This is a genomic window from Streptomyces zhihengii (genome assembly GCF_016919245.1).
GTDB lineage: Bacteria > Actinomycetota > Actinomycetes > Streptomycetales > Streptomycetaceae > Streptomyces > Streptomyces zhihengii.
In genome coordinates, this window is record NZ_JAFEJA010000001.1 from 5,620,436 (window position 1) to 5,735,778 (window position 115,343).

Sequence of the window (115,343 nt, forward strand, 5' to 3'; positions counted from 1 at the left end):
GCCTTCTTCGCGGCCGGGATCAGCAGCGACGTGCTGCGCCCCGTGATCATGGTGGTGCTGCTGGCCGTCGCCGCCTTCGTGATGCTGCGGCCGTCGTTCGGCACCGCAGGCCCCGCCGACCGGCGGAAGGTCACCCGCTCCCGCACGATCGCCGCCATCGTCCTCGTCGGCGGCGGGATCGGCTTCTACGACGGCCTCTTCGGGCCCGGCACCGGCACCTTCCTGGTGCTGGCGCTCACCGCCGTGCTCCACCTCGACCTGGTGACGGCCTCCGCCACCGCGAAGATCGTCAACGTCTGCACCAACGCCGGGGCGCTCGCGATGTTCGCCTACCAGGGGACGGTGCTGTGGCAGCTCGCCGCCGTGATGGCCGTCTTCAACCTGGCCGGCGGCATGATCGGAGCCCGGATGGCGCTGAGCAGGGGCAGCGGGTTCGTGCGCGGGGTGCTGCTCGTGGTGGTCTTCTCGCTGGTCGCGAAGCTCGGCTTCGACCAGTGGAACGCCTAGCTAGGGCCCGTCCGCCTCGCCGGACCTGTGGCCACCCCGGCCCCGGCGCATCCGACCGCTGCCCCGGTCCCGGCGCATCCGACCGCCGCCCCGGTTCAGGAGCGGTCCGCCGTGCGCGCGTAGAGCGCCTCCGCCCGCTCCATGACCTGGAGCAGCACCCGTCCGGCGACGGCAAGGTCCTCGGCGGGGATGTCCCCGTAGACCTGCGGCGCCGTCCGGGCGGAGAACTCGCCGAGGCGTGCGCGCAGGGCCGCGCCCTCCCCGGTGAGGCGCACGCTGCCGGCCTCCTCGCCGGTCGCCTCGGCGTATCCGCCGTCCATCAGCTCCGCCAGCGCGCGCCGGGCGTCGGCCGGGGGCACCTTCACCGTCCGCACGGTGTACGCGGTGACGGCCTCGCGGCCGGCCTCGCCGTCTTCGGCGGCGATCGCCCCGAGCACGATCGAGTGCAGGAAGGTGTGCCCGGAGCGGGCCAGTTCGCGGTCGAGCAGGGCGCGGGCCGCGTAGTGGGCGCGCCCGAGGAGGGGGCTGTTCAGCAGGGGTGTGGTCGCGGGGGCCGTGGACATGGTGTCTCCTCTGCGTCCGTGGACGGGCGGCCCGGAGCGGGTCGCCGACGCAGATAAGGTACATGGCTACTATCTCCATGGCGAGCTTTTTTGTGGGAGGCCGGCGTCGGCGGGAGGCCGGCGGGGAGCCGGAGAGGGCTAGACCGGCCGTCCGGCGTCCTCGCGCACCCCACCGCCGCCCTCGCCCCCATCACCGCCCTCGCGCGGCCCGCCGCCGCCCTGGCGCACCCCGATGAGGTGCCCGTACGCCACGACGTTGCCCTGGTAGCCGGTCTTCTCGGAGAAGCCGCCGCCGCAGGTGATCACCCGCAGTTCGGCCCGCCGGCTCGGCCCGTACACCTTCGTGTCGGGGAAGGCGTCGGCCTCGTAGACCTCGACGGCGTCGATGGTGAAGACGGCGGTCCGGCCGTCCTCGCGCGCGATCTCGACCCGGTTGCCCTTCTTCAGCGCGCCCAGGCTGTAGAAGACCGCGGGCCCCTTCGCGTTGTCGACATGACCGGCGACGATCGCCGTCCCCCTGGCGCCCGGAGCCGTGCCGTCCCGGAACCAGCCCGCCAGATTGCGGTCGCCGTCCGGGGGGACCTCCAGGCTGCCGTCACGCTCCAGGCCGAGACCGGTCACCGGGGTGTCCACGTCGATCTCGGGGATGCGCAGCCGCAGCGGCTTCGACGCGGGCAGCGGGTCCGCGGCGGCGTCGGTGTGCGTGTTCGGACCGGCCGCGAACGCCTCGGCGGCCGACGGCATGGGCGGGGTGACGTCCCGCGAGCCGTTCTGCACCAGCCACAGGCCCGCGCACACGGCGAGGACCAGGCCCCAGCCCTTGACCTTGGCGGTCATCTGCGTCTCCGGTTCTCCACCCGGAAGCCCGGGATGCGTCAGGGGTGAACGGACTGCACCCCGCCCCCGCCGGCTCGGGACCTGGCGGGAGCGGGGGCTCAGGCGGTACGGGAGCGGCCTCGGCCGCCCCCGTCAACTGCCCTGCGCGCCGCTCGCCCGGCGACGCAGGAGCAGGGTCCCGCCGACGGCGGCAGCGGCCAGTACGGCCACGCCCGCCGCGATCTGGGTGGAGTCCGGGCCGACGCTGCCGCCGACTCCGGTCTTCACATGGCCGCTCGGACGGTGGTGACGGATCGTCACGTCGCCCGTGGCCTCCTTGCCGTTCTTGCACAGCACACCGATCCCGTACGTCCCGGAGCGGGCGTCGTCGGGCACGGTGAACTCGCCGACCACGACCTCCTTGTGGGTGCCGGGCCACAGCTTGAACTCGCCCGCGCCGAGCGAGCTGGCGTCGCCGACGCCGTGCCCGCGCTTGCCGCACGCCTCCGTGCTGACGGCGACCGTGTCGCCGGGGGCGGCGGTCTGCGGGTAGATCTCGAGCGTGCCGAAGTCGCCGGCGTGGGTCGCCGGGGCGCCCAGCCCTATCGTGGCCATGGCCAGCGCGGCGCCGGTCAGCAGGCGGACGGTGGTGCGCATGTGGTCCTCCGGGAGCGCGTGGTGCGAGGGGTGCGTGGTGCGGGGGAGTGCGTGGTGCGGGGGAGTGCGTGATGCGGGGGGTGCGTCTGCTTCGAGATAAGAGGCGAACCGCGCCCGGTGCCTGCTGATGAATCATCAGATTCGGCTCCCGCTTTCCTGCGTGTCACGCTGGACAGGTGGTGTTCTCGCAGGTCAGCCGCGCTTGATGAGCGGCTCGCGGCACGGCGGACACCCCGTGGCGAACGGGTGACACGCGGTGACGGGGTGTGCGGGGAGTGGATCGCCGCAGGCCGGTGCTTGACCTCAAGCGGACTTGAGGTCGGACGCTTCTCGGCATGAACACCACCACGCCTGCACAGGCGCCGCTGAAGCTCGCCGTCGTCCTCGCCAGCAACCGGGAGGGACGCTTCGGCCCGGTCGTCGCCGACTGGTTCCTCTCCCGGGCGGCGCTGCGCGACGACTTCGCGGTCGACTTCATCGACCTCGGCGAGACCGAGCTGCCGAGCGCCCTCTCCTACCGGCCCGGGCCCGAGGTCAGGGCCGTCCTCGACAAGGTCACCCCGGTGCTCGACGGGGCCGACGCGTACGTCGTCCTCACACCCGAGTACAACCACTCCTTCCCCGCCGTCCTCAAGTCCCTGATCGACTGGCACTACGGCGAGTGGCAGGCCAAGCCCGTCGGCTTCGTCTCCTACGGGGGGATGTCCGGCGGCCTGCGCGCCGTCGAGCAACTGCGGCAGGTCTTCGCCGAGATGCACGCGGTCACCGTCCGCGACACCGTCTCCTTCCACAACGCGGGCGCCCACTTCGACGACGAGGGCAACCACCGCGACCCGGCGGGCCCGGACGCCGCCGCCAAGACGATGCTCGACCAGCTCGCGTGGTGGGCGTCCGCGCTGCGCGGTGCCAAGGCGGTGCACCCGTACGGCGCCTGAGGCCGACCGCGCGCCGGGGGCGGGGCGGGGGTGCGGTAATGCGCCGGGACGGGCGCGGCGGCGGCGCGTACGGTTGCGCCGGGGGCCGCCCGGCCGCCCGCCCGACAGCCGCCTGCCCGGCCGCCCGCCCGAGAGGCGGCGACAGCCGACGAAGGAGCCCGTGCCGTGGAGCAAGGACCCGCCGCGCCGCCACTGCTGGCCGTGACGACCACCACCGACAGCGCCGAGAAGGCACGCCGCCTGGCCCAGGGGGCCGTCGAGGCCCGGCTCGCCGCCTGCGCGCAGATCTCCGCCCCGGTGACCTCCGTCTACCACTGGCAGCGGGCCATCGAGACCGCCGAGGAGTGGCAGGTCGTCTTCAAGACCACCCCGGCCTGCTACGACGCCCTCGAAGCGCACCTGACGGCCGCGCACGACTACGACACCCCGGAGATCGTCGCCGTGCCGGTGGTCCGCGCGGCCGCCGGCTACACGGCCTGGGTCCGTGCGGAGACCACGGCCCCGTGACCGTCGAGCTCCCCTTCTTCGTCTACGGCACACTCCGCCCGGGCGAACGCAACCACGACCTGTTCCTGGCCGGCCGCACCACCCGCGAACGCCCGGCGACCCTCCACGGAGCACTGCTCTACGAGGGCCCCGGCTACCCCTACGCCGTGGACGACCCGGCCGGCTCCGGCCGCGTCGCGGGCACCGTCGTCACGGCGGCACCCGGGGAGTACGCGGCGCTGCTGCGCACCCTCGACGGGCTGGAGGAGTACATCGCACCCGGCCACCCGCGCAACCTCTACGAACGCGTCGCCCGCGAGGTCGTCCCCGCGGACGGGCCCGCGGCCCGTGCCTGGGTGTACGTCGCCGCCCCCGGGATCGCCCGCGCGCTGGCCGGGTCCGGGGTACCGGTCCCGTCCGGCGACTGGTCCGCTCACACCCGCGGCCCGGCCTGAGCACGGGCAGCGCCCTCCCGGCCCCGCCGTGCGCCCCACTCCGGCCCCGCCGGCACCTTCCCAGCCCCGCCGGCGTTCGGGGCCCGTGGCCCTGGGGCGGGAGCCCCGAGAACCGGGGTCCGGGGCGGAGCCCCGGTTACGGGAAGGGGCGGGGTGGGGAAAGGGCCCGCCGCAGGCGTGCCCCCACCCGAACCCCCGCCCCCGCCCGCTCCCCTCGCGTCACCCCGTACCGGCCCCCGGCCCCCGCCCCGCCACCTCCACCCGCACCGCGCACACCTTGAACTCCGGCATCCGCGACGTCGGATCCAGCGCCGGATTGGTCACCGTGTTGACCCGCCCCGCCCCCGGCCAGTGGAACGGCATGAACACCGTGTCCGGCCGGATCCCGTTGGTCACCCGGGCCGGGCCCTCCGCCCGCCCGCGGCGCGAGACGACGGCCACCGGATCGCCCTCCGCCACCCCCAGGCGCTCCGCCATCTGCGGATGCAGCTCGACGAACGGCCCCGGCGCGGCCGCGGTCAGCTCGTCCACCCTGCGGGTCTGCGCCCCCGACTGGTACTGGGCCACCACCCGGCCGGTGGTCAGCAGCACCGGGTACTCGGCGTCCGGCTCCTCCGCGGCGGGCCGGTGGGTGACCGGCACGAAGCGGGCCAGGCCGTCCGGCGTCGCGAACCGGTCCAGGAAGAGGCGGGGCGTCCCGGGGTGGGGCGCGTCTCCCGCCCCGTCCGGACAGGGCCAGAAGACCCCGTCCTCCTCCGCGATCCTGCGGTAGGTGATGCCCGAGTAGTCGGCCGGGCCGCCCGCGGACGCCCTGCGCAGTTCGTCGAAGACCTCCTCCGCGTCGGTGGGGAAGCCCTTCTCGTGGCCCAGCAGAGCGGCCAGCGCGTGGAGCACCTCCAGATCGCTGCGCACCCCCGCCGGCGGGGTCAGCGCCCTGCGCCGCAGCAGCACCCGGCCCTCCAGATTGGTCATGGTGCCGGTCTCCTCGGCCCACTGGGTGACCGGCAGCACCACGTCCGCGAGTGCGGCCGTCTCCGACAGGACGACGTCCGCGACGGCCAGGAAGTCCAGCGACCGCAGGCGTTCCTCGACATGGGCCGCGCGCGGCGCGGAGACCACCGGGTTGGAGCCCATCAGCAGCAGCGACTTCACGTCCCGGCCGAGCGCGTCCAGGAGTTCGTAGGCACTGCGCCCGGGGCCGGGCAGCGACTCGGGCGGCACGCCCCAGACCTCGGCGACATGGGCGCGGGCGGCCGGGTCGTCCAGCTTGCGGTAGCCCGGCAACTGGTCGGCCTTCTGGCCGTGTTCACGGCCGCCCTGCCCGTTGCCCTGCCCGGTGAGGCAGCCGTAGCCGGACAGCGGCCGGCCGGCGCGGCCCGTCGCCAGGCAGAGGTTGATCCAGGCGCCGACGGTGTCGGTGCCCTTGGACTGCTGCTCGGGGCCGCGCGCGGTCAGCACCATCCCGGTCGGCGCGTCGCAGAACATCCGCGCCGCCTCCCGGAGCTGGGGCACCCCGACACCGGTGATCCGCTCCACCAGCTCCGGCCAGTGCGCCATCGCCGCGGCGCGCGCCTCGGGCCAGCCGGCGGTCCGCTCCCCGATGAAGGCGTCGTCGGTGCGCCCCTCGGCGACCACGATGTGCAGCAGCCCCAGGGCGAGCGCCAGATCGGTGCCGGGCCGCGGTGCCAGATGCAGATCGGCCTGCTCGGCCGTCCTGGTGCGCCGGGGGTCGACGACGATCAGCCGGCCCCCGTTCTCCTTCAGCTCGGTGAGGTAGCGCAGCGCGGGCGGCATGGTCTCGGCGAGGTTGGAGCCGACGAGGATCACACAGCCGGTCCGCGGGATGTCCTCCAGCGGGAACGGCAGCCCGCGGTCGAGGCCGAACGCCCTGGTGTGCGCGGCCGCCGCCGAGGACATGCAGAAGCGGCCGTTGTAGTCGATCTGGGAGGTGCCGAGGGCGACCCGCGCGAACTTGCCGAGCGTGTACGCCTTCTCGTTGGTCAGCCCGCCGCCGCCGAAGACGCCCACCGCGTCGGGGCCGTGCTCGGCCCGGCTGCGGCCCAGCTTGTCGGCGATCGTACGCAGTGCCTCCTCCCAGGTGGCCTCCTCGAGCCGGCCGGTGGCGTGGGATCGGACGAGCGGCCCGGTCAGGCGCACCCGGGAGGAGAGAACAGCGGGCGCGGTACGGCCCTTGCCGCACAGCGCCCCCCGGTTCACGGGGAATTCGGTGCGCTCCACCACCTCGACGGTCCGTTCGGCGCCGTCCGCCGAGTCCGGCGCGGCGCGCAGCTTCATGCCGCACTGCAGCGCGCAGTAGGGGCAGTGGGTGTCGGTGGTCTCGTCGCGCATGCCGCCAGCGTGCGACATCCGTGTTACGCGGGCGGACGCCGCGCATTACGGGCGCGGTACGCGGCCCTCCGGGCGCGCCGCGCCGCCCGGTGAGGGGGCGCGGCGCCGTGACCGCCCCGTCGCGGCGCGCTCACGGCCCCGGCGCGGCCCGCTCAGGGCCCCGGACCGGCAGCGAAACGGCCCCGCCTCCGGCGCCGTGACGGTCCCGGGGGCGCCGTGACCGTCCCCGGCGCCGTGACCGCCTCCGGCGCCGTGACCGCCCGGCCGCGGCGCGGCGTGCGGCTCAGCCCCGCCGGCCGAGCATCGCCAGCAGACGGGACTGCGGGGTGTCCGCGGGCGGCGGTTCGACGGGCGGGGCGAAGAGACCCGAGTCGGCGAGGCCGTCGGCGTACGGGGTGACCTCGTCCAGGGCGAAGGCGACCAGGTCGTGGGGGAGGTGCTCCGGCGCGCCGATCGCCCGGGACAGGTCCCAGGCGTGCACCACCGCGTCCGCCGTCATCTGGGCGCAGTAGGCGACCGCCGGGGTCGGTCCGTACGACAGCTCGACCGTGCGCTCCAGCGCGCCCTCCGCGGCGAAGGCGTTCCGCGCGGCGCGGGCGGCGGCGTCCCAGGTGACCCGGGGCCGCTCGCCGAGCACATCGCCGTCGAAGGAGTCGCCGACGTCGTCCGGGCCGGAGCCGTCGGTCACCAGGGCGGGCACCCAGAGCTGTTCGGCGGTGAGGTGGTTGACGAGATCGCGTACGGACCACTCGGTGCACGGCGTCGGTTCGTCCCACTGGTCCGGCCGGACGGCGTGCACCCGCTCGGTGAACAGGGCGAGAGCCTCGGCGTGCCGGGCGAGCAGCACTGTCACGTCATTGTTCATGCGGCTCACTGTCGCCTGCCCGGGGCCCGGAAGCGAGCGTGCCGTGCCGTCACCCGCGCGTCGGACCCTTCCCCCGTGCCGTCACCCGCGCGTCGGACCCCTCCCCGTGCCGTCACCCGCGCTACGGCGCGCGCCCGCCGGCGGGTCACCCGCGCGTCGGACCCCTCCCCGCCGCATGCCCCACCGCCCCGGGCCCCGCGTCAGGGCTCCCCGGGCCCCCGCGTCAGTGCCCCGCCGCCGCCAGGGCGTCGTGGACGCCGCGCTCCTCGTCGCCGAGGAAGTGCGGGTCGGGCCGGAACGCCGCGTCGAGCGACGCCTTGCCCGCCGCGAACAGCTCCCGCACACCGCCGTAGTACCAGGTCGCGTCGTGCGGTTCGGCCACCGCGACGCCGTACGCGTCGATCCCGGCGGACCGGCACAGGGTGACGGCCCGCCGGATGTGGAAGCCCTGCGTCACCAGCACCGCCCGCTCCACGCCGAAGATCCTGCGCGCCCGCGCGCAGGAGTCCCAGGTGTCGAACCCGGCGTAGTCGCTGACGATCCGGTCGTCCGGCACCCCGAGCCCGGTGAGGTAGCCCCGCATCGCGTCCGGCTCGTCGTACTCGGCGCGGCTGTTGTCGCCGGTGACCAGGACGACCTTGACCTTGCCCGTCCGGTACAGCTCGGCGGCCGTGTCGAGGCGGTGCGCGAGATACGGCGTCGGCCGCCCGTCCCACAGCCCCGCGCCGAAGACGACGGCCACCTCGCGCGCGGGCACGTCGCCGGCCGGGCGCACCCTGCCGTCGGCGGCGGCGTGCATCCAGGTCGACGGCAGCAGCGCGAGCACGCACCCCGCCATGACGGCCTGGATCGCACGTCGTCTGCGGCGCGGCCCGCCTGCCGCCCACCACCTGCGGATTCGCTGCATGCTCCCTCCCTGAGGACAGACGTCCGGCGGGGGAAAAAGGTTCGCCGCCCCGGTGCGCGGCTTGGCAGGATCCCGCCCATGACGAGGGACGACAGGGTGGAGCTCGCCGCCCGCAACAACGCACGGTGGTGCCACACGATGTGCCGGGCCCACGGGCTGACCGGCAGTTTCGCACCGGACGCCTGGACCAGCGCCCGGCGTACGCCGCCGCTCTACCCGGACGCCGTCACGCTGACCCCGGACGCCTGTGCCGCGGATGTGCTGGCCCGTGCCGACACGGCCGCGCCCGGCGCCTCGGTCAAGGACTCCTACGCCGTGCTCGATCTGGCGCCCGCCGGGTTCGCGGTGCTGTTCGAGGCGCAGTGGCTGCACCGCCCGGCGCACGGTGCCGCCGTCCCCGCCCCGGCCGGGCCGCGATGGGAGCGGGTGACCACGGCGGCCGAACTCGCCGGCTGGGCGGACGCCTGGGACGGCGGCCAGGGCCTCGCGGACCTCTTCCGCCCGGAGCTGCTGCGGGACGCGGACACCGCCGTCCTCGCCGCGCGCGGCCCGTCCGGCGCCCCGGTCGCGGGCGCCGTGGTCACGGCGGACGGCACCGCCGCCGGTGTCTCCAACCTCTTCACCACGGACGGGGACCCGGACACGGCCTGGGCCGGCTGCCTCGCGGCGGTGGACCGGCTGTGGCCGGGCGCCCCGGTGGTCGGCTACGAACACGGCGACGACCTCGCCGCCGCCGTTCGCCAGGGTCTGGCCCCGGCGGGGCCGCTGCGGGTGTGGCTGTCCGCGGCCTGAGCCGCGGCCGTCCGCCGCATCCGGCGGACACCGGGATCGGGAAGACCGGGATGTGAGCCCGGCGAAAACCGCCGTCACCCTCGCGCAACAAGGAGGCAACCTGCGCCCGCCACCATCGGGTCATGACGGAGCCGGAACACCTTCGTGAGTCCCTGCCCCCTCCCGCACCGATGCCCCACGAGAGCACCGCGCAGTTCGACACCACCGCGCAACTGCTCACGCGCATCACCGCTCAGCTCGGCACCCAGCTGAGTCACGTCCGACTGAACGGAACCCGCCACGCATGCCCCCGACCTCCCAGCGGCCCGCCCTCGTCGCCGTCGCCCACGGCAGCCGTGACCCGCGCGCCGTGCGCACCGTCACCGCGCTCCTCGACCGGGTCCGTGAGCTCCGCCCCGGCCTCGATGTCCGTCTCGGCCACATCGAGCTGAACGAGCCCCTGCTCGACGCCACCCTCGACGGCCTCGCGGGCGCGCCCGCCGTTCTCGTCCCCCTGCTGCTCAGCCGCGGGTACCACGTCAAGCACGACCTGCCGCGGGCGGCCGAGCGGGTGCCCGGCGCCGACATCCGCGTCGCCGCGCCCCTCGGCCCGCATCCGCTGCTCGCCGAGGTGCTGGCCGCCCGGCTGGCGGAGGCCGGCTGGCGCGAGGAGGACAACGGCAGCCGCCGGGCCGCGGTGGTGCTCGCCTCCGCCGGTTCGCGCGACCCGGAGTCGGCCGAGGACACCCGCCACGCCGCCGCCCTGCTCGCCGAGCGGCTCCGGGTGCCCGTCGTCCCCGCGTACGCCTCCGCCCTCGCGCCGACCGTCCCCGCCGCCGTGCGCGCGCTGACGGCCCGCGGACGCCACCGCGTCGCCGTGGCCTCCTACTTCGCCGCGCCTGGCCTCTTCGCGACCCGCAGCGCCGAGGCGGCGCCCTGGATCGCCGCGCAGCCGCTCGGCGTCCACCCGGCCCTCGCCCGCCTGCTCCTCCACCGCTACGACCGGTCCCTGACCGCCGCCCACCGCCCGCGCACCCTCACCGCGGCCTGAATCCTCCGGCCCGTCGGGGGACACCGGGCGCAGCGTGCGGCGCCGCGGCCACCGGATCGGGCCGGGTGCGGCCCGCCGCGCACCGCGCGGCGGCCCAGGCCGCTCGCCGAGGCCCGCGCCCCGGGGTGCGGGCCGGACCGTTTCCCGCGGGCCGGTTCTCGTGGCACGGCCCTCGGCCGTGTCCTCAATCGCCGGACGGGCTGAAGGGCGACCGCCCCTGACGGCACAGGCCCCCGCCTCGCACCCCGCCTCGCGTCCCGCGTCGGTGGCGCCGGTTACCTTCGGTGCATGGATGGCACTGGCACCACCGGCACCGACGGCAGCACCTGGCCCCACGACCCCGAGGCCCCCGCGTCCCCCACGACCCCGGCCGCCCGCACCGCCCCCCGCACCACCCCGGTGGCGCCGGACGCCGCCTGGCCGCACGATCCCGAGGCGCCCGCCCCGCTCGGCGACGGCGAGCGGGGCTACGACGCCGCCGCGGTCGAACGCTTCGCGCCCGAGCCCGACAAGCGCCCCGGCCGTACGGCCTTCCAGCGCGACCGGGCCCGGATCCTGCACTCCTCGGCGCTGCGCCGTCTCGCGGGCAAGACCCAGGTCGTCACGCCCGGCACCCGCAGCCACACCTGGGACGCCAGCCCCCGCACCCGGCTCACCCACTCCCTGGAGTGCGCCCAGATCGGGCGGGAGCTCGGCGCCGCGCTCGGCTGCGACCCCGACCTGGTGGAGGCGGCCTGCCTCTCCCACGACATGGGCCATCCGCCCTTCGGCCACAACGGCGAGCAGGCGCTCAACGAGTTCGCCGCCGACTGCGGCGGGTTCGAGGGCAACGCCCAGTCCCTGCGGCTGCTCACCCGTATCGAGCCCAAGCGGTTCGCGCCGGACGCCCGGACCGGCGAGCCGGTCAGCGTGGGCCTCAACCTGACCCGCGCCGCGCTGGACGCCGCGACGAAGTACCCGTGGACACGCGGCGGCAGCCCCGCCGATCCTTCGTCGGCCAAGTTCGGGGTGTACGAGGACGACCTGCCGGTCTTCGAGTGGGTGCGCCGCGGCGTCCCCGCCGGCCGGGTCTGCTTCGAGGCGCAGGTCATGGACTGGTCGGACGACGTCGCCTACTCGGTCCACGACTTCGAGGACGGCCTGCACGCCGGCCACATCGACACCGGCCGCCTGCTCTCCGCGGCCGAACGGGAATCCGTCTGGTCCGTCGCCATCGGCCGGTACGTCTCCGCGGACACCTCGCCCGACGAGCTGTCCGAGGCGCTCGACCGGCTGGTCGACGCGCCGTGGTGGCCCCACCACTACGACGGATCGGCCGTCGCCCAGGCCCGGCTGAAGGACGCGACGAGCCAGCTCATCGGCCGGTTCGCGCTCGCCGCCGAGCGCGCCACCCGCCGGGCGTACGGCGACGGGCCGCTGACCCGGTACGGCGCCGAACTCGTCGTCCCGCGGGCCACCCGCCACGAGTGCGCGGTGCTCAAGGCCGTCGCCGACCGCTATGTGATGCGCCGCGCCGAACAGGAGGAACTCCGCGCCGACCAGCGCGTGGTGCTCGCCGAACTGGCCGAGGCGCTCACCGCCCGCGCGCCCGAGGGGCTGGAGCCGCAGTTCCGGGCGCTGTTCGAGGCGGCGCCGGACGACCGGGCCCGCAAGCGGGTCGTCGTCGACCAGATCGCCTCGCTCACCGACGCCTCGGCCCGGACCCTGCACGCCCGGCTGCCGAGGCGCTGACCGCTGCCCGGCGCCGGGCCGGGTACGGTGATCGTTTGTCGTTTCGTCCGGTTCCGTACGTCCGGGGGCCTCGGGCGGGCACTCCCCCTTTCGCCGGCACGCCGGGTGCGGGACGCTCGCAAGGCCGAACAGGACCTGAAGAGGAGGCAACACGTGGTCGACGCACATCGGACCTTCGTCATCGTCGGCGGTGGCCTGGCGGGCGCCAAGGCGGCCGAGACGCTGCGCGCCGAGGGGTTCACCGGGCGGGTGATCCTCATCGGCGACGAGCGGGACCGCCCCTACGAGCGTCCGCCCCTGTCCAAGGGGTTCCTGAACGGCAAGGAGGAGCGCGACAGCGTCTTCGTCCACGAGCCCGGCTGGTACGCCCGCTCCGAGATCGAGCTGCACCTCGGCCAGACCGCGGTGTCCATCGACCGCGCGGCCAAGGCCGTCCGCCTCGGGGACGGCACCGTGCTCCACTACGACAAGCTGCTCCTCGCCACCGGCGCCGAGCCCCGCCGCCTGGACATCCCCGGCACCGGCCTGGCCGGGGTCCACCACCTGCGGCGCCTCGCCCACGCGGACCGGCTGCGCCGGGTCCTCGCCACCCTCGGCCGCGACAACGGGCACCTGCTCGTCGCCGGCGCCGGCTGGATCGGCCTGGAGGTCGCCGCCGCCGCCCGCGGCTACGGCGCCGAGGTCACCGTCGTGGAACCGGAGCCGACCCCGCTGTACGGCGTCCTCGGTCCCGAACTCGGCCAGGTCTTCGCCGACCTCCACCGCGAACGCGGTGTGCGGTTCCACTTCGGCGCCCGGCTGACCGAGATCACCGGCCAGGACGGCATGGTCCTCGCCGCCCGCACCGACGACGGCGAGGAGCACCCCGCGCACGAGGTGCTCGCTGCGATCGGCGCCGCCCCCCGCACCGCCCTCGCGGAGAGCGCCGGGCTGGAGCTCGCGGACCGCGCCCACGGCGGCGGCATCGCCGTCGACGCCCGGCTGCGCACCTCCGACCCCGACATCTACGCCGCCGGCGACGTCGCCGCCCACCAGCACCCGCTGATCGGCACCCGGCTGCGCGTCGAGCACTGGGCGAACGCCCTGAACGGCGGTCCGGCCGCGGCCCGCGCCATGCTCGGGCAGGAGACCGTGTACGACCGGGTGCCCTACTTCTTCTCCGACCAGTACGACCTCGGCATGGAGTACTCGGGCTGGGCCCCGCCCGGCTCCTACGACCAGGTCGTGCTCCGCGGCGACGCCGGCAAGCGCGAGTTCATCGCCTTCTGGCTGAGCGGGGGCCGGGTGCTGGCGGGGATGAACGTGAATGTGTGGGACGTCACCGAGGACATCCAGCGCCTCATCCGCTCCGGGACCGCCGTGGATCCCCAGGCCCTGGGCGATCCCGCCGTGCCCCTGGCCTCGCTCGCCGGCTGACGGGAGTGTCGTGGGGTCGCCGTAGACTTCCCCCGTGGCAGGCAGGATCAACGACGACGACGTGAAGGCGGTACGGGACGCGGTCCCGATCGACGCCGTCGTGTCCGAATACCTCCAGCTCCGCAACGCGGGCGGCGGCAACCTCAAGGGACTCTGCCCCTTCCACGACGAGAAGTCCCCCTCCTTCCAGGTCAGCCCGAGCAAGGGCCTGTTCCACTGCTTCGGCTGCCAGGAGGGCGGCGACACCATCGCCTTCGTGATGAAGATCGACCACCTCTCCTTCTCGGAGACGGTCGAGCGCCTCGCCGCGCAGGCGGGCATCACCCTGCGGTACGAGGAGGGCGGCTACAACCCGACCCACCAGCGCGGCGAGCGCATCCGCCTGGTCGAGGCCCACAAGATCGCCGCCCAGTTCTACGTGGAGCAGCTCGACGGCGCCGAGGCCGAGACCGGCCGGACGTTCCTCGCCGAGCGCGGCTTCGACCAGGCCGCCGCCCAGCACTTCGGCGTCGGCTACAGCCCGGCCGGCTGGGACCACCTCACCCGGTACCTGCGCGGCAAGGGCTTCAGCGACAAGGAGCTGCTGCTCTCCGGTCTCTCCCAGGAGGGCCGCCGCGGCCCCATCGACCGCTTCCGCGGGCGGCTGATGTGGCCGATCCGGGACATCACCGGGGAGGTCGTCGGCTTCGGCGCGCGCAAGCTCCGCGAGGACGACAACGGCCCGAAGTACCTGAACACCCCCGAGACCGCGATCTACAAGAAGTCGCAGGTCCTGTACGGCATCGATCTCGCCAAGAAGGAGATCGCCCGCACCAGCCGCGCCGTCGTCGTCGAGGGCTACACCGATGTGATGGCCTGCCACCTCGCGGGTGTCACCACCGCCATCGCGACCTGCGGCACCGCCTTCGGCGGCGACCACATCAAGATCCTCCGCAGGCTCCTCATGGACAACGCCACCGCCGAGGTGATCTTCACCTTCGACGGCGACGCGGCCGGGCAGAAGGCCGCCCTGCGCGCCTTCGAGGACGACCAGAAGTTCGCCGCCGAGACCTCGATCGCCATCACCCCCGGCGGCATGGACCCGTGCGACCTGCGGCTCGCCCAGGGCGACGACTCGGTGCTCAAGCTGGTCGAGTCCCGCACCCCGCTCTTCGAGTTCGCCATCCGGCAGATGGTCACCCGCCACAATCTGGAGACCCCGGCCGGCCGGGCCGCCGCCCTCGACGAGGCCGCGCCCGTCGTCGCCGCCATCAAGAACATCGCCATCCAGCACGAGTCGGCCGTCCAGCTCGCCGGGATCCTCGGCATCCTGGACACCCAGTTCGTCGTCAAGCGCGTCGCCCAGCTCGCCCGCTGGGCCCGTGAGCGCGGCGGCGCCGGCGGTCGCGGGCCCGGCGGCCCCGGCCAGGACCGCAGGCCCCGGACGTACGAGGCCCCGGCCGCGCCCCAGGCCCCGTCCGGCCCCGCGCTCAATCTCCGCAGCCCCGCCCACCGCACCGAGCGCGAGCTGCTGAAGCTGGCGCTCCAGCACCCGGGCCTGGTCTCCCCGGCCTTCGACGCCTACGGCATCGACGAGTTCACGGCCCCGCCCTACGCCGCCGTCCGCCGGACGATCATGGAGGCCGGCGGCGCCGAGGCGGGCGCCGAGGACACCTCCGGCTACCTCGCCCGGGTCCGCGACACCGCGCCCGACGACTCGGTGCGCGCCCTCGTCACCGAGCTCGCCGTCGAGGCGGTGCACGCCCGCACCGTCGACGAGGTGTACGCGGGCGAACAGCTCGTCCAGGTCCGGCTGCGCGCCGTGGACCGCCGCGTCGCCGACGTCCAGGGCACCCTCGCCCGCCTCGGCACCGGCGCCGACCCCGAGCGCTACACCGCCGTCGCCAACGAGCTCTGGGTCCTCCAGCAGTACGGCCGCGCCCTGCGCAACCAGGGCGCCGCGGCACTCTGACCACCCGCCCGCGCCCCAAGGCCGCCACCCCCGCCGGACCGGTTCCGCGCCGGGGATCCGCCGCCCCGCCCGTGCCGGACCGGTCCCGGTCCGCTCACCCGCCCCGTGCCGGACCGGTTCCGCGCCGGGGATCCGCCGCCCCGCCCGTGCCGGACCGGTCCCGGTCCGCTCACCCGCCCCGTGCCGGACCGGTCCCGGTCCGCTCACCCGCCCCGTGCCGGAGCGTGCCCGACCGGGCTCGTGCTCCGGGCGGCCGGGCCGGTCAGCGCGCCGGCGCGAAGGCCGGCCGCACGGCCGTCAGCAGCCGCCGGGCGTACGCCTCCCCGGCGTCGGCCGGCACCGGCGCATCGGCCGCGAAGTGGTGCCACTCCACCTGCCGGACCGCCTCCTCGACGTCCTCCAGGCGCACCACGCCGGGCACCCCCGTCGGCCACTCGCCGGAGAGCCGCAGCACCTCGGTGAGCAGCGGCAGCGGCAGCGGGTGCCGCTCGGCCAGCAGCACCGCGTCGTAGAGGTCCTTGCCCTGCGGGTACATGTCGGTCAGCAGCCACTGCATCTTCCAGACCAGCGCCAGGACAGGGTCGGCGCAGCGCAGGCGCGCACCGCGGACGTCGGCCGTCACGGGCGCGAGGGGCAGCTTCTCGTTGAAGACGAAGTCCAGCTGCACCTGGCCGCCGCCCGCCCCCGCGGCGCGCCACGGCAGCACCATGCGGTATCCGGGCACCCGCTCGTACGTCCAGATGTACTCCCGGACCGCCCCGGCCGCGTCGATCGCCGGCCCCGGGAAGCGCTGCGCGGCGACCCGCTCCGCCAGCGCGGCGATGCCGTCGAGCATGCCGCCGGTGCTCGGGTCGTCGATGGCCCGGTCCTCGGGCGTGACGACGAAGTCGATGTCCTTCGGCTCCCGCGCCCCGTCGAACCAGGCGGACATCGTCATGCTGCCGCGCAGCACCAGACTGTCCGCCCAGGGCGAGTCCGCCACCGCCGCGAGGACGGCGTCCAGCGCGGCGCGCCGGGCGGCACGCCACTCCTCGGAAGGGGCGGCGTCGAGCGGCCGGTAGGCCTCCGCGAAGTGCTTCAGCGCCGGATCGAACACCCGGCCCCTCCGGTCCGCGGAGTCGATGCCGGCCCACAGGGTGCGGGGCGGCCCGTCGTTCCGGCGGTGGCGTTCGGAGGCCGGTTCCGCGGGGTCGTCCGGCCCGCCCGGGATGGAGGGCTGCCATGCGTCGGTCATCGTCCCGGTACCTCCTCGATCCAGCCGTCGTCGACGGACAGGTCGCTGTCGTGGAGCACGAACTCCCTCTCCTGGGACACGATCCGGTGCCCCGCCGCCGTGAGCTCGGCGGCCAGCTCGTCGCAGCGGAGCCCGGCGGTCCGCGCGGACACGCCCCGGCAGCGCTGGGTCACGAACCTCTCGTGCCGGCCCGCTCCCGTCACCCGGCGGGCGTTCCAGGAGAGATGGGCGCCGTGCCGGACGGCGATCGCGGTCAGCGCCGCCCGGTCGAAGTCCTCGTCCAGAAGCAGCTTCAGATGGTGTTCGAAGTAGCCGTCGGGAGCCGTGGCGACCTCCGCCGCCCAGGGCGTCGTCTCGGTCTTCACCCGCACCGGCGCGAAGCCCGCCTCCCGCAGCCTGGTCACCAGCCCGTGGGCGGCCGCCTGTTGCGCGGCGAGGCCGTCGCCGCCCCGCAGCGTCAGCATCGGCTGGGAGACCATCCGCCCCCGCGCCAGCACGATGTGCGTCACCTTCAGTCCCGCCGTCCGCGCCCACGCGTCCAGCCGTCCGCGGCCGTGCTCCCCGTCGCACCGGACGGTCACATGGGTCTCGTACGTCTCGTCGCCGCCCCTTCGCATCGGCCGATCCTGCCAGACCCCCACACATGGGGGCATCCGAGTAACCGTCCGGTCACACCGGGTCCCAGAAAGTCGCCGCACGCCCCTCGTGGCGGGGTTGTGTCGTACGCCACACTGGATGCGGTGCCTGAGCCCTCGGAAGCTGCCGGACGCCCCCCGAACGGCAGCGATCACCCTGGAGGTCGCGTGCAGACCCGGATCCTGACCGAGCCCGAGACCGAACCGGCCATGGCAGCCGCCGTCGCCCCCCTCGGGCAGGTGCCCGCGCAGGGCCGGCCCGCCGGCCACCCGGAGGCGCTTCCCGACGAGCCCGTCGTGGACCTCGAACCGCCCGAGCCGCCGCCGCGGCCCACCGCCCGGGCCGCCGACGGCTCGGGCCCCTCCTCGGACCTGTTCCGCCAGTACCTGCGCGAGATCGGGCGCATCCCGCTGCTCACCGCGGCCGAGGAGGTGGAGCTGGCGCGCCGGGTCGAGGCCGGGCTGTTCGCCGAGGAACGGCTCGCCCGGACGCCCGACCCCGATTCGCGGCTCGCCTTCGACCTGGACCGGCTGGTCGTGATGGGCCGGGTCGCCAAACGCCGTCTGATCGAGGCGAACCTCCGGCTGGTGGTCTCGGTCGCCAAGCGCTACGTCGGGCGCGGCCTCACCATGCTGGACCTCGTCCAGGAGGGCAACCTGGGCCTGATCAGGGCGGTCGAGAAGTTCGACTACGCCCGGGGCTACAAGTTCTCGACGTACGCGACCTGGTGGATCCGCCAGGCCATGTCCCGGGCGCTCGCCGACCAGGCCCGCACCATCCGGGTGCCCGTCCATGTCGTCGAACTGATCAACCGGGTGATCCGCGTCCAGCGCCGCATGCTCCAGGAGCGCGGCTACGAGCCCACCGCCGAGGAGGTCGCCGCCCAGCTCGACCTCGCGCCCGAGCGGGTCGGCGAGGTGCTGCGGCTGGCCCAGGAACCGGTGTCGCTGCACGCGCCCGTCGGCGAGGAGGACGATGTCGCGCTCGGCGATCTGATCGAGGACGGCGACGCCGCGTCCCCGGTCGAGTCGGCGGCCTTCCTGCTGCTGCGCGAGCACCTGGAGGCGGTGCTCTCCACGCTCGGCGAACGCGAACGCAAGGTGGTCCAGCTGCGGTACGGCCTCGACGACGGCCGGCCGCGCACCCTGGAGGAGATAGGGCGGCTGTTCGGGGTGACCCGCGAACGCATCCGCCAGATCGAGTCGAAGACGCTCAACAAGCTCCGCGACCACGCCTTCGCCGATCAGCTCCGCGGCTATCTGGACTGACCCCGGGGACGGCCGTGCCGCCGCGCCGGGAGCGGCACGGCGGCACGGGGCACCGGGTGGGGGAGCGGCGCCTACTCCACCTCCACCACGGCCTGGGCGAACTGCGCGGCGTGGAGCCGGGCGTAGGCCCCGTCCCGCGCCAGCAGCTCCTCGTGGGTGCCCTGCTCGACGATCGTCCCGTCCTCCATGACCAGGATCACGTCCGCGTCCCGGATCGTGGAGAGCCGGTGGGCGATCACGAAGCTGGTGCGCCCGTGGGACAGGCGCGCCATCGCCTTCTGGATCAGCACCTCGGTCCGGGTGTCGACCGAGCTGGTGGCCTCGTCGAGGACGAGGATGACCGGGTCGGACAGGAAGGCCCGCGCGATGGTGATGAGCTGCTTCTCGCCCGCGCTCACCCCCGCGCCCTCGTCGTCGATGACGGTGTCGTAGCCGTCGGGCAGCGTCCGTACGAACCGGTCGGCGTGCGCGGCCCGCGCCGCCTCCTCGATCTCCTCGCGGGTGACCTCCCGGGAGGCGCCGTAGGCGATGTTCTCGGCGATCGTGCCGCCGAACAGCCAGGTGTCCTGGAGGACCATCCCGATGCCGGAGCGCAGCTCCTCGCGGGACATCGCGGCGATGTCGGCGCCGTCGACGGTGATCCGCCCGCCGGTCACCTCGTAGAAGCGCATCAGCAGATTGACGAGCGTGGTCTTGCCCGCGCCCGTCGGGCCGACGATGGCCACCGTGTGGCCGGGCTCGACGGTGAGCGACAGGTCCTCGATCAGCGGCTTCTCCGGGTCGTAGCGGAACGCCACCTTCTCCAGCGCCACCCGCCCCTCGGGCCGCGCCGGACGCAGCGGACGCTCCTCGGCGGGCGCGTCCGGCTCCTGCTCGTCCGCGTCCAGCAGCTCGAAGACCCGCTCCGCGGACGCGACGCCCGACTGCACCAGGTTCGCCATCGACGCGACCTGCGTCAGCGGCATCGAGAACTGCCGCGAGTACTGGATGAACGCCTGCACGTCACCGATCGACAGCGAGCCCGAAGCGACCCGGAGCCCGCCGACCACCGCGACCAGCACGTAGTTGATGTTGGACACGAAGAACATGACCGGCTGCATCATGCCGCTGTTGAACTGCGCCCGGAACCCGGCCTCGTAGAGGGCGTCGTTCTGCTCGGCGAAGTCCCGCGCGGACTCGTCCTGCCGGCCGAAGACCTTGACCAGCGTGTGCCCGGTGTACATCTCCTCGATGTGCGCGTTCAGGGTGCCCGTGGACTTCCACTGCTGCACGAAGTGCGGCTGCGACCGCTTGCCGATCCGCGCCGCGACGAAGACCGACAGCGGCACGGTCACCAGCGCGACCAGCGCCAGCAGCGGGGAGATCCAGAACATCATCGCCAGCACGCCGACGATGGTGAGCAGCGAGTTGATGAGCTGCCCCATCGACTGCTGGAGCGTCTGCGAGATGTTGTCGATGTCGTTGGTGGCGCGGCTGAGCACCTCGCCGCGCTGCGCCTTGTCGAAGTACGACAGCGGCAGCCGCGCCAGCTTCGTCTGCACGTCCTCGCGCATCCGGAACACGGTCCGGTTGATCACCTTGATCGACAGCCGCGTCGACACCAGCATCAGCAGCCCCGCCGCGAGGTACACGGCGAGCGCCAGCAGCAGCACCTGGCCGACGGCGGTGAAGTCGATGCCCTGGCCCGGGGTGAAGTCCACGCCGCCGAGCATGTCCGCGAGCGAGCCGTCCCCGCCCGCCCGGACGCTCTCGACCGCCTGCTCCTTGGTGGCGCCCTCGGGCATCTGCCGGCCGACGACGCCGGCGAAGACCAGGTCGGTCGCGGCGCCCAGGATCTTGGGGCCGACCACCGACAGGGCGACGGAGAGCACCCCGGCGCACAGCATCAGCCACAGCACGGCCCGTTCGGGGGCGAGCTGCCGCAGCAGCCGCCGGCCGGAGCCCTTGAAGTCCATCGAACGGTCGGCGGGCGACCCGCCGGCCATCATCCGTGCAGCACCCGGCCCGCTCATGCGGCCTCAGCCTCCGTCAGCTGCGAGAGAACGATCTCCCGGTACGTCTCATTGCCCTCCATCAGCTCGTGATGGCTGCCCGTCCCCACGACCAGGCCCTCGTCGAGGACGACGATCCGGTCCGCGTCGCGGATCGTCGACACCCGCTGGGCGACGATCACCACCGTCGCGTCGGCCGTCCGCGCCGCGAGCGCGGCACGCAGCGCCGCGTCCGTCGCGTAGTCGAGCGCGGAGAAGGAGTCGTCGAACAGATAGATCTCCGGCCGCTGCACCAGGGTCCGCGCGATGGCGAGCCGCTGGCGCTGCCCGCCGGAGACGTTGGTGCCGCCCTGCGCGACGGGGGAGTCCAGCCCGGCGTCGAGCGCCCGGACGAAGTCGGCCGCCTGCGCGACCTCCAGCGCCTCCCACAGCTCCTCGTCGCTCGCGTCCGGGTTGCCGTAGCGCAGGTTGGTGGCGACGGTGCCGGTGAAGAGGTACGGCTTCTGCGGGACCAGCCCGACCGTGCGCGCCATCAGCGCGGGGTCGAGGGCGCGCACGTCCACGCCGTCCACCAGCACCTCGCCGCCCGTGACGTCGAACAGCCGGGGCACCAGCCCCAGCAGGGTCGACTTGCCGCTGCCCGTCGAGCCGATGATCGCCGTGGTCTCGCCGGGGCGAGCCACCAGGGACACCGCCCGCAGCACCGGCTCCTCCGCGCCCGGATAGCGGAAGTCGACGTCCCGCACCTCCAGATGACCGTGCGCCCGAAGCTCGCGCACCGGCGCCTTCGGCGGGACGACGCTGGACTCGGTGTCCAGCACCTCCTGGATGCGCTCGGCGCACACCTCGGCGCGCGGCACCATCATGAACATGAAGGTGGCCATCATCACGGCCATCACGATCTGCATCAGATAGGCGAGGAACGCGGTGAGCGCGCCGATCTCCATCCCGCCGCTGTCGATCCGGTGCGCGCCGAACCAGACGACGGCGATCGACGACACGTTGACGACCGTCATGACGATCGGGAACATCAGCGCCATCAGCCGGCCCGTCGACAGCGACACGTCCGTGAGCTGCGTGTTGGCCCCCCGGAAGCGCTCCGTCTCGTAGCCGTCGCGGACGAAGGCCCGGATGACCCGGTTGCCGGTGATCTGCTCGCGCAGCACCCGGTTCACCGTGTCCAGCCGCTCCTGCATGGTGCGGAACAGCGGCCGCATCCGCTTCACGATCAGCGACACGGAGATGCCGAGCACCGGCACCACGGCCAGCAGCACCGCCGACAGCCGCACGTCCTGCCCGAGCGCCAGCACGATGCCGCCGACGCACATGATCGGCGCCGAGACCATCAGCGTGAACGCCATCAGCACCAGCATCTGGACCTGCTGGACGTCGTTGGTGGTCCGGGTGATCAGCGACGGCGCCCCGAAGCGGCCGACCTCACGGGCGGAGAAGCTCTGCACCCGGGCGAACACGTCGGCGCGCACGTCCCGCCCGAGCGCGGACGCCGTGCGGGCGCCGTAGAAGACGGCCCCGATGTTGCACAGCACCTGGACGACGCTGATGACGATCATCAGCGCGCCGAGGGACAGGATGTATCCCGTGTCCCCCTTCACGACCCCGTCGTCGATGATGTCCGCGTTGAGGGTCGGCAGATAGAGGGTGGCGCTGGTCTGCAGCAGCTGCAGCACCACCAGCAGGACGATGGGTCTCTTGTACGGACCCAGATAGGTCCGCAGAAGTCGTATCAGCACACGCGTCTCTCGGGCTCGGCACGATCGGGGGTTGGATGCACCCCATCTTCCGGCACCGAGTCGGCGAACCTCCCGGGATTTTCCCCAAACCCGGGTCAAGAACGGACCATGCCGGGCGGACGGCCCCGCCCGGCGCCGGTCACATCCCCTGGGAGAACGCGCCCGGGTGGATCTGTTCCCGGGTCGCCCGGTACTGCTGGCGCACGGCCATGCCGACGTCCGCGTCCTCGCCCGCCTCGAAGACCTGCGCGGCGGCACCCTGCCAGGCCGGCGGAGCGGCGGGGGAGAGCGTCCCCTGCGCGACGCCCAGCGCCCACGCCGCCTGACGGGCCGCGCCGAGAGCGGCGTAGTCCGCGGGCTGCGGCACCACGACCTGGGCGGCGAGCACGGCGGGCGCGACGGCCTGCACGGCGGGCAGCTCGGCGGCGGCGCCCAGCAGGAACACCCGCCGCACCTCCACCCCGCGCCCGCGCAGCACGTCCAGGGCGTCGGCCAGCGAGCACAGCATGCCCTCGAAGGCGGCCCGCGCCAGGTGCTCCGGCTTCATCGACTCGCGCCGCAGCCCGCTCAACGTGCCCGCGGTGTGCGGGAGCTGGGGGGTGCGCTCGCCCTCCAGATACGGGAGCAGCACCAGCCCGGACGCGCCGGGCGTGGACTTCAGGGCGAGCGCGGAGAGTTCGTCGAGCCCTTCGAGGCCGAGCATCTCGGCCGTCCCGCGCAGGGCCCGGACCGCGTTCAGGGTGTGCACCACGGGCAGGTGCATCCCGGTCGCGTCGGCGAACGAGGTGATCATCCCGCTGGGGTCGGCGAGCGCCTCGTGGTGGATGGCCATCACCGAGCCGGACGCCCCCAGCGACACCACGGCGTCGCCGGTGCCGACGCCGAGACCGAACGCGGCGGCCATCGTCTCGCCGGTACCGGCCGAGATCAGCAGTCCTTCGGGGGTGGTGCCCGCGGCGTCGGCGGGCCCGAGCACCTCGGGCAGCGCGCACTGGTGGCCGAGGGCGGTCTCCACCAGATCGGGGCGCCAGGCGCCGGTGCCGGCCGACCAGTAGCCGGTGCACGAGGCGCCGCCGCGGTCGGTGGTCCGGCGGGCGGGCCTGCCGAGGAGCTGCCACACCAGCCAGTCGTGCGGCTGCATCACGGCCGCGACCCGCTGGGCCGCCTCCGGCTCGCTGCGGGCCAGCCAGCGGAGCTTGGCGACGGGCAGGGCCGCCTGCGGCACCGACCCGACCGCCTCGGCCCAGGCCTGCTTCCCGCCGAGCGCGTCCACCAGATCGGCGGCGGCGACCTGGGCGCGCCGGTCGTTGCCGAGCAGCGCGGGGCGCACGGGGCCGCCCTGCGCGTCGAGGGTGATCAGGCCGTGCTGCTGGGCGGAGACGCCGATGGCCTGCACGCCCTCCAGCAGCCCGCCGCCCGCGGCCTCGCCGAGCGAGAGCAGCCAGGCCTGCGGATCGGCCTCGGTGGACTTCGGCTCCAGTGGATGCGGCGCGTACCCCTGGCGCAGCACGGCGCCCGTGTCCGCGTCGCAGACGACGATGCGTGTGTACTCGGACGAGCTGTCGAGTCCGGCGACTATCCCCATGTCCGGAATTCTGCCGTACGCGCGGGGGCGGGCGGGTCAGGTGTTGGTCGTTCCCCAGTCGTCCTCGGTACCGGAGCCGCGTTCGCGCAGCGAGCGCACCCGGCCGGCCACCGACTCCGGGACGCGGTCGCCGACCTTGTCGCTCACCGCGTGGAACGCCTTGCCGGCGGCCTCGCGGCCGTTGTGGGCGGCGGATTCGGCGGCGTTGCGCACCGCGGGGTTCTGGGAGATCTGTCGCGCGGACTTCTTGAGCTGCTCGTACCGCTCGCGCCCGGCCCGTGTGCCGAGCACGAAGCCGAGGGCCAGTCCGGCGACGAACGTGAGCTTGTACCGCATGGGTGTCACCTTCCGTTGCGTCGGTGCTGCCCGCCTACCCTGCGGGGCGCCTGATCACCCTGCGCGGAACCGATTGGCGGAGCACCCCCCTGCTTGCGCTAATGTATGTGTCGCAGCGAGCGCACGCCCTCCGGGACGCATCCGGTAGGTACGTTCGGTGCACACGCAGCAATCCCCTGTAGCTCAATTGGCAGAGCAGCCGGCTGTTAACCGGCAGGTTACTGGTTCGAGTCCAGTCGGGGGAGCGCGATCCCCTGTAGCTCAATTGGCAGAGCATTCGGCTGTTAACCGGAGGGTTGCTGGTTCGAGTCCAGCCGGGGGAGCACAGACGAAGAGGGCCCCGCGAGGGCCCTCTTCTCGTTCTCCGGGACGTTCCCCGGGCGAGGCGGGGGACTGTCGGGGACATGCCCGGGATGTGTTCCGTACGACATTTCCCGTCTTCCGTACGGGACCGGGAACCGGGCGGCGACCAGCGGAGTCCTCATGGTCAGGCGTTGTCGACCATGCGAGGCAGGAGATCGTATGACCGGCTATGCTGCGGCAGACGGCGCGCACACATGTGCGCGACGCGCCGTTAGGGGCGGTAGCTCAGCCGGTTAGAGCAGCGGACTCATAATCCGTCGGCCGTGGGTTCGAGTCCCACCCGCCCCACCGCACGCCAGGCGTGCAGAATCGTTCACGACCGCCGCAGGGCCACGCACGAGCATGCCCCCCGGGCGCCGCACCGAAGGTGCGACGCGCCGGGGGTTTCTCCGTTCACCGCCCGGACGGCGGCGCGCTCACTCCTCCAGCAGGGCCTTCATCCGGGTGATCTCGGCGTTCTGCGCGGTGATGATCTCCTCGGCCATCGTCCTGGCCGGCGCGTGGGCTCCCTCGGTCCTCTGGGTCCTCGCCATCTCCACGGCGCCCTCGTGGTGCTCGACCATCAGGGACAGGAACGCGGTGTCGAACGCGGCACCCGACGAGGTCCGCAGCCGCTCCATGTCGTCGGCCGACATCATTCCGGACATCTCCCGGCCCGACCCGTGGCCGGCGTGGGGGTCGGCGCCCGTGGCGGGCACCTTCTCGCCCCAGGACGCCAGCCAGCCGGACAGGGTCCGGATCTCCGGGTCCTGGGCCGCGCGGATCTCCTCGGCGAGCGTCTTCACCTCGGCCGACGAGGCGCGTGCGGCGGCCAGTTCGGACATCTCCAGCGCCTGGCGGTGATGGGGGATCATGCCCTCGGCGAAGGTGACGTCGGCGGCGTTGTGGCCCCCGGCGGACTTCGCCGGGGCGGACGGGGAGCTGTGGGCGTCGTGCCCCGACGGGCCGTCGGCGCCGGATCCGCAGGCGGCCAGGGCGAGCGCGGCGGCCGCGGTGGCGGCGAGGACGGCGGCCCGGCGGGCGCGGGAAAGCTGTGCGGTCATGGTGATGCGACTCCTGTGCTGCGAAGGGCGCGAAGCGCTCCCGGCGGGGAGAGGCGCGGGTAGCGGTGCTCCGGGCGGGGCGGGCCCGTCGGGGAGGCGCGGCGCGGCGGTCTCCGGGCGCGGGGGCTTCGCGGGAAGGGGGCGTGCGGGCGCGGACGGCCGCCGGGAGGCGGCGCCGCGGGGGCTGCCTATATGCGCAGGACCTGGAGCTCGCTGAGCGCGGGCGGGCCGCGGCCGTCCGGTCCCGACGGGCCGTCGGGTGCCGTCGCGGGCGTCAGCGGGGCCGGCGCGCGGGGAGCCGGGGCGAGTGCCGGGAGGGCGGGGGTGCCGCCGAGACCGCTCGCGGCGCAGGTGCCGTCGGCGTGTTCGGCGTGCCCGCCGTCGTGGCCCCCGTGCGCGGCATGCACGCCGTCGTGGCCGCCGTGCCCTGCGTGGCCGCCGTCGTGGACCCCGGCCGCGGTGCGGGAGGCGTCCTCGTGACCGTGGCCGGGGTGCGCTGCGGGGGAGTGGGCGGCCGGGCGGGCCGTGGCGGCCGGCGCGGACACCAGGCCGTGCATCCCGAGCACACCGGCGAGGACCGCGAGGATCAGCAGCAGACGGGCCCGGCTTCCGCGGGCCCGGGGCATGTGCCGCTCCTGCCGCCGGATCATGCCGGCCATCGTAGGGGGGGCGGGCCGCCCGCGGCCGAAACCCCCCGGGAACAGGGGTGACGGCCGGGCAGGCTGGGGTCAGCTCTGGGTACCGGTGATGTTGACCAGCCAGGAGACGCCGTACGAGTCCGTGCACATGCCGAACACGTCGCCCCACATCTGCTTCTCCAGCGGAACGGCCACGGTCCCGCCGGCGGAGAGCTTCTCCCAGTAGCCGCGCAGTTCGTCCGCGTCGTCGCCGCTGAGGCTCACCGAGAAGTTGGTGCCCGGGCGGTGCTCCATGCCGGGCGGGTTGTCGGCGCCCATGAGGGTGTAGCCGCTGTCCGTCTCCAGCTGGCTGTGCATGATCTTGTCGGTGAACTCCTCGGAGGGCGCGCCGCCGAATTCGCCGAAGGTGTGGGAGGTGAGGGTGCCCCCGAAGACGCTCTTGTAGAACTCCATCGCCTGCTTCGCGTCACCGGCGAAGCTGAGGTACGGATTGAGGCGAGAAGCCACCTTGGTCCCCTTTCGTGACGTGATGTCGGAAGCGCAGCGTATCCGCGCCGCGCCGCCGGAGCGGGCGGGTCGTCGAACGTGTCTTTTCCGGGGCCGGGTGTGCGGAAGTGAAGGGGTTTCGTGCGGTAACCCGGACGAGTTCGGACCGCTTTCGGGCAAACGTCGAGGAACGGCACTCCAATGGGGTGGCATTGTTCCGCTGACCCGCGTTCACAGAAAGCGGTTCCCGGCCACGTAAGTTGTCCGGTCCTGTGCGGTGGGGAATGGCAGGAGTTACGGAACTCTTGTTCCTGACAGGGCAGTTGTGTCAGGGTGAGCCTTCGCATCCGAACAAACACCATTCTGATCAACCGTTCGAATTTCCTGTGGGTGGGCCTCTTCAAAAGAGAGGGCATCGCCACCAGAAGGTGCGTACCAACAGGTGCGCGTCTTTCGACCGGCCGCCGGCATCCGCCGGCCGGAGCCGATGGCCGAAACCGCAACCCCCCACCGCATTGCCATGGATGGAAAGACGTCTATGCAGCACCCCAGCACGCCCGGGAGCGTGCCCTCCCCGCCGGCCGGACCGGTGCCGGGGATCTCCGACGAGGAGCTCGCCGCGGCACTCGGGACCGACCACGCGACCCGGCCGGCGCACCCCGTCGCCGGGCTGCTCGCGCGCCACTGGCAGCCACTCTTCGACTACGCGGCCGCCTGCGCGCCCTCCGCGCGGACGGCCTCGATGCTCGCGACGGCCGCGTTCTCCCAGGTGCTCGACACCCTGGCGCGCAACGGGGTGACGGGCGCCGTGCGCCCCCACCTGCTGGTCACCGCCCGCCACATCGCCAAGGGCTGGGCCCAAGACCCGCGCGTCACCACGATGCTGCCGGGTCTGACGATTCCCGAACCGCCCGCCGAGAACCGCCAATTGGTGGCCCGCGCATTCCACGCAATGCCCATGGTCCCCCAGGTGCTGCTCTGGCACGCCGAGGCGGAGGCCGAAGGGATATCCGTCCCGGCCGGTCTCCTCGGAATCGACCCGCGCCTCGCCTCCGATCAACTCGGCCAGGCCCGCGAACAGTTCCGGCAGGTCTGCGTCCGCACCCACCGCGAACACGCGCCCACCGGGGAATGCCGCCACTACAACCGGCTGCTCGACATATCCCTGCGGCGCGGCGGGGAGCTGATCCCCGACATCCAGGTGCACCTTTCCGAGTGCCGCTACTGCCGGGACGCCGCCGAACAGCTCCACCAGTCCGACGGGCGCCTCGGGGTCCTGCTCGCCGAGGCGCTGCTCGGCGGTGCCGCCGGGGCCTATCTGGCCTCCCGGCCCGGACGCCGCCGCCAGGCCAGGCTCCGGGCGGGCGGACCCGACCGGCCCGAAGGACCGGGGCCCGCGGGACGCGGCCGCCACTCCCGCTCCGGCCGGGCGCGCGCCGCCCTGCCCGACCTGATCCTGCGCGGCCGGCGGGCCGCCGCCGAGCGGACGACGCCCACGGCACTCGGCATCGGCGCGGCGGTCGCCGTCACCGGGCTGCTCGTCGCCGGTCTGGCGTCCGCCCTGCTGCCGGACGACGAGCCCGACCACGCCGGACCGTCCGCACCCGGCGGGACGGTCACCGGCAGCGCCAGCCCCGCGCCCGGCGCGGGCGGCCCGTCCGGGGCGACCCCGTCGGCGCCGCTCCCCTCCACCACCTCGGCCGGCCACCCGGCCGCGCCGGTCACCCTCTCCCTGCGCAACGTCGAGGCCGACCTGTGCGTCGATTTCGCCGGCGGTGACGCGCGGGCCGACGCGGACATCCTGATGGCCGCCTGCTCGGCCTCGCCCAGCCAGCGCTGGGTGTACGAGACCGACGGACGCCTGCGCAGCGCGCTCGCGCCCGGGCTGTGCCTGGACTCCCGCGGGCTCGATGGCATCGTTGTCGCCGGCACGTGCACGGGCCGTGCGGCCCCCGACGGCACGGACGTCCGCTACGACCTGACGATCCAGGGGCAGATCGTGCCCCGCTGGAACGAGGGGCTCGCGGTGGTGCCCGTGTCGCCGGACGCCGGATCGCCCGTCGCCGTGAAGGTGCGGGACGACTCGCCGGAGCAGATCTGGGCGACGACGACCACGGCCCGGCCGGACTCCGCCCCCGCGCGCCGGTCCGCGGGCGACGGCTCCACCCCGAACACCACCGAGGTCGGCGCCCCGCCCGGCATCTTCAGCCCCTCCGGGGTCTGAGACGTCGGCGCGGGGGCGTCGTGTGCACGGGCTTTCCTCGGCCTGTGCGGGCCGGCGTTTTCAGCCCGTCCGGCGATTGAGGACACCGCGCGGAGCGTGGTGCTGCGGGCACGGCCTGCGGGGGTGATGGGGCGCGGGGGTCCGCTGCCTGTGCGGGCCGGCATTTTCAGCCCGTCCGGCGATTGAGGACACCGCGCGGAGCGTGGTGCTGCGGGCACGGCCTGCGGAGGCGATGGGGCGCCGGGGCCCGCTGCCTCTGCGAGCCGGTGGCTCCGGCACGGCCTGCGGCCGTGTCCTCAATCGCCGGACGGGCTGGGATCTCGTGGGCGACGCCCCGGCCTCCCGGCATCCCGCGCCCCCGGATGGGCTGGGATCTCGTGGGCGACGCCCTGGCACCCCGGTACTCCGCGCCCCCGGACGGGCTGGGATCTCGTGGGCGACGCCCTGGCACCCCGGTACTCCGCGCCCCCGGACGGGCTGGGATCTCGTGGGCGACGCCCCGGCCCCCGGTACTCCGCGCCCCCAACGGGCTGGGATCTCGCGGGTGACGCCCCGGCCCCCGGTACTCCGCGCCCCCCAACGCCCCTGCCCGCACCCCCTGGCGGGCTGCCGCCATGGCAGCTAACCGCCAGGGCGCGCGGCCCGCAAGCGCCTTCTCAGCCTCCAGACTGCTGCGCAACGCCCCGGCATCACCCCCGTCGACCGGGCGTGAACGAGGAGAGGCATCCCCATGACAAGAGCGCCAGCGAGGCGCCGGGCCCGGCTGATGGCCGCCGGGCTCTCGCTCGTAATGCTCCCCGCAGGACAGGCCCTGGCGGCGGGTGCGGACCGTGACCCGGCCGCCGGCGCGGCCGACCGTCCCGCCACCGCCGCCGCCCACGCGGCGCACACCGTCACGCTGATCACCGGCGACAAGGTGACCGTCACCGACCTCGGCGGCGACCGCAGCACGGTGACGGTGGAACGCGCCGAGGGCGCCACCGGTGCCGTGCGCAGCGAGGTCTTGGACGGCCGGGTCACCGTCGTGCCCGACGAGGCACGGCCCTACCTCAGCGCCGGTGTCCTCGACGAGCGGCTGTTCGACGTGACCGGCCTGATCGAGCAGGGGCTGCACGGCGAGTCCGGCCTGCCGCTGATCGTCTCCTACGGCAAGGGCGTCCGAGCCGCCGCGCCGCGCGGCGCCGAGACGGTGCGCGGTCTGCCGAGCATCGGCGGCGCGGCCGTCGAGGCCGCCGCCTCCGGGGAGTTCTGGCACTCCGTCACCTCCGGACGCTCCCGGGCCGCCTTCGGCGCCGGTGTCTCCAAGGTGTGGCTCGACGGGCGGGTGGAGGCCGACATGGCCGAGTCCAACGCCCAGATAGGCACGCCGAAGGCGTGGGAGGCCGGGCTGACCGGCAAGGGCGTGAAGGTCGCCGTCCTGGACACCGGCGTCGACGCCGGCCACCCCGACCTCAAGGACCGCCTCGCGGAGACGAAGAGCTTCATCGAGGGCCAGGAGGTCGCCGACCGCGACGGCCACGGCACCCATGTCGCCTCGACCGTCGGCGGCAGCGGCGCGGCCTCCGACGGCCGGGAGAAGGGGGTCGCCCCGGGCGCCGAACTCGCCGTCGGCAAGGTGCTCAGCGACGAGGGCTCCGGCAGCGAGTCGCAGATCATCGCCGGCATGGAGTGGGCCGCCAAGGACATCGACGCCAAGATCGTGTCCATGAGCCTCGGCTCCCGCGAGGCGTCGGACGGCACCGACCCGATGGCCCAGGCCGTCAACACCCTCTCCGCCGAGACCGGCGCCCTGTTCGTCATCGCGGCGGGCAACTCCGGCGCCCCCGGCAGCATCGGCTCCCCGGGCGCCGCCGACTCGGCGCTCACCATCGGAGCCGTCGACTCCGCCGACGAGGCCGCCTCCTTCACCAGCCAGGGCCCCCGCTTCGGCGACAACGCGCTGAAGCCCGACCTGTCGGCGCCCGGCGTGGACATTCTGGCCGCACGCTCCGGGCTCGCCCCGGGCGAGGGCCTCTACCAGGCGATGAGCGGCACCTCGATGGCCACCCCGCATGTCGCGGGCGTCGCCGCGCTCCTCGCCGAGAAGCACCCCGACTGGACGGGGCAGCAGCTCAAGAACGCCCTGATGTCGACGTCGAAGCGGCTCGACGCCTCGGCGTACGCGCTCGGCGCCGGCCGGCTCGACGTCCCCGCGGCCGTCGACGCGACGGTCACCGCCACCGGCTCGGCGGACCTCGGCTTCTACGCGTGGCCCTACGAGGGGAACGAGCCCGTCACGAAGACCGTGACGTACACCAACCACACCGACGCCCCCGTCACCCTGGACCTGGCGGTCGAGGGCATGCCCGCGGGCGTGGCCGCCGTCGCCGACTCCCGCCTCACCGTGCCCGCCCGTTCGACGGCGTCCACCACCGTCACCGGCGACGGCACCGGCGCGCCCGTCGGCAACTCCTCGGGCAGCCTCACCGCGTCGGTCGGCGGCGAGACGGTCGCCCGTACCGCCCTCGGTCTGGTGAAGGAGGAGGAGCGCTACACCCTCACCGTCCACGTCAAGGACCGTGACGGCGCCCCCGCCGCCGCCGGCCTGGGCGTGCAGCGGCTCGCCGCCGGCGCCGAGCCCTTCCCGGCCGCCGTCGGCGAGTCCGGCACGCTGGAGCTGCGCCTGAAGCCGGGCACGTACACCGTGAGCACCTTCCTCGACGTGCGCGGCAGCCACGGCGCGGACTCCCTCGGCCTCGGCTTCCTGACCGACCCCGAGATCACCCTCGACCGCGACCGGGAGATCACCCTCGACGGGCGCGAACTGCGCGAACTCACGGCGGACGTCGACCGCCGGACCGAGACCCGCCAGGTGCTGATGGAGTTCGACCGGGACGCGAACGGCGTCTCCTACGGCGGTGCGGTGCAGGTCCCGCCGATGTACGACAGCATTTTCGCGGCCCCGACCGACAAGCCCGCCACCGGCACCTTCGAGTACCGGACCGTCTGGCGGCTGGGCAAGCCGGTGCTGAGCGTCGAGGCGGGCGGCAAGCAGCTCTCCGACGCCACGCCGCAGGCGGGCGCGACCGTCCTGGACGGCCGCCGCAAGCTCGCGGTGGTGGACGCCGGCGACGGCTCGGCCGCCGGCTACCAGGGCAGGAACGTGCGCGGCAAGGCGGTCGTCGTCCGTCTCGGGGACGGCGTCCCCGCGCAGATCGCCCAGCGCGCCCAGGACGCCGGAGCGGTCGCCCTGTTCGTCACCGACGACACCCCCGGCCGGCTGATGCAGTGGTTCGGCACCGAGGCGTACGAGGACCGGCCGCTGCACGTGGCGACCGTGAACGCCGCCGACGGCGCACGCCTGGCCGATGCCGCCCGCCGCGGCCGCACGGTCGAGCTCGACGGCACGCAGTACACCCCGTACGTGTACGACCTCTCGCAGGGCCACCCGGGCCGGGTGCCCGACCGTGACCTCGCCTACCGTCCGTCCAAGCGTGAACTGGCCGTCCTGGACGCCAAGTTCCACGCGGCGAAGCCCGCCGACGGCGGCGAGTTCCGCTACTCGATCACCGACACCTTCCCGATCGGCTTCGGTTTCCAGGAGCGGGTCGCCTTCCCCGCCGAGCGCACCGACTACGTCTCCACCGGCCCCGGCCAGCTCTGGCACGAGTCGATGAGCAACGGCCCCGGCGCCATCGAGCAGCGCAGCGGCACCCCCTCCTACAAGGGCGGCACCCGCTCCGAGCTGAACTGGTTCAAGCCCGTGCTGCACCCGTGGCTGGGCACCGGCCTCGGCTGGGGCCAGACCCGCACCGGGAACGACCTCGCGTTCAACACCCCCGGCTGGGGCGACTCCGGGCCCGACCACACCGGCTTCGGCGACGTGTGGACGGACACCTCGATGACGCAGTTCACCGAGCTCTGGGTGGACGGCGAACGCGTCGACCGCAAGATGAGCTCCGGCCTGAACCACTGGGACGCCGATCCGGCCGAGCGGACGTACCGGGTGGTCACCGACACCACGCTCGACCCGGAGCGCTGGCGGCTCGCCGTGAAGGGCCACTCCGAGTGGACCTTCCGCTCCGGCGAGACCCCCTCGGACCGCCGGACCCATCTGCCGCTCCTCAACCTCGGGTTCGACATCGACACCGATCTGCGCGGTGACGTGCGCGGCGGCAAGCGGCTCGACCTCGGCATCTTCGCCGAGTACATCGAGGGCGCCGAGAAGACCGGCCGGATCACCGGCGGCACGCTGGAGGTCTCCTTCGACGACGGGAAGACCTGGACGACGGTCCGTCTCGACGGCGTCCGCGGCAAGGCGGCCGCCTGGGAGGGCTCGGTCCGCGTCCCGTCCGGCGCCGGGCACATCTCGGTGCGCGCCTCGGCGTCCGACGACCGCGGCGGTTCGGTGAAGCAGGAGATCATCCGGGCGGTGGGCGTGCGGTAACCGCCGCATCCCGCACCCCGAAGGGCCCGGCGCCTCCGCGCCGGGCCCTTCGTGTGCGCTTGTGGTGCCGCTCAGTGCGGCGCCGGGCCCACGATGCCCCGCACCACGCCCAGTTCGGCCAGATCCTGCGGGCGCAGCCGCAACTGGTCGGCCGTGTGCGCGACCCGTGACGGGTCGCGCTTGAGGATCGCGGCCGCCCATTCCGGGGCGATCACCGAGAAGTAGCTGTCCGGCGTGGCCCAGGTGCGGCCCGGCGCGGCCAGGGCCAGCGCCCCGCCCGAGCCGCCCTCGCCGATCAGCAGACTGGTGACGGGGGTGCGCGCGGCGGCGATCGCGCCGAACAGCCCGGCGATGGCCGCCCCGGCGCCCGCCCGTTCCGCCTCCGCGTCGTTGGCCGCGCCCGGGGTGTCGACCAGGGTCAGCACCGGCAGCCCGATCCGTCCGGCGAGTTCCACCACCCGGGCCGCCGTCCGGTAGCCGGCGGGCCGGGTCGCGGTGCCGGCCTGGGCCGCGTAGGCCACCGGCCGTCCCCGGTGCAGTCCCACCCCGCAGAGCATCCCGGGGTCGTCGCCGCCGCAGCGGTCGCCGCGCAGCGGCTCGCGCCGGGTGAAGTAGTCGTCCAGGTACGCCGCCGCCCGCGGGCGGCGCGGGTCCCGGGCCGCCTCGACGGCGTCCATGCCCGAGCGCGGCAGCCGCACCTCCGCTCCGAGTGCCCGCGGCACCGGCGCCGCCGCCGGCGCGGTGTCCCCGCCGCCGAGGGCCCCGGCCCAGAACGCGACCGTGTCCCGGAGCGCGTGCTCCGGCACCACGTCGTCGACCTGCCCGGCCGCGAGCTGGCCCTCGGCCGTGTAGGCGGCCGGGTCCGCGCCGGGCGGGCGGACCCGCGAGCCGGCGAAGCCGACCTGCGCCCCGGGCAGCGCGAGGACCACGTCGGCGCCGGCGCCGAGGGTGGCCCAGCCGCCGCCGGTCGTCGGGTCGCGCAGCACCGCGAGATGCCCGACGCCCGCCTCCCGCAGCAGCACGGACGCCCGCGCCACCCGCTGGAGCTGGCCGAGCGCGACCATGCCCTCCTGCATCCGGCTGCCACCGGTCGCGATCAGCGACACCAGCGGCCGGCGGAGTTCGCGCGCGAGCGCGTACGCGGCCTCCAGCCGGTCCCCGGTGCGTTCGCCGAGCGAGCCCCCGAGGAAGCCGAACTCGAAGGAGAGCACCACGCACGGCACACCGCCGCAGCTCGCCTCGCCGTAGACGACGGACTCCGCCGACCCCGTGCGGCGGGCCGCCCGGTCGCGGGCCGCGCCGTAGCCCTCCCAGCCCAGCGGGCCGTCCCCGGCCGGCGGCACCTCGCCGAGCTCGTGCTCGGTGAAGGCGTCGCAGACCAGGGCGATCGCCTCGCGGGCGGAGATCCGGACGCCGGGGTCAGCCATCGCCCAGCGCCCGCTTCATGATCTTCCCCATGTCGTTGCGCGGCAGGACGTCCAGGAACCGGACCTCCCGCGGCCGCTTGTGCGGGGAGAGCTGGGCGGCGACGTGCCCGGTCAGCTCGTCCGCGCTCGGCGGCGCGGCGGGGTCGGCGGCCACCACCCAGGCGACGATCCGCTCGCCGAGGTCCGCGTCCGGCTCCCCGGTCACGGCGGCCTCGCGCACGGCCGGGTGGTCGAGCAGCACGTTCTCGATCTCACCCGCCCCGATCTTGTAGCCGCCGCTCTTGATCAGGTCGGTGGCCTTGCGGCCGACGATCCGCACGGAACCGTCCGCCGAGCGCACCGCCATGTCACCGGTGCGGAACCAGTCGCCGTCGAAGGCGGCGGCCGTCGCGTCCGGCCGGCCCAGGTACTCCGTGAACAGGTTGGCGCCGCGCACCTGGATCTCGCCGATCGTCTCGTCGTCCAGGGCGGTGATCTCGGTGCCGTCCTCCTCGACGAGCCGCAGCTCCACCCCGCGCAGCGGCACCCCGACCGAACCGGGCCGGGGCTCGGCGTCGGCGCGCACGCTGGTGTTCATGAGGGTCTCGGTCATCCCGTACCGCTCGATCACCCGCCGCCCGGTCGCCGCCGCGATCCGCTCGTGGTCCGGCAGCGGCAGCGCCGCCGAGCCCGACACCAGCAGCCGCGCCCCCGCCAGGGCCTTCACCAGCTCCGGGTCGCCGGCCAGGGCTTCGGCGATGCGGTGGTACATCGTCGGCACGCCGAACAGCATCGTGCCCCCGGCGCCCAGCTCCCGCGCCACGCCCTCGGGGCTGAAACGGCCCAGGTGCCGCACCTCGCCGCCGCGGCGCAGCGGCCCGAGGACGCCCAGGATCAGCCCGTGCACATGGAACAGCGGCAGCGCGTGCACCAGGACGTCGGCCGCGTCCCACCGCCAGGCGTCCTCCAGCGCGTCCAGCGTGGTGGCGACCGCGCGCCGGGACAGCACGGCGCCCTTGGGCGGCCCGGTGGTGCCCGAGGTGTAGACGACCAGGCCCGCCGCGTCCGGCTCCGGCTCGGTGTCCGGGATCCGGCCCTCGCCGGTGACGTCCACGTCCACCCGCTCCAGCGCGTCCAGCGCCGCCGGGAGCCGTTCGCCGGGGGCGGCCAGCACGAGCGAGGGGGCGCTGTCGCCGAGGATGTGGGCCAGTTCCCGCTCACCGGTCCTCGGGTTCAGCGGGACGACGGGGGTGCCGGCCAGCAGCGCGGCCACCGCGCCGACCGCGGTCTCCAGGGCCGGGGTCGCCCACAGCGCGACCCGTCCCGTTCCGGCGTCCGCGCGCAGCCGGGCGGCCAGCGCCCCGGCCGCCCCGGCCAGTCGTCCGTACGTCAGGGACCGCTCACCGAAGCGCAGGGCCACCGGGTCCGGGCCACCGGGCGTGCCCGTCAGCGCCGGGAAGAGGGAACTCAACTGTCGACCTCCGGATCTCGTGCCGCGCACGCCGGGCGCGGCTCTCCGGTGCATCATCGTCCCCCGGGCGGCCCCGCGCACGGGGCCCCCTGCGGAGGCGGCCCCTCCGGTCTCAGGCGTTCGGCCGCAGGGTGCGCATCCGCCCGTACGCGTACACACAGCCCGCCAGGGCCAGGTCCGACAGCAGCATGAAGCCGATCGAGTACGAGTCCTTGGCGCTGTAGATCGCGCCCATCACCAGCGGCGGCACGAAGCCGCCGAGACCGCCCATGGCGCCGACGATGCCGGTCACGCTGCCGACCTGCGGCTGCGGGGTGACCTGTGAGACGAGGGCGAAGACACTGCCGCTCGCGGTGCCCAGCCCGGCCGCCATGCACAGCAGGGCGATGGTGCCGACCGGGTCCAGATCCGGGTCGAAGGCCTGCACGATCGCCAGCAGCGCCACGAACCCGAGCGCCCCCGCCGTGACCACGGCCGGATGGACCCGGTCCGAGAGCCAGCCGCCGAACGGCCGGAACACGACGGTCACCAGCGCGAATCCGGCCGCCTTGGTGCCCGCGTCGGTGGGGCTCAGCTCGTACCACGTCTTCAGATACGTCGGCAGGTACACCCCGAACGCCACGATGCCGCCGAAGCCGATCGCGTACAGCGCCGACAGCTCCCAGGTCACCCGCAGCCGCCCCGCCTGCCCCAGCCGGTGGCCGAGCGAGGTGGTGGGGACCTTGCGGTCCGGGTGGTCGGTGATCAGCACGGCGGCGAGGGCCGCGTACACGGCCAGCGCGACGGCCACCACCAGGAACGGCAGGTTGTCGCCGTGGTCGGCGATCCGCGGGGTGAAGTAGCCGGACAGCGCCACGCCGCCCATGCCCATGCCGAAGATGCCGAGCGCGAGGCCGCGCTCGGACGGCGGGAACCAGGAGTTGACCAGCGGGATGCCGATCGCGAACGTCGTGCCGCCCAGGCCCAGCAGGAACCCGACCGCGAGCATCGCCCCGTAGGAGTCCTTCGCCGGGATCAGCAGCAGCACCGGCACGATGGTGAGCGCCGACACCAGCGGGAACATCCGCTTCGCGCCGTACTTGTCGGTCAGCGCGCCCGCCGGGATCCGCCCCAGCGACCCGACCAGCACCGGCACCGCGACGAGCAGCGACTGCTGGAACGAGCTCAGGTCCAGCCGGTCCTTGAAGGCGCCGCCGAGCGGGGAGATCAGGTTCCAGGCCCAGAAGGTGAGGGTGAACCCGATCGTGGCCATGATCAGGTTGCGGTACGCGGCGGCGGAGGGCTTCACGTCCTCCGCGGGCGAGGGCTTCGCGACGGTGTCCACCCGCCCAGTCAAGGCGTCCGGCCAGGCCCGGGGCTCGCTGGACTGCTCCGTACGGGGGAGCCCCGTACGGCCCGGGAACGCCGGTGCCCTACGGCGTGTCCGGCGCTTCCGGTCCGGCCCCGGCCCGGCGGTCCGCCTCCCAGGCGAACACGGTGCCCGGGCCGCCGTCCTCGCGTGCCCCGTCGTCCCGCACCAGCAGCCGCACCCCGTCGCCGCCGTCCGGCAGGGTCGCCGTCACGTCCACGGTCACCTCGATCCGCGACACCCCGGCCCGCCGGTGCGCCGCGGCCAGCGCCCCGCGCAGCTCGGCCAGCAGCCGCCCCTCCAGCGGCTCGCGCACCAGGGCGTCGACCGGCCCCGTGAAGCGCACCGACGGCGAGAACCCCAGCAGCACGGCGGCGCCCCGGGTCTCGCGCAGCACCCGGCCGCGGAACGTCGTCGGCGCGTCGGCCGGCGGCTGCTGGAGCGCGAAGATCGCCGTCCGCACCTCCTGGATGGTGGAGTCCAGTTCGTCCACCGCCCGCCCGATCAGCGCCTGGGTCCCCTCCTCGCCGGCCGCCCTGCGGCGGGTGGACTCCAGCATCATCTCCGTCGCGAACAGCCGCTGGACGACCAGGTCGTGGAGGTCGCGGGCGATCCGGTCGCGGTCCTCGTAGACGGCGAGCCGCTCCCGGTCGTGCTGCGCGTCGGCGAGCAGCAGCGCCAGCGCGGCGTGCGCGGCGAACCGCGAGGCCAGCGACTGCTCGACGGCCGTGTACGCGGCGTCTCCCCGGCGGCGCGGCAGCGCGAGCGTGCCGATCAGCCGGCCGCCGCTCTGGAGCGGCAGCATCATCGACGGGCCGAAGCGGCTGCGCACCTGCGTCGTCATCCTCGGGTCGGTGGCCGAGTCCTCGATGAACACCGGCTCACCGCCCAGCAGTTGGACGAGCACGGGGGAGCCGGGCAGGATCGTCGTCCCCACCAGGCCCTCCGGGTCGTCGCGGGTGGAGGCGGCGACGATCTCCATCCCGCCCTCCTCGGTCGGCTGGAGCACCACCCCCGCCGCCGCCCCGGCGAGGATCCTCGCCTGCTCCGCCACCGTCGTCAGCGCGTCGTCCGCGCTGCGGCCGGAGAGCAGGGCCGTGGTGACGGCCGCCGCGCCCTCGATCCAGCGTTCCCGCCGGCGGGCCGTCTCGTACAGCCGGGCGTTGCCCACCGCGATCCCGGCCTGCGAGGCCAGCACCGTGACCAGCGCCAGGTCCTCGTCGTCGAACGGGCCGCCCCGGCGCTCCGTCAGGTACAGATGGCCGAACACCTCCCCGCCGACCCGCACCGGGACGCCGAGGAAGGTGTGCGTCCGGGGAGGCCCGCCGGGGACCCCCGGGGAGCGGGGGTCCCCGGTCGGGTCCTCCGGGGCGAGCGGCCGCGGATCGCGGAGCAGCTCCCCGATCAGCCCCGCCGGGCCGCCGGGCGGCTCCCCGGTCCGGTCGCGTTCCGGCCCGGTCGGGCCATGGGTGAACAGCTCGGTGATCCGGCGGTGTTCGGGGTCCAGCACACCGAGCGCCGCGTAGCGGGCGCCGGTCAGCGAGGCGGCGGTGTCGACGATGCGCTGGAGGGCGGGGCGGAGTTCGAGTTCGCCGCCGACGCCGATGACGGCCGCCAGGACACCGGAGAGGTCCGGCGCTCCCGGGGTCACCGGCTCCCCGCCCGTCACCGTCGGACGCCTCAGAAGGGGTCGCCGTCGTCGGCGGCTCCGTCGCCGCCGCGCAGGGAGCCCGCGCCGGCGCCCGCCGCGACACCCTCGCGGTCGCCGTCGCCGAGCTTCAGGAACTCCGTGCGCACGCCCGGCTGCGCCTCGGGGATCGCGTCCGCCAGCGGGTCCAGCACCATCGGCTTGATCCGGCCCTCCAGCATCGCGCCCAGACCGAGGACGGCGCAGGTGTCGGGGCGTTCGGCGATCTGCACCGGCATGCCGGTGGCGTCCCGCAGCATCTGGTCCAGGCCCGGCAGCAGGGCGCTGCCGCCGACCATCATGATGCCGCGGTCCACCAGGTCGGCCACCAGATCCGGCGGGCACACCCGCAGCACCTTGCCGATGCCGTCGAGCACGGAGGTCAGCGGCGTGTGGATGGCGTCCCGCACGGCGGCCGTGTCGACGCGCACCGAACGGGCCAGGCCGGTGGCGACGTCCCGCCCGTGGATCTCGGTGACCGCCGGGCCCTGGGCCGTCAGGCCGTTGCCGCGCAGGGCGAGCTGGAGCGGGCGCACGGACTGGCTGGGCAGCAGCAGCTCGTGCTGGTGGCGCAGGTGCTGGATGACGGCGTAGTCGATGGCGTTGCCGCCGACGGGAATGCGCTCGGCGGTCACGATCGAGCCGAGGGACAGCACCGCGATCTGGGTGGTCGCCGCGCCGCACACCATGATCATGGTGGCGGTGGGCTGCTCGACGGGGAGCCCGCAGCCGACCGCCGCGGCGATCAGTGTGTCCACGAGCTCCACCCGCCGGGCGCCGAGCCCCACCAGGGTCTCCACCGTCGCGCGCTGGGCGAGCGGGTCGCTGTCGTGCGGGGTGCTCGCGGCGGCCCGCAGCCGGGGCTTGCGGCGGAGCTGGCGCCGGAGCTTCTCGCCGAGCAGGTGACGCAGCATCCGCTGGGCCATCTCGATGTCGACGACGGTGCCGCCGGAGACGGGGCGGACGACGCGGATGTAGTCCGGGGTGCGGCCCGTCATCTTCTCGGCGAGCGCGCCGACGGCGATGAGGGCGCCGGTGCGGGTGTTCACCGCGGCGACGCTCGGCTCGTCGACGACGAGTCCGGCGCCCTTCACGAAGACACGGGTCCGAGCGGCTCCCAGGTCGACGGCGACATGGCACCGGCGGAGCTGCTCAAGGCTGACGGTCATGACAAGTCCTCCCGAGTGCGGTACTTGTTCGCATCGTCGGATCGGGAGGGCGGGGGCGCGCGCTGGGCTGGGCCGGACGGACCTGCGCGGGGGCGTGTCGAGGGCTTGTCGTGCCGGAGCCGCGGCGGTGCGGCCGGCCGGTGGCCGTCGCACCGCGCTCCGCACGGTGTCCTCGCCGGACGGGCCGGGTCGCCCCTCAGCCCACCGTCTGGAGCAGTCCCCAGGTGAAGTCGGCGGTGCGCAGGACGGCGGGGTCGGCGGGATCGGGGAAGGCGAGGCGGAAGCGGGTGGGGGCGGTGCCCTCCAGGGGGCGGGCGGCGGGGAAGGCGCGGGCGACCTCGTCGACCGTGCACGACCACGGCACCAGGTCCGCCGTCGTGCGCAGCACGGGCCCCGGGGCGCCCGGCGCCCGCACCAGCCACTCGTTCCAGACCGCCCCGCTCCCCGCGACCGCCAGCACCTCGAAGCGCAGGTCCGGCCAGAGCGGCACCGGCCAGCGGTACGCGTCGCACACCAGGTCGCCGATGCGGCGGACGGCGGCCGGCTCGGGGGTGCCGAGGACGGAGCGGTAGCGGGAGAGCGCGCCGCGGGACCGGGGGGAGCGGCACATCGCCTGCCAGCGGCGGTTCGCCTCGCGCATCCCGGCGAGCGTGGCCCCGAGCGTCCGGCGGGCGTCGTCGACGAGTTCGGGCCGCTGGTCGGCCATCCGGCGGAGCAGCACGAGCTGGAAGTCGTCGGGGCCGAAGGGGGCGTCGGGGCTCATGCCCGACATCCTGCCCCGGCCCGCAGGCGGGCACCGCGAGCGGGCACGCCGCGGAGGATGCGATTCCACACAGGATCCTCACAGGGCGCCCCGTCACTCGTACGCCTCGCCCGCATAGCCTCCCAAGGCCATGGATTACTGCCACCCGTGCGGACGGCACCTCAACGGCGCTCTGGCCTGTGCCGGGTGCGGTACCCCTGTCGAGGAGCTCCGCCGTCTCAGCTTCGCCCCTGCGGCGGCGAACACGCCTGTCTACGAGCTGGAGCGCGATCCGGAGCCGGAGCCCGCGCCGCCGGGGCCGCGCAGTGCGCGCCGGCAGGCGGCGTCGCGCCGCAAGCCCGCCCCGTCGGGGCGCAGGGCGCGCAAGAAGCGCGGGCGCAAGCTGGCGGTCGGGACCGTCGGCCTGGCGCTGGCCGCGGGCGCGCTGGGTTTCGCGCAGTTCGCGGAGGGCCCGGGCGACGACGGGGCGGCGACCGCGGTGAAGGAACGTGCCGTCGTCGAGACGGAGTCGGCCGAGCCCACGCCGTCCGACCAGGCGCCCGAGGGCCCGGCGGAGGTGACCGGGAAGCCGGTGGCCTCGTCGGGCGCCCCGCGCCCCGGGCGGACGGCGGTGCCGGTGCGCGCGCCCGGCAAGGGTGGTTCCGGTACGGCGGAGGCCGCTCCGGACACCGCGAGCCCCTCGCCCTCGGCGACCCGGGAGCCGGAGGAGGCCGCGCCTTCGGCTTCCGCCTCGGCGTCGCCGTCGGGCGGTGCGCCCTCGGGCGGCCCGGGCACCCAGGCGCCGTCGCCGGGGCCCCCGCCGCCGGCCGAGCCGTCGCCCACGCCGACGTGCGAGCGCTTCCTGTGGTGGTGTCTGTGACGCGGGTGGTGTCGGCCACACGCGTGGTGCCGGTGTCGGTGACACGGGCGGTGTCGGCGACGCGCGGCCGGCCGGCCGGGCGCTGATCCGCCCCGGGCGCCTTACGCCTCCGGGCCCCCGAGCATCCGTCTGAGCAGGTCGCGCAGGAGCGCGCGCTCGGCGGCGGTGAGCTCGGCGAGCGGCTCGCGGGCGAAGTCCAGCGAGGTGCGCAGCCGGCGCGCCAGGTCGCGGCCCTCGTCGGTGGCCGCGGCCAGCTTGACCCTGCGGTCGCCCGGATCCGGGCGGCGTTCGACCAGGCCGCGGACCTCCAGGCGGTCCACGATGCCGGTGATGTTCGACGGCTCGCACTTCATCGTCCGGGCGATCCGGCGCATGGGCAGCGCCTCCATGGACAGCAGTCCCAGGACCCGCGCCTGTGCGCCGGTGAGGGAGTGCTCGGCGGCCGCCCGCTCGTACTCGTCGTGGTAGCGGGCCACGACGGAGCCGATGAGCTCGACGACCTCGACGGTCAGGGGGTCTGTTCCTTGGGCGGCCATGGGCACCACGATACCCATATGCTTGACAATCTGAAATATTCACCTGCATGGTTGTTTCAGGTTCTGAAGTATTTTGAAGCTCTTCTGGAGGCTCGCAGCATGTCCGCACTTCCCGCGTCCGGCCGTGAATGGCACCTCGTCGCCCGTCCGCACGGCTGGCCCAAGGCGGAGGACTTCGCGCTCCGCGAGGCCGAGGTCACCGCGCCCGCCGAGGGCCGGGTCCTCGTGCGCAACCTGCACTTCTCGGTCGACCCCTACATGCGCGGCCGGATGAACGACGTGAAGTCCTACACCCCGCCGTTCAAGCTCGACCACCCCATGGACGGCGGCGCCGTCGGCGAGGTCGTCGCCTCCGCGGCCGAGGGCTTCGAGGTCGGCGACCACGTGCTGCACGGCCTCGGCTGGCGCGAGTACGCGAGCGTCCCCGCCCAGCACGCGGTGAAGGTCGACGCCTCCCTCGCGCCGCTCTCCGCCTACCTCGGGGTGCTCGGCATGACCGGCCTCACCGCCTACGCGGGCCTGTTCGAGGTGGCCTCCTTCAAGGAGGGCGACGCCGTGTTCGTCTCCGGCGCGGCCGGCGCGGTCGGCAGCCAGGTCGGCCAGATGGCGCGGATCAAGGGCGCCTCGCGGGTCATCGGCTCGGCCGGCTCCGACGAGAAGGTCAAGCTCCTCGTCGAGAAGTACGGCTTCGACGCCGCGTTCAACTACAAGAACGGCCCCGTCGGGCAGCAGCTCAAGGACGCCGCCCCCGACGGCATCGACGTCTACTTCGACAACGTCGGCGGCGACCACCTGGAGGCCGCGATCTCCTCGTTCAACGTCGGCGGCCGCGCCACCATCTGCGGCATGATCGCCCAGTACAACAACACCGAGGCCACGCCCGGCCCGCGCAACCTCGCCCTGGTCATCGGCAAGCGGCTGCGGCTGACGGGCATGCTGGTCAACGACCACAAGCACCTCCAGCAGCAGTTCACCGAGGACGTCTCCGGCTGGATCGCCTCCGGCGAGCTGAAGTACGACGAGACGGTCGTCGAGGGCATCGAGCACGGCTACGACGCCTTCGCCGGCATGCTCCGCGGCGAGAACACCGGAAAGATGATCGTCTCGCTGGGCTGAGACGTTCACCCGTTAGGCTCTTGCCCAGCCGTCGCGATCGTGGGCGCGAGTCGCGGCGAACCAGCAGGAGGAACGACTTCATGTCCATCCAGCAGTCCGACGTGCTCTACACCGCCGTGGCCACCGCCGAGAACGGCCGCGACGGGCGCGTCGCCACCGACGACGGCGTGCTCGACGTCGTCGTCAACCCGCCGAAGGCCATGGGCGGCAGCGGCGCCGGCACCAACCCGGAGCAGCTCTTCGCCGCCGGCTACAGCGCCTGCTTCCAGGGCGCCCTCGGCGTGGTCGCCCGCCAGGAGAAGGCGGACATCAGCGGCTCGACCGTCACCGCCGAGGTCGGCATCGGCAAGAACGACGACGGCTTCGGGATCATCGTGAAGATCTCCGCGACGATCCCGAACGTCGACGCCGACACCGCCAGGGACCTTCTGGAGAAGGCCCACCAGGTCTGCCCGTACTCCAAGGCGACCCGCGGCAACATCACGGTCGACCTGGCCGTGTGACGGCGGCCGCGCACCGGCCGCTGTGACCGCACGACCGAGGGCCCCTCACCCCAGCCGGGGTGAGGGGCCCTCGGGCATGTGCCGTCAGTGCGCCAGCAGCGCCCGCCCGATCTGGGCGAACACCCCCTTCGGGTGCGCCCGGAACAGCGGCTCCGTGCCGAACAGCACCACGGGGGCGCCGGAGGGCGCCGCACCCGAGACGACCGAGGGCCGCCCGGCCGCGTCCGACGGGCCGCCGGCGCCGTCCTCCGCCGCCCGCCAGTGCCCGGAGACCAGCGGGTTCCCGCTGGCGTACGACTGCTCCACCCGCACCCCGGCGCCGAGCGCGGTGAACCAGCCCGGCGCGTAGACGAAGGTGTGCGCCGGGGCGCCGCCGGTGATCGCGCCGCCCGCGTTGGCCACCCGCACCACACCGTTGGCGTCGCCGTTGCCCGTCACCGCCGTCACCTCCAGCAGCCGCGCCGACGCGTTGAACGCCGCGCCCCGCTCGCCGAGCCCGACCACCGGCACCCGGCTCGCCTCGAACGCCGCCCGCGCGGCGGGGGTGAGCGCCGCGTGGTCCAGCCCGGTCGACACGAACAGCGCGTCCGCCCGCGACCAGTCGAAGCCCGCGTTGAGCACCGCCGTCGACACCGGCTCCACCGCGAAGCCCATCTCGCGCAGCGCGGACAGCTCCCCGGACGTCACCGCCGCCGCGACCCGGGTGCGGTGCATGTCCGCCACACCCCGCCGGGCCGCCGCCTCGAAGCGGACCCCGAGCCGCTCCGCGAGGACGCGGGCGGCATCCCGGGCCGAACCGGGCACGACGGCCGAGCCGTCGGCCGCCCGGCGCACCCGGACCCCCTGCGCCAGCAGGGAGTTGACCGCCGCCAGTTCCTTCGGGTCGTCCAGGCGCAGCGCCAGGTCACCGCGCGGGGCGACGAACCCCGTGGCGGAGGCGGCGTGCACGGCGCGCACCGGCACCCCGGGCGCCCGCCGCTCGGCCCGCTCCACGGTCGCACCCCACAGCAGGCCGAGGCTCCAGCCGGAGATGTCGTACATCGTGGAGACGTCCGCGCTGATGTCCCGGCCGTCGGCCAGGATCACATTGGCCATGCCCCGCTTGGGCTGGTGCATGTCGACGACGTACGAACCGGCCGGATAGGCGCGGCCCTCCAGCGTGAAGGCGCGGCGCGCCTGCCCGACCCGCACGTCGTTGGCGACCAGGTGGTCCACCAGCCGGGCCGCCGCGGGCGCCGAACGCTGCCTGCCGCCCGCCGGGATGACGTACGCGCGCGGGAACCGGGTCGTGTACACGTCCTCCGGGCCGATGCCGGGCACCCCGGGCACGGTCTCCTCGGACACCGGGCGCTGCGCCTCACCGGCCGCACCGCGGCGGAAGGTCTCGATCTGGTCGGCGATCACCGAGGCGCGGTGGGTGTCCGTGTACTCCAGGGTCGCGCGCATCGCCGCACCGGCGATGTCGGTGTTGATCGCGGCCCGGCGGCGCAGCTCCTCCACCGGCAGGGTGGTGTAGGCGCTGTTGTTGACGGTCATCGGGAACTCGATGGTGTGCGAGGCGACCGCGCCCTGGAAGGGCATGTACTGCGGGGTGAAGATGGGCGGCCAGTCGTCCCAGCCCTCCTTCTCGTCCCGGAACGGGATGACGGCGGGCCGCACCCCGTCCTTCCCGGCGGTGTAGCCGAGGCCGTTGACCGCGGCCTCCATGCCGAGCGCGTTGGCGTACGCGTTCTTCAGGAACAGGTCGTACTCGTAGTTCTCGCCGTGCGGCGGGGTGGTCGGCTCGATCAGGGTTCCGTTGACGTAGCCGTGCAGGTCCAGCATCACGGCGGGCTGCCGGTCGACGGCGATCCGCCGGATCGCCCGGGTCTCGGGCTGGGTCGCGGTGACGAAGTCCCGGTTGAGGTCGAAGCCGGCCGCGTTGGCGCGGGTGCCCGCGATCCGGCCGTCCGGGTTGGCGGTGATGTTCAGCATGATCCGGTTGCGGGCCAGCAGGGACGCGGTGCGGGCGTCCTTCGCCCTCGCCAGCTCCTCGACCAGCTTCAGGGCCGCGTCCGTGCCCTCCCACTCGTTGCCGTGGATGTTGTTGTTGATGAAGACCGGCGTCTTGTAGGTGTCCTTGATCCGGCGGTCCTTCGCCGCCCGCGCGGGATCGTTCCCGATCAGCTCCCGCATCCGGTCCTGCTCGCGGGAGCGGGCCGCGCTCTCCGGCGCGGTCACGGTGACGAGGTACAGCTCGTGCCCGCCCGCCGACCGGCCGGCGACCTCCACGCTCACCCGGTCGCCCAGCCGCTGGAGGGCGTTCAGCCGGGGAGCCAGCGCGTGGTAGGGCGCCAGACCGAGCTTGAGGGACTTGTCGGCGGGGTTCTCCGGCGGGACGTCGAGCACCGTCTCGCGCGGGTAGCCGCCCGTCCGGGCGGGCGCGGGGGAGCGGACCGCGAGCGCGGCCCCGGTGGCGGACGCGGGGGCACGGGCGGCGCCGGTGTCCCGGCCGCCGCCCTCCCGCACGGGGTGGGGCCGGGGCTCGTCACGGCCGGGCGCCGCGGTGGCGGCGGGCGGGACGAGCAGGGTGCCCGCGAGGGCGGCCGCAAGCGTGGTGAGCGCGGCACGGAACACGACGGGTCGGGATGTTCCCATGCGGTACGGACCTTTCGGATGCCGGAAGGATGCGGTACACGATCAGTACGCAGGGTCTACCGGTTCGCCCGCCGATCAACAAGAGCCACCCCGTTAAGCTGTGGTTATGCGCGATTTCGGGGTGGGCTTCGGCTACTTGATGAAGGGCCAGCGGTGGGTGGCCGGGCACGGCCGGTGGTTCGGCTTCGGGCTGCTGCCCGGGCTGGTGACCCTGGTGCTGTACGCGGCCGCGCTGTTCGGCCTGGTGACTTTCGCCGACGACCTGATCGCCTGGGCGACCCCGTTCGCCGACGACTGGTCCTCGCCGTGGCTGGAGACCTTCCGCGGCGCCCTGACCGCGCTGCTGTTCGCCCTCGGGCTCTTCCTGTCGGTGATCACCTTCACCGCCGTGACCCTGCTGGTCGGGCAGCCCTTCTACGAGTCCCTCTCCGAGCAGGTCGACCGCACCGAGGGCGGCGACGTCCCCTCCTCGGGGCTGTCGCTCTGGCGCGAACTGTGGATCTCGGCCCGCGACTCGCTGCGGATCCTGCTCCGCGTCGTCCTCTGGGGCGTGCTGCTCTTCGCCTGCGGCTTCATCCCCGTGGTCGGGCAGACCGCCGTGCCGCTGATCGGCTTCTGCGTCTCCGGGTTCTTCCTCACGGAGGAGCTGACCGCGGTGGCCATGCAGCGCCGCGGCATCGACCTGAAGAGGCGGCTGCGGCTGCTGCGGGCGCGCCGCACGGCCGTCCTCGGCTTCGGCGTACCGCTGGTGCTGGCCTTCCTCGTGCCCTTCGTCGCCGTCTTCCTGATGCCGGGGGCGGTCGCGGGCGCGACCCTGATGGCCCGTGAGCTGGCGCCCGCGCCGGACACCGGTAGCGGTGACGTCCCGGGGGACGCCGCTCCCGGCGAGGACGGCTCCGTCGCGGCGGGCGCCGCGCCGCCGCCGGTGGCGTGGCCGGAACCGGGGCAGGGGCCGCGGCGCTGAGACGCTGACGCGCGGGGCCGGGGTGGCAGCGGCGGTCAGCCGCGTTCGATGCCGCTCGTGTCCCGCAGCAGACCGCGCCGGCGGTGGTCCAGCACCACGACGAGGGCTTCCCCGCGTTCCCCGACCGCGAGATTCCAGACACCGGGGACCAGCTCGCCGATCCTGTGGTGCGGGTCGGCCTCCGCGACGATCTGCCGGACGACGGGGACGGCGAACCAGAACGGCGCGAACGGCGGGGTCTCCGGATCCGGCACGGGAGACGCCAGCCCGCCGTCGTGCGGCGGGACGGCCTGAGCGGCTCCCTCGGCCATCGTCCCGGGCTCCGGTGCGGTGGCCGGACCGGACTTGCCGGCCGTGTACCACGCGGGCGGTCGGAACCGAAGGTCCTCGTCGGACTCCATGGCCCGGCCCGCGCCGTTGGCCGCGTCCGTCAGGACCCGGACGTCGCGCCGCGAGTGGGCGCGTCGGTCCGCCGTCCCCTCCTGACCGGGTGGGATGCGCAGGGCGTCGCGCAGCTCGTGCAGCTCGGAGACACCACGGTGCTTCGCCGCGGCCTTCAGGACGAGGTCGGCGGCGTCGTGCCGGCCCTCGCGGCGGAGCTGTTCCGTCAGCCGTGCCACGTCGGGCGTGGGGAGTCGGCGCCCTGCCTCACGCAGCAGGGCCTCCGCTTCCGCCTGGTGACGTCCGGCGACGCTCAGGACGCCGGCCGCCGCCGCGAGCTGGGGCGGGGTGAGGTTCTGCGCGGCCTTGACCAGGACGCGCAGGCGGGTTGCCGTCCCCGCGTCGTCGGCGTGCAGGGAGTCGACGAGGGCGACCAGTTCGCGGACGGGGGCCGACATCGCCGTGGTGGTCTCGGCGGGCGGAAGGGATCCCGTCGTCCAGCCGGGAGGCAGGGCGATGGGCGGTGTGAACGGGGCGGGCTGTGCCACGGGAGCGTCCGACGAAGGCAGCGGCTCGGGGTACCGCGTGACGGGAGGCGTCGCGGCTTGTCCGGGGAGGTGGTCTCCGGAGCGCTCGGCGGGTTCGACCCGGACCGGGGGCGACGGGTGGCCGCGGTCGGGCGATGTGACAGGAGTGCCGGTGTGACGGTGCCGGACGGCAACTTCCCTCATCAAGCCCTCCCTGGGGCTGAGGGGTGGCTCGGCGGGAGTCGGGCCCGGAGGTGTCGCGGCCGGTTCGGATGTGGCCTGCGCGGGCGGCCCGGAGGGCGTGCCCGAGGCGTCCGGTGCGGGTGCTTCCGGCGCCGGTGGCCCGCCGGAGGCCTTCGCCGGGGCGACCGGGGCGGCCGGGGTGACCCGGGACGGCCGGGGCTCGGGGGGAGGAGCCGTCGCGGCGGCGAGGGCCGTGGACACCTCCTCCGCGGTCAGGCGGGACGCGGGGTCCTTCACCAGGAGGCCGCGGATGACGTCCGTCAGGGCGCCGGCGTGTGTCGGCTCCGGCGGGGCCTCGTCGCAGATCGCGCGGACGGTGGCCGCCTGGGTCGTGCGGCTGAAGGGCTGGCGGCCCTCGACGGTCTCCCACAGGACCGCCCCGAGCGACCACAGGTCCGACGCGGCGCTGCCGCGGTCGTCCTCCAACTGCTCGGGGGCCATGTAGAGCGAGGTCCCCGGGGTCCCCCCGAGGGCGGTCAGCTGCGACATGTCGTCGAGGAGGGCGACGCCGAAGTCGGTGACGACGACCCGGGGGCCGGCGACCAGGATGTTGGCCGGCTTCAGGTCCCGGTGGACGATGTCCTTGCCGTGGGCCTCCCGCAGGGCGCCGAGGACGGCGAGGCCGAGGCGCGCGGCCTCCGGTACCGGGAGCTTTCCGGAGGTGCGGAGCACGTCCTTGAGCGAGGGGCCGTCCACGTACTCCATCACGATGGCCGGCGGGTCGAGGTGGGAGAGCAGGTCGTGGACCGCGACGACGGCGTCGTGGCGCATCCGGGCGAGTGCCCTCGCCTCGCGGTCGAAGCGGCGCCGCTCCTCGTCGCCGGTGCCGTGGAGGAAGAGCAGTTCCTTCAGCGCGACCTGGCGGCCGAGCCGCTCGTCCTCGGCGAGCCACACACGGCCCATCCCGCCCCGGCCGACGATCCGCTCCAGACGGAACCGCCCGTCGACCAGTTCCCCCCGCTCCCGCATGGGCCGAGTCTACGACCGGCGGTGACGGGCCGTCACACCGTCGGAAGATCCCGCACGACGAGCCCCGGGGTGCGTCCGGCGGAGGCGAGCAGGGTGCCGTCCGGCCCCCAGACGCCGCTGTCGCCGGAGCATTCGCCGGCGTCGCCGCCGCCGATCTGGTTGGCGAGGAGGACGTGCAGCCCGTTGTCGCGGGCGCGGACGGGGAGGACCTTCTCGAAGGAGTCGTTCTCCGTGTCCAGGACGGAACTCGCCACGTACACCGCGCAGTCGTCCGCCTTCGCCCGCTCCGCCACCTCGGGGAAGCGGTTGTCGTAGCAGACGGCGACGGCGAAGCGGACGCCGTCGAGGGTGAAGCGGCCGTCGGTGGTGCCGGGTTCGAAGATCTCCAGCTCCCGGCCGTACAGGTGCGTCTTGTCGTAGCGGGCGAGCAGGCCGCCGTCCGGACCGATGACGAGGGCGGTGATCGCCGGGCGGCCGGCGGACGTGGCGGCGGCGCAGCCGATCAGCGCGGCCGTGGACGTCTGGCGGCAGGCGTCCCGCAGGGGTGCCAGCCGCGGGTCGTCCTCGGTCAGCCAGGCGTCCGGGCCCGCGGCGACGGGGTCGAGGAGGTAGCCGTTCACGGACAGCTCGCAGAAGGCGACGAAGCGGACATCCTGCTCGCCCGCCCGCTCGACCAGTGCGGTCATGCTGCGCACGTTCGCCTCGATGTCGCCGGGCACGGACACGAACTGACCTGCTGCGATCCTCATGCGCCCATGATGCGGCAGACCCCGCCCGGTACGCCGGGCGGGGTCCCCGCGCGGTCAGCCCGCCGCCGCGGCGACCTCGACGATCGCCCGCACCTGGGCGATGATGTCCAGCCGGTTGCGCACGAACTCCGGGTCCGTCACCTCGGTGGTGTTCCCCGCCCCGAACTGGAGCACCGGGGTGTGCACGTGCCCGCCCGGGACGGTGAGACCGAGCCGGTCGCGCAGCAGGGTCGCCCGGTAGGCGATCTCGTTGGAGAGGTAGTCGCCGCCGCCGCCGGCCCGCGCCGCCGACCCCGGGGTCGGGCCTTCGGGGCGCACGACCGGGGCGGTGCCCCCGGCCGGGACCTCGGTCACGGAGGTGTTGTCGTACACCGGGAAGCGCCCGGTCGGGGCCGCCGTGATCGCCGCGTACGGCAGCGTGGTGGCCGTCCACTGCGGCTGGGTCGCCGGATCGGTCACCGGCACGAGGCCGGTGCGCGAGAGGTTGTCGTTGTCGGCGAAGCCGCCGCGCCACGCGCCGTTGAACCGTTCGACGTCGATCCGGCCGACGCGCCCCTGGCTGACCGTCGTGAAGAGGTCGGCCCGCGGCAGCACCGGCCGCAGCGTCCGCTCCACCGTGCCGGCGGCGAAGTCGTCCCAGCGGACGGGGAAGACGGCCGTCTCGACGCGGGCGGGCCCGTCGGGGGTGCGGATCCAGGTGCCGTCCAGGGCGAGCGCGGTGGCGCCCGAGGGGTTGCTGATCCGGATGTCCCGGTCCAGCGTGAACGGGTCGAAGCCGGTCAGCACGATGTGCCGCACGCCCTTGCCGCCGGGGAAGTCCATCGAGTCCTGCCCGCGCGACGCCTGTTCGAGGCGGTCCAGCAGGCGGGCGCGTCGCGCGTCGTCGAGACCGAAGGCGGGCTGCCACACCCGGAGCTGGGAGGTCATCCCGAGCCGGGCCCAGTACAGCGGACGGTCGTCGTCCCGGCTCAGGTCCCCGCGCGCCGGGCCCCGCCCCTGCGCCCGGTCCACGGCGCGCTCCCACAGGGCGCGGCCCTGGCGGACGACGGCCCGCTCGGCCTCGCGGTAGCCGCCGGCCGCGGCCAGCGAGCGGGCGAAGGCCGGTGCCACGGTGTCGAATCCGCTGCGCCGCAGGATCTCCTGCGGCACCGCGCGCGTCAGCCGCTGCTCCTCGGCCGTGGGCGCGGGGGCCCGGTCCGTGCTTCTCGCCGCCGCGGGCGGGGCGACGGCGGCCCCCAGGGCGAGGCTGGCGGCCAGGGCGAGCACGGTGACGCGGGGGCGTATCCGGAACACGGCAGTCCTTCCGTCGGGTGGGCGGAAGTATCGCCGCCGCCGGGACTCCTGGCTACGGGGCCTTGATCCGCCGGTGCGGCCGAGGGGACCGGGAGGCGGCGGGGCGGCTGCGGGACCGTGGGGCGGCGGGGCGGTGATGTGGTGGTGCGGCCGGGGCGCGGCGGTGCGGCGGTGCGGCTACGGGGCCGTGATGTGGCGGTAGGCGATGTCGGCCAGCCGGCGCTGACCGTCCTTGCTGGGGTGGAACCAGTCCCAGCGGCTGAGCTGGGTCTCGGTGAAGCGGAAGCCGAAGACGTCGCCGTCGTCCCAGCGGCAGCGGTCGTCCTCGGCGCAGACGTCCTCCAGCACCTCGTTGTAGGCGATCACCCGCTGGTGGACGGTGTCCCGGCGCCGTTCGGCCGCGGGGCCGTCGTCGTGGGCGTCGCCGAGCATGGTGGCGCAGATGCCGAGCTGCCAGATCCGGCTGCCCAGCGCGTCGTCCCGGCCGGTGGCCCACAGACGCTTGAGGTCGGGCACGCTCGACACGTAGACCTGGGTCTTCGGCGCCTCCTCGCGCAGGACCTCCATGGCCGTCTCGACGGACTCCCGGAAGGAGTCCACCGGGGTCATCCGGTCCAGGGAGTCCGCGCAGGCGTCGTTGGCGCCGACCATCACCGTGACCAGTCCGGGCCGGTGCGCCGCCGCCTTCGCCATCTGGCCGGGCAGGTCGGAGGCGTCGGCGCCGGAGACGGCGTGGTTCCAGCTGTGCGTGGCGACGCGGGCGGGGCCGAGCAGCCGCAGCGCGACGGAGTCGACCGAGGCGTCGGAACCGGTGGCCCAGGAGACCTCGGGGCAGTCCGCGAGGACCATGCAGGCGTCGAAGCCGCGGGTGATGGAGTCGCCGACGGCGGCGACGGAGGCCGGAGTGCCGTCCCACACGGGGGTGGGGGTCGGGGCGGGCCGCGAGGTGGCCGGGCCCGGTCGCGTCTCGTGCGGTGACGGCGCGTCACAAGCCGTCAGGGAGGCCGCCGTCAGCAGCGCGGCCAGAGCGGCGGAGACGGCTGCCACCGCACGCTTGCGGCGTGTTGCCGGACGCTGACGCATCCTGTGATCCCCTCCCGAGACCGGCGTCCGACTCCTGCCGGGTGAAAGCTTGGTGCGTACGGGCCCAGGACCGAGCGTACGTCACCCCTCGGGGGCGCCCGCACGATAGCTTTTCCCCGTCGACCCTGAGGCATCCCCGCCCATCGGCGCCAGTAAATTACATCACGTCACATGATGTCCCTTTTGTGGAGTTTCGCGCCGGATGCTGTTTACTGAGGCCGCTGGGAAGGTGACCCTCGTCCCACACTGGAGGTCCCGGTGACGACACGTGGCGTTCTGTACGTTCACTCCGCACCGCGCGCGCTGTGCCCGCACGTCGAGTGGGCGATCGCGGGAGTGCTCGGCACACGGGTCCAGCTCGACTGGATCCGCCAGCCGGCATCGCCCGGCACCTGGAGAGCGGAGTTCTCCTGGCGCGGTGAGGCCGGTACGGCCTCCAAACTCGCCTCCGCGCTGCGCGGATGGCATCTGCTGCGCTTCGAGGTCACGGCCGAGCCGTGCGCGACGGCCGAGGGGGAGCGCTACAGCGCCACCCCCGAGCTCGGCATCTTCCACGCCGTGACGGGAATCCACGGCGACATCCTGGTCCCCGAGGACCGCCTGCGGGCCGCCATGGCGCGGGCCGCCCAGGGGGAGACCGAGCTGGAGGCGGAGATCGCCAAGCTGCTCGGGAAGCCGTGGGACGACGAGCTGGAGCCGTTCCGCTACGCGGGCGAGGGCGCACCGGTCCGCTGGCTCCACCAGGTGGTCTGACGCGACACGCGCGCGCCCCGTCGTACGTCCCGCCCGCGCCGCACCCGTGGACCGCGCGCCGCACCCGTGCGCCGTGCACCGCACGCACCCGCACGCCGCCCCGCACGCCGCCCCGCGTGCCGTCCCGTGATCCGTCGTGCCGCACGCCCCGGCGCGGGCGCCCGATGCGGCCGGATTGTGGCAGAACCATGACCGCAGAGTGAGCCGGATGTGATGAAACGGTGATTGCGGCCGATGGTTCGATGTCGGACTTGTGATCTTGTGAAGTCCCCGGGGGCGTGGAATAGTCCCGTTCCGCTTCGAGGGATCCGGGGGGATCCGTACACCGCCGAAGCACATCGATCGGATCGCCGCCCGGCCCGCTGATGACGGGACGGAGGGGCGATGCGGGGTGGGGGGGGCACATGCCGCGCGCATCGGCACGTACAGGGCGAGGGGTGAGGACGTCGGCTCCCCGTGGGCGACCACGGGTGGAGACCGCCCTCCGGGACGGCCCGGACACACCCCTGGGGACGCCGGCGGAGCCGGCCCCGGGAACCTCCTGAACCGACGGACCCCGGCGTCCGCCCGCCGTCCGTGACACGACGTCACCCCGCGGCCACCGTCCACCGTCTTCGCTTCCCGCGGCCGCCGTGCGCGCCGCGTACCCGTCATGAACATTCCCGACACCGGCGACGTCGCCCACCGCGCGACACCGAACGTGCCGGGAACGGACCGCATCGCGGACCGTTCCCGCGCAGGCACGACGTGACGGTGCAAGGACCTCCGAGGACCAGGCACCCGAGCGCATCCACCTTCCCCATCGACGTGCGGAGACACGTGATGCCATTTCGCGGCCGGTTGCTGAACCGGCGAATACCAGGGCGGCTGCTCGCGGCCACCGCTCTGGGGGTGACGATCGCTCTGACCGGTTCCTCGGTGCAGGCGATGCCGCTGACCCTGGAGGAGCAGGTCCGGGGTCGTCCCGGTGTGCAGGACTTCGGTGATCCGGTCGAGGGCCGGGACGCGAAGGCGGCGCCGCGGCGTGCCGATGCGGCGCGGAAGGCGGCCGTCACGGCGCTGGACAAGGCGGTCTGGCCGGGCGACGGCAGCGCGGAGCTGGCCGTTGCGGCTTCGGGCAAGGAGAAGGTGGTCGGCGGTCTGCCGGTCACCGTCACATCCGTGCCGGTGAGGGCGGCGAAGTCGGCCCGTGCTGCTGCGGCTGCGTCGCCCGCCGAGGTGCGGGTGGATGTGCTGCCGGGGAAGCGGGCCGGTGAGCTGGGCGCGGGTGCGGTGCTGCGGGTGGAGCGTTCGGACGCGGGGGCGAAGGCTGCTCCGGTCCGGCTGACCGTGGACTACTCGTCGTTCGCGGAGGGGTACGGCGGCTCGTATGCGTCGCGGCTGCGGTTGGTGCAGTTGCCGGCGTGTGCGGCGGTCGCGGTGCCGGGCAGCGCCGGGTGTCCGGAGCTGCCGAAGCCTCTGGCGACGGTGAACGATCCCGAGGCGCGCACGGTGTCGGCGTCGGTGACGGCGGCTCCTGCGCAGGCGGCGGGCGCGTCGACGATGGCGGCCGAGGCCGCGCCGCTGGTGGCGCTGGCGGCGGGTCCGTCGTCGGGCCAGGGTTCCTACAAGGCGACGTCCCTGGCTCCTGCGTCGAGCTGGAGCGTCGCCAATTCCAGTGGCGGGTTCAGCTGGAACTATCCGATGCGGACGGTTCCGACGCCGGGTGGTCTGTCGCCGACGGTGGGTCTGGGGTATTCGTCGCAGTCGGCGGACGGCCGGACGGCGGTGACGAACAACCAGGGTTCCTGGGTCGGTGAGGGTTTCTCGTACGACGCGGGGTTCATCGAGCGCCGTTACAAGCCCTGTTCCGATGACGGGCACGAGTCGTCGGGTGAGCAGTGCTGGGCGTTCGACAATGCCTCGATCATGCTCAACGGGACGTCGAGTGAGCTGATCAAGGACGACGATTCCGGGGCGTGGAAGTTCGCTTCGGACGACGGTACGAAGGTCGAGAAGCTCACGGGTGCGTCGAACGGTGACGACAACGGTGAGCACTGGAAGGTCACGACGGCCGACGGTACGCAGTACTGGTTCGGGCTGAACCGGCTGCCGGGGTACACGGACGGCAAGGAGACGACCGGTTCGACGTGGACCGTGCCGGTGTTCGGTGACGACTCCGGGGAGCCGTGCTACAACGCGACGTTCACCAGTGCGCACTGCAAGCAGGCGTGGCGGTGGAGTCTTGACTATGTCAAGGACACGCACGGCAATGTGATGTCGTACTTCTACGCGCCGGAGACGAACTACTACGCGCTGAACGGGAAGACGGACGTCAACGGTACGGCGTATCACCGTGGCGGCTGGCTGAAGCGGATCGACTACGGTCAGCGTGACGGTCAGGTGTATGCGGCGAAGGCGCCGGCGCGGGTGGTGTTCGAGACCGCGGAGCGTTGTCTTCCGACGTCGGATTTCGATTGTGCGGAGTCGAAGCGGACGAAGGCGAACGCGGCGCGGTGGCCGGACACTCCGGTGGATCAGGAGTGCAAGGCCGATACGAAGTGCACGGTCGGGCAGACGTTCTGGACGACGAAGCGGCTGACGGGCATCACGACCCAGATGCGCAAGAGTGCGACCGAGTACCAGGATGTGGATGCGTGGTCGTTCACGCATCTGTTCACGGACAACGGTGACGACTCGAAGACGCTGTGGCTGTCGAAGCTGGAGCACGAGGGCCGGGTGGGGACGGCGGCGAAGCTGCCGGCGCTGGAGCTGTTCGGTGAGCAGCTGGTCAACCGGGTGGATGCGATCGGTGACAACATCGCGCCGTTCCACCGCTACCGCCTCGCCGCTGTGGTGAGTGAGACGGGCGCGCAGCTCGATGTGAACTACGCGCCGACCGAGTGCTCGAAGGCGTCGCTGCCGAAGCCGGGTGAGTCGGTGAAGCGGTGTTATCCGGTGAAGTGGGCGCCGCCGGGGACGATCGAGCCGATCACGGACTGGTTCCACAAGTACGTGGTCGCGGAGATCGTGGAGACGGACCGTACCGGTGGTGGCGATTCGCTGGTGACGCGGTACGACTACAAGGGTGACGCGGCCTGGCGGAAGGCGAAGCCGGACGGGATCACCGAGGACAAGTACCTCACCTGGGGTGGCTGGCAGGGCTACGGCAAGGTCACCGTCACGTCGGGGAGTGCGGACAAGCAGTCCACGCGGATCGACTACACGTACATGCAGGGCATGGACGGGGACAAGGACCCGGACGGCGGCAACCGCTCGGTCAAGGTCAAGGACTCGACCGGCGCGGAGTTCACGGACGCGGAGGAGTTCACCGGGCACCAGCTGGAGGCCCAGACCTGGGACGGCGACAAGGTCGTCTCCAAGGTCGTCACCACTCCGTGGAAGGCCGTGACGGGCACCCAGACCCACAGTTGGGGCACCAGGAACGCCGTCATCGTGCGGTCGGACGTGGAGCGGGGCTTCAGCCTCCTGGCGAACGACACCTGGCGCGAGTCGAAGAGCACCACGAAGTACTCCACCGTGTACGGCACCGGCCGGGTGACCGAGGTCGACGACCAGGGTGACGTCTCCACGACGGCGGACGACGCCTGCATCCGTATCTGGTACGCCGACAACACCACGGCCAACCTGCTGTCCCTGCCCTCGCGCAGCGAAGCCGTGGGCGTGCGGTGCTCCGCGACGCCGGACCGCAAGACGCAGGTCCACGCCGACGAGCGGACCTCGTACGACAACAAGGCGTTCGGCGAGGCCCCGACCCGGGGTCTGGCGACCACGACGGAGCGGCTGACCGCGCACAACGGCACCACCGGCACCTACCAGGTCACCGGCACCACGACGTACGACGGTTTCGGGCGGCCGCTGTCGCAGAAGGACGCGTCGGGGGCCGAGACCAAGACGTCGTACACGGACGTCAACGGTCTGATCTCGCAGACGAAGAACACCAACGCGCTGAACCACGTCACCACCACGGACTACGTCCCGGCGTGGGGCATGTCGGCCGGTCAGACCGACGCCAACGGCAAGCGCACCGACCTCGCCTACGACGGACTGGGCCGCCTGACCTCGGTCTGGCTCCCGGACCGGGCGAAGACGCAGACGCCGTCCATCAAGTACTCCTACAACGTCCGCCGTGACAAGGTCACCGCGATCCGGACGGAGAAGATCGAGAACGACGGCTCCTACGGCTCCGAGTACGAGCTGTTCGACAGCCTGCTGCGCCCGCGTCAGCTCCAGACCGAGGGCCCGAAGGGCACCCGGATGGTGGCCGACTCGTTCTACGACGGCACCGGGAAGATCAAGCAGACCAACGCCACCTACAACGCGGCGGGAGCGGCGTCGGACGAGCTGCTGATCGTCCGCAACGGCGAGGTCGGCCAGCAGTCGCTGCTGCGGTACGACGGCCTCGGCCGTCCGACCGCGCAGATCATGGCCGTCTCCGGTGTGGAGCAGTGGCGCACCACGACGACCTACGACGGCGAGCGCACCACGGTCGACCCGCCGCAGGGCGGTGTCCCGACGACGTCGATCAGCGACGCCCGGGGCAACACCGAGGAGATCTGGCACTACAAGGGCGACTCCCCGAACCCGCTCGCGGGCTACGACGCCACCAAGTACACCTTCACGCAGAAGAACCAGCTGGAGACCGTCACCGACGCCAAGGGCAACCAGTGGCGGTACGGGTACGACCTGCTGGGCCGCACCACACAGCTCGACGACCCGGACACGGGCACGTCGACCACGCAGTACGACGCGCTCGACCGCCCCGTCTCGACCACCGACGGGCGCGGCAAGAAGATCTCCACGGTCTACGACAAGCTGGGCCGGCCCCTGTCGAGCTGGCAGGGCGAGGCGAACACGGGGACCCGGCTCACGGAGACCCGGTACGACAAGGCCGGCATGCTGGGCCGGGCCTACGCGGACCTGAGCTATGTCTCGCCGACGGAGTACTTCGCCACCGTCATCCAGACGTGGGACGACTTCTACCGTCCGCTGCGGAGCGACTACCTCGTCCCCGCCTCGCAGGGCTCGCTGGCCGGGACGTACTCCTTCACCTCGGCCTACAACCGTGACGGCAGCGTGCAGTCCAGCGGGGTGCCCGCCGCGGGCGGTCTGCCGGCCGAGGTGCTCGTCAACGGCTACGACGAGCTCCAGCGCCCGACGACCCTGACGGGTGCGACGCCGTACGTCACGAACACGGTCTACTCGAACCAGGGCCACATGCTCCAGTTCGAGCTGAACACCGGTGGCAAGAAGGTCTGGCAGACCTTCGACTACGAGACGGGCACCGACCGCCTCAAGCGCATCGTGGTGGACGTCTACGGTGCTCCGGCGCCGGTGAAGGAGGCGAACTACTCCTACGACCAGGCCGGCAACGTCCTGTCGATCGCGGACACCTCGAACACGGCCTCGCCGGACGTGCAGTGCTTCGGCTACGACGCCCGCAAGCGTCTCGCCGAGGCGTGGACACCTGCGGCCACCGTCGCCGAGGCGACCGGCAGCGGGTCCGTGGGCTCCATCGCCCCGCTCGACGGTTCCGGCCCGGCCGCCTGCCAGGCGGCTCCCGGCGCGAAGGCGCTCGGCGGCCCCGCGCCGTACTGGAAGTCGTACGTCACCGACGCCATCGGCAACCGGACCTCGGAGACGGTGCACGACACCGGGCTGAACCCGGCGAAGAACATCACCCGCACCTTCACCTACGGCGGCGCGGGCGCCCTCGGCGACGGACCCCACCAGGTCACCAAGGTCGTCGAGAACACCCCCACCGGCGACCGGCAGTCCAGCTACGAGTACGACGACTCCGGCAACACCACCAAGCGCACCATCGGCGGCAACGCCCAGACGCTGGAGTGGACCGCCGACGGGAAGCTCGGCAAGGCGAAGGAGGCCGACGGGTCCGAGACGACCTACCTCTACGACAGCGTCGGCAACCGGGTCCAGCGCAAGGACACCACCGGCACCACGGTCTATCTGCCGGGCATGGAGCTGAAGCTCTCCGCCGACGGCGCCAAGAAGTCGGCCACCCGCTACTACGCGCACGCGGGTGAGACGGTGGCCGTGCGCACGGACGACGGCACCGTGTCGTTCATCGCCGCCGACCACCACGGCACCGGCGAGGTCGCGGTCCACGCCGTCACCGGTTCGGTGACCCAGCGCCGCTTCGATCCCTACGGTGTCGAACGGGGCACGGCGACCGGCAGCTGGCCGGGCGAGAAGGGCTATGTCGGCGGCACCATCGACAAGTCGACCGGCCTGACCCATCTCGGCGCACGCGAGTACGACGCGGTGATCGGCAAGTTCATCTCCGTCGACCCGCTGATCGACTACACCCAGCCGCAGCAGATCAACGGCTACAGCTACGCCAACAACACCCCGGTCACCCACGCCGACCCGAGCGGCATGGCGATCCCGGAGTGCATGCAGGGCCTGATCGAGTGCCGGGGCGGTCTCCCCGTCTCCGGCGGCAAGAAGGACCCGGTCAAGGAGGCGTCCAACAACGTCGACGGGGCCTCCAACATCCTGGGCGGCGCCCAGGAGCAGCAGACACAGGCCAAGCAGCGGATCAAGTCCGCGGGCAAGGCCCTCGTCAAGATCGTCCGCGACATCCTGGGCGTGGACGCCGCTCTCGACTGCGTCTCCAGCGGTGACATGGGCGCGTGCGGCGAGACACTGCTGAACATCGCGGGCAGCTTCGCCGGCGGTCTCGCCGGCAAGATCCTCGCCAAGTACGGCGCACCCTGGAACTGGGCCAAGGGCGCCAAACTCGCCAAGCGGGTCGTCAATCTCGTCGGCGACCTGGTCGGCGGGGTGAAGGACCTCTTCAAGGCCAACAAGGCCGTCGACAAGGCCAAGGACGGGCTGTCCAAGGCCAAGGACGCACTGGCGGCGGCCAAGAAGAAGGCGGCCGCGGCGGTCAAGAAGGGCAAGGGCGACGGGGATCCGCCGGGAGGCTCGTGCCCGACCTCACCCGTCAAGCACAGCTTCCTGCCCGGCACGAAGGTCCTCCTGGCCGACGGCACCACCAAGCCGATCGAGGACGTGGTCCTCGGCGACGAGGTCACCGTCACCGACCCGGAGACCGGTGAGACGACCGTCCGCGAAGTCGTGGGCACCATCGTCACCGAGGACGACAAGCACTTCGTCGACCTCACCGTCACCGGCCGTTCCGGCGAGGCCGAGAGCCTGGTCTCCACCACGACCCACCCGTTCTGGTCCGTCTCCGAGGGCCGTTGGGTCGAGGCGGGCGACCTGACGCCCGGCATGACCCTGTACACGGCGTCGGGCGACACGGCCGAGGTCACGGACACGCGCTACTTCGAGCAGCGCCAGCGCACCCACGACCTCACGGTCGCGGACGTCCACACCTACTACGTGCTCGCCGAGGACAGCCCGCTGCTGGTGCACAACTGCGGCACCCGGGCCAGCCAGGACCCGGGCGAGGTCCCGGACCTCTACGACCCCGACAGTGGCGACTTCAACGAGTACCGGGGTAAGAAGGAGAAGCTCGAAGAGGCCGGCAAGACGCGCCGGGCGACCGAGGAGATGGTGTCCGAGTCCGAGACACGGTCGTCGACCATCTCCCGGAGTCCGGGCGCCGCGCAGAAGATGATCGACGGCGCGCAACAGGCCGGATCCCACGGTCCGGCGGAGGTGCTGGTCGTGAGCGCCCTCGTCGCCGCGAAGGCGGCGCAGAAACTCAGGAAATGGTGGAATGGGCGTCGCAGGTGAGGAGGCGGCGGCTGTCGTCGCGCAGTTCGCGCGGGACGGCTTCGTCGCCGAGGAGAGCAGGGAACGGGCCGAGTTCGGCGTCTGGGACCGGGTCACCCCGGGCCGGGTGGTCCTCGTGGCGTTGCAGACCGTCCTGCGGCTGCGGCATGAGGACGGCCGGGACGACGCCGCCGCGCCGCCCGCGGGCGGCGCTGCGGGACTCGGCGGCGAGGACCACCGGGTGCTCGTCCCGGCGCTGCTGGGTGACGCGCCCGCGGCCCGGGAGGCGGAGCGGCGGGGCCTGATCACCCTGGACCACGTGCTGGCGCTGCTCGCGTCCGTCGTGGCCGAGGAGTCGATGTCCGAGGCGGAGACGGGCGAACTGCTCGCCGCCGCCGAGGAGAGCTGCGCCGAGGCCCCGGGCGGGGCCGCCACGGGCCGGGGGATCGACGCCGGCCCGTGGGACGAGGACGACGCCGGACGCCCGGAGGGCGGCCGGGTGATCGACCTCGGGGCGCTGCTGGTGCCGAGGGTGCCGGGGGTCGAGGTCCACCCCATGCGGTCCGACGACGGTGCCGTGGTCGCCGTCACGGTCGTCAACGGCCGGACGGCGGTCCAGTTGCAGGCGTACCGCTCGTCCCCCGACACCTCGTGGGAGACGATCCGGGGGCAGCTCTCCCGGTCCATCGGCAGGAACGGCGGCTCCGTCGAGGAGCGCGCCGGGCGTGCGGGCGTCGAGCTGCAGACGGTCGTGCCCGTCCGGGGCAAGTCCGCCGGGCAGATCTCCCGGGTCCTCGGCTGCGACGGTCCCGGCTGGGTCCTGCGCGGGTTCGTGACCGGGGCCGGTGCGAAGCCCGGCAGCACGGACGCGTGGGCGTACGCGACCTTCGAGGGGACGGTCGTCCGCGCGTCGTACGCGCCGCCCTCCCGGGGCGCGGCGATCGCGCTGCGCTGGCCGCCCGCGGAGGCGTAAGGGCTCCGACGCGCGAGGCCCCGCACCCCTCGGGGGTGCGGGGCCTCGTCGCCGTTGCGGCGCCGGACGGGCCGGGACCGTCCGGCCACGGGCCGGACACCGGCCGCCGGGTCCGGCGGGGTGCCGTGCCGTCCGGTGCCGGTCGACACCGCGAGCCCGGCCCGGCGGGGCACCGTGACGTCCCGTCGCGGGCGGCCGGGGCCGGGGGAGTGCCGTGCCCTCCGGGCGGGACGGGCCCGTCCCGCCCGGAGCGACACGACGGCGCCGGCACCCCCGGGAGGGTGCCGGCGCCGTCGTGTGCGGCGGAGCCGCGTCAGACCGTGCGGAAGGCGAGGACCACGTTGTGGCCGCCGAAGCCGAACGAGTTGTTGATCGCCGCGATCGTGCCCTCGGGCAGCGCGCGCGGGGTGTCGCGGACCACGTCCGCCTCGACGGCCTCGTCGAGTTCGCCGATGTTGATCGTGGGCGGGGCGGTGCGGGTGTGGAGCGCGAGGACGGTGGCGACCGTCTCGATGCCGCCGGCGCCGCCGAGCAGGTGGCCCGTCATCGACTTGGTGGCGGAGACCGCGACATGGTCGAGGTCGTCGCCGAGGACGGCGCGCAGGGCCTTGATCTCGGCGACGTCGCCCTGCGGCGTCGACGTGGCGTGCGCGTTGAGGTGGACGACCTCGGACGGCTTGAGGTCCGTGGTCTCCAGCAGGTTGCGCAGGGCCGCCGCGATGCCGCGGCCGGTCGGCTCGGGCTGCGCGATGTGGTGGCTGTCGGCGGACAGGCCCTGGCCGAGGACCTCGCAGTAGACCTTGGCGCCGCGCGCGGCGGCGTGCTCGGCCGACTCCAGGATCACGACGCCCGCGCCCTCGCCGAGGACGAAGCCGTCGCGGCCGGTGTCGTAGGGCCGGGAGGCCTTCAGCGGCTCGTCGTTGTTCTTGGACATCGCCATCATGTTGGCGAACGCCGCGATGGGCAGCGGGTGGATCGCCGCCTCGGTGCCGCCGGCGACGACCACGTCGGCACGGCCGGTGCGGATCATCTCGACGGCGTAGCCGATCGCCTCGGCGCCGGACGCGCACGCGGACACCGGGGTGTGGACGCCCGCCTGGGCGTTCACCTCCAGGCCGACGTTGGCGGAGGGGCCGTTGGGCATCAGCATGGGGACGGTGTGCGGGGAGACCCGGCGCACGCCCTTGTCCTTGAGGACGTCGTACTGGTCGAGCAGAGTCGTTACGCCACCGATGCCGGAGGCGATGACGGTGCCGAGACGGGCCGGCGCGACGGACTCGTCCTCGCCCGCGGGGGCGGTGAATCCGGCGTCGGACCACGCCTCGCGGGCCGCGATGACCGCGAACTGCGCGGAGCGGTCCAGCTTGCGGGCGAGCGGGCGCGGCAGGACCTCGCCCGGGTCGACCGCGGCGGTCGCCGCGATGCGGACCGGGAGTTCGGCGTAGCGCTCGCCCTCCAGGGCCTTCACGCCGGAACGACCGGCGAGCAGGCCTTCCCACGTCGATGCGCTGTCGCCACCCAGCGGTGTGGTTGCGCCGATACCGGTGACGACCACGGTGCGATTGGTCGAGTTCACAGGAATTCTTTCTCCACTGTCAGAGGGTGCGGAATTGATCCGGCGCCACCGAGGGTGGCGACCAGCGCGTCAGACGACCCAGGCGCTTACTTGGCGACCTGGTGGTTGAGGATGTAGTCCGCGGCGTCGCCGACGGTCTTCAGGTTCTTGACGTCCTCGTCCGGGATCTTGACGTCGAAGCGCTCTTCGGCGGCGACGACGACCTCGACCATGGACAGCGAGTCGACGTCCAGGTCGTCGGTGAAGGACTTGTCCAGCTGGACGTCCTCGACCGGGATGCCGGCGATCTCGTTGACGATCTCGGCGAGACCTTCGACGATCTCTTCCTGAGTGGCGGCCATGTTGGCGCTCCTTCGGTGTGTATCAGAGGGTGTGGCAGGGCCGTGCGGAGGTCCGACGGCGCCTAGGGGAGGGTAACGACCGTCGCGGCGTAGACGAGACCCGCCCCGAAGCCGATGACGAGCGCGGTGTCGCCGCTCTTCGCCTGTCCGGTCGCCAGGAGCCGCTCCATGGCGAGCGGGATCGAGGCGGCGGAGGTGTTGCCGGTTGTCTCGACGTCACGGGCGACCGTGACGTGCTCCGGCAGCTTCAGTGTCTTCACCATCGAGTCGATGATCCGCATGTTGGCCTGGTGCGGGATGAAGACGTCCAGGTCGGCCGGCGCGATGCCGGCCGCGTCGAGCGCCTGCTGGGCGACCTTCGCCATCTCGAAGACGGCCCAGCGGAAGACCGCCTGGCCCTCCTGCGTGATGGCGGGGAACTTGACCTCGCCCGCCTCGTTCAGCGGCAGCTTGGAGACGTCGCCCACGTGGAAGTCGTTCCACGGGACGGTCTGCTTGATGGTCTCGGACTTGTCGCCCTCCGAACCCCACACCGTGGGGCCGATGTGCGGCTCGTCCGAGGGGCCGACCACGACCGCGCCCGCGCCGTCGCCGAACAGGAAGGCCGTGGCACGGTCCTCCAGGTCGGTCAGGTCGCTGAGCCGCTCGACGCCGATGACGAGGACGTACTCGGCGGAGCCCTCGACGATCATGCCCTTGGCGAGGGTCAGGCCGTAGCCGAAGCCCGCGCAGCCGGCCGAGATGTCGAAGGCGGCGGGCTTGCCCGCGCCCACCTTGTCGGCGATCTCGGTGGCGACGGCGGGGGTCTGCTTGAAGTGGGACACCGTCGAGACGATCACGGCGCCGATCTGCTCGGCGGCGATGCCCGCGTCGGCGAGCGCCTTGCCCGACGCCTCGACCGACATCGCGGTCACGGTCTCCTCGGGGGAGGCCCAGTGACGGGTGGCGATGCCGGAGCGCGAGCGGATCCACTCGTCGGAGGAGTCGATCTTCTCGAGGATCACCTCGTTGGGCACCACACGGACGGGGCGGTAGCCGCCGACACCCATGATGCGCGCGTACGGGGCGCCCTTGCTGGGCTTGATCTTCGACATGCTGTACGGCTCCCTTGTCAGACTGTGCCCGCGGGACCGGCGGCGTCGGCGGCACCGGTGGAGGCGAGCAGCGTGCGGGCCGCTTCGAGGTCGTCCGGAGTCTTGAGTGCGACCGTCCGGACGCCCGGCAGGGCACGCTTGGCGAGACCCGTGAGCGTACCGCCGGGGCAGACTTCGAGGAGCGCCGTGGCGCCGAGTTCCGTGAACGTCTCCATGCACAGGTCCCAGCGGACGGGGTTGGCGACCTGGCCGACGAGGCGGGCGATGACGTCCGCGCCGGAGGCGACGGTCCTCCCGTCCTTGTTGGAGACGTACGGCACGGCGGGGTCGGCCGGCGCGATGTCCCCGGCGGCCTTCTCCAGCGTGGTGACGGCGGACGCCATGTGGTGGGTGTGGAACGCGCCGGCCACCTTGAGCGGGACGACCCTGCGGACGCCCTCGGGCTTGTCCTCGGCGAGGGCGGCGAGCTGCTCCAGGGTGCCGGCGGCGACGATCTGGCCGGCGCCGTTGACGTTGGCCGGGGTCAGACCGAGCTTCTCCAGGTGGGCGATGCTCACGTCCGGGTCGCCCCCGAGCAGCGCCGACATGCCCGTCTCGGTGACCGCGGCGGCCTCGGCCATGGCCAGGCCCCGGGTGCGGACCAGGCGCAGGGCGGTCGTCTCGTCGATGACGCCGGCGAACGCGGCCGCGGTGATCTCGCCGACGCTGTGGCCGGCGACGGCGCCGGGCGCGATGTCGCCGAGGGCGGCGGCGGACAGCAGTCCGGCGGCGACCAGCAGGGGCTGGGCGACCGCGGTGTCACGGATCTCGTCCGCGTCGGCCTTCGTGCCGTAGTGGGCGAGGTCGAGCTGGATGGCGTCGGACCAGGCGGCCACGCGGTCGGCGGCGCCGGGGAGTTCGAGCCAGGGGGTCAGGAAGCCGGGCGTCTGGGCGCCTTGGCCGGGAGCGACGAGTACGAGCACCCTCACACTCTCTCTTGCGGACGGCTCGGGACACCCGTGGGGACAGGGACCAAGAACCGTCGGGGGAATTGTCGGTGTCCCACAAAAGTCTAGGACTGGGGGTCCCCGTCGGCCAGACGCCCCAGGATGAGGGCGATTCGCAGCGTGAACGCCGAGCGGACGTCCGAGGGGGACCATCCGGTGACGTCTGTCACACGTCGCAGCCGGTAGCGCACGGTGTTGGGGTGAACGAACAGCATCCGGGCCGCGCCCTCCAGGCTGCTCGCCTGCTCCAGATAGACACTGAGAGTTTCCAGCAGCGCGGAACCGGCCTCTTCCAGTGGTCTGTAGATCTCCTCCACCAACTGTTCGCGCGCCGCAGGGTCGGAGGCGATGGCGCGTTCCGGCAGGAGATCGTCCGCGAGCACGGGACGGGGGGCGTCCTGCCAGGCGGCGCACGCCTTGAGGCCCGCCGCGGCGGCCTGTGCGGAGCGGGTCGCGGCCAGCAGGTCCGGCACGACCGGGCCCGCGACCACGGGACCGGCGGCGTAGGGGCCGATCAGCGCCTTGGCGACGTGCAGGGGGTTGTCGTTGCCGCCGGCGATGACGACCAGCCGGTTGCCGAGGACCCCGGTGAGGACCTGGAGCTTGGCGTGCCGGGCGGCCCGGCGGATCGCCTCCACGGTCAGCTCGCTGTCGCCGTCGGGCGCGGTGCCGAGGATCACGCACACATGGTCGGGGGAGTTCCAGCCGAGGGCGGCGGCACGGGACACGGCGCCCTCGTCGGCCTCGCCCGACAGCACCGCGTTCACCACCAGCGACTCCAGGCGGGCGTCCCACGCGCCCCGGGCCTCCGCCGCCTGCGCGTACACCTGCGCCGTGGCGAAGGCGATCTCCCGCGCGTAGACCAGCAGCGCCTCGCGCAGCACGGACTCGTCGCCGGGCGCGGCGACCTCCTCGATCGCCGCCTCCATGACCTCGATGGTGGTGCGCACCATCTCCACGGTCTGGCGCAGGGTGATCGCCCGGGTCAGCTCGCGCGGGGCGGTGCCGAAGACGTCGGTGGAGATCGCCTGCGGAGTCTCCGGGTGCCGGAACCACTCCGTGAAGGCGGCGATGCCGGCCTGGGCCACCAGCCCGATCCACGACCGGTTCTCCGGGGGCATGGCGCGGTACCACGGCAGCGACTCGTCCATGCGGGCGATCGCGTTGGCCGCGAGCCGGCCGGACGACTGCTCCAGGCGGCGGAGGGTCGCGGAGTGCGGATGGGAGGCGTTCGCAGGAGGTTCGGACACGGGGACAAGAGTGCCTTATCAGGACGCGGGGTCCGAGTGCCGGGGTTCGGCGCGATCGTCCGCGCCGTGGCGCGCCCCGGCTACCGTGGACCCGTGACCGCACCCGTGACCTCCGTGCACCGCTCCGGCGACCGCTACCCCGGAGGCGACCCGGCGGCCGGGATCGAGTCGCTGCACGCGTTCTCGTTCGGCAGCCACTACGACCCGGACAATCTCCGCTTCGGCGCGATGCTCGCCTGCAACGAGGAGCGCCTCGCGCCCGGCGCGGGCTTCGACGAGCACCCCCACAGCCACACCGAGATCGTCACCTGGGTCGTCGAGGGCGAGCTGACCCACCGGGACTCGGCCGGCCACTCCACCGTGGTGCGCCCCGGTGACGTCCAGCGGCTCAGCGCGGCCGGCGGCGTCCGCCATGTCGAGCGCAACGACGGCGACGGTCCGCTGGTGTTCGTGCAGATGTGGCTCGCCCCCAGGGACCCGGGCGGCGCGCCCGCGTACGAGGTCGTCCGGGGCATCGCGGACTCCACGCCGTACGCGCTTCCCGAGGCCGGGGCCCTGCTGCACGTCCGCCGCCTCGCCGCGGGGGAGCGGACGGCGGTGCCCGACGCCCCGCACGTCCACATCCATGTGGTGCGCGGCCGGGCCCTGCTGGACGGCGAGGAGCTGGCCGCCGGTGACGCGGCGCGGATCACCGGCGCGCGGGGGCAGGAGCTCGCCGCCGACGGCGGGCCGGCCGAGGTGCTGATGTGGGAGATGAACGGCTGAGGAGCCGGCCGGGCGAGGATCCTCAGTCCTGCCAGTAGAAGAGGAGATCGCCCGCACCGAGCGGTTTCCGGCTCCCGAAGAAGTAGACGCACAGGCCGGTGACGGTGACGTCGTCGACGGCGGGGTCGAACCAGCGGAACCCGGCGGCTTCGAGGGTCCGGCGGACGGCCGGGTCGGGGTCGTGGCAGGTGACGAAGCGCCCCAGGGTGCTGACCGACACCGGGAACTCGCCGCGCGGAAGCACCCAGTAGCTGCCCTCGCCCTGGTGGTTGTGCTCGCCGACGGACACCGGCGCCCCGTGCTCGAACCCCGCGCCGGTCAGGGCGGCCGCCGCGCGCCGGAGCTGATCGCGCACGTCGACGGGCGCGGGCGGCGCGGTGACGAGGGCCTCGATCCGCCAGCGCGGATCGCTCAGCCGCCGGCAGTCGGGCGCGTACGCGTGGACGATCGCGGCGCGCGTCTCCTCGTCCAGCCCGTCGACCTCGACGCGCGGGCGCCCGAGCCGTGTCCAGACCTCCCGGGCGGCGGAGGCGTCCTCGGTGAGGCGGTGGAGGGCGTACGCGGCCCACAGCGCCGCCTCGACGGGGGAGTCGGGGTCGGCGGCGCACGAGCGCAGCCGGTCCGCGTCGTCGGCGAGGGACGCGGCGAGGTGGGCGACCGCCCGGTCCGGATCGGCGAGGGCGCCGGTGACGTCCTCGCCCGCGCGGGCCCGCGTCCGCACCCGGACCATCCGGTCCTGCGGGCGCTTCTCGTCCAGCAGTGCCAGCACGGCGGCGGGGCCGTGGCGGGCGGCGAGGGCGTCGAGCCCGGCTTCGCCCGCCTCCCGGTTGCGGGCCCAGGGGTCGGCGGCCATCGCGGCCAGCCCGGGGACCGCGGAGAGGTCACCGAGCCGTCCGCGCGTCCGGAGCAGGGCGGCGGGCATGCCGGACGCCTTCTCGTCCCGCCGGTCCTCGTGGCGGACCCACGGCAGCAACTCCGGCCGGTCGCCCAGGACATCGAGCAGCGCGATCCGCACCTCGCCCGTGTCCCCGGTGTCCTTCACCCGCGCGATCAGCTCCGGGACGCACGCCTGAGGGACGCGGCCTTCGAGGGCGTGCACGCAGTGGCGCCGCCGCCACCAGGGGTTGCCCCGGTCGGCCACGTACCGCGCGAGCAGCTCCGGGTCGAGGGCGCGCAGCGCGGGGAGGTCCTTGCCGGGGCCGAGCGGGAGCAGCTCGTCGATCGACGGCATACGCCTAGCGGAGCCCGTCCACGAACGCCCGCCAGGCACCGGCGCCGACGGTGACCACCGGGCCGTCCGGGCGCTTGCTGTCCCGCACGGGGACGGCGCCGGCGGGGCAGCCGTCGGCGACCTCGACGCAGTCGCCGCCGGTGGGGCCGCTATAGGTGGAGGTGCGCCAGGCGGCGCCGCCGGTGACGGTGCACTCGACGCACTCCCCGCCACTGGGTCCGCTGTACGTGGACTTACGCCACTGCGTCCTGTTCTCCATAGTGCTCCTCCAATACGCGGGCGATCAGCGCCGCCGAATCCCTGACGGACAGGGCTGACGCCTGCAAGTGAGCGTAATGGAGGCTGGCTTCCTTGAAGGTCTCCGGGTTGGCCGTCATATGACCGGCGATCATGTCCTCGGTGTAGAAGATGTCCGCATGGTCGTCGAACCGCAACAGGGTGAACGCCCCTGCCAACGCTGGATGTTCACCTGCCGTGTAGGGCAGCACCTGGATGCGCATCCAGCGGTGAGCGCTGAACTCCAGCAGCCGGGCGAGCTGTTCGCGCATCACTCCACGCCCGCCGATCGGCCGGTGGAGCACCGCCTCGTCCAGGACCACGCACGCCAGCGGCGGCTGCTCCCGTTCCAGGATGCGCTGGCGCTCCATCCGGGCCGCGAGCAGACCCTCCAGGTCGTCCGGCATGCCCGTCGCCAGCACGGCCCGCGCGTACGCCTCCGTCTGGAGCAGCCCGTACACCAACTGCGCCTGGTAGGTGGAGATGTACGCCGCCGTCGCCTCCATCTCCGCGTACGGCTGGAACCAGTGCGGGAGCTGGCTGCGCAGCACCAGCCCGACGAGACGGGAGAACATCCCGTCGGTGCCGAGCGCGGCGTCCACGCGTTCGGAGAAGTCGCGGGTGGGGACGCGTTTCGTCGTCTCGATCTGGCCGACGAGCGACCCGGTGCAGAAGATGATGTCGCCGAGCTGGCTCTGCTTGAGGCCGTGGGCCTCCCGCTGGCGGCGCAGCTCGTAGCCGTAGTAGTCGAGCGGGGACGCGCTCGGGTCGAGTGACAGGGCGTGGGCCATGTGGCACCTCCGGCCGCCAACGCCTCGCGGCGTTCGGTACGTTGCGCACCCAGCGTAGTCGTCCGGTCGCGCTCGGATGACGGATTCGCGCTTCCGGGAGGTGCTGGGCAACCAACAGAGCGGCTGCCCGGTCCTCTCTGCGGACGCGCCCGGTGCGGGCGCGCCTCACAAGGAGAAGGGCGGACACGATGGCGGTGTCACGGAGACTGTTCCTGGGAGGCTTCACGGCCGGGGCGGTGAGCGTCACGGCGGGTGCCGCGACTCCCGCCGCGGCGGCGGGAGGGCCGACGACCACGTTCGACGGGCCGGTGGTGGCGGAGTCGTACCGCGCCGACTCCACGGTCAACGCGGGCTTCTTCAAGACGACGTCGACGACCGCGCACGCGCTCACGGTCTACCAGGCGGGCACGTCCGGCGGCGGGGTCGCGCTGAACATCGTCTCGGACAACCCCGCCACCTCGGCGGTGTATCTGAAGGGCCGCGAGAAGGAGCACGGCACCCTGAAGATCACGCACATCGGCCACGGCGACGGGTCGGACCACAAGGCGTCCGGCCTCTCGATCGACCTGCGCACGCCCGGCACCGCCGCGCAGGGCATCTACGTGACCAACGGGGACGGGGTCCCGACCGCCGGCAACCTGATCTGCCTGCGCAACAACGGGCGGGACGACTTCGTCGTCAAGGGCAGCGGGCGGGTCGGCATCGGCATGGGCATCGGCGCCAACCCCTGGTCCCAGCTGCACGTCGTGCAGCAGGCGGGCACCGACTCCGCGCTGATGGCCGAGGGCGTGGTGCGGGTCGTCGACACGGCGGCCGTGCCCATGACCGTCGACTCGCGCGGGGGCGGCGCGCTCTACGCGGAGGGCGGCGCACTCAAGTGGCGCGGCTCCGACGGCACCGTCACCGAGATCGCCCCGGCCTGAACCGGCCGCCGCACCAACGGAAAGGAGAGGAACCGGAGATGGAACTGACGCCGGACGAACTCGTGTCGGAGTTCCGCGACGCGGTCACGGAGCTGTACTTCGCGCGCAAGCGCATCGCGCTCCTGGAGTCGGAGAACGCGGCACTGCGGGCCCGCCTCGCGGAGGCGGCCACGGGGGAGCGGGCGGACACGACCGCCTGAACGGGGCCGGGTGCGGCGGGCGCGGGGCCGCCGCACCCGGGCTCCCGGCGGACCGCCGTACCGCGGGGCCGGCGGCGCCCCTCCCTTACTCTGATCACCCGTTCGACGGTCGTGAGGCCGGAGCGCGGCGCGGGACGCCAGGAGGCGTCGGCCGCACAGGGGCGGGACACGGACGGCCGGGGGGCTGTGTGATGGCGGGGAGAAGCACGCTCGCGAAGGGGCTGACGGCGCTCGCCGTCGTGCTGGCGGTGATCGGGTCGGTGACGGCCTGGATCCTGTCGTACCAGGGTTATCTGCCGGGCGACGCCGTGGTGCGGTCGTGGGCGGCGCCGAAGGACCGGGCCGGCGACGGGCGGCCCAACGGCACCTGGATCGCGGGCGACGTCGCCGTCCGCAGCCGGTACGACGCGGTCACCGGATTCGGCATCGGCGAGGGGCAGGACGGCAGGAAGCTCTGGGAGTTCGTGCCCCCGGGGCGCACCCGGATCTGCGGCAGCGCCCGGCACGCGGACGCGTCCGTGCTGCTCGTCGCCTACGGGCAGGAGGGCGGTGCGACGCGCGGGAAGGGCTGCGCGGCGGTCCTGGCGCTCGACACGAAGGACGGGCGCGAGCTGTGGACCGCGCCCCGGACGGTCGCCGACGGCGGGCCGGAGCAGGAGGAACCGTTCCTGGACGCGGGCAGCGGGCTCGCCGTGATCGGGCACCACTCCCGGTCCGGGGGCGACCGCACCTCGCTGCGCGCCCTCGACCTGCGCACCGGGAAGCCGCGCTGGACGGCGGCGATCCCGGACGGGTGCGGTCCGCGCACGTTCTCCGTCGGCGGGGAGCAGGTCGTCGCCGTCCTGGGGTGCGGCGCCGGGAAGCCCGGTGACGACGGCTTCGGCGAGACCGGCGAGCTGACGGCGGCCGCCTTCGACCTCGGCAGCGGCGCGCTGAAGTGGAACGTCCCCCTCGACGCCCGGCGCCCCGTGGGCCTGTCGGCCGCCGCGGACATCGTGTCGGCGGACCCGCCGGTGCTCTCCGTCGGGCGCAGCGGGGTGTCCGACGAGGGCGTCGCCTTCTTCTCCTTCGGCGGGGACGGGAAGCCGCGTCCCGTCATCGAGTCCGAGGGCGTCGGCACGAGCGTGCCCGCCCGGGCCGCGGTCGCCGGGGACCGGCTCTACGCCCTGGAGGGGTTCTGGCAGAAGGGGCAGCGGCACCGGCTCGCCGCCTTCGACCTGACGACCGGGGAGAAGGTGTGGCGGACGACCCTCGACGACCCGGCCGCCGCGCTCTCCCTGCGCGGCGACCGGATCACCGTACTGGGCGAATGGACCACCCAGAGCACCGACATCACCGACCTGCTGGCGTTCGACACCGCCGACGGCGAGGAGGTCGACTTCCGCAGCTTCCGCGACGAGGTGCCCCACGACATCGGCGCCGTGTACCAGCACCACGGGCGGATCATCGTCGCCGGATCGGGCGGCGGCAGCACCTTCACCGCCTACGAGCGCTGGTGAAGCGGGGCGGGAGCCGCCCCCCGTGGACGGCTCCCGCCCTCGCCCCGCCGCCGGCGCTCAGGCCAGGGCACTCATGTCCTGCCACTTCTCCCAGGAGACGTTCCACTCGCCGAAGCCGTTGCCCGGGTCGGGGACGCCCTTGGTGTCCTTGCCCTTGATCTCGAACGGGTCGCCCGGGCGGACCTGGGCGTAGAACCAGGCGGCGTTCTCGTCGCTCATGCCGATGCAGCCCGAGCTCATGTTGGCGTTGCCCATGTACCTGTTGTTCCAGGGCGCCGCGTGGGCGTACATCCCGGACCAGGTCAGCCGCATCGAGTAGTCGACCATCTTGTCGTAGGCGTCGGCGAGGCCCACCGTCTCGGAGTTCATGTTGATGGTGCCCTCCTTCGCCATCAGGACCGAGGTGCCGCCCCAGGAGCGCTTGATGCCGCCGGGGGTGCCGCCCGAGACGGGGATGGTCCGCACCGTGCGGCCGTCGCGCTCCAGGGTGAGCTTGTGGGTGTCCAGGTCGACCCGGACGATCTGGCGGGAGCCGACGGTGAACTTCGTCGTGTAGTCGCGGACGAAGAAGCCGCCGCCCTTGCCGGAGTCGGTGCCGTCGAGCTGCGCCCGGAGGGTGACCTCGGTGCCCGGCTCCCAGTACGTCTTCGGGCGCCAGTCGATCCGGTCGCGGCCCGACCAGTCCTTCATCCAGCCCCAGGACCCCTCGGTGTCGTTGGAGGTGGTGAGCTTCAACTGCTTCTCCACACCCGCCTTGTCGGTGACCGGGTTGTCGAAGACCAGGGACACGGGCTGCGCGACGCCGACGGTGACGGCCTCGCCGGGACGCCAGTCGACCTTGTTGACCTTCTCGGCCGGGGCGGTGGTGAACGACGTGGACGTGGTCTTCTCGGTGCCGCCCTCGGTGCGGGTGGTGGTCCTCACGGTGTACGTGGTGCCGGGGACGGCCTTGCGCTCGGACTGCCAGCCGTCCTTGCCCACGGCGCCCTTGAGCGTCCCGCCCTTCGCGTCGGTGACGGTGACCGAGGCGATCGTGCCGCCGGAGGCCGTCACCTTCACCGGCTGACCGGCGCGCACCGAGCGGCCGTTCGGGGTGACGGTCACAGTCGCCGGGCGGCCGTCGCCGGCCCGCTCGCCCGCCTTGCCGTCGTCGGCGCCCGCCCCTCCCGAGCCCGTGGAGCAGGCGGCGAGCGGGGCCAGCAGCACGGCGGCAGCGGCGGCTCGGACACGTATGCGGCCGGCCTGTGCGCGTCTCACGGTCATGGGATGGGTCCTCCGTTGTCGTCCGGCAGCGGGCCGGGATCCGATACGGCGAGCGTAGGGCGGAGAAACCGCAGGTGAGAGGGGATGGGGCGATGTGACGGCCGTTGCGTCACAACGGTCATCGTCCGGTCATATTCGCCGCTCGGACCGGTCACGCGGGGCTGTGAGAGTCCACGTCATTCCGCGTGATTCCGCGTGAACAGACGCGTGAACAGAGAGGTCCCACACCGTGTCCGCACTGCTCGTGCCGGCCGACCGAGGCCAGCAGACGCCGCTCGGTCCCATCACCCGGGAGGCGTACCGCGCCTTCCTCGCGTCCCGCACCGGGAACGCCCTCGGCCCCGGCTTCCTCCAGTGCCCCTCCTGGGCCGACGTCAAGGAGGGCTGGCGCTCGCTGCTGCTCGGCTGGGGCCCCCGGCCCGAGGAGGGCGACCTCACCGGCGTCGCCATGGTGCTGCTCCGCCAACTCCCGGGCACGCGGAAGTACTTCGCCTACCTGCCGGAGGGGCCCGTCGCCGACTGGGCCGACCCCCACATGGACGGCTGGCTCGACCCGCTGCTGAAGACCCTGCGCACGGCCGGGGTGTTCGCCGTGCGCATCGGCCCGTCACCGGCGCACCGGAGCTGGGACGCGGCCCGCCTCAAGGCGGCCGCCGCCCCCGGGCGCCGGCTCGCCGACGTCCTGGCCCGGGAGGTCGACCCGCTGGGCACCGCCGTCTCCGAGCGGCTGCGGGCCCGGGGCTGGCACCGCTGCGGCGGGGAGGAGGACGGGGACGCCCAGCCGCGCTACGTCTTCCGGGTCCCGCTGACGGGCCGCTCCGTGGACGACCTGTGGGCCGGGCTCAACCAGGAGTGGCGGCGCAATGTGCGCAAGGCGCGCAAGGAGGGCGTGGAGACCGTCGTCGGCAGCGCGGCCGACCTGCCCGAGTTCTTCCGGCTGCTGCGGATAACCGAGGAGCGCGACGGCTTCCGGCTCGGCCGCTCGCTGGCGTACTACGAGCGGCAGTACGCGGCCCTCAACGCGGAGGAGCCCGGCCGGATGACGCTCTACCTGGCCCGGCACCAGGGCGAGATCCTGGCCGCGCACACCATGATCCGCGTCGGCGGCCGGGTCTGGTACCAGACCGGGGCGTCGGCCGACCACCGCCGTGAGGTGCGTCCCTCCAACCTCCTCCAGTGGCGGATGCTCCAGGACGCCCACGCGCTCGGCGCCGACGTGTACGACATGCGCGGGGTACCCTCCACCCTCGACCCCGCTGAGAGGGGACACGGACTGCTGCGCTGGAAGCTCGGCACCGGGGGAGAGGTCGTCGAGACCTTGGGGGAATGGGAGAAGCCGTTGGACGGCACCGCCAACCACGCGCTGTACCGGGCGTTCCAGGCGTACCTGGCCCGCCGGTGAGCGGCGACCGCGCCGTGGCGGACGCGGCGGCCGTGCCCCCGGGGGCCGTGCCCGCACCGGGCGGCGCCCCCGCCGGGGCCCCGCACGAAGCCGTTGCGGGGGGCGCCCACGTGCCGGGACCGGCGACCCCGCACGGACCCGGGACGCCGGAGGCGCCGGCGGACGGCTCCGCGAAGGCCGCGCGCGGCCGGGCACCCTCGGTGCTCCGCAGCGGGCTGGTGATGGCCGCCGGGTCGGTCGTGTCCCGGGCCACCGGCTTCGCCCGCTCCGCCGTCGTCGCCTCCGCGCTCGGCGTCGGCCTGGTCGCCGACGGGTACGCCGTCGGCAACGCGCTGCCGACCATCGTCTACATGCTGCTGATCGGCGGCGCGCTCAACGCCGTCTTCGTGCCCGAGCTCGTCCGGGCCGGCAAGGAGCACGCGGACGGCGGCGCCGCCTACACCGACCGGCTGCTCACCGTGTGCGTCCTCGCCCTCCTCGCGCTGACCGGCGCCGCGGTGTGGGCCGCGCCCGCGATCATCGGCGTCTACACCGCCTACGACGGCGGCCAGGCCGAGATGACGATCGCCTTCGCCCGCTACTGCCTGCCGCAGATCTTCTTCCTCGGCGTCTTCACCCTGCTCGGACAGGTGCTCAACGCACGCGGCCGCTTCGGCGCCATGATGTGGACGCCCGTCCTCAACAACGTCGTCGTGATCGCGGTCTTCGGCCTCTACCTCGCCACCGGCGACGGCGGGACGCTCACCCCCGCCGAGACGACCCTGCTCGGCTGGGGCACCACCGCCGGCATCGCCGCCCAGGCACTCGCCCTGCTGCCCTCCCTGCGCGCCGCCTGCTTCCGCTTCCGGCCCCGCTTCGACTGGCGCGGCAGCGGCCTGACCCGGCCGCTGCGCAACGCGGGCTGGCTGGTGCTGCTGGTGCTCACCAACCAGGCCGCCTACTGGGTCACCACCCGGCTGGCCACCGACGCCGGCGCGGCCGCCCAGGCGGCGGGGATCGAGGGCGCCGGATTCAGCGCGTACACCAACGCCTACGTGCTGTGGGCCGTCCCGCACGGCATCGTCACCGTCTCCCTGGTGACCGCCCTGATGCCCCGGATGAGCTCCTCCGCCGCCGACGGCGACACCGGCGCGGTGCGCCGGGACGTGTCGTACGCGCTGCGCACCACCGCCGCGGCCGTCGTGCCCGCCGCCTGCCTGCTGCTCGCCCTGGCACAGCCCGTGATGGCGCTGGTCTTCCAGTACGGGGAGACCGACGCGCGGGACATCGCCGTCATGGCGGGCACCCTGATGGCCTTCGCGCCCGGACTGATCGCCTTCTCCGGCCAGTACGTCCTCTCCCGCACCTTCTACGCGCTCTCCGACACCCGGACCCCCTTCCTCCTCAACCTGGTGATCGCCGCCCTGAACGCGGGCCTGTCCCTCGCCGCGTTCGCGGCTCTGCCCGCCCGGTGGGCGGTGACCGGCATCGCGGGGGCGTACTCGGTGGCGCTGTGGGCGGGCTGGGCCGTCACCGCCCTGGTCCTGCGCCGCCGCCTCGCCCGCGGCACGGCCGCCCCGGGCCCGGCCGGCCACCCGGACCTCTCCCCGCTCCACAGCCCTGGCCCCGCCGCCGGCGACCGGGCCCCCTCCGGTGCCTTCGGGGCCCAGCTGCGGCTGCTCCTCGCCGCCGTCCCCGCCACGCTGCTCGGGTACGCCGCGGCCCGCTGGGCCGAACCGGGCGGCGCGCTCGCCGCCGCGGGCGCCGGAGCGGCCGTCGTCGTCGCCGTCTTCGCCCTGCTCGCCCGCCCCCTGCGCCTGCGGGAGCTCGACACCCTGCTCACCGGCGCCGCCACCCGGCTGCGCCGCGCCCTGCCCGTCCGCCGCTGACCCTCCCCACCTCGCCCCCGACCTCCCCCTCTCGCCACCGACCGCCCCCCGGCCCCGAACACCCCCTGGAGCCCCCGCCCCATGCCCCGCGTCCTCCTCATCGAAGACGACCCCTCCGTGCGCGAAGGGGTCGAGCTCGGGCTGCGCCGCCGCGGCCACGAGGTCCGCACCGCCGCCACCGGCGAGGCCGGACTCGACGCGCTGCGCGAGTTCCGGCCCGACCTGCTGCTGCTCGACCTGATGCTGCCCGGCATGAACGGCGTGCAGGTCTGCCGCCGGGTACGCGAGGACAGCCAGCTCCCGATCATCATGCTCACCGCCCGCGGCGACGACTTCGACGTCGTCATCGGACTGGAGGCGGGCGCCGACGACTACATCGTCAAACCCGCCCGCACCGAGGTGATCGAGGCCCGCATCCGGGCCGTGCTGCGCCGCATCGAGGAACCGGGCGCCGGCCGGCCGGCCGTCGAGTTCCACGGCGACCTCGCCATCGACCGGGCCGGGCTCACCGTCGCCAAGTCCGGCGAACGGCTCGCCCTCGCGCCGTCCGAACTCAAGCTGCTGCTGCACCTGTCCGCGGCGCCCGAGCAGGTCTTCAGCCGCCAGCAACTGCTGGAGCACGTCTGGGAGCACAGCTACCACGGCGACGCCCGGCTCGTGGACGCCTGCGTGCGACGGCTGCGCACCAAGATCGAGGACTCGTCGGGCAGCCCCCGCTACATCCAGACCCTGCGGGGCTTCGGCTACCGCTTCGGACCCCTGTGACCACTGCCGTGACCACCGCCCCCGCACCCGCCCGCGCCTCCCGGTCCCGCCGCCGGGGGCCGCTCGTGCCCTTCGGGCTGCGCACCCGCCTGGTGCTCGCCTTCCTGCTGGTCGCCGTCGTCAGCGCCGGCACCACCTCGGCGCTGACCTACCGCGAGGCGCGCAACGCCGTGCTCGCCAGCGCCCAGGACACCGCCGTCGTCTCCTTCCGCGAGCAGGTCGAGAGCCTCGGCACCGGACTGCCCGTCGACCCGCCGACGCTGCGCGAGATGCTGTTCGTGATAGCCAGCAAGGCCAAGCCCCACCCCTGGGTCGTCTTCGCCGAGTACGGCTCCGTGCGGGTCTCCTCCGGCGAGAACCCCACCTCCACCGTCATCACCCCCGAACTGCGCCGCACCGCGCTCACCGCCTCGCACGGCAGCTTCGAGCGGGTCGTCCACGACGGGGTGCCCTACCTGACCATCGCCATGCCCGTCGCCGTGCGGACCGGCAACACCAGCTCCCTGCCCAGCGGGCTCGTGCTGTTCGCCGTGATGCGGATGACCGACGAACAGGCCGACGTCGACGCCCTGCTGACCGCCGCCCGCGACGGCGCCCTGCCCGGCCTCGCCATCGCCCTGATCCCCGCGCTGCTCGCCGCCCGCAGCGTGCTGCGCCCCGTCCGCGAACTGCGGGGCGCCGCACGGTCCATGGGCAGCGGCCGGCTCGACACCCGGATCGAGGTCCGCGGACGCGACGAACTCGCCGACCTGGCACGGACGTTCAACGAATCCGCCGGTGAACTCGAACGCTCCGTGGACGAACTCCAGCAGGCCGAGGCCAGGGCCCGGCGCTTCGCCGCCGACGTCTCCCACGAACTGCGCACCCCGCTCGCCGGGATGCTCGCCGTCACCGAGGTGCTCGACGAGGACGCCGGCACACTCGACCCGGACACCGCCCGCGCGGTGCGGCTGGTCAGCGCCGAGACCGGCAAACTCGCCGTCCTGGTCGAGGACCTGATGGAGATCTCCCGCTTCGACGCCCGCGCGGCCGAGCTCAACACCGACGAGGTCGACGCCGCGGAGACCGTCCGCAAGACCCTGGCCCACCGGCACTGGGACGGCCGGGTGCGCACCGAACTGCCCGAGGGCGTCCGGGCCCGCCTCGACCCGCGCCGCTTCGACATCGTCGTGGCCAACCTCGTCGGCAACGCGCTGCGCCACGGCGCCGAACCGGTCACCGTGCGGATGTCCGTCCGCGAACGGACCCTGGTCACCGAGGTCATGGACAGCGGGGCCGGCATCCGGCCCGAGGTGCTGCCGCACATCTTCGACCGCTTCTACAAGGCCGACGCGGCCCGCACCCGGTCCACGGGCAGCGGACTCGGCCTCGCGATCACCCAGGAGAACGTACGGCTCCACGGCGGCACCGTGCGGGCGGCCAACCAGCCGGGCGGCGGCGCCGTCTTCACCGTCGAGATCCCGCTCACCGGGATCCGGGACACGGAGGAGACGAGGGCATGAGACGGACCGCGGCCCGCACGCTGGCGACCCTCGCGGCACTGGTGCCGCTCGCCGGGTGCGGCATCGGCATACCGGAGACCGACGTCATCGAGGCGGGCGGCCCGGCGACCATCGACGTCCTGCCCGCCCGCGACTACCGGATGCTGCTCTTCTTCCTGTCGCCCGACGGCCGGCTGACGCCCGTCCCCCGGGTCGTCGACGACGGCTTCGGGGAGAACTACCGCCTCCCGGACGGCATCGGGCCCGAGACGGAGGCCGACAGCAGCGGCGGGGGCGGCTCCGGCGGGCAGGTGCCGCTGCCGGTCCGGCCGCCGACCGAGAAGACCGTCGCCGCGCTCCTCGGGGGACCCACCGCCACCGAGCAGAAGTCCGGGCTGCGCAACGCGCCCACGCTGCCGAAGCAGGCCGCCGTCACGATCAAGGTCTCCGGCGGGGTCATCGACGCGACCGTCAAGGCGCCCCTCGACGGCGTGGACGACCTCGGTCTGCGGCAGCTCGTCTGCACGATCGCCTACGCCGAGGACGCGTGGGGCCGGCCGCCGGTACGGCTCACGGGCACGGACGGGACCCGGCCGGCGTCCGACTGCGACACCTCGGCCGTCCCGGCGCCCGAGGACGCCGACCGCCCCACGCCGACGGTCAGCCCGGAACTCCAGCCGGCACCGGGTCCGTGAACGCCTCCGGTAGGCCGCGGAGTTCGGGCGGCACCGGGGCCGTGAGCGGCGGGCGCCGGTAGCGCGCCTCGGGCGGTACCGGGTCCGTGAACGCCTCGGGTCAGCCGCGGAGTTCGGCCAGGACCGCGTCCGTGAACGGCGGCCACGCCTCGATCGCCCAGGGGCCGAACGCCCGGTCCGCGAGCGCCACGCACGCGGCCCCCGCGTCCGGGTCGACCCACAGGAAGGTGCCGGACTGGCCGAAGTGGCCGAAGGTGCGCGGCGACGACGAGGCGCCCGTCCAGTGCGGCGACTTGCCGTCCCTGATCTCGAACCCCAGGCCCCAGTCGTTCGGCTTCTGGCTGCCGTAGCCCGGCAGTATCCCGGACAGACCGGGATGCACGACCGTCATGGCCTCCAGCACCGTGCGCGGGTCCAGCAGCCGCGGCGCCTGCACCTCGGCCGCGAAGCGCACCAGATCGCCGACCGTGGAGACGCCGTCCTTCGCGGGCGAGCCCTCCAGCGTCGTCGACGCCATGCCGAGCGGCTCCAGCACCGCCTGGTGGAGATAGTCGGCGAACGGGATGTCGGTCGCCTTCGCGATGTGGTCCCCGAGCACCTCGAAGCCCGCGTTCGAGTAGATCCGCCGGGCGCCGGGAGCGGCCTGGATCCGGTGCTCGTCGAAGGCGAGACCGGAGGTGTGGGCGAGCAGGTGCCGCACGGTCGCGCCCTCGGGGCCCGCCGGCTCGTCGAGCTCGACCGCCCCCTCCTCGTACGCCACCAGCACCGCGTACGCCGCGAGCGGCTTGGTGACGGAGGCCAGCGGGAAGCGCCGGTCCGTGGGGCCGTGGGAACCGGCGACGGTCCCGTCCGCGCGTACGACTGCGGCCGCCGCGGTGGGCACCGGCCAGTTCTCGATCATCGCCAGGCTCTGCATGCCCACGAGCCTACGGGGTGCTACCAGCTCAGCCGCATGGCCGGGTCGGGGGTGCGGACGAAGCCGAGGGAGGCGTACAGCGGCTCCCCGTGCTCCGAGGACCGCAGGTCGACCGGCCGACGCCGCGCTCCCGGAACCAGCCCAGCAGCCCCTTGCGATGCTCATGCGCCGCAGGCCAGCCGCGGGTGTCTTCCGGGCGTGAACGGATTCGCGGGGGTGTCTTGCGGGCGTGAACGGATTCGCCCTTGCTTGGAGTGCACTCGAAGGTTCTAGCGTGGAGGTATGACGGTGATCGAGACCACTCCGGCACGAACCGGCCGACGGCCCGGTGGACGCACCGGTGCCCCCAAGGACCTCTGCCAGGCCGCACCCGCCGCGCACCCCCGGCCCGAGGGCCGCGACCGCTACACCATCAGCGAGGTCGCCGCCCTCACCGGGCTCACCGCGCACACCCTGCGCTGGTACGAGCGGATCGGGCTGATGCAGCACATCGACCGCTCCCACACCGGGCAGCGCCGCTTCACCAACCGTGACCTCGACTGGCTCGCCTTCGTCGGCAAGCTCCGCCTCACCGGCATGCCGGTCGCCGACATGGTCGCCTACGCGGAGATGATCAGAGCGGGCGACCACACCTTCGACGCACGCCGCGAACTCCTGCACCGCACCCGTCAGGACGTCATCGCGCGCATCGCCGAACTCCAGGACACGCTCGCCGTACTGGACCACAAGATCGAGTTCTACACGGACGCCCGCAGGGGCGCCCAGAAGGGCTGACACCATGGCCGACAGCACGATCGCACAGGTGGAACTCGGTACCGGCGGGCCCCTTGTCGGCGTCCAGGGCCTCGGCTGCATGGGCATGAGCGAGTTCTACGGCGACACCGACGAAGCGGAGTCCCGCCGCACCCTGGAGGCGGCGCTCGACGCGGGCGTCACCCTCTACGACACCGCCGACATCTACGGCCGGGGCGCCAACGAGGAGTTCCTCGCGCCGTTCGTGGCCGCGCACCGCGAGGAGATCACCCTCGCCACCAAGTTCGCCATCGACCGGACCGGTGGGGACGACCGGCGCGCGGTGCGCAACGACCCCGCGTACATCCGCGCCGCCGTCGAGGACAGCCTGCGGCGGCTCGGCACCGACGTGATCGACCTCTACTACATGCACCGCCGCGACCCGGACGTGCCGCTCGCCGAATCCGTCGGCGCGATGGCCGAACTCGTCGAACGCGGCCTGGTGAAGCACCTCGGCCTCAGCGAGGTGACCGGCGCCGAACTGCGCGAGGCCCACGCCGTGCACCCCGTCGCCGCCCTCCAGTCCGAGTGGTCCCTGTTCAGCCGGGACGTCGAACGCAGCGCGGTGGGCGCCGCCGCGGACCTCGGGGTGGCGTTCGTCCCGTACTCCCCGCTCGGCCGCGGATTCCTGACCGGCGCCTTCCAGGACGCCGGGACGGATCTGTCGGCGGGGGACTTCCGCCGCTTCCAGCCCCGCTTCACCGGCGACAACGCGCGCGCCAACGCGGCGCTGCTGGAGCCGGTGCGCACGATCGCCGCGGCGCACGGGGCGAGCCCGGCTCAGGTCGCGCTCGCCTGGGTGCAGCAGCGGGCCGAGGTGCACGGCCTCCCGGTGATCCCGATCCCCGGGACCCGCCGCACCACCCGCCTCCTGGAGAACACGGCGGCCACCCGCCTCCGCCTGACCCCCGAGGACCTGGCGGCCCTGGAGCCCATCGCGTCGAAGGTCGCGGGCGACCGCTACCCGGACATGTCGTCGACCTCGGCGGCCCGGGAGTAGCGCTCGCGCGGGGCTTTCAGCGGTGGCGGCGGGACGGGGCCGCTGCGCGGGGCCTCTCCCCGCCCCGCCCCTTCCCGCAACCGGGGCTCCGCCCCGGACCCCGCGCCTCGAACTCCCCCTACGGCCTGGCGGCCGTGGGAGGTGCCCCCCCCGTGCGGGGCCGACCTTGTCAGCCCGTCCGGCGATCGAGGACACCGCGCGGAGCGCGGTACGGGGCCGGGCGGAGCCCGGGACGGGACGGGGCACCCCCGTGGCCCTCACCCCCACCCCAGCGCCCACACGGCGAACCCCACCCCCGCCATCCCCGCCGCCGCCCGCACGGGGGGCCTGACGCGGGTGGTCCACGGGGACTCGAAGACACGGGTCCGGTGGGCGATCAGGGCCAGCAGGCAGGCCAGCACCGGGAGCCACGCCAGCCGCGCCGCCACCCACGCGAGGGTGTCCGGCGCGGTCGTCAGGCCCGGGACCGCGCCGGCGAAGGAGGCGGGGACGGCCGCGGCCAGCATCGCCGTCTGGTGCCAGCACAGGATCGTCATCGCGCACAGATTGATCACCACGACCGGCGCCCACAGTGCCGGCCGCCGCAGCGCCCGCCCCAGCCGCTCCCGCAGCAGCACCGCCGCGCCGCTCTGGGCCGCCGCGAGGGCGAGCACCAGCAGGGACGGCGGATGGGAGTTGGTGCGCGCCTCGCCCGGGACGCCCACCATCGACGCCGGGTAGCCGAAGACGAGCAGCAGCACCGCGAACAGCGCCGCGCCGCCCACCGCGAGCCCCCAGGCGTGGCGCCGGCCGACGCGGCCCAGACCCCAGCTCACGCCGAGCTGGTACGCGAAGAGCCAGCCCGGCAGGATGTTCAGGGCGCCGAGCCAGCCCGGGACGGCGTCCGCCCACGGCCCGTACCGCAACAGGTCCACGACCGCGACGGCCGCGAGCAGGGGCGCCGCCGCCCATACGCCCGTGCGCCGCGCGGCACGGACGCAGTACGGCGTCAGCGCGGTGATCGCGGTGTACACGCCGACGAACCACAGCGGCTGGATCACCAGCGTCGCCCCCGTCCGCAGCGTGGTGGCGGGTACGCCGAGAACGTGGAGGACCGGCGCCAGGACCGCCCACACCGCGGTGACCCCGAGCACCGGACGCCCCAGCCGGGTCAGCCGCTGCCGCAGCCAGGCACCGGTGCCGCCGGTGCGGCGCTCGTAGGAGCGCACGGAGGCGCATCCTCCGACGAGGAAGAAGATCCCCAGCATCTGGAGCACCCAGCTCACGGGCGCGAAGAAGCCGAACGACGCCAGCGGGCTGGCGTTGTGGAGGGCGCCGTCGCCGTCGACGGTGAAGCCGCCGAGCAGCCAGTGCCCGGCCGGCACGGCGAGCAGCGCGAGCGCCCGCAGCCCGTCCACGGCCCGGTCCCGGTCGGCCGGCGTCCCCGCCTCGATCCGCCCGACGACCTTCCCCACCCGCCCCCGCACCCCGGCGCCCCACCCGGCGACGGCCTGCCCCCGGCCACCCGCCGTGCTCCCGCCGGAGGCCGCCCGCCCCGCGCCCACCGGGTACGGGCCGGGTCCCGCCACGGCGGCCGCGCCCACCGGGCGTGCGCCCCGCGCCGTCCCGGCGGGCGCGGCGGCTTCGGGCCGCGTGCCGTGCGGCAGGCTTCCGGTGGGAGCCGCCTGCCCTGCGCCGTCCGGTGCGCTTCCGGCGGGCGTCCGTCCGGCCGCGTCGCCCGCGCCCACCGGGTGCGGGCCGGGGCCCACCACGCCCGCGCCCCGCGTCGCCCCGGCGGGCGCGGCGGCTTCGGCCGCGTGCCGTGCGGCAGGCTTCCGGTGGGAGCCGCCTGCCCTGCGCCGTCCGGTGCGCTTCCGGCGGGCGTCCGTCCGGCCGCGTCGCCCGCGCCCACCGGGTGCGGGCCGGGGCCCACCGCGCCCGCGCCCCGCGCCGTCCCGGCGGGCGCGGCGGCTTCGGGCCGCGTGCCGTGCGGCAGGCTTCCGGTGGGAGCCGCCTGCCCTGCGCCGTCCGGTGCGCTTCCGGCGGGCGTCCGCCCGGCCGCGTCGCCCGCGCCCACCGGGTGCGGGCCGGGTCCCGCCACGGCGGCCGCGCCCACCGGGCGTGCGCCCCGCGTCGCCCCGGCGGGCGCGGCGGCTTCGGGCCGCGTGCCGTGCGGCAGGCTTCCGGTGGGTGCCGCCTGCCCTGCGCCGTCCGGTGCGCTTCCGGCGGGCGTCCGTCCGGCCGCGTCGCCCGCGCCCACCGGGTGCGGGCCGGGTCCCGCCACGCCCGCCCCGCGCCGTCCCGGCGGTCGCGGCGGCTTCGGGCCGCGTGCCGTGCGGCAGGCTTCCGGTGGGTGCCGCCTGCCCTGCGCCGTCCGGTGCGCTTCCGGCGGGCGTCCGTCCGGCCGCGTCGCCCGCGCCCACCGGGTGCGGGCCGGGGCCCACCACGCCCGCGCCCCGCGCCGTCCCGGTCCCGCGTGCCCCGTGCGCGCCGTTCATCGGACCTCACCCCGGGCGATCGCCGCGAAGGTCTCCAGGGAGTCCGTGCCCGGGGCGAAGTAGCCGGTGTGGCCCACCGCGCGGGTGGCCGGGACGGGGCGGGCGCCGAAGGACGGGGCGGCGGGGTCGTTGCCGTGGCCGAGGCCGGCGAAGCGGACGTTCGGCACCTTGGAGATCCAGTCGGAGGGGTCCTTCGCCGCCCACACCCGCGCTCGCGTCCCGAGGTCCGCGACGCGGTCGGCCCGCATCCCGGGGGAGCCGAGCACGACCAGGTCCCGGGCGTCCGCGCGGGAGGCCGCGAGGCCGCACACCACGGAGCCGTAGCTGTGGCAGAACAGCGCGGGCCGCGGCGCCCCCGCCGCGGTCAGCCCGCCGGTGAAGCGCGCCAGCCGCTCCGCGCCCGCCGCCGCCAGCTCGCCGGACGCGGCGTCGATGCCGACGCCGACGGGTGTGGTGTAGCCGGTCCAGGCCACCACCGCGGTGCCCGGCCCGGCCGCCGCGCGCAGCGACCTCGCCATGCCGGCGGGGGTGCCGTACGGGTCGGACGTCCGGTCGGCGGTGCCGGCGTCGACGTCGGAGCCCGGAACCACCACCGACACCTGCCGGGCGTGCTCCAGGTCGCCGAACACCTCGGCGACCTGCCCCCGGCCGCGCGGGTCGAACGCCAGGACGGCGCGGCCCGCGAGGTGGGCGAAGGCGGTGCCGCGCACGGCGGCGGCGTTGGCGGTGAGGCGCAGCGCGACGGGCGCGCCGTCGAGGTTGCCGACGACCAGCGGGTGCCGGCGCACCAGCTCCCGGTCCTCGGCCGCCGTCGTCGCGGCGAAGAACGCGGCGACCTCGGCCGGCTCCGCCGTCGCCGGGTCGGGCAGCGGCCGGCCGAGCACCGGGTCCGCCGTCCAGGCCGCGGCGCCCGGCACCGGGCCCGTCACGGGCCGCTGGGCGGTGCCCGATGCCCAGCCGGCCGTCCCCGCGACGACCGTCGTCGTCAGCGCGACCGCGACCAGCGTCCTCCTGTAGCGGCGCATCCGCCCGCCCCCTTCTTCCCGTCCGTCCGTTCCGAGGGCAGGAAGGTAGGAAGAAGGTGTCCGGCGGCACGTCACACCGCGGAGCCAACCGCGGTGTCATACCGGGGTAGGGGGTGGTGGAGACGGCGGCCGGCGTCCGGCCGGGCTCAGCGCGTGCCGTCGCCGGGGCGCACGACGCCCGATTCGTACGCGAAGATGACGAGCTGGGCCCGGTCGCGCTGGTCCAGCTTGGCGAGCAGGCGGCCGATGTGGGTCTTGACGGTCTGTTCGGCGAGCACCAGATGCGCGGCGATCTCCTGGTTCGACAGCCCGCGGGCGACCAGCTCCAGTACCTCGGTCTCACGCGGTGTCAGACCCGCGAGCCGCAGCGCCGGGTCGCGGCGGGGCGCCGGGCGCTGCGCGGCGAAGTCCGCGATCAGCCGCCGGGTCACGGACGGCGCGAGCAGCGCCTCCCCGGCGGCGACCACCCGCACCGCGGAGATCAGGTCGGCGGGCGGGGCGTCCTTAAGCAGGAAGCCGGACGCCCCGGCGCGCAGCGCCTCGTACACGTAGTCGTCCACGTCGAAGGTGGTCAGCATCAGCACCTTCGGCCGGTGCACCACGCCCGCCGGGGGGTTCAGCAGCTCCCGGGCGGCGGCGAGGCCGTCCATCTCGGGCATCCGGACGTCCATCAGCACCACGTCGGGGTGGGTGGCCCGGCCGACCTCGACGCCCCGGCGGCCGTCGGGGGCCTCGCCGACCACATCGATGTCGGCCTGCGCGGAGAGCAGGGCGGCGAACCCCGCCCGCACCATGGCCTGGTCGTCGACGATGATCACGCGGATGGTCAACTGCCGTCCTCGGTGCGCTCGGTGGGGTGGGCGGGCTCGGTGGGGTGTGCGGGCTCGGCGGATCCGGCGTGTCCGGCGGATGCGGAAGGCTCCGTGGATCCGGTGGGCCCGGGCGGCTCGGGGGCCAGGGGGATCCGGGCGGCGACCCGGAAGCCCCCGTCCGGCAGCGGCCCGGTGTCCAGGGTGCCGCCGGTCAACCGTACGCGCTCCCGCATCCCCACCAGGCCGTGCCCCGTCCCCGTGCTCTCCAGCGGTGAGACGGGCCCGGACGGCGGCCCGTTGACGACGAGCACCGTCAGATGGGCGCCGTCCGAGGCCACCGACACCCGGGTCGGCGCGCCCGGTGCGTGGCGGACCACATTGGCGAGCGCCTCCTGCACGATCCGGTACGCCGACAGGTCCACGGTGCCCGGCAGCCCGTCCAGACCGCTCTGGAGCGACAACTCGGCGGGCACACCCGCCCGCACCGTGGCCTCCACCAGCTGCTGGGCCCGGTCCAGCCCCGGCTGGGGCGTGCGCTCGCCCCCGGCGCCGTCGCTGCGCAGCACCGCGAGCAGCCGCCGCATCTCGGTCAGCGACTCGCGCGCGCCGGCCGCGATCGAGGCGAACTCCTCGCGCGCCGCGTCGGGAAGACCCTCGATCCGGTACGGCGCCGAGTCCGCCTGCACGGTGATCACCGACATGTGGTGGGCGACCACGTCGTGCAGCTCCCGGGCGATCCGGGTGCGCTCCTCCAGCAGCGTGCGCTGGGCCCGCTCGGTCTCGCTGATGGTCTCCTGCACCAGCAGCCGGCGCCGTACGTCGTCGCGTTCGCGCAGGGCGCCGGTGAGCACCAGCACGACGCCGCTCAGCACGAACAGCAGCAGATGGACACCGTCGCTCAGCCGCTGCGAGACCAGCTCGAACATCAGGCCCGCGGCGCCCGTCGCCAGCCACACGGCGACCAGCCTGCGCCGGGGCTCGCGCAGCCCCAGCGCGGCCATCAGGAAGAGGTAGCCGACGACGGCCATCGGCGTCCACGGCCAGGTCCGGCCCTCGGTGCCGTCCGCGCCCAGCAGCGCGAACGCCGTCCCGATGTCGGCGGCGAAGACGATCCACCAGGCGTGCATGGGGCGGCGCACGGCGAGCAGCAGCGGCGCGCTCTGCGCGGTGGCGAGCGCCCCCGCGAGGGCGCCGTTCAGACCGTAGTCCTGCGTCAGGACGGTCACGCTCACCGGCAGCAGCGAGGCGACGAGTCCGACCGCGACGACGTAGGGCAGCAGGCGCACCCAGCGTGAGCGAGCGCCGCCGAACAGCGCGGCGGTCGACTCGGACGGGGAGGCCAGTTCGGCGCGGACGACACGGGCCGCGTGCCGGGCGGCGCCGGTCAGGCGGCTGCGGAGAGCGGGATGGTGAGCCATGAGGTGCACCAGCCTAGAGAAGACGCCGCGGCGGGCCCGGAGAGGACGCGGTGGCCGCTGTCCGGAGGGGAGGCCGTGGCGGCGGCCCGGAGAGGACGCCGTGCCGCCGCCCGGAGAGGCCCCGTGGCGGCGGCGCGCCCCCGCGCCCGCGTCACAGCTCGGCCAGCAGCTCCGCCTTCTTGACGGAGAACTCCTCGTCGGTGACCAGGCCCGCCCCGTGCAGGTCTCCCAGGTGGCGTATGCGGTCGGCGATGTCCGCCGGGTCGCGGCGGGAGGCGCGGGCCGCCGCGAGGGCGGGCGCCGGCGCATGGGTGCGGACCGACTCCAGGATCGCGGCGGCGAACGGCAGCGATTCGTGCACCGGCCCGTACCCGAGGCCGAAGACGACGGCCGCCGGGTCCTGGTCGGGCTGGGCGGGGCCGGGGTCGGCGTCCCGGCGCAGCAGCCGCAGATAGCCGTCGAGGATCTCCGGCGAACGCCATTCGACGCCACTCAGCTCGGACAGCGCGAAACTCTGGTCGCCCGCCTTCCACTTGGCGGTCGACGCCCCCGTCCAGAACCAGCGGAACGCCACCTTCGAACCGTCGAACGAGGCCTTGCCGTCGTACGCCTTGAAGCCGAGCGGGCCCTCGGGCGCGGCCACCAGGTAGCGGTCGGCGGAGGATCCGGCGTCGGGGGAGAGGGCGGCGCGCAGTTCGTCGGCGTAGTACTCGGCGAGCGTCTCGCGCTCCGCCGGGAGCACCAGGCGGTACGGGTCCGAGGTGTCCTTGAGCTGGCCGGCGGCCGCCTCCATCAGCGGGTCGGCGCCCGGTCTGGGCTCGGCACGCAGCACCACCGTGCCCCGCTTGCCGGGGGAGAGCGTCACCCCGGCCAACGCCTCGTGCGGGATGCGCCGTTCACGCAGGGCCGAGAACAGCTTCGGCGTGCGGATTCCCCGTTCGAAGCGGATGAGCACGGAGTCGGTCTCGAACTCCCACGTGGCTTGAATTCCCGCCAGAACGTCACCCATGTGCCTCATCGTATGCGGCCGACGCCTGTCCGTCGCCCCTGTGAGGCAAGCAGCTTCTGCGCCGCTCTACGCGCGTTGGGACCGCCGGTCACCGCAAAACCGGCCGGAATTCCGGCTTCAGGCGGCGGCGATGCCCAGGCGGCAGGAGTCGTCCCCGGCGGCGCAGCTGATGCCGTCGTACGCCCCGACGCCTATGGCGGCGAAGTTGTGCACGCTCTCCGTTCCCGGCTCGAAATAGCCGGTGTGGCCGACGGCGCGTGCGGCCGAGACGACCCGCGCGCCGAACTCCGGGGTGACCGGGTCCTCGCCGTGTCCGAGGCCGCCGACCTCCAGGTGCGGCACGTCCTGGATCCAGTCGTCGCCGTCCCGGGTGGCCCACACCCGGGCGCTGGTACCGAGCCCCGCCACGTTTTCCGCGCGCATGCCGGGGCTGCCGGCCACGGCGACGTCCTCCACCCGCGCGGGCAGCCCGCGGGCCGCGACGCCGCAGACGACGGAGCCGTAGCTGTGGCAGAAGAGCGCGACCCGGGAGTTCCCCGGCAGCGCCTCGGTCAGCGCGGTCAGCCGGCGTGCACCGCTCTCGGCGAGCCGTCCGATCGCCGAGTCCACACCGACGCCCACGGGGGAGGTGTAGTCGGCCCAGGCGATGACGGCGGTCGGGACGCGGGGCGCCGCCGCCCGCTCGGCCGCGTACAGCGACTGCGCCATGCCGACGGGGGCGGTGTACTTGCGGTTGGTCTTCTGGAAGGTGAGGAGGTTGGTGTCGACGCCGGGCACGATCACGGAGACCCGCTCGGCCCGGTCGAGGTCGCCGAACACCTCGGCCACCCGGCCCGCGCCGGAGGGGTCGAAGGCGAGGATCTGGCGGTCCTCGTCCATCAGCGCCCGGAACCGGTGCATCCGGCGCACCGCCTCGTGGTGCCCGTCGGCGGTGAGCGCCGGATCGGCCACCCGGTCCCTCTCCTTGGACCACGAGGCGGCGAGCGCCTTCCGGTTCGCCCGGTAACGCAGGGTCACCGGAGCTCCGTCGAGATTCCCCACGACACGCGGATAGTCGGCGGCGAGCCGGGCACCCGCCCCCGTGCCGACCGAGGCGAAGAACGCCGCCAGCCGGGTCGGCCCGGCGTCCGGCGACGGCAGCGCGCGTCCCTGGATCCTGGCCTTGTGCCAGGCGGTCAGTTCCGCGGCGAGAAGCGTGCGGGGGCCGGTCTGATGCCGTACGGCGGTCCACCCGGTGGTCGCCAGCATCATCAGCACGACCGTGAGGACGAACAGGGCGCGCCACGCGGTCGGAGTGGGGGTGGAGTCGAAGGAAGTCACTGCGGGACACCCTAGGAGACGCGTGCGCGCGCGTACGCACAGCGTGAGGCAGATCACGCGTGCGAGGGGATTAGGACGCGGGAAGGTGAGGTTCCGTGTGCGCTGCGTGGGGGACGGCCCCCGCCGCGACGGTGCCGGTGCCCCAGTCCCGGGCGAGCGCCGGTGTCAGGTGGTCGAGGAAGTCCTCGGTGATCCGGCGGATCGCCTCGGGGCTGAAGTCCTCGCCCTGGCTCCACAGCCGCCCGGTCACCCGCATCACCCCGCTGAAGGCGGCGACCACCACCCGCGGCCGTGGGTCGGCCGCCAGGTCGAGTCCCTCGCGTTCGGCGATCAGCCGCGCCAGCAGCTCCTCCGCCTCGGCCGAGCGCCGCAGATGCGCCGCGAGCAGTGCCGGGGTCGACTCGATCATCCGGAAGCCGCGCATGTGGAGGTCCAGGGGCACGATCTCGCAGACGGCCTCCTCGATCGTGTCCCAGGCGGCGAAGACCGCGCTGCGCATGGCCTCCAGGGGCGGCTCGCCCGGCGGGCGTGCGCGCAGCGCGTCGAGATAGTGGGCCTCCACCATCTCCTGGACGGCGAAGGCGACGTCCTCCTTGCTGGCGAAGTAGCGGAAGAAGGTGCGCTGCGAGACCTGGACGGCGTCCGTGATCTCGTCGACGGTGGTCTCCTCGTACCCCTGGGCGGTGAACAGTTCGAGGGCCACGCGCACCAGCGCGTCCCGGGTGCGCTGCTTCTTGCGGGCCCGCAGTCCGGTCGGTTCGACCGCCACGTCACCGTCCTTGTTCCTCGGCGTCCTCGGCGTGCACGGCGGCGTACGCGGCATGGGCTGCCTGCTCCGCCCGCGCTGCCTGCTCGTCGTTCTGCCGTCGTCCATCGGCGCTTTACGCGCTTTCCACCGGTTCAGGCTACCTGTGAGCCAGGCGACACCTACCGACGGCCGAAGTTGTTTGTCAACTGTCAGTCGCTGACATTAGCCTCCCCGTATGACTAGTCAGACCACCGTCGACAAGGCGCCGCGAGAGCCGGACGGTCACCGGGACGAGCTGCCCGCACCCGCCAAGGGACTGCGCGGCCACCCCTGGCTGACCCTGTTCGCCGTGGCCATCGGCGTGATGATGGTGGCGCTGGACGGCACCATCGTCGCGATCGCCAACCCGGCCATCCAGAAGGACCTGGGCGCCTCGCTGTCGGAGGTCCAGTGGATCACCAACGGCTACCTGCTCGCCCTCGCCGTCGCGCTGATCACGGCCGGCAAGCTGGGCGACCGCTTCGGCCACCGGCAGACCTTCCTGATCGGTATCGCCGGCTTCGCCGCCGCGTCCGCCGCGATCGGCCTGTCCGACTCCATCGCCCTGGTGATCGTCTTCCGTATCTTCCAGGGCCTCTTCGGCGCCCTGCTGATGCCGGCCGCGCTCGGCCTGCTGCGCGCCACCTTCCCGGCCGAGAAGCTCAACATGGCCATCGGTATCTGGGGCATGGTCATCGGCGCCTCCACCGCCGGCGGCCCGATCGTCGGCGGTCTGCTCGTCGAGCACGTGAGCTGGCAGTCGGTCTTCTTCATCAACGTGCCCGTCGGCGTCGTCGCGCTCGCCTTCGGCCTCGTGATCCTGAGGGACCACCGCGCCGAGAACGCGCCGCGCTCCTTCGACATCCCCGGCATCGTGCTGCTGTCCGGCGCCATGGGAGCCCTGGTCTACGGCCTCATCAAGGCGGGCGAGTCCTGGGGCTGGGGCGGCACCAACACCTGGCTCTGCCTCGGCGGCGCGGTGATCCTCTTCGTGCTCTTCGCCGTCTGGGAGACCAAGGTGAAGGAGCCGCTGATCCCGCTCGGGATGTTCCGCTCCGTGCCGCTCTCGGCCGGCACGGTCCTGATGGTCCTGATGGCCTTCGCCTTCATGGGCGGCCTCTTCTTCGTGACCTTCTACCTCCAGGGCGTCCGCGGCCTGAGCCCGGTCGACAGCGGTCTGCGGCTGCTGCCGCTCACCGCGATGATGATCGTCTCCTCGCCGCTGGCCGGCCTGCTGATCACCAAGTTCGGCCCGCGCGTCCCGCTGGTCGGCGGCATGGTCTGCACCGCGGCCGCGATGTTCGGGATGACCACCCTCACCGACGGCACCGGCACCTTCGCCATGTCCCTCTGGTTCGCCCTGCTCGGCCTCGGCCTCGCCCCCGTGATGGTCGGCGCCACCGAGGTCATCGTCGGCAACGCCCCGCTGGAGCTGTCCGGCGTGGCCGGCGGCCTCCAGCAGGCCGCGATGCAGGTCGGCGGCGCGCTCGGCACGGCCGTCCTCGGCGCGGTGATGTCCTCCAAGGTCAGCGCCGAGTTCGCGGACAACTGGCAGGCGGCGGGGATCCCCGTCCCGGCCGACCCCCGGCTGGAGGAGGCCGCCGAGTTCGGCGCCGTCCCCGGCGAGCTGGCCCAGGCGCCCGGAATGACGCCCGACCTGCTCACTCTTATCGGTGACGTCATCCATGACACGTTCATGTCCGGCATGGGCCTGGCGTTCACCGTCGCCGGCGTCGTCGCCGTGGTCGCGGCCCTGGTCGCCACCCTGACCAAGCGCGGCGAGAACGCGGACGCCGGTGCCGGAGTCGGCCACATCTGACCCGGCCGACGCCCCCGGCGGCGTCAACCGCACGCCCACGACGGCCCCGCCGGATGCCTCCGGCGGGGCCGTCGCCTATCCGGATGATCATGGACGCGGGGCCTACCGGCGCCCCGGCCCCCGGGTCACGCTGCGAAGCGTCCGATCCGCACCAGCACGGGGGTCCCCTCACATGCGCCGACACACACCCATGCGCCGACACACACGCCGTCCGTCCGCCCGCACCGCCGCGGCCGCGGTCCTGGTGGCCGCCGCCCTGATCCCGCCCGCCCTCGGGCCGGTGGGCGCCGCCACCGCGGCGCCGGCCGTCCCGCCGCCGTCCGCGGCGCCGCGCCTCGGCTCCTGCGGGGCCGGCGAGCTGTGCCTCTGGACCACCGGGGGCTTCCAGGGCGCGCGCCGGGTCCACGAGCTGTCCGGCCTCGACATCGAGAGCTGCACGGCGCTTCCCGGCGGCGCCACCGCCGCCTCCCTCGCCAACCGCACCGGCCGCCCGGTCACCACCTACCAGTCCGCGGAGTGCGCCGAGACCGGCGAGTTCGAGACCTATCCGGGCACCGGCACCTGGGTCCCCGAGTCGCCGTACCGGATCCGCGCGTTCAAGGTCTGGGAGAGATGAGAGAAGGGGGTGTGCGGGGCCTCGCGGCCCCGCACACCCCCTTCGTCACGAGCGGGTCAGGCGTCGCCGCCCTCCGCGCCCGGGTCGGCCGCGGCCACGTCGAGCAGCTGGTAGCGGTCGATCGCCTGCTTCAGCACCCCGCGGTCCACCTTGCCGTCACGGGCCAGATCCGTCAGCACCGCCAGCACGATCGACTGCGCGTCGATGTGGAAGTACCGGCGGGCGGCACCGCGGGTGTCCGCGAAGCCGAAGCCGTCCGCGCCGAGCGAGGTGTACGCGCCCGGCACCCAGCGCGAGATCTGGTCCGGCACGGAACGCATCCAGTCCGACACGGCCACGAACGGGCCCTCGGCGCCGGACAGCTTGCGCGTCACGTACGGCACCCGCTGCTCCTCCTCGGGGTGCAGCAGATTGTGCCGGTCCGCCTCGACGGCCTCGCGGCGCAGCTCGTTCCACGAGGTCGCGGACCACACGTCGGCCCGGACGTTCCACTCCTCGGCGAGGATGCGCTGGGCCTCGACGGCCCACGGCACCGCGACACCGGACGCCATGATCTGCGCCGGGATCTGCCCCTGCTCGCCGCGGCGGAACAGGTGGATGCCCTTGACGATGCCCTCGGCGTCCACGTCCGCCGGCTCGGCCGGGTGCTGGATCGGCTCGTTGTAGACGGTCAGGTAGTAGAAGACGTCCTCGGCCTCCGGGCCGTACATCCGCCGCAGACCGTCCTGGACGATGTGCGCGATCTCGAAGCCGAACGCCGGGTCGTAGGCGACACAGCCCGGGTTGGTGGAGGCGAGGAGCTGCGAGTGGCCGTCGGCGTGCTGGAGGCCCTCGCCGGTCAGCGTCGTGCGGCCCGCGGTGGCGCCGAGGACGAAGCCGCGCGCGAGCTGGTCGGCCATCTGCCAGAACTGGTCGCCGGTCCGCTGGAACCCGAACATCGAGTAGAAGACGTACACCGGGATCAGCGGCTCGCCGTGGGTGGCGTACGCGGAGCCGGCGGCGATCAGCGAGGCGGTGCAGCCGGCCTCCGAGATGCCGTCGTGCAGCATCTGCCCGGTCGGCGACTCCTTGTAGGCGAGCAGCAGCTCCCGGTCCACGGCCTCGTACTGCTGGCCGAGCGGGTTGTAGATCTTCGCGCTCGGGAAGAACGAGTCCATGCCGAAGGTGCGGTACTCGTCCGGCGCGATCAGCACGAAGCGCTTGCCGATCTCCTTGTCCCGCATGAGGTCCTTCAGCAGCCGGACGAACGCCATGGTGGTGGCGATCGACTGCTGACCGGAGCCCTTCTTCACGGCCGCGTACGTCTTGTCGCCCGGCAGCTCCAGCGGCTTCGCCCGCACGACACGGGTGGGCACGTAACCGCCCAGACCCTTGCGGCGGTCGTGCATGTACTGGATCTCCTCCGAGTCCCGGCCCGGGTGGTAGTACGGCGGCAGGCCGGAGTCGAGCTGCTCGTCGGTGATCGGGATGTGCAGCCGGTCGCGGAAGCCCTTGAGGTCGGCGACGGTCAGCTTCTTCATCTGGTGGGTGGCGTTGCGGCCCTCGAAGTTCGGCCCGAGGGTCCAGCCCTTGACCGTCTGCGCGAGGATCACCGTCGGCTGGCCCTTGTGCTCGCGCGCCGCCGCGTACGCCGCGTAGATCTTGCGGTGGTCGTGACCGCCGCGGCCCAGCATCAGGATCTGGTGGTCGGTCATGTTCTCGACCATGGAGCGCAGCCGGTGGTCGCCGCCGAAGAAGTGGTCGCGGATGTACGAGCCGGTCTCGGTCGCGTACGTCTGGAACTGGCCGTCGGGCGTGGTGTTCAGCTTGTTGACCAGCACGCCGTCGCGGTCCTGCGCGAGCAGCGGGTCCCAGGTGCGGTCCCAGACCAGCTTGATCACGTTCCAGCCGGCGCCGCGGAACTGCGACTCCAGCTCCTGGATGATCTTGCCGTTGCCGCGCACCGGGCCGTCGAGGCGCTGGAGGTTGCAGTTCACCACGAAGGTGAGGTTGTCCAGGCCCTCACGGGCGGCGATGGAGAGCTGGCCCAGCGACTCGGGCTCGTCCATCTCGCCGTCGCCGAGGTAGGCCCACACGTGCGAGTCGGAGGTGTCGGCGATGCCGCGCGCCTCCATGTAGCGGTTCATGCGCGCCTGGTAGATGGCGCCGAGCGGGCCGAGGCCCATGGAGACGGTGGGGAACTCCCAGAAGTCCGGCATCAGCCGCGGGTGCGGGTAGCTGGACAGGCCGTACGGGGCCTTCGACTTCTCCTGCCGGAAGGAGTCGAGCTGCTGCTCGCTGAGGCGGTCCAGCAGGAACGCGCGCGCGTAGATACCGGGGGAGGCGTGGCCCTGGAAGAAGATCTGGTCGCCGCCCCTGCCGTCGTCCTTGCCCCGGAAGAAGTGGTTGAAGCCCACGTCGTAGAGGGAGGCGGAGGAGGCGAAGGTGGCGATGTGGCCGCCGACGCCGATGCCGGGACGCTGCGCGCGGGAGACCATCACCGCGGCGTTCCAGCGGGTGGCGTTGAGGACCTTGCGCTCGATCTCCTCGTTGCCGGGGAAGAACGGCTCGTCCCGGGTGGCGATGGTGTTGACGTAGTCGGTGCTGCGCATCTCCGGCACGGCCACGCGCTTCTCGCGGGCCCGCTCGATGAGGCGGAGCATCAGATAGCGGGCGCGTTCGCGGCCCCGCTCGTCGACGGCGGCGTCGAGGGAGTCCAGCCACTCCTTCGTCTCTTCGGGATCGAAGTCGGGGACCTGGCTGGGAAGGCCGCCAATGATGATCGGGTTGCGATCGGATCCGGAAGCCACGCTATTCCTTCGCTGTTGGGCGCCTGCCGCCACACGAGGCGGGAAGACGCACTGACGTGATGACGGACGAGCTGTCGCACCGCCTCCATCGTGTACCGCGGGGAGGCGTACGTCACCTCTACCGAGGGGTAACCCCCGTACTCCATGACATCGGGCGCCGGGCCCCGGTGCGGGACCGGTCAAATCGCAACCTTACGCCCAAGGCGTTCATGCGTTTCGTTCGGCCGTTCGGTTCCGATTGCCGGATCGAGGGGTAGGTATGCCGCGAAGGGTGATCAAAGGGGCGTACCGGCTCCGGGGTGCGGTCGCGGCTCCTGCGCGGAGTTGCGCCGAGACGGCCCCAAACGTCACCGTTTCGGCGGTCCCTGTGGCCGGGTACTTGCGCGATCGGGCCCGCCCGTGTGGACTACGGTCAACGTCACGCCTGTGCGCGTGGCCGCAGGCATTCCCAAGAATCAAGATCAGGAGGCAAGCCGTGAGCGCGACCGCGGACCACGCGGAGACGAACCTGGCCGTAAGGCTGGGTTTCCAGCCCGACCAGGTGGTCCAGGAGATCGGCTACGACGACGACGTCGATATGGAACTGCGCGAGGCCATTGAGGAGGCCATCGGCAGCGACCTCGTCGACGAGGAGTACGACGACGTGGCCGACGCCGTGGTGCTCTGGTTCCGTGACGACGACGGGGACCTGACGGATGCGCTGGTCGATGCCATCGCGTACATGGAAGAGGGCGGCCAGATCCTCCTGCTGACGCCGAAGACGGGCCGTGACGGCTACGTCGAGCCCAGCGACATCGGCGAGGCCGCCACCACCGCGGGCCTGTCGCAGACCAAGAGCGTCAGCGCCGGCAAGGAATGGGCGGGCACCCGCCTGGTCACGCCGAAGGCGGCGGCCAAGAAGCGCTGAGGTCCCGCAGGCGGCACGGTGCCCGCCGCGGACCGCGGAGCGTCCCGACAGCATCGCGAGGCCCCCGCCGACATCTCGTCGGCGGGGGCCTCGCGCATGCCCGGCACGTACTGCGTAGGGTGGGCTTTCACCGGTTCGGCCCACTGAAGGGATGCGTTTCCATGGCGATCGAGGTCGGCGACAAGGCTCCTGAGTTCACCCTCAAGGACAACCACGGCCGCACCGTCTCGCTCTCGGACTTCCGCGGCGAGAAGAACGTCGTGCTGCTCTTCTACCCGTTCGCCTTCACCGGCGTGTGCACGGGTGAGCTGTGCGCCCTGCGCGACGAGCTGCCCGCCTTCGTGAACGACGACACCCAGCTCCTCGCCGTCTCCAACGACTCCATCCACACCCTGCGCGTCTTCGCCGAGCAGGAGGGCCTGGAGTACCCGCTGCTGTCCGACTTCTGGCCGCACGGCGAGGTCTCCAGCGCCTACGGGGTCTTCGACGAGGAGAAGGGCTGCGCGGTCCGCGGCACCTTCATCATCGACAAGGAGGGCGTGGTGCGCTGGACGGTCGTCAACGGCCTGCCGGACGCCCGCGACCTCAACGAATACGTGGCGGCGCTCGGTACCCTCTGAGCCCCGCTCCGGGGGCCGCCGCCGCGACGGCCCCCGGGCCACCGCCGGACACCGCCGGGGAGACCGGCCGCCGGCGCACGCACCGGACGAACCGGGGAGCGAAAGTCTGTTTCCGTGGGGAACCGGTCACTAGGATTCCTTCGTAGATCCGTACAGGAACGCACGACGGGGGCGCTGCCCCTGAACACCAATGGAGGGACTCGTGGGAGTCAGCCTCAGCAAGGGCGGCAACGTCTCGCTGACCAAGGCCGCGCCGAACCTGACCGCGGTCACCGTGGGCCTGGGCTGGGACGTCCGGACCACCACCGGTACCGACTTCGACCTCGACGCCAGCGCGCTGCTGACCAACGCCGAGGGCAAGGTCGCCACCGACGGCAACTTCGTCTTCTTCAACAACCTCAAGAGCCCCGACGGCTCCGTCGAGCACACCGGTGACAACCTCACCGGTGAGGGCGAGGGCGACGACGAGGCGATCAAGGTCAACCTGGCCGCGGTCCCCGCCGACGTCGACAAGATCGTGTTCCCGGTCTCGATCTACGAGGCCGAGAGCCGCCAGCAGTCCTTCGGCCAGGTGCGCAACGCGTTCATCCGCGTCGTCAACCAGGCCGACGGCGTCGAGCTGGCGCGGTACGACCTCAGTGAGGACGCCTCCACCGAGACCGCCATGGTCTTCGGGGAGCTCTACCGCAACGGCGCCGAGTGGAAGTTCCGCGCCATCGGCCAGGGTTACGCCTCGGGGCTGCGCGGCATCGCGCAGGACTTCGGCGTCAACGTCTGAGCCGCAGCACTCCACGTCCGGCGCCGCACGCTTCGTGCGGCGCCGGACGTGCCTCGCACAAAGACCGCACAGGGGAGGACACATCATCATGGGCGTCACGCTCGCCAAGGGAGGCAATGTCTCCCTCTCCAAGGCCGCACCCAACCTCACTCAGGTCCTCGTGGGCCTCGGCTGGGACGCACGTTCCACCACCGGAGCCGACTTCGACCTCGACGCCAGTGCCCTTCTCTGCCAGAACGGGCGCGTGCTGGGCGACGAGTGGTTCATCTTCTACAACCAGCTCGAGAGCCCCGACGGCTCGGTGAAGCACACCGGCGACAACCTCACGGGCGAGGGCGACGGCGACGACGAGTCGCTGATCGTCGACCTCCCCGCGGTGCCGGCGCACGTCGACAAGATCGTGTTCCCCGTCTCCATCCACGAGGCGGACAACCGGGGCCAGACCTTCGGCCAGGTCAGCAACGCGTTCATCCGCGTCGTCAACCAGGCCGACGGCGTCGAACTGGCCCGCTACGACCTCAGCGAGGACGCCTCCACCGAGACCGCGATGATCTTCGGCGAGCTCTACCGGTACGGGGGCGAGTGGAAGTTCCGGGCCGTGGGGCAGGGGTACGCGTCGGGCCTGCGCGGCATCGCTCTAGACTTCGGGGTCAACGTTTCGTAAAGCCGCGTGCGGCGCGGGGGAGCACCTCCCTCAGGCTTCACTCGGGGGACCAATACACGATTGGGTAGCCAGTGGTTCTGAAAACCTTCGGCTGGTCGTTCGCCGTGACGGCGGCCGGCCTTGCTTTCGCCGCGTGGCAGTGGGGCTGGGAGGCGTTCGGGATCGTACTGATCCTGTCGATCCTGGAGATCTCGCTGTCCTTCGACAACGCGGTCGTCAACGCCGGCATCCTCAAGAAGATGAATGCCTTCTGGCAGAAGATCTTCCTGACCATCGGCATTCTGATCGCCGTCTTCGGTATGCGGCTGGTCTTCCCCGTCGTGATCGTCGCCATCAGCGCCAAGGTCGGACCGATCGAGGCCGTCCAGCTCGCCATGGACGACCCCGACCGGTACGAGGCGCTCGTCACCGACGCCCATCCGGCGATCGCCGCCTTCGGCGGCATGTTCCTGCTCATGATCTTCCTCGACTTCATCTTCGAGAAGCGCGAGCACACCTGGCTGTCCTGGATCGAGAAGCCGCTGGCCAAGCTCGGCAAGGTCGACATGCTCTCCGCCTGTGTCGCCCTGATCGCCCTGCTGCTGTCCGCGATGTACTTCGCCGTCGAGGCCCACACCAGCTCCGGCCACGCCGACAAGACGGCCACCGTGCTGCTGGCCGGCGTCGCCGGTCTGATCACCTACCTCGTCGTCGGCGGCCTCTCCGGCTACTTCGAGGACAAGCTGGAGGAAGAGGAGGAGCGCGAGCACGAGGAGGAGGAAGAGGCCAAGCGCGAGGGCAAGCCCGTCTCCGCCGTCGGCCTGGCCGGCAAGGCCGCCTTCTTCCTCTTCCTGTACCTCGAGGTCCTCGACGCCTCGTTCTCCTTCGACGGCGTGATCGGCGCGTTCGCCATCACCAACCACATCTTCTGGATGGCGCTCGGCCTCGGCATCGGCGCCATGTACGTCCGTTCGCTCACGGTCTACCTGGTCCGCGAGGGCACCCTCGACGACTACGTCTACCTGGAGCACGGCGCGCACTACGCGATCGGCGCCCTCGCCGGCATCCTGCTCGTCACCATCCGCTACGAGATCAACGAGTTCATCACCGGCTTCCTCGGTGTGATCCTCATCGGCGCCTCCTTCTGGTCCTCCGTGGTGCGCAACAAGCGCATCGCGGCGGCCGAGGGCGGGACATCCGGCGACAAGGCCGGAATCTCGTCAGGGGTGTGACCGACTTCCGGGTGTGACACCCTCCGGCCGGAGGGAACGCTCTGAACGGGGCGGTCGCGAGGTCATCGGCCTCGCGACCGCCCTGTGGCATGTGTGGTGGGGCACGACGGACCGATTGTGTGGGGTGGGGCATGGCCATCTGGGACAACCTGTTTCGCGGCAGGGCGGCACAGTTCGACTCGGGGAGCGCGGCGACCAACTCCATCGAGCTCTCGAGGCGGCGCCCGTCCGTCTCGCTGACCAAGCAGGGCGCGGCCACCGGCAACCTGCGCGTCAACCTCTCCTGGCGGATGCGCACCTCCGACCTCGACGGCCGCTCACATCAGGGCGGTCTGCTGCGCCGTCCGTTCAACCTCTTCAAGCCCGACGTCGTCCAGGCGCACACCCAGGGCATCGTCAACGTCGACCTCGACCTGGGCTGCCTCTACGAGCTGACCGACGGCAGCAAGGGCGTCGTGCAGCCGCTCGGCGGCTTCCTCGGCAGCCTCAACGAGTCCCCCTACGTCCGCCTCAGCGGCGACGACCGCTTCGGCGGCTCGTCCGGCGAGACGATCTACGTCAACCTCGACCACCGGGACGAGATCAAGCGCCTGCTGTTCTTCGTCTACATCTACGACCAGACCCCGGCCTTCGACCGCACCCACGCCCACTGCACGCTCTACCCCAGCAACGGCCCCCGGGTGGAGATCGAACTCGACGAACGCGCGCCGCAGGCCCGTTCCTGCGCCGTGTTCTCGGTGGAGAACGTCAAGGGCGACCTGGTGGTGCGCCGCGAGATGAAGTTCGTCTACGGCTTCCAGGCGGAACTCGACCGGCTGTACGGATGGGGGCTCCAGTGGGGACGCGGTTACAAGAGCCGGGTGTAGGGCGCACCGCACCGGCCGGACGGCCGGGGCCCGCCGGGCCCCGGCCGTCCGCCGCGTCAGCGGCGCAGGAACTGCGGCCCCATCGGGGGCAGGCGGAAGTTCGGGTCGGGCGCGTGGGCGGCCGCCGCGGCGGGCTGCGGATAGCCGTAGCCGTGGGCCGGCGCCGGAGCCGTCTGCGGCGGGGGCGGCGCGTTGTGCGGGTAGCCGTAGGCGGGCCGGGTCACGGCCTCGTCCGGCTGGGGGTAGCCGTAGCCGGGCGCGGGCGCCGCCGGGGGAGCGGACGGCGGCTCGGGCGCCGAGGAGGGGTCCGCCGCGGCCTCCGCCTCGTCCACCGAGATGCCGAACGCCGTCGCCAGGCCCACCAGACCGGTCGGGTACCCCTGCGCCACCGCGCGGAACTTCCAGCCGTCCCCGCGGCGGTACAGCTCGCCGCAGATGATCGCCGTCTCCTCGCCCGTCTCCGGCCGCACGTCGAAGACGGCCAGCGGCTCGCCGTCGACGGAGGCGTCGTGGAGCATTATCCGCAGGTCGCGCACGTGCTGGAAGGTGCCGCCGTCCGAGGAGGCGGCGATCACGACCTGGTCGACACCGGCGTCCAGCGCCGCGAGGTCGGCCTCGACGGTGTCGGTCAGGCTCTCGCCCTCGCGCTTCTTGGGCAGCCGCCGCACCAGGCCCGAGGGGTGGCGCGGCTGGTTGTAGAAGACGAAGTCCTCGTCGGAGCGCACACGACCGCCGGGCCCGAGCAGCAGGGCCGACGCGTCGACGTCCGGCACTCCGGACCCCGGTGTCCAGCGCAGCACGGCCCGCACGGCCGTGGCGTCGAGAGGGACGTTCGAGCCCTTCATCATCGTGTGCGTCATGCTCGTCATCCTGCCTGTCCGAGCACCCCCGGGACAACGCGGGGGCGGCTCCGGGCCGCCGGGAGCCACGATCGGCGCACCCCGCGTTGCGGGGAGGAAAGGGGCGGGTTACCTGAATGTCATGCAGGCGGGGAACTGTGGACACCTCGCCTTACGTACTATTACCGGCCACATGTCGTCAGGGCCGCCGAGGCAGTACGGGGTATTCATATGCGTCATTTCGGGCACGTCCCGCCCGCGGTCCGGGAGCGGCTCTTCCACCGGCAGCCGGCCGAATTCGGTGCGGAATCGCCCGCCCGGATGCTCGCCGCCGCCCTCGGCGCCACGCTCTACAGCCCGGCCACCCGGCCGCGGCTCGCGGACGACGTGATCAAGCAGACCGGGCGCGGCGTGGTGTCCATGGTGCTGTGCCTGGAGGATTCCATCGACGACGCCGACGTGGAGGCCGCCGAGGCCAACCTCGTCCGGCAGTTCGCCGACCTCGCCGGGCGGGGCGCGGAGCTGCCCCTGCTCTTCGTCCGCGTCCGCCGCCCCGAGCAGATTCCCGACCTCGTCCGGCGCATGGGCCCCGCCGGGCGACTGCTGTCCGGATTCGTACTCCCCAAGTTCACCGAGGAGCGGGGCGTCCCCTTCCTGGAGGCGCTCACCACCGCCGAGGCCGAGAGCGGGCGGCGCCTCTTCGCGATGCCCGTGCTGGAGTCCCCCGAACTGCTCTACCTGGAGACCCGGGCCGACACCCTGACCGGCATCGCCCACACCGTCGACAAGTACCGCGACCGGGTCCTCGCCCTGCGGCTCGGCGTCACCGACTTCTGCTCGGCCTACGGACTGCGGCGCTCGCCCGACATGACCGCCTACGACGTCCGCATCGTCACCTCCGTCATCGCCGACGTCGTCAACGTCCTCGGCCGCTCCGACGGCACCGGCTTCACCATCACCGGCCCGGTCTGGGAGTACTTCCCCACCGCCCAGGAGCGCATGTTCAAGCCGCAGCTCCGCCGCAGCCCCTTCCTGGAGGGAAGCGCCGAGGACCTGCGCACCACGCTCATCGAGCACGACATGGACGGACTGCTGCGCGAGATCGAGCTGGACCGCGCCAACGGCCTCCTCGGCAAGACCTGCATCCACCCCTCCCACGTCGCCCCGGTGCACGCGCTCTCCGTGGTCAGCCACGAGGAGTACAGCGACGCCCGCGACATCCTGCGCCCCGAACGGGACGGCGGCGGGGTGCTGCGCTCGGCGTACACGAACAAGATGAACGAGGTGAAGCCGCACCGCGCCTGGGCGGAACGCACCCTCCAGCGCGCCGAGGCCTTCGGCGTCGCCGCCGAGGACGTGGGCTTCGTGGACCTGCTGGCGGCGGGGGTCGCCGGCTGATGAGAGAGGGCGACAACGTGGTGTGGTCGGGAAGCTGGGTGGCCGAACGGCTCGGAGTCGGGCTGGACGGCGACGAACGCCTCCCCGAACTGCTGGGCCTCGCCCTGCGGCGCAACCCGAAGCGGGCCCATCTGCTCGTGTCGAACGTCCTCGGCAAGCATGTGCCGCAGAGCCCGGGACTGGTCTGGCGGACGGGCCACGACCTGGGCGTACGGGTGCGCGGCCTGCTCGGCGCCGAGGAGGCCGCCCGCGCCGTCGTCCTCGGCTACGCGGAGACCGCGACCGGCCTCGGCCACGCCGTCGCCGACGGCGTCGGCCTCGCCCCCTACCTGCACTCCACCCGCCGCCCCGTGGACGGCGTCCCGCAGGCGGGCGGCTTCGAGGAGTCCCACTCCCACGCCACCAGCCATCTGCTGCTGCCCGAGGACCCGCTGCTGCTCGCCGGCGACGGCCCGCTCGTCCTCGTGGACGACGAGTTCTCCACCGGCAACACCGTCCTCAACACCATCCGCGACCTGCACGAACGCCACCCGCGCCGGCGCTATGTGATCGTCGCCCTCGTCGACATGCGCGGCGGGCGCGACCGGGAGCGCTTCGACGCCTTCGCCACCGCGATCGGCGCCCGCGTCGACCTGGTGGCCACCGCCACCGGCACCGTCCGGCTCCCGGACGGCGTCCTGGCCAGGGGCCAGGCACTCGTCGCCGAGCAGGAACGGGAGCAGGAGCGCGAGCGGGCGCAGGGGCTCGCCCAGGGCCGCGGCGCGGAGCCCGTGGCCGAGCGCGCCGCCCGCGCCACCCGGTCCCGCATCGACCTGAGCTGGCCCGACGGCCTGCCCGACGGCGGCCGCCACGGCTTCACCCCCGGTCACCGGGCGGGCCTCGAAGCCGCCCTGCCCGCCATGGCGGACACCCTGGCCGCCGCCCTCGGCCCCGCCCGCCGCGTCCTCGTCCTCGGCTTCGAGGAGCTGATGTACGCCCCGCTGCGCCTCGCGGCCGCGCTGGAGGACACCGGAGCCGTCCCCGAGGTGCGCTACTCCACCACCACCCGCTCGCCCGTCCTCGCCGTCGACGACCCCGGCTACGCGATACGCAGCCGGCTGGTCTTCCCGGCCCACGACGACCCCGCCGACGGCCCCGGCGAGCGCTACGCCTACAACGTCGCGGGCGGCGGCTTCGACGCCGTGGTCGCCGTCGTCGACTCCGCGGCCGACACCCCCGCGCTCCACGCCCCCGACGGCCTGCTGGCCCAGCTCGCCGGGCACACCCCGCACGTCGTGCTGGCCGTGGTCCCGTCGTACGTACCGGCCGCCGCCACGCAGCCGCTGCCCACCGCCGTGCAGCCGCTTTCCGCCGCCACGCAGCCGCTTTCCGCCGCTGCACCGTCACCGGCCGCGGCGCAGCCACCGTTCGCCGCCGTGCAGCCGCCGTCCGCCGCCGCGCGGACACCGCTCGCCGCCGCGCGGCCGGCGGCCGCCGCACCGTCACCGACCGCCCATGAAAGGGCCTCCATGCTTGCCGAGCCGCTCCGCGGACCCGACTTCTCGTCCTACGCGCCCGACGAGGTCGGCTGGCTCCTCCAGGACCTCTCGGACACCGAACTGGAGGCGCCCACCGAGGAGCGCGAGGAGGCGATACAGAGCGGCGGCGCCCACTACGCCGAGTCCCTGCCGGTCGAGTACCAGCCCAGCGAGCAGTACCAGCAGCTCTTCAAGGCCGCCCTGGAGACCTCGGCCGCCCGGATCGCCCGCGCCGTCGGCACCGTCACCGAGACCGTGCTCGCCGAGGTCCCCCGGCGCCCGCGGCCCGGCGGGCGCACCGGCGGCTCCCGCCCCGTCCTGGTCTCCCTCGCCCGCGCCGGCACACCCGTCGGCATCCTGATGCGCCGCTGGGCCCTCGCCCGCCACGGCATCGACCTGCCGCACTACGCCGTCTCCATCGTGCGCGGCCGCGGCATCGACGCCAACGCCCTGCGCTGGCTCGCCGCCCACCACGACCCGGCCGACGTCGTCTTCGTCGACGGCTGGACGGGCAAGGGCGCCATCACCCGCGAACTCGCCGAAGCCCTGCGGGACTTCGACGGCTTCGACCCGGAGATCGCGGTCCTCGCCGACCCCGGCGGCTGTGTGCGCACCTACGGCACCCGGGAGGACTTCCTCATCCCCTCCGCCTGCCTCAACTCCACCGTCTCCGGCCTGATATCCCGCACCGTCCTGCGCGCCGACCTCGTCGGGCCCGACGACTTCCACGGCGCCAAGTTCTACCGCGAGCTCGTCGGCTCCGACGTCTCCGGCCACTTCCTGGACACCGTCGCCGACCGCTTCGACGAGGTCGCGGACGCCGTCGCCGGCGACGCCGCGGCCCTGCTCGCCGCCCCCGACCGGGCGCCCACCTGGGAGGGCTGGGCCGCCGTCGAGCGCATCAGCGAGGAGTACGGCATCCACGACGTCAACCTCGTCAAGCCCGGCGTCGGCGAGACCACCCGCGTGCTGCTGCGCCGCGTCCCCTGGAAGATCCTCGCCCAGCGCGGCGCGGGCGCCGACCTCGACCACGTGCGGCTGCTCGCCGAACAGAGAGGGGTGCCCGTCGAGGAGGTCGACGGACTCCCATACACCTGTGTGGGGCTGATCCACCCCAAGTACACCCGGGGCGCCACCGGCGCCGACGGCAAGGCGGTGTCGGCATGAGCGTCCTCGTCGCCAGCGACCTCGACCGTACGCTGATCTACTCCAACGCCGCCCTCGCGCTCACCATGCCGGACGCGGACGCCCCCCGGCTGCTGTGCGTCGAGGTCCACGAGCACAAGCCCCTGTCGTACATGACGGAGACCGCCGCCGGCATCCTCACCCGGCTCACCGAGGACGCCGTCTTCGTCCCCACCACGACCCGCACCCGCAAGCAGTACCAGCGCATCAGCCTGCCCGGCCGCCCGCCCCGGTACGTGATCTGCGCCAACGGCGGCCATCTGCTCGTCGACGGCGTCAGCGACCGCGACTGGCGCCAGTCCGTCGCCACCCGCCTCGACGACGAGTGCGCGCCCCTCGCCGAGATCCGCGCCCATCTCGCGGTCGCCGCCGATCCCGCCTGGATGCGCAAGGAACGCGTCGCGGAGGACCTCTTCGCCTACCTCGTCGTCGAGCGGCCGCTGCTGCCCGAGGGCTGGGTCAAGGAGCTCGCCGCCTGGGCCGGGGAGCGCGGCTGGTCCGTCTCCCTCCAGGGCCGCAAGATCTACGTGGTGCCGAAGCCGCTGACCAAGAGCGCCGCGGTCCGCGAGGTCGCCCGCCGCACCGGGGCCCGGCTGACGCTCGCCGCCGGCGACTCCCTCCTCGACGCGGACCTGCTGCTCGCCGCCGACCTCGGCTGGCAGCCCGGCCACGGCGAACTCACCGACGCCGGCTGGAGCGCCCCGCACGTGGAGGCCCTCCACCACCAGGGCGTGGCCGCGGGCGAGGAGATCCTGCGCCGCTTCACCGCCCACGCGACGGGCGAGCCGAACGCCTGAGCGCCTGAGCACCTGAGCGCCTCGGCGCCTGAGCCGTCGCAGCCGAGCGGCCCCGGCCCGGATTCTCTCCGGGCCGGGGCCGCTCGGTGTCTCGATCTGCCGGGCCGGGGCGGGATCTCGCCGCGCCGCTCGGTGTCTCGATCTGCCGGGCCGGATCTCGCCGGGCCGGGCCGCTGGGGGCGGGGGCGCGAGCTCAGGTGCGCCGGCGCGTCCCGGCCCCCGCCTTCGTCACCCGCACCACCAGGAAGGCGACGACCGCCAGCACCGCGATCCCCAGCACCACCTTCGAGTACGTCGACACGTACCCGGTCACGTCCTCCCACCGCTCGCCCAGCGCGTACCCCGCCAGCACGAACACCGTGTTCCACAGCGCGCTGCCCAGCGTCGTCAGCAGCGTGAACATCGGCAGCGACATCCGCTCCACGCCGGCCGGCACCGAGATCAGCGAGCGGAACACCGGGATCATCCGCCCGAAGAACACCGCCTTCGGCCCGTGCTTGACGAACCACGCCTCCGTGCGCTCGATGTCCGAGGTCTTCACCAGCGGAAGCTTCGCCGCGATCGCGATCGTCCGCTCCCGGCCGAGCAGCGCGCCCACCCCGTACAGCGCGAGCGCGCCCACCACCGAGCCCGCCGTCGTCCACAGCAGCGCCGCCAGCAGGCTCATCTGCCCCTGACTCGCGGCGAACCCCGCCATCGGCAGGATCACCTCGCTCGGGATCGGCGGGAAGAGGTTCTCCAGCGCGATCGCTATGCCCGCTCCGGGCGCCCCGAGAGCGTCCATCAGGCCGGTGACCCACCCCGGGGCGCTGTCGGCGGCGACGTTCACCATCTGCGTGTCCATGGGCGAACGCTAGAAAGCCGAAGCTGAAGAGGCCCTGAAGGCGGCCCCACAGCATCCTGCGGTTTTCCGCAGTGCGCCCGCACGGCACCGCCCGCTAGCGTGACCGATCATGAGAACCCTGGCGATACGGACGGTCCGGCACACCGTCGGCTGCGCGCTCGGCGCCGCGACCGCCCTCGTCGAACTGCCGCTCACCCTGCTCTGCGGCCTCGCCCTGCTGCTCGCCGGCGTCCGCCCCGGCGCCACCCGCCCCGTGCCAAGGCCGGTCCGCGCCGTGGCCGCCGCGCTCCTCGGCATCGAGCGCAGGCGGCTCGCCCGGTTCTTCGGCATCCGCATCGCCACCGCCCCCGACGACGCCCGCGCACTGCGGTACCTGGCCGTCCGCTGGACACTCGGCGCACTCGGCGGGGCGGTGGCGGTCCTCGTGGTCCTCGGCATCGCCTACAGCTCCCTCTTCGTCTACGTGTGGTGGCTCTCCGCCGTCAGGTACCCGCTGGAGGTGGCCCTCAGCAACCTCGCCGGACTGATGCTGCTCTTCCTCGCCTGCCAGGGGGTCCTCGGCACCGTCGCGCTGGAGGACCAGCTCGCCCGCCGCCTCCTCGGCCCCAGCCCGCACGACGCGCTGGAACGCCGGATCACCGAACTCGCCACCACCCGCGCCGAGATGATGGAGGCCGTCGACGGGGAACGCCGCCGCATCGAACGCGATCTCCACGACGGCGTCCAGCAGCGGCTCGTCGCCCTCGGCATGCTCCTCGGCCGTGCCCGCCGCACCCACGACCCCGCCCGCACCGACGCACTCCTCCGCCAGGCCCACGAGGAGAGCCGCGCCGCCCTCGTCGAACTCCGCGAGGTCGCCTGGCGCGTCTACCCGACCGTGCTCGACGAGGCCGGACTGCGCGCCGCGCTGGAGACCGTCGCCGAACGCACCCCGCTGCCGGTGCGCCTCGACTGGGCCGTCCCCGTGCCGCCGCCGCGCCAGACCGGGACGGTCGCCTACTTCGTCGTCTCCGAGGCCGTCACCAACGTGGTGAAGCACTCCGGGGCCACCCGCGTCGACGTGAGCGTCGGCCGGTCCGGCGACCGGCTCACGCTGCGGATCGAGGACGACGGCACCGGCGGCGCCGACCCCGCCGGCGGCGGCCTGACGGGGCTGGCCCGGCGGGTCGCCGCACTCGACGGCCGGTTCGGGGTGCACAGCCCCGCCGGCGGACCCACCGCCATCACCGCGGAGCTGCCGTGCGCATCATGATCGCCGAGGACTCGACCCTGCTCCGGGAGGGGCTCGTCCGCCTGCTCGCCGAGGAGGGCCACGAGGTGACCGCCGCCGTCGGCGACGCCGCGCAGCTCCTCGTGGCCGTCGCCGCCGACCCGCCGGACGTCGTCGTCGCCGATGTGCGGATGCCCCCCACCCACACCGACGAGGGACTGCGCGCCGCCCTCGACATCCGCGCCCGCTGGCCGGACACGGGCGTGCTCGTGCTCTCGCAGTACGTGGAGAAGCGGTACGCCACCGAGCTGCTCACCTCGGGCGACGGGGGAGTGGGCTACCTGCTCAAGGACCGGGTCGTCGAGGTGGACGAGTTCCTCGACGCCCTCGCCCGGGTGGCGCGCGGGCAGGCCGCGTTCGACCCCGAGGTCGTCCGGCAGATCCTGGCCCGCAGCACCCGCACCGACCCGCTCGCCCGGCTGACCGCACGCGAGCGGGACGTCCTCGCCGAGATGGCCCAGGGGCACACCAACGCGGCCATCGCCGCCCGCCTGCACGTCTCGCTGAGCGCCGTCGAGAAACACATCAACGCGATCTTCGACAAGCTCGGGCTCAGCGGGACGACCGGCTACTCCCGCCGTGTGCTGGCGGTGCTGCGGCACCTGGGGTCGTAGGCGGGGGTTGCCGGTGCGCCGGGTGGCGCGGGCTGCTCGTGCGTGAGGCTGCTCGTGGGGCTGTCTGCGGGGCTGTTTGTGGCGGTCGGCCCGCGCGCCGGGCTGCCCGTGCCGGTTCGGCGTCCCGGGCTGACGTGCGGGGGCCGTGGCGGGCAGCTCGTGCGTGGGGCTGCTCGTGCCGGTTCGGCGTCCCGGGCTGACCGTGCGGGGGCCGTCGCGGTGTGCACGGGCCCGTCCCCGTGTGCGGGAGGTCAGCCGCAGCAGCCGCCTCCGCAGCAGCCGCCCCCGCCCCCGCCCGACGGGGCGGGTGCCGCGCCGGATCCGCCGGCCGCGGTGCCGCCGACGGCCACGGCGGAGAGCAGCTTCACGGTGTCGTCGTGCCCGGCGGGGCAGTCCGCCGGAGCGGACGACTCGGCCATGGGCCGGCTCACTTCGAAGGTGTCGCCGCACGTGCGGCAGCGGTACTCGTATCGAGGCATGCGGTCAGGCTACCGGCACCCCCGGCCCACCAGGAGGTGGCCGACGCGGCCGGTATCGGACGGCCGTCCGGGGGTGATCGCCGCCGCGCGCACGGCACGCCCCGGCCGGGGGCTCGGCGCCGTCCGCGCCGCGTGGGCCGTCCGGGCCGTGCCTCGTCCGTACCGTGCCCCCGTCCGGGCCGGGGCGCCCTACCGTCCCCCGTGCCCGTCCGGGGCTCAGCGCCGGCCGTACCGCACGGCCGGTCCCGCCGTGCCGCCCGCTCCCGCTCCCGTGTTCGCTTCCGCGGCCCGCTCCGTCGCGAGAGCCTCGCGCCGTCGCCGGGCGCGCTGCTCACGCGCGGCCTCCTCGGGGTGGCGGGCCATCCAGTACGGGTTGTCGTGCGGCAGGGTTGCGCTGACCCTCCCGTACATGCCGAAGCACATCAGCATCAGCCCCACGACGAAGCTGAACAGCACGTTCTGCATCTGGAAGGCGAGCGGGTTGAAGCTGCGGTCCAGGAGCGCCAGGTTCACGAAGCCGCTGGCGATGAAGAGGACCCCGAGCGTCATGTTCACCGTCGAGGCGAAGTTCCCGCCGATCACCATGCCGACGAAGAGCAGCAGGCCCACACAGATGGAGAGGATGCTCAGCGCACCGTTGGTGTTCAGTCCCGCGACGGTGTCGCCCTCGATGTCGAACAGCCCGATCCGGTTGACCAGACCGAGGATGCCGAAGACCACCAGCACCAGCCCCATCAGACCGGCGCCGACGCGGTAGACCTGGCTCAGCCGGTGGTCGACGGGCAGATGCTCGTCCAGCCTGATGCGCTGCCTCCGCTCCCACGCCCGCCGCCCGCTCCTCGACGGGGGCGGGCTCGCGGACGAGGGCGAGGACGCGTCCCGGGCCGGGCTTCGTCCGGTCGCGTGACCGGCGGCGGCGTCCGGAGCGTCCGGGGCGTCCGAGGCGTCCGGGGCGTTGTGGGTCTCCGGCCTGTCCGGTGCGGATCCGCGGGTGCGCGGGCGGTGCAGTACGTGTCCGGCCATCGTCGGCCTCCTTACACCGGCCGGCGGGCCGGCGTGTACGGGTCCCGTACCTGCTCCCTCCAGCATCCGCCCGCCTGCCCCGTCGTGACAACGCCGGAGGTCAGGGCCGCCCGGCGGGCGAATCCCGGGGCTCGCTGCCCGGCGCGGGGCGCGGCGCCCTCCGGGCGCGCAAGACCCCGGGCCCGCCGGGCTCCGGGCGCGCATGACCCCGGGTCTGCCGGGCTCCGGGGCCGTCGCGCTGCGGGCGCGCAAGACTCCGGGTCTGCCGGGCTCCGGGCCCGCCGCGCTCCGGGCGCGCAAGACCCCGGTCCGCCGGGCTCCGGGCCCACTGGCGGGGGCCCCGGGCTCAGTGCCCGGCGCCGCCCCGGCAGAGGCCCCCGGCTGCTCAGTGCCCGGCGCCGCGTTCCTCGCGGATCTGCTCGACCACATGCGCCGCCGTCCGCCGGACGGCCTCCATCTCCAGCAGGAAGTGCCAGTAGTCGGGGTGCCGGCCCTCCAGCCCCTCCACGGCGCGCTCCAGCCGGCCCACCGCATCGTCCAGCGGACGCGCGTGCCGGGGATCGGGGGTGTGCCGCCCGGCCATCGCCAGCCGCTGGGCGTCCCGGATCGCGAACCGGGTCCGCTCGATCTCCTGCTGCGGGTCCTTCGCCACGGCGTTCAGCCGCTGCAGACGGTCGCCCGCGGCCGACACCGCCTCGTCCGTGCTGTTCAGCAGCGCGCGCACGGTGGAGAGCAGCGCCGTGGCGTCCGGCCAGCGCTGCTCCTCGCGCGCCTTGCCGGCCTCCTTCAGCTTCTCCTCCGCCCGGCGCACGCTGAGCGCGGCCTGTTCCGGGACCGGCTGGAGGTCCTGCCAGCACGCGGCGGTGAAACGCCGGCGCAGCTCGCTGAGCACGGGGTCGACCTGCTCGGCCCGGGTGGTCAGGGCCTGCGCACGGGTGCGCAGCGACACCAGACGCTTGTCGATCTCGGCGGCGCGCTCGGGCAGGCGGTCCGCCTCCGTCCGCACCGCCTCCGCGTCACGCAGCACCCGGTCGGCCCGCTGGAGGGTCTCCGGGACGCCATGGCGGCCGGCGCCCTCGTTGAGCTTGGTCAGCTCCGGGCCGAGCGCGGCGAGCCGGGCGGCGAGATCATCCGCTCTCAGTCCGGAGCCCCGCACCGCGTCGAGAGCAGTGCTCGCGGCAAGGAGCGCCTGTCGCGCCCGCTCCACGGCGGGCGCCAGCCTGGCGAGCTGCGTCTCCGCCTTGTCCAGCAGCGGCCCGAGCCCCTGCGCGAAGCGGTCCAGCTCGCCCTTGACCTTGACGAGCTCGTCCTTCGCCTTGCTCAGCTCCGTCCGCGCCTGGGCGGCGGCCGACGCCTCCAGGTCGTCCCGGTCGAGATCGTGCGCGTCGACGGCGGTGATGTAGGTGTGGCTGACCTCGTCGATGCGCCGCCCCAGCGCCGCGAAGCCGTCCACCGCCTGCCGGGCCGCCGGGGTGCTGTCCACCGCGCTGATCGTCTCGATGGAGATCCGCAGGTCGCGCTGGGCCGTGTCCAGCTCGTAGAAGGCGGCGGCCGCCGCGTCCTTCGCGGCCTGCGCGTCGGCCCGCTGGCTCTCTCCGCGCCCGCCGCCGAACCACCGCCGGGTACCACCCCCGGCGAACGCGCCGGCCATCGCGACGGCGACCAGGGGCACGGGCAGCAGCACCAGTCCCAAGACGTCACGGACGGCGCGCGCCCCTGGCTTGTGGTGCGGCCGCGCGAGTCTCGCCGTCACATCCCTCTCCCGTGCCGTGTCCGCCCTGACGTTGCCCGTTCCGGGTCAATACTCCCACCAGAAGGACGAACACACGGGTCCGTTAGTTCGCGGTACGCACCACCACTTTGCCGTTGTCACTGCGCGCGGTCACCACACGGGCGCTGTCCTCGTCCCTGGGGACGGACACGTCGACGTCCCCGTTGTCGCTCTTCGCGGTCACCGCGTACGGGGCGCCCTCGCCCGGCAGATCGATCTCCACCTGCCCGTTGTCGCTGAACGCCTCCACCCGCTCGGGCACGGCGTCGAGCCGCAGCCGGACCCTGCCGTTGTCGGAGACCGCCTTCACGGTCGTCGAGGTGACACGCTCGGTGACCACCCCGCCGTTGTCGGTCCGGAGATCGAGCGGCCCGCTGGAGTCGCGGACCTCCACCTTGCCGTTGTCCGAATCGATCTTCAGCGCCGTGGTGAAACCGCTCGCGCTCACGCCCCCGTTGCCGTCCTCGACGGTCACCGCGACACCCCGCGGCACCTTGATCGTGTGCCGCCCCTCGCAATTGGCGGCCAGGCCGTCGCAGTCCACCTTCAGCGTGAGCTTCCCGTCCTTCATCCCCCACGCCTTCTCGGGCCCGCTCCCGAACATCACCCACCCGTCCACCTGCCGGGTGACCTCCACATCGGAGACGTCGGCCGCGAGGATCTCCAGCGAGCTGTTGTCGGACGCGATGGTGAGCGTCTTCCCGCTGAACGGGAACGCCTTGCTCTCCACCGGAGCGTCCTCCACCCCACTGCTCCCGCACCCGCTCACCGCCCCGGCCACCAGCACGACCCCGCCCAC

Annotated in this window: 94 protein-coding genes and 3 tRNA genes (2 of these 97 running past the window's edge); 46 read left to right on the plus strand and 51 right to left on the minus strand. The window is 73.7% G+C overall.

Annotation, left to right across the window (positions count from 1 at the left end; all coding sequences use genetic code 11):
* A protein-coding gene (locus JE024_RS23805; RefSeq protein WP_205375533.1) for a sulfite exporter TauE/SafE family protein crosses the window boundary here: on the plus strand, positions 1-507 show its 3' portion. The gene continues 279 nt to the left of window position 1, outside the view; the window shows 507 of its 786 coding nt (coding positions 280-786); its start codon lies beyond the left edge, outside the window; it ends in the stop codon at positions 505-507.
* Positions 508-602: 95 nt separating this feature from the next.
* On the opposite strand, the gene JE024_RS23810 is transcribed toward JE024_RS23805, so the two are convergent.
* From JE024_RS23810 to JE024_RS23820, 3 genes are all read right to left on the minus strand, one after another.
* Complete coding sequence (locus tag JE024_RS23810) at positions 603-1,070, minus strand: MarR family transcriptional regulator (RefSeq protein WP_205375534.1); 468 nt, start codon at positions 1,068-1,070, stop codon at positions 603-605.
* Positions 1,071-1,208: 138 nt separating this feature from the next.
* Entirely contained in the window at positions 1,209-1,907 is a 699-nt protein-coding gene (locus tag JE024_RS23815; protein WP_244883045.1) for a class F sortase, read from the minus strand.
* A 132-nt stretch (positions 1,908-2,039) separates the two neighbouring features.
* Positions 2,040-2,543 carry a GVDTG sorting domain-containing protein gene (locus JE024_RS23820; protein ID WP_205375535.1) on the minus strand — a complete coding sequence of 168 codons (504 nt, stop codon included), beginning with the start codon at positions 2,541-2,543 and terminating at the stop codon, positions 2,040-2,042.
* A gap of 335 nt (positions 2,544-2,878) precedes the next feature.
* Here JE024_RS23820 and JE024_RS23825 point away from each other — a divergent pair, with 335 nt between their 5' ends.
* The 3 genes from JE024_RS23825 to JE024_RS23835 all read left to right on the plus strand — a co-directional run bounded on the left by JE024_RS23825 (position 2,879) and on the right by JE024_RS23835 (position 4,419).
* Positions 2,879-3,478, plus strand: a complete 600-nt coding sequence (locus tag JE024_RS23825; RefSeq protein ID WP_205375536.1) for an NADPH-dependent FMN reductase — start codon at positions 2,879-2,881, stop codon at positions 3,476-3,478.
* A gap of 165 nt (positions 3,479-3,643) precedes the next feature.
* Positions 3,644-3,985 carry a divalent-cation tolerance protein CutA gene (gene cutA, locus JE024_RS23830; protein ID WP_205375537.1) on the plus strand — a complete coding sequence of 114 codons (342 nt, stop codon included), beginning with the start codon at positions 3,644-3,646 and terminating at the stop codon, positions 3,983-3,985.
* Entirely contained in the window at positions 3,982-4,419 is a 438-nt protein-coding gene (locus JE024_RS23835) for a gamma-glutamylcyclotransferase family protein (protein WP_244883046.1), read from the plus strand. Before cutA ends, JE024_RS23835 begins: the two co-directional genes overlap by 4 nt.
* A gap of 219 nt (positions 4,420-4,638) precedes the next feature.
* On the opposite strand, the gene JE024_RS23840 is transcribed toward JE024_RS23835, so the two are convergent.
* From JE024_RS23840 to JE024_RS23850, 3 genes are all read right to left on the minus strand, one after another.
* Positions 4,639-6,768 (minus strand): molybdopterin oxidoreductase family protein, encoded by a 2,130-nt coding sequence (locus tag JE024_RS23840; protein WP_205375538.1) that lies wholly within the window; start codon positions 6,766-6,768, stop codon positions 4,639-4,641.
* A 283-nt stretch (positions 6,769-7,051) separates the two neighbouring features.
* Positions 7,052-7,633, minus strand: coding sequence for a TIGR03086 family metal-binding protein (locus tag JE024_RS23845; RefSeq protein WP_205375539.1), 582 nt, complete (start codon positions 7,631-7,633; stop codon positions 7,052-7,054).
* A 223-nt stretch (positions 7,634-7,856) separates the two neighbouring features.
* Complete coding sequence (locus JE024_RS23850; protein ID WP_205375540.1) at positions 7,857-8,540, minus strand: SanA/YdcF family protein; 684 nt, start codon at positions 8,538-8,540, stop codon at positions 7,857-7,859.
* Positions 8,541-8,618: 78 nt separating this feature from the next.
* On the opposite strand from JE024_RS23850, the gene JE024_RS23855 reads away from it, so the two are divergent.
* The 5 genes from JE024_RS23855 to dnaG all read left to right on the plus strand — a co-directional run bounded on the left by JE024_RS23855 (position 8,619) and on the right by dnaG (position 15,460).
* Positions 8,619-9,332, plus strand: a complete 714-nt coding sequence (locus JE024_RS23855; protein WP_205375541.1) for a hypothetical protein — start codon at positions 8,619-8,621, stop codon at positions 9,330-9,332.
* Between the two features lie 283 nt (positions 9,333-9,615).
* The gene (locus JE024_RS23860; protein WP_205375542.1) at positions 9,616-10,362 is read left to right on the plus strand and encodes a sirohydrochlorin chelatase; all 747 of its coding nucleotides are present in this window, start codon (positions 9,616-9,618) and stop codon (positions 10,360-10,362) included.
* A 288-nt stretch (positions 10,363-10,650) separates the two neighbouring features.
* Positions 10,651-12,093 carry a deoxyguanosinetriphosphate triphosphohydrolase gene (locus tag JE024_RS23865; RefSeq protein ID WP_205375543.1) on the plus strand — a complete coding sequence of 481 codons (1,443 nt, stop codon included), beginning with the start codon at positions 10,651-10,653 and terminating at the stop codon, positions 12,091-12,093.
* Between the two features lie 153 nt (positions 12,094-12,246).
* Positions 12,247-13,509: an NAD(P)/FAD-dependent oxidoreductase gene (locus JE024_RS23870; protein WP_205375544.1), complete on the plus strand. Its 1,263-nt coding sequence runs from the start codon at positions 12,247-12,249 to the stop codon at positions 13,507-13,509.
* Positions 13,510-13,543: 34 nt separating this feature from the next.
* A complete protein-coding gene (gene dnaG / locus JE024_RS23875; protein WP_205375545.1) occupies positions 13,544-15,460 on the plus strand; it encodes a DNA primase in 1,917 nt (638 codons plus the stop codon).
* A gap of 262 nt (positions 15,461-15,722) precedes the next feature.
* Here dnaG and JE024_RS23880 read toward each other — a convergent pair whose 3' ends face one another.
* Both JE024_RS23880 and JE024_RS23885 read right to left on the minus strand, forming a co-directional pair.
* Entirely contained in the window at positions 15,723-16,694 is a 972-nt protein-coding gene (locus JE024_RS23880) for a nucleotidyl transferase AbiEii/AbiGii toxin family protein (RefSeq protein WP_205375546.1), read from the minus strand.
* Positions 16,691-17,311 carry a hypothetical protein gene (locus tag JE024_RS23885; RefSeq protein ID WP_205375547.1) on the minus strand — a complete coding sequence of 207 codons (621 nt, stop codon included), beginning with the start codon at positions 17,309-17,311 and terminating at the stop codon, positions 16,691-16,693. Before JE024_RS23885 ends, JE024_RS23880 begins: the two co-directional genes overlap by 4 nt.
* Positions 17,312-17,410: 99 nt before the next feature.
* On the opposite strand from JE024_RS23885, the gene JE024_RS23890 reads away from it, so the two are divergent.
* Positions 17,411-18,598 (plus strand): RNA polymerase sigma factor, encoded by a 1,188-nt coding sequence (locus JE024_RS23890; RefSeq protein ID WP_205375548.1) that lies wholly within the window; start codon positions 17,411-17,413, stop codon positions 18,596-18,598.
* A 71-nt stretch (positions 18,599-18,669) separates the two neighbouring features.
* Here JE024_RS23890 and JE024_RS23895 read toward each other — a convergent pair whose 3' ends face one another.
* The 4 genes from JE024_RS23895 to JE024_RS23910 form a co-directional block, all read right to left on the minus strand.
* Positions 18,670-20,610: an ABC transporter ATP-binding protein gene (locus JE024_RS23895; protein WP_205375549.1), complete on the minus strand. Its 1,941-nt coding sequence runs from the start codon at positions 20,608-20,610 to the stop codon at positions 18,670-18,672.
* A complete protein-coding gene (locus JE024_RS23900; protein WP_205375550.1) occupies positions 20,607-22,340 on the minus strand; it encodes an ABC transporter ATP-binding protein in 1,734 nt (577 codons plus the stop codon). The genes JE024_RS23895 and JE024_RS23900 overlap by 4 nt, the downstream gene beginning before the upstream one ends.
* A gap of 139 nt (positions 22,341-22,479) precedes the next feature.
* Positions 22,480-23,925 carry an FGGY family carbohydrate kinase gene (locus tag JE024_RS23905; protein ID WP_205375551.1) on the minus strand — a complete coding sequence of 482 codons (1,446 nt, stop codon included), beginning with the start codon at positions 23,923-23,925 and terminating at the stop codon, positions 22,480-22,482.
* A 36-nt stretch (positions 23,926-23,961) separates the two neighbouring features.
* Positions 23,962-24,261, minus strand: coding sequence for a YtxH domain-containing protein (locus JE024_RS23910; RefSeq protein ID WP_187740350.1), 300 nt, complete (start codon positions 24,259-24,261; stop codon positions 23,962-23,964).
* Between the two features lie 172 nt (positions 24,262-24,433).
* On the opposite strand from JE024_RS23910, the gene JE024_RS23915 reads away from it, so the two are divergent.
* The 3 genes from JE024_RS23915 to JE024_RS23925 all read left to right on the plus strand — a co-directional run bounded on the left by JE024_RS23915 (position 24,434) and on the right by JE024_RS23925 (position 24,912).
* Positions 24,434-24,506: transfer RNA gene (locus tag JE024_RS23915), tRNA-Asn, on the plus strand.
* Positions 24,507-24,511: 5 nt separating this feature from the next.
* Positions 24,512-24,584 (plus strand) — tRNA-Asn (locus tag JE024_RS23920).
* Positions 24,585-24,838: 254 nt separating this feature from the next.
* Positions 24,839-24,912, plus strand: a tRNA-Ile gene (locus tag JE024_RS23925).
* A 128-nt stretch (positions 24,913-25,040) separates the two neighbouring features.
* Here the strand turns inward: JE024_RS23925 and JE024_RS23930 are convergent.
* The 3 genes from JE024_RS23930 to JE024_RS23940 form a co-directional block, all read right to left on the minus strand.
* A complete protein-coding gene (locus JE024_RS23930) occupies positions 25,041-25,667 on the minus strand; it encodes a DUF305 domain-containing protein (RefSeq protein ID WP_205375552.1) in 627 nt (208 codons plus the stop codon).
* Positions 25,668-25,855: 188 nt separating this feature from the next.
* Positions 25,856-26,317, minus strand: a complete 462-nt coding sequence (locus tag JE024_RS23935; protein ID WP_244883047.1) for a DUF6153 family protein — start codon at positions 26,315-26,317, stop codon at positions 25,856-25,858.
* Between the two features lie 78 nt (positions 26,318-26,395).
* A complete protein-coding gene (locus JE024_RS23940; RefSeq protein ID WP_205375553.1) occupies positions 26,396-26,812 on the minus strand; it encodes a VOC family protein in 417 nt (138 codons plus the stop codon).
* 517 nt (positions 26,813-27,329) lie between these two features.
* Here JE024_RS23940 and JE024_RS23945 point away from each other — a divergent pair.
* Positions 27,330-29,015 carry a ricin-type beta-trefoil lectin domain protein gene (locus tag JE024_RS23945; protein ID WP_205375554.1) on the plus strand — a complete coding sequence of 562 codons (1,686 nt, stop codon included), beginning with the start codon at positions 27,330-27,332 and terminating at the stop codon, positions 29,013-29,015.
* Positions 29,016-29,745: 730 nt separating this feature from the next.
* Positions 29,746-33,441 (plus strand): S8 family serine peptidase, encoded by a 3,696-nt coding sequence (locus JE024_RS23950; protein ID WP_205375555.1) that lies wholly within the window; start codon positions 29,746-29,748, stop codon positions 33,439-33,441.
* A gap of 71 nt (positions 33,442-33,512) precedes the next feature.
* Here the strand turns inward: JE024_RS23950 and JE024_RS23955 are convergent, their stop codons facing one another.
* The 6 genes from JE024_RS23955 to JE024_RS23980 form a co-directional block, all read right to left on the minus strand.
* Positions 33,513-34,868 carry a carboxyl transferase domain-containing protein gene (locus JE024_RS23955; RefSeq protein WP_205375556.1) on the minus strand — a complete coding sequence of 452 codons (1,356 nt, stop codon included), beginning with the start codon at positions 34,866-34,868 and terminating at the stop codon, positions 33,513-33,515.
* On the minus strand, positions 34,861-36,318 hold the full coding sequence (locus JE024_RS23960; protein ID WP_205375557.1) for an acyl-CoA synthetase: 1,458 nt from the start codon (positions 36,316-36,318) through the stop codon (positions 34,861-34,863). Before JE024_RS23960 ends, JE024_RS23955 begins: the two co-directional genes overlap by 8 nt.
* 112 nt (positions 36,319-36,430) lie before the next feature.
* Positions 36,431-37,570 (minus strand): nitrate/nitrite transporter, encoded by a 1,140-nt coding sequence (locus tag JE024_RS23965; protein WP_205376697.1) that lies wholly within the window; start codon positions 37,568-37,570, stop codon positions 36,431-36,433.
* Positions 37,571-37,730: 160 nt separating this feature from the next.
* Positions 37,731-39,335 carry a sensor histidine kinase gene (locus tag JE024_RS23970; protein ID WP_244883048.1) on the minus strand — a complete coding sequence of 535 codons (1,605 nt, stop codon included), beginning with the start codon at positions 39,333-39,335 and terminating at the stop codon, positions 37,731-37,733.
* Positions 39,336-39,346: 11 nt separating this feature from the next.
* The gene (locus tag JE024_RS23975; RefSeq protein WP_244883049.1) at positions 39,347-40,522 is read right to left on the minus strand and encodes a rod shape-determining protein; all 1,176 of its coding nucleotides are present in this window, start codon (positions 40,520-40,522) and stop codon (positions 39,347-39,349) included.
* 196 nt (positions 40,523-40,718) lie between these two features.
* Entirely contained in the window at positions 40,719-41,285 is a 567-nt protein-coding gene (locus JE024_RS23980) for a hypothetical protein (protein WP_205375558.1), read from the minus strand.
* 130 nt (positions 41,286-41,415) lie between these two features.
* Between JE024_RS23980 and JE024_RS23985 the strand changes: the two genes are divergently transcribed.
* Positions 41,416-42,144 carry an SCO2400 family protein gene (locus tag JE024_RS23985; RefSeq protein WP_205375559.1) on the plus strand — a complete coding sequence of 243 codons (729 nt, stop codon included), beginning with the start codon at positions 41,416-41,418 and terminating at the stop codon, positions 42,142-42,144.
* Positions 42,145-42,245: 101 nt separating this feature from the next.
* On the opposite strand, the gene JE024_RS23990 is transcribed toward JE024_RS23985, so the two are convergent.
* Positions 42,246-42,680: a MarR family winged helix-turn-helix transcriptional regulator gene (locus JE024_RS23990; RefSeq protein WP_205375560.1), complete on the minus strand. Its 435-nt coding sequence runs from the start codon at positions 42,678-42,680 to the stop codon at positions 42,246-42,248.
* Between the two features lie 99 nt (positions 42,681-42,779).
* Here JE024_RS23990 and JE024_RS23995 point away from each other — a divergent pair, with 99 nt between their 5' ends.
* Together JE024_RS23995 and JE024_RS24000 are read left to right on the plus strand one after the other, a co-directional pair.
* A complete protein-coding gene (locus JE024_RS23995) occupies positions 42,780-43,796 on the plus strand; it encodes an NADP-dependent oxidoreductase (protein ID WP_205375561.1) in 1,017 nt (338 codons plus the stop codon).
* An 80-nt stretch (positions 43,797-43,876) separates the two neighbouring features.
* Positions 43,877-44,299, plus strand: coding sequence for an organic hydroperoxide resistance protein (locus tag JE024_RS24000; RefSeq protein ID WP_205375562.1), 423 nt, complete (start codon positions 43,877-43,879; stop codon positions 44,297-44,299).
* An 84-nt stretch (positions 44,300-44,383) separates the two neighbouring features.
* On the opposite strand, the gene JE024_RS24005 is transcribed toward JE024_RS24000, so the two are convergent.
* Positions 44,384-46,936: a M14 family zinc carboxypeptidase gene (locus tag JE024_RS24005; RefSeq protein WP_205375563.1), complete on the minus strand. Its 2,553-nt coding sequence runs from the start codon at positions 46,934-46,936 to the stop codon at positions 44,384-44,386.
* Positions 46,937-47,042: 106 nt separating this feature from the next.
* On the opposite strand from JE024_RS24005, the gene JE024_RS24010 reads away from it, so the two are divergent.
* Positions 47,043-47,900, plus strand: a complete 858-nt coding sequence (locus JE024_RS24010) for an EI24 domain-containing protein (RefSeq protein ID WP_205375564.1) — start codon at positions 47,043-47,045, stop codon at positions 47,898-47,900.
* A gap of 35 nt (positions 47,901-47,935) precedes the next feature.
* Here the strand turns inward: JE024_RS24010 and JE024_RS24015 are convergent, their stop codons facing one another.
* From JE024_RS24015 to JE024_RS24030, 4 genes are all read right to left on the minus strand, one after another.
* Positions 47,936-50,020: a serine/threonine-protein kinase gene (locus tag JE024_RS24015; protein WP_205375565.1), complete on the minus strand. Its 2,085-nt coding sequence runs from the start codon at positions 50,018-50,020 to the stop codon at positions 47,936-47,938.
* Positions 50,021-50,052: 32 nt separating this feature from the next.
* Positions 50,053-50,769, minus strand: a complete 717-nt coding sequence (locus JE024_RS24020) for a carbon-nitrogen hydrolase family protein (RefSeq protein WP_205375566.1) — start codon at positions 50,767-50,769, stop codon at positions 50,053-50,055.
* A gap of 54 nt (positions 50,770-50,823) precedes the next feature.
* On the minus strand, positions 50,824-52,062 hold the full coding sequence (locus tag JE024_RS24025; RefSeq protein ID WP_205375567.1) for a pyroglutamyl-peptidase I: 1,239 nt from the start codon (positions 52,060-52,062) through the stop codon (positions 50,824-50,826).
* Positions 52,063-52,239: 177 nt separating this feature from the next.
* Positions 52,240-53,145: an SGNH/GDSL hydrolase family protein gene (locus JE024_RS24030; protein ID WP_205375568.1), complete on the minus strand. Its 906-nt coding sequence runs from the start codon at positions 53,143-53,145 to the stop codon at positions 52,240-52,242.
* Positions 53,146-53,403: 258 nt separating this feature from the next.
* Here JE024_RS24030 and JE024_RS24035 point away from each other — a divergent pair, with 258 nt between their 5' ends.
* From JE024_RS24035 to JE024_RS24045, 3 genes are all read left to right on the plus strand, one after another.
* The gene (locus JE024_RS24035) at positions 53,404-53,898 is read left to right on the plus strand and encodes a DUF3145 domain-containing protein (RefSeq protein ID WP_205375569.1); all 495 of its coding nucleotides are present in this window, start codon (positions 53,404-53,406) and stop codon (positions 53,896-53,898) included.
* 891 nt (positions 53,899-54,789) lie between these two features.
* A complete protein-coding gene (locus JE024_RS24040; protein ID WP_205375570.1) occupies positions 54,790-61,623 on the plus strand; it encodes a polymorphic toxin-type HINT domain-containing protein in 6,834 nt (2,277 codons plus the stop codon).
* Entirely contained in the window at positions 61,607-62,575 is a 969-nt protein-coding gene (locus JE024_RS24045; RefSeq protein ID WP_205375571.1) for a DUF3710 domain-containing protein, read from the plus strand. The genes JE024_RS24040 and JE024_RS24045 overlap by 17 nt, the downstream gene beginning before the upstream one ends.
* A gap of 313 nt (positions 62,576-62,888) precedes the next feature.
* On the opposite strand, the gene JE024_RS24050 is transcribed toward JE024_RS24045, so the two are convergent.
* The 5 genes from JE024_RS24050 to JE024_RS24070 form a co-directional block, all read right to left on the minus strand.
* Positions 62,889-64,151, minus strand: coding sequence for a beta-ketoacyl-[acyl-carrier-protein] synthase family protein (locus JE024_RS24050; protein WP_205375572.1), 1,263 nt, complete (start codon positions 64,149-64,151; stop codon positions 62,889-62,891).
* A gap of 86 nt (positions 64,152-64,237) precedes the next feature.
* Entirely contained in the window at positions 64,238-64,492 is a 255-nt protein-coding gene (locus JE024_RS24055) for an acyl carrier protein (RefSeq protein ID WP_147986308.1), read from the minus strand.
* 62 nt (positions 64,493-64,554) lie between these two features.
* The gene (locus JE024_RS24060; RefSeq protein WP_205375573.1) at positions 64,555-65,586 is read right to left on the minus strand and encodes a ketoacyl-ACP synthase III; all 1,032 of its coding nucleotides are present in this window, start codon (positions 65,584-65,586) and stop codon (positions 64,555-64,557) included.
* 17 nt (positions 65,587-65,603) lie between these two features.
* On the minus strand, positions 65,604-66,548 hold the full coding sequence (locus tag JE024_RS24065) for an ACP S-malonyltransferase (protein ID WP_205375574.1): 945 nt from the start codon (positions 66,546-66,548) through the stop codon (positions 65,604-65,606).
* A gap of 89 nt (positions 66,549-66,637) precedes the next feature.
* Complete coding sequence (locus JE024_RS24070; protein ID WP_205375575.1) at positions 66,638-67,822, minus strand: PucR family transcriptional regulator; 1,185 nt, start codon at positions 67,820-67,822, stop codon at positions 66,638-66,640.
* A gap of 105 nt (positions 67,823-67,927) precedes the next feature.
* Here JE024_RS24070 and JE024_RS24075 point away from each other — a divergent pair, with 105 nt between their 5' ends.
* Positions 67,928-68,587 carry a pirin family protein gene (locus JE024_RS24075; protein WP_244883215.1) on the plus strand — a complete coding sequence of 220 codons (660 nt, stop codon included), beginning with the start codon at positions 67,928-67,930 and terminating at the stop codon, positions 68,585-68,587.
* A gap of 22 nt (positions 68,588-68,609) precedes the next feature.
* Here the strand turns inward: JE024_RS24075 and JE024_RS24080 are convergent, their stop codons facing one another.
* Genes JE024_RS24080 through JE024_RS24090 form a run of 3 tightly spaced genes read right to left on the minus strand, consistent with a single transcriptional unit; the run spans position 68,610 to position 70,885 of the window.
* On the minus strand, positions 68,610-69,818 hold the full coding sequence (locus tag JE024_RS24080) for a hypothetical protein (protein WP_205375577.1): 1,209 nt from the start codon (positions 69,816-69,818) through the stop codon (positions 68,610-68,612).
* A gap of 4 nt (positions 69,819-69,822) precedes the next feature.
* Positions 69,823-70,077, minus strand: coding sequence for a DUF397 domain-containing protein (locus tag JE024_RS24085; protein ID WP_205375578.1), 255 nt, complete (start codon positions 70,075-70,077; stop codon positions 69,823-69,825).
* Positions 70,052-70,885, minus strand: coding sequence for a helix-turn-helix domain-containing protein (locus JE024_RS24090; RefSeq protein ID WP_205375579.1), 834 nt, complete (start codon positions 70,883-70,885; stop codon positions 70,052-70,054). Before JE024_RS24090 ends, JE024_RS24085 begins: the two co-directional genes overlap by 26 nt.
* Before the next feature lie 188 nt (positions 70,886-71,073).
* On the opposite strand from JE024_RS24090, the gene JE024_RS24095 reads away from it, so the two are divergent.
* The 3 genes from JE024_RS24095 (at position 71,074) to JE024_RS24105 (ending at position 73,507) form a co-directional block, all read left to right on the plus strand.
* The gene (locus JE024_RS24095; RefSeq protein ID WP_205375580.1) at positions 71,074-71,808 is read left to right on the plus strand and encodes a hyaluronoglucosaminidase; all 735 of its coding nucleotides are present in this window, start codon (positions 71,074-71,076) and stop codon (positions 71,806-71,808) included.
* Positions 71,809-71,846: 38 nt separating this feature from the next.
* Positions 71,847-72,008 carry a hypothetical protein gene (locus JE024_RS24100; protein WP_205375581.1) on the plus strand — a complete coding sequence of 54 codons (162 nt, stop codon included), beginning with the start codon at positions 71,847-71,849 and terminating at the stop codon, positions 72,006-72,008.
* A gap of 191 nt (positions 72,009-72,199) precedes the next feature.
* On the plus strand, positions 72,200-73,507 hold the full coding sequence (locus JE024_RS24105; protein ID WP_205375582.1) for an outer membrane protein assembly factor BamB family protein: 1,308 nt from the start codon (positions 72,200-72,202) through the stop codon (positions 73,505-73,507).
* A gap of 57 nt (positions 73,508-73,564) precedes the next feature.
* Here the strand turns inward: JE024_RS24105 and JE024_RS24110 are convergent, their stop codons facing one another.
* Entirely contained in the window at positions 73,565-74,770 is a 1,206-nt protein-coding gene (locus JE024_RS24110) for a L,D-transpeptidase family protein (RefSeq protein WP_205375583.1), read from the minus strand.
* A gap of 229 nt (positions 74,771-74,999) precedes the next feature.
* Here JE024_RS24110 and JE024_RS24115 point away from each other — a divergent pair, with 229 nt between their 5' ends.
* From JE024_RS24115 to JE024_RS24135, 5 genes are all read left to right on the plus strand, one after another.
* Complete coding sequence (locus JE024_RS24115) at positions 75,000-76,172, plus strand: lipid II:glycine glycyltransferase FemX (RefSeq protein ID WP_205375584.1); 1,173 nt, start codon at positions 75,000-75,002, stop codon at positions 76,170-76,172.
* Positions 76,097-78,040: a murein biosynthesis integral membrane protein MurJ gene (murJ, locus tag JE024_RS24120; RefSeq protein ID WP_372449836.1), complete on the plus strand. Its 1,944-nt coding sequence runs from the start codon at positions 76,097-76,099 to the stop codon at positions 78,038-78,040. The genes JE024_RS24115 and murJ overlap by 76 nt, the downstream gene beginning before the upstream one ends.
* An 81-nt stretch (positions 78,041-78,121) precedes the next feature.
* The gene (locus JE024_RS24125; RefSeq protein ID WP_205375585.1) at positions 78,122-78,805 is read left to right on the plus strand and encodes a response regulator; all 684 of its coding nucleotides are present in this window, start codon (positions 78,122-78,124) and stop codon (positions 78,803-78,805) included.
* A gap of 8 nt (positions 78,806-78,813) precedes the next feature.
* Complete coding sequence (locus tag JE024_RS24130; protein ID WP_372449874.1) at positions 78,814-80,307, plus strand: ATP-binding protein; 1,494 nt, start codon at positions 78,814-78,816, stop codon at positions 80,305-80,307.
* Positions 80,304-80,981 carry a hypothetical protein gene (locus JE024_RS24135; protein WP_205375587.1) on the plus strand — a complete coding sequence of 226 codons (678 nt, stop codon included), beginning with the start codon at positions 80,304-80,306 and terminating at the stop codon, positions 80,979-80,981. Before JE024_RS24130 ends, JE024_RS24135 begins: the two co-directional genes overlap by 4 nt.
* Before the next feature lie 100 nt (positions 80,982-81,081).
* On the opposite strand, the gene JE024_RS24140 is transcribed toward JE024_RS24135, so the two are convergent.
* Entirely contained in the window at positions 81,082-81,897 is an 816-nt protein-coding gene (locus JE024_RS24140; protein WP_205375588.1) for a serine hydrolase domain-containing protein, read from the minus strand.
* Between the two features lie 282 nt (positions 81,898-82,179).
* On the opposite strand from JE024_RS24140, the gene JE024_RS24145 reads away from it, so the two are divergent.
* Both JE024_RS24145 and JE024_RS24150 read left to right on the plus strand, forming a co-directional pair.
* Positions 82,180-82,671: a MerR family transcriptional regulator gene (locus tag JE024_RS24145; RefSeq protein ID WP_205375589.1), complete on the plus strand. Its 492-nt coding sequence runs from the start codon at positions 82,180-82,182 to the stop codon at positions 82,669-82,671.
* Positions 82,672-82,675: 4 nt separating this feature from the next.
* Positions 82,676-83,689: an aldo/keto reductase gene (locus JE024_RS24150; RefSeq protein WP_205375590.1), complete on the plus strand. Its 1,014-nt coding sequence runs from the start codon at positions 82,676-82,678 to the stop codon at positions 83,687-83,689.
* A gap of 257 nt (positions 83,690-83,946) precedes the next feature.
* Here JE024_RS24150 and JE024_RS24155 read toward each other — a convergent pair whose 3' ends face one another.
* The 7 genes from JE024_RS24155 to JE024_RS24185 all read right to left on the minus strand — a co-directional run bounded on the left by JE024_RS24155 (position 83,947) and on the right by JE024_RS24185 (position 92,519).
* The gene (locus JE024_RS24155; protein WP_205375591.1) at positions 83,947-85,143 is read right to left on the minus strand and encodes an acyltransferase family protein; all 1,197 of its coding nucleotides are present in this window, start codon (positions 85,141-85,143) and stop codon (positions 83,947-83,949) included.
* 1,019 nt (positions 85,144-86,162) lie between these two features.
* Positions 86,163-87,191, minus strand: a complete 1,029-nt coding sequence (locus JE024_RS24160; RefSeq protein WP_205375592.1) for an alpha/beta hydrolase — start codon at positions 87,189-87,191, stop codon at positions 86,163-86,165.
* 146 nt (positions 87,192-87,337) lie between these two features.
* Positions 87,338-88,021 (minus strand): response regulator, encoded by a 684-nt coding sequence (locus tag JE024_RS24165; RefSeq protein WP_205375593.1) that lies wholly within the window; start codon positions 88,019-88,021, stop codon positions 87,338-87,340.
* Positions 88,018-89,421 carry a sensor histidine kinase gene (locus tag JE024_RS24170; RefSeq protein ID WP_205375594.1) on the minus strand — a complete coding sequence of 468 codons (1,404 nt, stop codon included), beginning with the start codon at positions 89,419-89,421 and terminating at the stop codon, positions 88,018-88,020. Before JE024_RS24170 ends, JE024_RS24165 begins: the two co-directional genes overlap by 4 nt.
* Before the next feature lie 151 nt (positions 89,422-89,572).
* Positions 89,573-90,430 carry a DUF4429 domain-containing protein gene (locus JE024_RS24175; RefSeq protein ID WP_205375595.1) on the minus strand — a complete coding sequence of 286 codons (858 nt, stop codon included), beginning with the start codon at positions 90,428-90,430 and terminating at the stop codon, positions 89,573-89,575.
* Between the two features lie 117 nt (positions 90,431-90,547).
* The gene (locus JE024_RS24180; RefSeq protein WP_205375596.1) at positions 90,548-91,750 is read right to left on the minus strand and encodes an alpha/beta hydrolase; all 1,203 of its coding nucleotides are present in this window, start codon (positions 91,748-91,750) and stop codon (positions 90,548-90,550) included.
* A gap of 70 nt (positions 91,751-91,820) precedes the next feature.
* The gene (locus tag JE024_RS24185) at positions 91,821-92,519 is read right to left on the minus strand and encodes a TetR family transcriptional regulator (protein ID WP_244883050.1); all 699 of its coding nucleotides are present in this window, start codon (positions 92,517-92,519) and stop codon (positions 91,821-91,823) included.
* Positions 92,520-92,862: 343 nt separating this feature from the next.
* Between JE024_RS24185 and JE024_RS24190 the strand changes: the two genes are divergently transcribed.
* Both JE024_RS24190 and JE024_RS24195 read left to right on the plus strand, forming a co-directional pair.
* Positions 92,863-94,356 (plus strand): MFS transporter, encoded by a 1,494-nt coding sequence (locus JE024_RS24190; RefSeq protein ID WP_372449875.1) that lies wholly within the window; start codon positions 92,863-92,865, stop codon positions 94,354-94,356.
* Between the two features lie 190 nt (positions 94,357-94,546).
* Complete coding sequence (locus tag JE024_RS24195) at positions 94,547-94,972, plus strand: peptidase inhibitor family I36 protein (protein WP_205375599.1); 426 nt, start codon at positions 94,547-94,549, stop codon at positions 94,970-94,972.
* A 56-nt stretch (positions 94,973-95,028) separates the two neighbouring features.
* Here the strand turns inward: JE024_RS24195 and aceE are convergent, their stop codons facing one another.
* Positions 95,029-97,761, minus strand: coding sequence for a pyruvate dehydrogenase (acetyl-transferring), homodimeric type (gene aceE / locus JE024_RS24200; protein ID WP_205375600.1), 2,733 nt, complete (start codon positions 97,759-97,761; stop codon positions 95,029-95,031).
* Between the two features lie 475 nt (positions 97,762-98,236).
* On the opposite strand from aceE, the gene JE024_RS24205 reads away from it, so the two are divergent.
* The 6 genes from JE024_RS24205 (at position 98,237) to JE024_RS24230 (ending at position 102,807) form a co-directional block, all read left to right on the plus strand.
* Positions 98,237-98,668 (plus strand): DUF3052 domain-containing protein, encoded by a 432-nt coding sequence (locus tag JE024_RS24205; protein ID WP_205375601.1) that lies wholly within the window; start codon positions 98,237-98,239, stop codon positions 98,666-98,668.
* A 161-nt stretch (positions 98,669-98,829) separates the two neighbouring features.
* Positions 98,830-99,288, plus strand: a complete 459-nt coding sequence (locus tag JE024_RS24210) for a peroxiredoxin (RefSeq protein WP_205375602.1) — start codon at positions 98,830-98,832, stop codon at positions 99,286-99,288.
* Positions 99,289-99,490: 202 nt separating this feature from the next.
* The gene (locus JE024_RS24215) at positions 99,491-100,066 is read left to right on the plus strand and encodes a TerD family protein (protein WP_147986283.1); all 576 of its coding nucleotides are present in this window, start codon (positions 99,491-99,493) and stop codon (positions 100,064-100,066) included.
* Between the two features lie 88 nt (positions 100,067-100,154).
* Entirely contained in the window at positions 100,155-100,730 is a 576-nt protein-coding gene (locus tag JE024_RS24220) for a TerD family protein (protein WP_205375603.1), read from the plus strand.
* A gap of 71 nt (positions 100,731-100,801) precedes the next feature.
* Positions 100,802-101,941 (plus strand): DUF475 domain-containing protein, encoded by a 1,140-nt coding sequence (locus JE024_RS24225; protein ID WP_205375604.1) that lies wholly within the window; start codon positions 100,802-100,804, stop codon positions 101,939-101,941.
* A 131-nt stretch (positions 101,942-102,072) separates the two neighbouring features.
* Positions 102,073-102,807, plus strand: coding sequence for a TerD family protein (locus JE024_RS24230; RefSeq protein ID WP_205375605.1), 735 nt, complete (start codon positions 102,073-102,075; stop codon positions 102,805-102,807).
* A gap of 56 nt (positions 102,808-102,863) precedes the next feature.
* Here the strand turns inward: JE024_RS24230 and JE024_RS24235 are convergent, their stop codons facing one another.
* A complete protein-coding gene (locus JE024_RS24235) occupies positions 102,864-103,676 on the minus strand; it encodes a TerD family protein (protein WP_205375606.1) in 813 nt (270 codons plus the stop codon).
* 201 nt (positions 103,677-103,877) lie between these two features.
* On the opposite strand from JE024_RS24235, the gene JE024_RS24240 reads away from it, so the two are divergent.
* The 3 genes from JE024_RS24240 to JE024_RS24250 are packed head-to-tail and all read left to right on the plus strand — an operon-like array spanning position 103,878 to position 108,543.
* Positions 103,878-105,044, plus strand: a complete 1,167-nt coding sequence (locus tag JE024_RS24240; protein ID WP_205375607.1) for an HpcH/HpaI aldolase/citrate lyase family protein — start codon at positions 103,878-103,880, stop codon at positions 105,042-105,044.
* The gene (locus tag JE024_RS24245; protein ID WP_205375608.1) at positions 105,044-107,728 is read left to right on the plus strand and encodes a phosphoribosyltransferase; all 2,685 of its coding nucleotides are present in this window, start codon (positions 105,044-105,046) and stop codon (positions 107,726-107,728) included. The genes JE024_RS24240 and JE024_RS24245 overlap by 1 nt, the downstream gene beginning before the upstream one ends.
* Positions 107,725-108,543, plus strand: coding sequence for an HAD family hydrolase (locus JE024_RS24250; RefSeq protein WP_205375609.1), 819 nt, complete (start codon positions 107,725-107,727; stop codon positions 108,541-108,543). Before JE024_RS24245 ends, JE024_RS24250 begins: the two co-directional genes overlap by 4 nt.
* 193 nt (positions 108,544-108,736) lie before the next feature.
* Here JE024_RS24250 and JE024_RS24255 read toward each other — a convergent pair whose 3' ends face one another.
* Entirely contained in the window at positions 108,737-109,387 is a 651-nt protein-coding gene (locus JE024_RS24255; protein ID WP_205375610.1) for a DedA family protein, read from the minus strand.
* 109 nt (positions 109,388-109,496) lie between these two features.
* Here JE024_RS24255 and JE024_RS24260 point away from each other — a divergent pair, with 109 nt between their 5' ends.
* The gene (locus tag JE024_RS24260) at positions 109,497-110,639 is read left to right on the plus strand and encodes a sensor histidine kinase (RefSeq protein WP_205375611.1); all 1,143 of its coding nucleotides are present in this window, start codon (positions 109,497-109,499) and stop codon (positions 110,637-110,639) included.
* On the plus strand, positions 110,627-111,271 hold the full coding sequence (locus JE024_RS24265; protein ID WP_244883051.1) for a response regulator transcription factor: 645 nt from the start codon (positions 110,627-110,629) through the stop codon (positions 111,269-111,271). Before JE024_RS24260 ends, JE024_RS24265 begins: the two co-directional genes overlap by 13 nt.
* A gap of 251 nt (positions 111,272-111,522) precedes the next feature.
* Here JE024_RS24265 and JE024_RS24270 read toward each other — a convergent pair whose 3' ends face one another.
* The 4 genes from JE024_RS24270 to JE024_RS24285 form a co-directional block, all read right to left on the minus strand.
* Positions 111,523-111,750: an FmdB family zinc ribbon protein gene (locus JE024_RS24270; protein ID WP_205375612.1), complete on the minus strand. Its 228-nt coding sequence runs from the start codon at positions 111,748-111,750 to the stop codon at positions 111,523-111,525.
* Between the two features lie 216 nt (positions 111,751-111,966).
* Complete coding sequence (locus tag JE024_RS24275) at positions 111,967-112,554, minus strand: DUF4383 domain-containing protein (protein ID WP_205376701.1); 588 nt, start codon at positions 112,552-112,554, stop codon at positions 111,967-111,969.
* A gap of 604 nt (positions 112,555-113,158) precedes the next feature.
* A complete protein-coding gene (locus tag JE024_RS24280; RefSeq protein WP_205375613.1) occupies positions 113,159-114,526 on the minus strand; it encodes a hypothetical protein in 1,368 nt (455 codons plus the stop codon).
* Between the two features lie 82 nt (positions 114,527-114,608).
* Positions 114,609-115,343 carry the 3' portion of a DUF4097 family beta strand repeat-containing protein gene (locus JE024_RS24285; protein ID WP_205375614.1) on the minus strand. It continues 51 nt past the right edge of the window, so only the last 735 of its 786 coding nucleotides appear in the window; its start codon lies beyond the right edge, outside the window — the gene reads right to left on this strand; its stop codon occupies positions 114,609-114,611.

What these genes read in the sequence shown, in the direction of transcription:
- JE024_RS23810 (WP_205375534.1), bottom strand. Translation starts at nt 1,070, where the DNA reads ATGTCCACGGCCCCCGCGACCACACCCCTGCTGAACAGCCCCCTCCTC.
- JE024_RS23815 (WP_244883045.1), bottom strand. Translation starts at nt 1,907, where the DNA reads ATGACCGCCAAGGTCAAGGGCTGGGGCCTGGTCCTCGCCGTGTGCGCG.
- JE024_RS23820 (WP_205375535.1), bottom strand. Translation starts at nt 2,543, where the DNA reads ATGCGCACCACCGTCCGCCTGCTGACCGGCGCCGCGCTGGCCATGGCC.
- JE024_RS23825 (WP_205375536.1), top strand. Translation starts at nt 2,879, where the DNA reads ATGAACACCACCACGCCTGCACAGGCGCCGCTGAAGCTCGCCGTCGTC.
- JE024_RS23840 (WP_205375538.1), bottom strand. Translation starts at nt 6,768, where the DNA reads ATGCGCGACGAGACCACCGACACCCACTGCCCCTACTGCGCGCTGCAG.
- JE024_RS23845 (WP_205375539.1), bottom strand. Translation starts at nt 7,633, where the DNA reads ATGAACAATGACGTGACAGTGCTGCTCGCCCGGCACGCCGAGGCTCTC.
- JE024_RS23850 (WP_205375540.1), bottom strand. Translation starts at nt 8,540, where the DNA reads ATGCAGCGAATCCGCAGGTGGTGGGCGGCAGGCGGGCCGCGCCGCAGA.
- JE024_RS23855 (WP_205375541.1), top strand. Translation starts at nt 8,619, where the DNA reads ATGACGAGGGACGACAGGGTGGAGCTCGCCGCCCGCAACAACGCACGG.
- JE024_RS23860 (WP_205375542.1), top strand. Translation starts at nt 9,616, where the DNA reads ATGCCCCCGACCTCCCAGCGGCCCGCCCTCGTCGCCGTCGCCCACGGC.
- JE024_RS23865 (WP_205375543.1), top strand. Translation starts at nt 10,651, where the DNA reads ATGGATGGCACTGGCACCACCGGCACCGACGGCAGCACCTGGCCCCAC.
- JE024_RS23880 (WP_205375546.1), bottom strand. Translation starts at nt 16,694, where the DNA reads ATGACCGACGCATGGCAGCCCTCCATCCCGGGCGGGCCGGACGACCCC.
- JE024_RS23885 (WP_205375547.1), bottom strand. Translation starts at nt 17,311, where the DNA reads ATGCGAAGGGGCGGCGACGAGACGTACGAGACCCATGTGACCGTCCGG.
- JE024_RS23895 (WP_205375549.1), bottom strand. Translation starts at nt 20,610, where the DNA reads ATGAGCGGGCCGGGTGCTGCACGGATGATGGCCGGCGGGTCGCCCGCC.
- JE024_RS23905 (WP_205375551.1), bottom strand. Translation starts at nt 23,925, where the DNA reads ATGGGGATAGTCGCCGGACTCGACAGCTCGTCCGAGTACACACGCATC.
- JE024_RS23910 (WP_187740350.1), bottom strand. Translation starts at nt 24,261, where the DNA reads ATGCGGTACAAGCTCACGTTCGTCGCCGGACTGGCCCTCGGCTTCGTG.
- JE024_RS23930 (WP_205375552.1), bottom strand. Translation starts at nt 25,667, where the DNA reads ATGACCGCACAGCTTTCCCGCGCCCGCCGGGCCGCCGTCCTCGCCGCC.
- JE024_RS23935 (WP_244883047.1), bottom strand. Translation starts at nt 26,317, where the DNA reads ATGATCCGGCGGCAGGAGCGGCACATGCCCCGGGCCCGCGGAAGCCGG.
- JE024_RS23945 (WP_205375554.1), top strand. Translation starts at nt 27,330, where the DNA reads ATGCAGCACCCCAGCACGCCCGGGAGCGTGCCCTCCCCGCCGGCCGGA.
- JE024_RS23950 (WP_205375555.1), top strand. Translation starts at nt 29,746, where the DNA reads ATGACAAGAGCGCCAGCGAGGCGCCGGGCCCGGCTGATGGCCGCCGGG.
- JE024_RS23955 (WP_205375556.1), bottom strand. Translation starts at nt 34,868, where the DNA reads ATGGCTGACCCCGGCGTCCGGATCTCCGCCCGCGAGGCGATCGCCCTG.
- JE024_RS23965 (WP_205376697.1), bottom strand. Translation starts at nt 37,570, where the DNA reads ATGGCCACGATCGGGTTCACCCTCACCTTCTGGGCCTGGAACCTGATC.
- JE024_RS23975 (WP_244883049.1), bottom strand. Translation starts at nt 40,522, where the DNA reads ATGACCGTCAGCCTTGAGCAGCTCCGCCGGTGCCATGTCGCCGTCGAC.
- JE024_RS23980 (WP_205375558.1), bottom strand. Translation starts at nt 41,285, where the DNA reads ATGAGCCCCGACGCCCCCTTCGGCCCCGACGACTTCCAGCTCGTGCTG.
- JE024_RS23985 (WP_205375559.1), top strand. Translation starts at nt 41,416, where the DNA reads ATGGATTACTGCCACCCGTGCGGACGGCACCTCAACGGCGCTCTGGCC.
- JE024_RS23990 (WP_205375560.1), bottom strand. Translation starts at nt 42,680, where the DNA reads ATGGCCGCCCAAGGAACAGACCCCCTGACCGTCGAGGTCGTCGAGCTC.
- JE024_RS23995 (WP_205375561.1), top strand. Translation starts at nt 42,780, where the DNA reads ATGTCCGCACTTCCCGCGTCCGGCCGTGAATGGCACCTCGTCGCCCGT.
- JE024_RS24000 (WP_205375562.1), top strand. Translation starts at nt 43,877, where the DNA reads ATGTCCATCCAGCAGTCCGACGTGCTCTACACCGCCGTGGCCACCGCC.
- JE024_RS24005 (WP_205375563.1), bottom strand. Translation starts at nt 46,936, where the DNA reads ATGGGAACATCCCGACCCGTCGTGTTCCGTGCCGCGCTCACCACGCTT.
- JE024_RS24010 (WP_205375564.1), top strand. Translation starts at nt 47,043, where the DNA reads ATGCGCGATTTCGGGGTGGGCTTCGGCTACTTGATGAAGGGCCAGCGG.
- JE024_RS24015 (WP_205375565.1), bottom strand. Translation starts at nt 50,020, where the DNA reads ATGCGGGAGCGGGGGGAACTGGTCGACGGGCGGTTCCGTCTGGAGCGG.
- JE024_RS24020 (WP_205375566.1), bottom strand. Translation starts at nt 50,769, where the DNA reads ATGAGGATCGCAGCAGGTCAGTTCGTGTCCGTGCCCGGCGACATCGAG.
- JE024_RS24030 (WP_205375568.1), bottom strand. Translation starts at nt 53,145, where the DNA reads ATGCGTCAGCGTCCGGCAACACGCCGCAAGCGTGCGGTGGCAGCCGTC.
- JE024_RS24045 (WP_205375571.1), top strand. Translation starts at nt 61,607, where the DNA reads ATGGGCGTCGCAGGTGAGGAGGCGGCGGCTGTCGTCGCGCAGTTCGCG.
- JE024_RS24055 (WP_147986308.1), bottom strand. Translation starts at nt 64,492, where the DNA reads ATGGCCGCCACTCAGGAAGAGATCGTCGAAGGTCTCGCCGAGATCGTC.
- JE024_RS24060 (WP_205375573.1), bottom strand. Translation starts at nt 65,586, where the DNA reads ATGTCGAAGATCAAGCCCAGCAAGGGCGCCCCGTACGCGCGCATCATG.
- JE024_RS24080 (WP_205375577.1), bottom strand. Translation starts at nt 69,818, where the DNA reads ATGCCGTCGATCGACGAGCTGCTCCCGCTCGGCCCCGGCAAGGACCTC.
- JE024_RS24085 (WP_205375578.1), bottom strand. Translation starts at nt 70,077, where the DNA reads ATGGAGAACAGGACGCAGTGGCGTAAGTCCACGTACAGCGGACCCAGT.
- JE024_RS24090 (WP_205375579.1), bottom strand. Translation starts at nt 70,885, where the DNA reads ATGGCCCACGCCCTGTCACTCGACCCGAGCGCGTCCCCGCTCGACTAC.
- JE024_RS24095 (WP_205375580.1), top strand. Translation starts at nt 71,074, where the DNA reads ATGGCGGTGTCACGGAGACTGTTCCTGGGAGGCTTCACGGCCGGGGCG.
- JE024_RS24100 (WP_205375581.1), top strand. Translation starts at nt 71,847, where the DNA reads ATGGAACTGACGCCGGACGAACTCGTGTCGGAGTTCCGCGACGCGGTC.
- JE024_RS24105 (WP_205375582.1), top strand. Translation starts at nt 72,200, where the DNA reads ATGGCGGGGAGAAGCACGCTCGCGAAGGGGCTGACGGCGCTCGCCGTC.
- JE024_RS24110 (WP_205375583.1), bottom strand. Translation starts at nt 74,770, where the DNA reads ATGACCGTGAGACGCGCACAGGCCGGCCGCATACGTGTCCGAGCCGCC.
- murJ (WP_372449836.1), top strand. Translation starts at nt 76,097, where the DNA reads ATGGGAGAAGCCGTTGGACGGCACCGCCAACCACGCGCTGTACCGGGC.
- JE024_RS24125 (WP_205375585.1), top strand. Translation starts at nt 78,122, where the DNA reads ATGCCCCGCGTCCTCCTCATCGAAGACGACCCCTCCGTGCGCGAAGGG.
- JE024_RS24135 (WP_205375587.1), top strand. Translation starts at nt 80,304, where the DNA reads ATGAGACGGACCGCGGCCCGCACGCTGGCGACCCTCGCGGCACTGGTG.
- JE024_RS24140 (WP_205375588.1), bottom strand. Translation starts at nt 81,897, where the DNA reads ATGCAGAGCCTGGCGATGATCGAGAACTGGCCGGTGCCCACCGCGGCG.
- JE024_RS24145 (WP_205375589.1), top strand. Translation starts at nt 82,180, where the DNA reads ATGACGGTGATCGAGACCACTCCGGCACGAACCGGCCGACGGCCCGGT.
- JE024_RS24150 (WP_205375590.1), top strand. Translation starts at nt 82,676, where the DNA reads ATGGCCGACAGCACGATCGCACAGGTGGAACTCGGTACCGGCGGGCCC.
- JE024_RS24160 (WP_205375592.1), bottom strand. Translation starts at nt 87,191, where the DNA reads ATGCGCCGCTACAGGAGGACGCTGGTCGCGGTCGCGCTGACGACGACG.
- JE024_RS24170 (WP_205375594.1), bottom strand. Translation starts at nt 89,421, where the DNA reads ATGGCTCACCATCCCGCTCTCCGCAGCCGCCTGACCGGCGCCGCCCGG.
- JE024_RS24175 (WP_205375595.1), bottom strand. Translation starts at nt 90,430, where the DNA reads ATGGGTGACGTTCTGGCGGGAATTCAAGCCACGTGGGAGTTCGAGACC.
- JE024_RS24190 (WP_372449875.1), top strand. Translation starts at nt 92,863, where the DNA reads ATGATGGTGGCGCTGGACGGCACCATCGTCGCGATCGCCAACCCGGCC.
- JE024_RS24195 (WP_205375599.1), top strand. Translation starts at nt 94,547, where the DNA reads ATGCGCCGACACACACGCCGTCCGTCCGCCCGCACCGCCGCGGCCGCG.
- JE024_RS24210 (WP_205375602.1), top strand. Translation starts at nt 98,830, where the DNA reads ATGGCGATCGAGGTCGGCGACAAGGCTCCTGAGTTCACCCTCAAGGAC.
- JE024_RS24220 (WP_205375603.1), top strand. Translation starts at nt 100,155, where the DNA reads ATGGGCGTCACGCTCGCCAAGGGAGGCAATGTCTCCCTCTCCAAGGCC.
- JE024_RS24230 (WP_205375605.1), top strand. Translation starts at nt 102,073, where the DNA reads ATGGCCATCTGGGACAACCTGTTTCGCGGCAGGGCGGCACAGTTCGAC.
- JE024_RS24235 (WP_205375606.1), bottom strand. Translation starts at nt 103,676, where the DNA reads ATGACGAGCATGACGCACACGATGATGAAGGGCTCGAACGTCCCTCTC.
- JE024_RS24240 (WP_205375607.1), top strand. Translation starts at nt 103,878, where the DNA reads ATGCGTCATTTCGGGCACGTCCCGCCCGCGGTCCGGGAGCGGCTCTTC.
- JE024_RS24245 (WP_205375608.1), top strand. Translation starts at nt 105,044, where the DNA reads ATGAGAGAGGGCGACAACGTGGTGTGGTCGGGAAGCTGGGTGGCCGAA.
- JE024_RS24250 (WP_205375609.1), top strand. Translation starts at nt 107,725, where the DNA reads ATGAGCGTCCTCGTCGCCAGCGACCTCGACCGTACGCTGATCTACTCC.
- JE024_RS24255 (WP_205375610.1), bottom strand. Translation starts at nt 109,387, where the DNA reads ATGGACACGCAGATGGTGAACGTCGCCGCCGACAGCGCCCCGGGGTGG.
- JE024_RS24260 (WP_205375611.1), top strand. Translation starts at nt 109,497, where the DNA reads ATGAGAACCCTGGCGATACGGACGGTCCGGCACACCGTCGGCTGCGCG.
- JE024_RS24270 (WP_205375612.1), bottom strand. Translation starts at nt 111,750, where the DNA reads ATGCCTCGATACGAGTACCGCTGCCGCACGTGCGGCGACACCTTCGAA.